The organism is Leuconostoc sp. DB-1 (assembly GCF_013414845.1).
GTDB lineage: Bacteria > Bacillota > Bacilli > Lactobacillales > Lactobacillaceae > Leuconostoc > Leuconostoc mesenteroides.
Genome location: NZ_JABFNJ010000001.1, coordinates 1672844 through 1788186, shown reverse-complemented (window position 1 = coordinate 1788186; position 115343 = coordinate 1672844). Strand labels below are relative to the sequence as shown.

The following is a 115343-nucleotide window of genomic DNA, read 5'->3' as shown; positions in this document are numbered from 1 at the left end:
GAACCAGTAAGGACTAATTCTTCATCATTTAAAACTAATTTGATATTAGTCAAAATTGGAATAGTTGTTCGTGATGAAATAGCACGTGATACATCATTGAGGGCTTTAATAAAGGCTGAACGGTTAATTGTAAATTGCATGATGTTACTCCTTTTTAAATTAAGCAAATAAGTGATAGTTATATTAATAATTATATAAAAATATGTAGTAGTAATAATAAGGGGTGTTGATGTTGTGGAAAAGTCCCCTGTGACTAACAGAACGTTTATAAGTAGTTGTTCACAACGCTGTTGGTAACTACCCTATTTTTACAACTTTATAAACATACGTTTTTATGAGCAATGCTTAGAGTTATTTGCCATGTTTAATTTCATCAGTTAGGGCGTCCAACATTTCTTTTGTACGCGAATCGCTCTCTGATTTTTCAGTTATTTTGGTCGTGGCATGTAGTACCGAAGAATGATCTCGCCCACCAAATGAACGGCCAATGTCAGGCAAACTTTCATTTGTTAGCGTTCTTGTTAGATACATAGCAACATGCCGTGCAGTGACAAGATCTTTTTTGCGACTTGAACTTTTAAGATCATCAATAGTTTGCATATAATAATCTGCCACAACCTGTTGAATGCGCTCAACAGTGATCTTGAAGCCTTGATTAATATTTAAATCACCTAATATTTGTTGGGCAGTCTCTTTTGTAGCCGGTTTATTCATATATCGCAAGCTGGCTTCAAACTTATGAAACGCCCCTTCTAAGCTACGCACATTGGAATCAATTTTTTCGGCAATCAGTTCTAACACATCGTTAGGAATATCTAAGCCATCAGATTCAGACAAATTTTGTAGAATAGCTACTCTTGTAGGTAAATCAGGTTTTTGAATATCCATCATAATGCCGGCTTCAAAACGTGATGTTAATCGTGTTTGTAGATCAACAATCTCTGTTGGTAATTTATCTGAAGTCATAACGATTTGTTTACCATTTTTAGTTAAAACGTTAAAAGTATTGAAAAATTCTTCCTGAACTTTTTCTTTTCCAGACCAGAATTGGATGTCATCAACAAGTAAGAGGTCAACAGAACGATATTCTTGCTTAAAAGCTGCTGTAGCGCCATCCCCTGCGCGCAAAGATTCAGTAAAATCGTTCAAAAAATCTTCAGCTGTAGCGTATTTGATGTGTGCGCTTGGCGTCGACACAGCATACGCGTTGCCGATAGCTTGCATCAAATGTGTTTTCCCAAGACCAACCCCACCATAAATTAAATAAGGATTGTATACTTGTCCAGGCTCATCAGCAACTGCACGCGCGACAGCATAGGCATTTTCGTTTCCTGAACCGATAACAAATTTTTCAAAAGTAAAATCTGGATTTAAGTCAGATTCGCGCGTAAATGATAAATTATCTGAAAAAGTTGGTATAGTGGTAGGCTTTGCTTCGGCCACTTGCAAGTCGGGCTTAATAAAACCATCAGCAATCGACATGGCAAATTGTACAAAATCCATGGAGTATTCACTATCCCATTGATCAATGATATCTTGTGCCATATCACTTGGTACTGCTAATGTTAAACTAGTATCCCCTAGCGTCAGCGGTTTTAGCGGTTCTATATAGGTGGAAAAAGTAACACGACCGAGCTTGGTAAAAAATTCGGCTTGCACTTTTGACCATAATTCTTCTTTGGTTATTGGTTTTGTCACGATTATCTCTCCTAAATATGGTTCAAGTCAGAATGAAATGACGATCTTACGTTGATAGTATTTAACGAAGATTATGGATTGAACCGACGACTTTTCTAATATAGAAGAAGTAGCAAAGTTAATTATAACAATAAGAAAAATAGTTTTCCACAGGCAAACGACAACTTTAGAGAATATCAACAGTTGTGGACAATGAAAAAGAGGGGTTGTTGATATTAAGACGAACAAATGTGTGGGTTATCCACAAATGAACATTGTTATACACAAGCAAAAGGGCGAAAGGACAATAATTGAGGCTGTTTATAAACATTATCCACAGGGGTGAGTTCACAACTTGTGGATATGTGGATAACTTGTGAAAGAGCATGTTAGTAAAAAGCTAAAAAACACCGTGAGTAAACAGGTAGAGGATAAGTTTTTATAACATTGTGAATGTTAAAGAATTTATTAAGGAGCTATTTTATTTTCTGTTTTTCCTCTAAAAAGTTGATAAATATTTTTGAAAAAACCTTAATTATCATAGCTTTTGAGCCGTTTTTGTTAGGATGGTCAACCAAAATGCATTAATAATTATTTTCACAAAATAAAACGTGTTAGAATAAATGAACCAATTGATGCTGGGGAGCAAAAATTGATGGTGCATTGTGAGCATATTGTGGGAACTTTCTTTGTTGTTGCTTTACTATATATAAATACGATAGTAAGAAATTTAAGAGGTACCCGGATGAAGCACTTAGATTATAGAGAACAAGAGGATTGGCGAAAGGCCGATGACACGATTTATCAATCACCGATTGATATTCCGTTGACAAGCATTCAACAACAAGAAAACAGTCAGTTGATTATTCATTTTGAGGATCGAGTCCAGTCTGACGATCGAATTATAGGAGAACAGTTTTTAGTTCAAGGTAATTTGTGTGTTGATGGGACGGTATGGGCATTAGAAAGATTTCATTTTCATGATGGGGCAGAACATCTCGTAGACGGTAAGAGGTACGATGCTGAGATTCATTTTGTTTTTCAACGTGATAATCAAACGTTAGTGTTAGCAGTTTTTGGAGAAACAGCAAATAATGATAACGGTATCGAAGTGCAAAACATTTATGATGAACATGTTAACGCAGAAGGGTTATTGAAGTTAATTCCTGACAATCGTAGTTATTATCGATATACAGGATCGTTGACAACACCGCCATTAGGGCAAAATATTAACTGGCTCGTTTTGACGTCAGCAATACAAATATCAAAGCAAGATAAAGCATTTTTACATGCTGATTATCCAAATAATTATCGTGAAGTACAGGACTTAAATGGGCGAGAAATCGATTTTTTTCCTGAAAAAAAATAATTTAACACGTTCGTATGTTCATCAACGGTTTTATGCATATTTTTATATAGATGGTGCAAACAAAACTAGTAAATGATATGATGTTATGTGAATAATTTTAAAATTTCTCACATAAATGGGGCAGTGTTTTGAGCGTATTTTTACAGAGTATACAGGGTGTCTTGGTGATCCTAGTAATGGTTGCCATTGGTTATGGATTGGCAAGTGCAAAGTGGTTCACGGATAAAAGTGGCCAGATTATTGCACGTATCGTGACGCAGGTTGCGTTGCCAATGTACATGGTGAATACGATAACGCATGATTTCACTAAAGGCGAACTGATACGTTTATTACCTGAAATTAAATTTCCAATTATCTCGATGCTAGTTTTATTTGCAATTTCGGTTGGATTTGCACGAGCTTTAGGTATTCGAAAAAATCGCCGTGGCCTTTTTCAATCAATGTTTTTCAATTCAAATACTGTATTTGTCGGCTTACCAATAAATATGGCTTTGTTTGGTGTTAAAAGTCTACCGTATGTGTTAGTTTATTATATGGTGAACACGACTTTTTTCTGGACATTGGGTACTTATCTCATCCAGCGTGATGGGGAAGGAGCGTGGAAATTTGATATCAGGGCGACGCTATCAAAGGTTTTTTCACCACCGTTGCTTGGCTTTATCTTAGGAATCATCTTTGTTTGGACAGATGTTAAACTGCCAACATTTGTGGTTTCTGATTTACAGTACATAGGTAACTTAACTGTGCCACTATCAATGTTCTTTATTGGTATTGCTGTGCAGCGCGCAGGCTTGAGAAATATGGAGTTCAATAAATATAGTTTAGGTATATTATTTGGTCGTTTTATTTTGGCACCAATTGTCATGTTTTTCCTCCTATGGAAGGCTGATGTGCCGCATCTAATGAAACAAGTATTTATCTTACAGTCAGCTATGCCAGTTATGACAAATGCGCCAGTAGTGGCTAGTTTGTATGGTGCGGATGCCGATTATGCAGCAATTATGGTAACTGAATCAACAATTCTTAGTTTGGTAGTGGTTCCGATTCTTATGACATTGATAAATAACTAGTTGCAAATGAATGAATATACTAATAACGTCAGCCTAATGGCTGTCGTTTTTGTGTTTTAAGGTACCTATGATATTTATTGATCATTTTGAAAATATTTTTATAAACAACTATAATAATGGGAAACTAATAATAATATAAAAGCGTTAATAAATTAGACGTTCTGGAGAAGATAAATAATGCAAGTAGCAATCATTGGTGCCGGTCCGCGTGGTTTAGCGGTAGCTGAGCGACTGATTAATTTAGCGGATGACGATGTTCAACTCGATGTTCAAATATTTGATCCACACGTCATTGGTGGACGAGTCTGGGACCCATCCATTCCACAAAATAAATTGTTTCTAATGAATACAGTGATTGATCAAATTACGTTATTTACTGATGATTCAATTGAACATGGTGGTAAACCACTACATGGACCAACTTTGTTTCAGTGGTTAAAGTCAGACGCGCGCACTTTTTTGGAGAAGCATTCAGAGTTTGATGATTCCTATACAGCCGAAATACAACATTTAACATCACCTAGTGATTTTGCTACGAGAGGCATGATGGGCATTTACGCGGCTTGGTATTTTGAATGGCTGAAAAAGAGAGTCCGTAGCAATCAAACATTAACCTTTACGCAGCAAAGCGTAGAAAACCTTACCCAAATTGGTACAAATTACCAAGTAGTTTTGACAGATGGGACCCAAATTTTAGCCAATCAAGTCGTGATGGCCTTAGGACATTCAAATAATGATTTAACGGCTGAGGAAGCTAAGTTTAAGTCATTTGCAGACGAAAATAGTCTAAATTATTTGCCGCCTACGCATCCATCTGAGGCCAATCTTTCCGTATTTTCGCAAGAAGATAAAGTCATCATTCGTGGCCTCGGGCTAAGTTTTTTCGATTATATGGCAGGATTGTCAATTGGAAAAGGGGGGTACTTTGAACGCGAAACAGATGGTGATTTGACCTATCATTCATCTGGACGAGAACCGCATATTATTGCCGGGTCTCGTAGTGGCGTGCCATTGCATGCGCGTGGTATCAATGAAAAAGAGACAAGTGAAGTTTATGAGCCAATATTTTTCACACTACCAGCCTTAGAAGCTTTGCGCGCAGCTGGACATGGACAAATCAAGTACGATGATTTTGAAAAATTGCTTGTTAAGGAGTTGACTTATAAACACTTACTGAATAGAATCGACAGTCCAACTAGCAATTTGACATACGATCAGGCGCAGGATTTGAAGCAGGCGTTACTAACGAGTGCTGATTTAAATGCAACAGCAGAATCAGTTGGTTTGATTGATGAGCCACCTTTTGATATCGAGGCTATACGTCAACCGGCAAAGTATTTACCTAAGAGTGCTGATTATACGGAGTGGTTATTAGACTACTTGGAAAAAGACATTCAAGATGCTCGCTTAGGCAATAAAATAGCGCCTTTTGCAGGTGCTTTCGATATTTTACGTGATTTACGCGATCGGGTTCGTTTTGTAGTTGAGCATGATTATTTCTCTGCAGATGAATATGAAATATTTTTGAGTAAATTCAGACCGTTAGACGCTATGGTATCTGTTGGACCACCCTTGGAACGTGTCGAGCAGTTACGTGCCTTGATTAAAGCTGGAATTGTGGAAGTCATGGCTGCCAACATACAGGTCACCACTGAATCAGGTAACTTTGTTGCTCGTGATGCTCGGGGAAACGAAGTGCAAGGTAATGCATTAGTTGAAGCGCGTGTTGGCATGACAAACATTGACCTATCAACAAACCCATTGATTGCTAGTCTGCGAGAGAAGGGCATTTTGGCAGCTGCTATTTGGACACGTAACGATGGATCAACCTATAAATTGGGTTCAGCTGATGCGGATCGTCGTACCTTTGAGGTTGTTAATTCCAAAGGGGAGCGCATGCATAACTTATATATTTATGGTATCCCTCTTGAAGGCAAAAAATGGTTCGGGACAGTTATTCCACGCCCTGGTGTTAATACGGTTGTTTTGCGCGAAGGGGCATGGATTGCACAACAGATTTTGGCATAATCTTGATTGTTTCACGTGAAACAAAAAGACAGATTTGCTATACCTAGTTTATCAAGGTAGAATGAATAGCATATAGACTAGTAGACAGGTAAAGGAACTTTCCAACATTGACCATTCAGCTGATAGCAACGGATTTAGACGGTACGTTTTTGACGGACGATAAGAAGTTTGATCAAGCATTGTTTCGTAATGTATTGCGTGAATTAAATAAGAAGCATATTCAATTTACGATAGCCACAGGTGTTCATCAAGAACGCATTAATATCTTATTTAAAGATTTTCTTAATGAGCCCTTGAATTTTGTCACCAATAACGGGGCTCGTGTGGTGAAAAGCGATGGCACCGTGTTGTTCTCGAAAGTTCTCCCCCCGGTAACTTTGCGTAAAATTCAACAATTCTTGAATAACTATAGTATGCGTCCAGACCGTGGCTTGGTTTTTTCAACAGATGAGACCGCTTATTTGCCTTTGGATTTGGATATGGCAAGTAACAAGCGTTATTTTAAATACTTTAAGTACGTTAAAAGTTTCGGTGACGTGCGTGAAATTAACGAACCAATCTACAAAGTCACTATGAGTTGGACAAACTTTGACGAAAAAAGGTTTTACGATGATGCCCTTGCATTCTTTGGTGATGATGTGCATATTACGGAAACAGGCACTGGGGCTATTGATATTGTTCCTGCCTATGTCAATAAGGCCGAAGGATTAAAAATGTTAGCTGAAAGTTATGCGCTTGACTTGTCTCATGCTGTTGCTTTTGGTGATGGTGGTAATGATTTGGAAATGTTAAACGCAGTTGGGCTGCCATATAAAATGCCGGATGCTGACATTATTGGTCAATTTAATGTTGCATTGTCGGATAATAATCATAGTGGTGTTTTAAAAACTATTCAAAAACTGATTACTACAAAATAGCTATTTAAAAGCATTGCACATGGGTGTGGTGCTTTTAAATTAAGGAGGATGAAGTATGAATATCGGATTTATTGGTACTGGCGTAATGGGCACAGGAATAATTAATAATTTATTGCAAGCGGGCTATGAGGTATCCGTTTTCAATCGTACCCATAGCAAAGCAAATACAGTGCTCAATAATGGCGCTATCTGGCGAGATACACCGGCCAAAGTTGCACAGTACTCGGATATTACTTTTACGATGGTTGGTTATCCAAAAGATGTTGAAGAAGTGTGGACGAGTGAAGATGGTGTTTTTGCTGGTGCTAAAGAAGGTTCAATTTTGGTTGATATGACAACTTCAACACCACGTTTGGCTGAACAATTGGCTCAAACTGGTGCTGATTTAGGATTCAAAGTGTTGGATGCGCCAGTTTCAGGTGGTGACATTGGTGCTAAGAATGGGACATTAGCGATTATGGTTGGTGGCGAACAACAAGTTCTTGATGAGATTAAACCTGTATTAAGCGTTATTGGACAGCAAATTGTTTTTGCTGGTTCAGCGGGCAAGGGACAACACATGAAGATGAGCAACAATATTGGTGTTGCAGCAACCGTTATTACAATGGCAGAATCCTTAGTTTATGCAAAAGCAGCTGGCCTTGATTTAGAGAGTGCCTACAATGTTTGGCGTAAAGGCGCTGCAGGATCATGGTCGGTCGATAATTATATACCACGTATTTTCCAAGGTGATTATGCGCCTGGGTTTTATGTCAAGCACTTACTAAAAGACTTACGAATAGCGTTAGACGCTGCTAAGGAAATGGATATAGATTTGCCCAATACCAAACTTGCCGAGCAACTCTTTGAGCGATTGAGTCAAGAACATGGGGATGAAGGTGTACAAGCGATTGTAAAATTGTGGGCTTCATTTGAATAGTCTTTTTGTGGCATAGACTGTATAAAGTAAACAAAAATAGTTCAGTGAAATTGACCCGAATCATTTTCACTGGGCTATTTTTATTTGTTAAATGGCTTATATTAGTTAATTTAGCAAAAAATTGACGGACGCTTACCACATATGTTTAAATAATATGCATACTTTTAAACTTGATAACAATTAACGAACGTAAAAATTAAAAGGAAAACCATGTTCAAAACGGATAAATGAAAATATTTATTGAATTTTTTAGAAAAACACCCCAATTTAAATCGTGAGGAAGAAAAATTAATCTCTGATACAACTAAAAAGTTGAATAATCCAAAAGTATCAGAATACAGAGAATTAACAAGTATGACTAATGAACTTCGAAAACTATCTCTCAACCATAATTTGTCAAAAGATGGCAGAATATTGATGACAAAATTACATCGTGATGAATGGCTATTTGGGCTCCTTTACAATCTAGGGCTCCTTTGAAATTAAAAAGAACTTTGGTCAAAGATTGACAGTGATGGAATTCTACTGTTTCTATGGTTTCAATCTTAGGTGACAAAGACTAATAATTTAAATATAAAAATCACGATACAAGAATAAAACACGACTCGTCATAGAAAGTCGTGTTTTATTTGTATACATTAATTCAATAAATTCATCAATAAGCTAATGTCAAAGCCTGTTTCTCAGCGACAGCGGCAAGAGCAACCTCAGGAATGTAGTTAATTGGTTGACTAAAGTTGGGTTGGAAGAAAAAGTCAGACATTGCTAATTCATCAATTGTCATTTGTTTTTGAATGGCTATGGAAACGAGATTGGCAGATTGCGACACATCATGTTGAGACATAAACGAACCGCCAACAATTCGGCCAGTATCTTTTTCCCAAGTTAATGAACTAAGAACAGAAGTTGTACTTAGCATAAAGTCGGGACGATAATCACTTTCGATAACTGTTTCAATGACATCAAGACCTTTTTCTTTAGCAGTCGCACTATTCAATCCGGTAGCAACCATGGCCTGTTCATATAGTTCGACTGCGGAAGTAGCTTGTGTTCCGAGGTAACGAGTTGTTGGTTCAACAATGTTTTTACCGACTAGTATACCTTGGCGGATAGCGTTTGTAGCCAAGGGGATGTAATCAATGGCTTGGGTTGGATTGAAAAAGACAGTACTGGCATCTCCAGCGGCATAGACGTTGTCTTCACTAGTTTGCATATAATCGTTAACAATTATCGCACCATTTGGGAGTGTCTCAAGTTGACCACTGAATAAATCGGTGTTTGGTAAGAATCCAATGCCTAGTATTGCAATATCAGCTTCGTATGAGCCATTTGGTGTGGTTATTTTGATACCGTTAGGCGTGTTTTCGAATTTAGATACAAACTGGTTGAGAACCACATCAACATTGTTTTTTTCGTACTCTTTTTGAATACGCTCGGTGAAAGCCGGACCAAAGTTTTTTGCCAACACACGGTCAGCACCATCAATTAACGTCACTTGTTTTCCAGTAACAGAAAGTTGTTCAGCTAACTCAGCCCCAATGTAACCAGCGCCAATGACAGCTACACGCTTGAGATCTTTGGCAACGCTTTTGATACGAGTAGCGTCATCCCAAGATTTACAGAAATACACACGGTTACTGTCAATCCCAGGAATATTTGGAATAACGGGCTTTGAACCAGTTGCGATAACTATTTTGTCAAATTGTTGTGTTGTAACCTCTTCTGTATCTAAATTAGTTACTGTTAATGTTTTAGATTTTAGGTCAGCCTGATTAACTTGGTGCGCCATCAACATGGTAATACCTTGGTTGCGCATTGATTCAGGAGTTTCGTAGAACATTTTTTCGGGATCAGAAACATGATCACCAATCCACAAAGCTATGCCGCACGACAAAAATGAAACAGTAGTATTTTTTTCAAATACAGTTACTTCTGCCTCGGGATGCTCCGATTTGATTTGTTTGGCTGCATATACGCCAGCATGTGTAGCACCAATTATACCTATTTTCATGATGTATGTCCTCCGATTAGTAATTGTAATCTGTACATCAATTATAAGCTCAAACAATCACATAAGTAATTGACCTAAGTCAAGGATTATCTATTTTTGTGATATTTAACACGATTTTACCTTTGGAGCTACTACTGATAATTCTTTTTTCTTCAAGTTTTGTAAAGTTTCGACTCAAGGTAGCAGGAATAGTGCCGAGATAAGCTGCTAGTTCTTTTTTTGACATAGGTAGTTCAAAACTTAAACTATCTGTTTCCTCGGCAGTATCCTTTAAAAACTTCAATAATCTATCTTCCACAGATCCAGTTAAAAGATTAGCTTGTTGTGTCTGTAATTTCTGCATCTTTTCAGCAATAGATATGGCTAATGATAGACCAATGGTTGGTTGTCGTTTTGTTAAGGTCATAAAATCGCCTCTGCGAATTTCACAAATGCGAGATTTTATCACAGCGACACACGTTACTGCGTGGCGTGAACCTATAATTAAAGATTCTTCTCCATCAATGTCACCTTCATTTAAGAAATAAAGCGTTTGTTCTTTTCCATTGCTGGAGGTTTGGCTGATCTTTAGTTTGCCTTGATGTACTAATAGTAGTCGATCAGAATCATCCTCTACATCAAAGATGGTTTCCCCAGGCGCGTATTCAATGTAATTGATTTGTTCGCTGATCATATTTAGTTCATCTTGGGGAAGCTGACTAAATAGAACAGTTTCTGAAATACAATTGTGTTTAGGATGTGTTAATTTACGCATAAGAAGAGTCCTTAGAGTATCTTGATAATATTTGAGCAAATAGGATTAAAAAATTTTAAAATAATATATAAGTATATTTCTAAAATTTATTGTAACAAAAGTTTGATTGTCAATGCTGAGATGAGGATTATATTGCTATTAACATAGCAAAGAGCGTATAATAGTTAAGTATTTGAAAAAAAATCTAGTACGCTTGTGCTGGGGTTGATTTCATGATATGATTAAACTCGAATTGCAAAGTTTTTGCAGGTAAAAATCGTGAATGGAGGTGAACACACATGAAGCGTACATACCAACCAAAAAAGCGTCATCGTGAACGCGTACACGGATTCCGTAAGCGTATGAGCACGAGCAACGGTCGTAAAGTTTTGGCTCGCCGTCGTGCAAAGGGCCGCAAGGTTCTATCTGCCTAACAAGGTCGCTGCTATGCAGTGGCTTTTTTATTTAGTACATGAAGAAATAAATAATATATTATTTATCGTGAAGATGAACATTTTAGTAACCATTTAGGCATGTTGATACGGCTACGTACATAAATAGGGAGTAATTTCATGAGAAAAACATTCCGCATAAAAAAACCAGAAGAATTTCAACATGTTTTTAATAAACACCGTTCTGTAGCTAATAAGTATTTTATTGTTTATCAAATGGATAAACCAGAGCAAAAACATTTTCGTGTTGGGCTTTCGGTTAGTAAAAAAGTAGGTAAAGCACATGAGCGGGTTTGGGTTAAACGTCGTATCCGTCAAAGCTTGTTAGAATTGAAACCTGAATTACCTCAAGAGTTGGATTTATTAGTCATTGCACGCCCTGCTGCAGCACATAGAAGTCAAAAATTTTTGAAAAATCAAATGATTCATGTGTTAAAGTTGGCTAAGATATTGAAAGAAGAGAACGAATGAAGCGATTTGAGAATATTTTGAAGAGAATTGGACCGTTACCTTTGATTATGGCAGGAGTAGCTTTGGTCTTAATCATTGTGTCCGGATTGTCGTATGATGGACATGTGACATCACATGGTTTCTGGAGTGCGATTGTCGCGGTGTTTACAAGAGCTATTTTGGGTGCTTCAAGTTGGTTTGGCAATAACTATGGTATGGGTATTATCCTGTTTACTATTTTTATTCGCTTCTTGATCTTGCCACTAATGGTATACCAAGTGCAATCAATGATGAAAATGCAAGTGGTTCAGCCGGCTTTAAAAGAACTACAAGCAAAGTATCCAGGTAAGGATACTGAAAGTCGTCAGTTAATGATGGCAGAGCAACAAGCACTTTATAAGGATGCTGGCGTAAATCCATTTGCTTCAATGTTACCTTTAATTGTGCAAATGCCTATTTTAATTGCACTGTATCAGTCAATTTGGAATTCACCTGTGCTAAGATCGGGAAAGTTTCTGTGGCTACAATTGGGAAGTAATGATCCGTACTTTATTTTACCGGTGTTGGCCGCATTGTTCACGTTTGCATCATCATGGCTTTCAATGCAATCTAACCCCGATCAAAATGGTATGACTAAGGCTATGCCATACATTTTCCCTGTGATCATCTTTTTCTCTGCTCTAGCCGTTCCGAGTGCTTTGTCACTGTACTGGGTTGTGGGAAATGCTTTCCAAACTGTACAGACATTTTTCTTGCAAAATCCTTTCAAAATACGACGTGAACGCGAAGCAGCAGCGCAACTTGAAAAAGAAAAACAACGTAAAATCAGAAAAGCAAAACGCCGTAAGCGGTAAAAAATGATATTATTAGCTGGAAACAATGTTGTTATAACACTGTTTCCAGCTTTTTTTGTATAAATATTTTTTAAAAACTGATATAATATTATTTAATGTTAGAGGGGCAGATAGGATATGAACTTTATAAAAAACTGGGTAATACCCATTGTCATTGGTCTTTTCATTGCTTTGATTATCCGCACATTTCTGTTTACTTTGGTGACAGTTGACGGACCGTCAATGAATCCCAATTTAGACAATGGCGAATTAGTTGTTGAGAGCAAAATATCTACTGTGAAACGTGGGGATGTCATAGTTTTTGACGCAACCAATGAGGATCCACAAATTAAATCTGGGCACAAGGATTACGTGAAACGCGTAATTGCTGTTGGCGGTGATATAGTATCACATAAAGGTGCGAATCTATATGTTAATGGTAAAAAAGTTAATCAGGATTACATTGGATTAGAGCAACAATCAGGGGGCACTTGGGGTGATTGGACGTTAAAAACGCTATCATTTCGAGATTTTTGGCAAAAGAAAGATCGTAACACAACAGTTGTACCAAAGAATTCATACTTTGTACTAGGCGACCACCGATCGGTTTCAAATGACAGTCGTATGTTTGGTTACGTTGAAAAGAAGCATGTACTTGGTAAAATCTATGTGCCATTCTGGAACTCAGATAATCAATCAAAAGAGAATGTTAATGACCAGTCAAAAAAATTTTTTGCAAACTAAATCAACGAAAAATCTAGTACTACGCGCAATGCAACCTGACGATTCAGAGGCACTTGCGCGTATTTATTTAGGTGCTCGACAACATAATTTTTCTTGGGTTAAACATCCTAAATTAGAGGATTTTGCTAGAGTTTCTCATGGTGAGGTGGTCGAGGTCGCTATTATTAATCAAGAAATTGTAGGATTTGCATCCTTATCAGAGCGTGATAGTTTTTTACATCTGCTATTTATTAAAGAAGGCTGGAATGGTTGTGGCATTGGTGCAAAATTACTTGATTGGGCACGCAATCAAGCAACGCAAGCGTTAGAATTAAAAGTGGTTACAGCTAATGTTGCTGCGCAACGTTTTTACGAACGAGAAGGGTTTTTAGTTGTTGGAAAATCAGTGTTTGCAAAGCCACAAAATCTGACTTATAGGGATGGCAGAAAATGATTGAGATAGTTAAGAACGTAAAAAACTTTACATGGTATCACGTTTCAAATTTGACAGTTGAAGAACATGAAAGCTTAGTCAAAGAGCACCACTTAACCAATGAAATGATAGGATATGCTGTTGATCATAATGAGAGTGTGCGCATGGAATATGATCGATATGCGGACGAAACTTTGATGGTTATTGACGTTATTGTACATCAAGACAACAATGTAGAGACGAGGCCAATTGGTATTTTATTTGCTCATAATGATGTCTATACATTTACGCATGAGCCTACAGATTACATCAAACAGATTATATTAGATCCGCAAAATCAACAAATACGAGCGCAAGAGGACGAAATTAGTGCATTTGATTTTATCATGACAGGATTATATTCTTTAATGATAAAGTATGTTGACGAAATAACAGAAATTAATAAAAAGCGGCGTGTCATTCAGGCACAATTTGGTCAACAAAAACAAACGACACACCAAATGAATGAGTTATTATATTTAAAAACACAAATGATTTATATTCAAAATTCACTGGCCAATAATCATGTGATGCTAGATAGCTTTCGAACAGATTTTAAAACATTATTGAAAGAGTTTGAACTAGAACATATTGATGATGTAAGAGTTGAAGTTGAACAAGCTAAGCGAATGGCTAACTTGGCACTAGAAGTGATTAATTCAGTTAGTGACGCGATGGGCAATCTCAGTAATCGTGATTTGAATTGGACGATGAAGGTATTAACTGTTTACTCAATTGTTTTGACAGTCCCAACTATTGTAAGTGGGTTTTATGGTGAAAATGTGAAGTGGTTGCCGTTTGCTGATGCACAAAGTGGTTGGTGGGTAACGATTGTTATTACCCTTATATTAATGGCGTTGGTTAGCATTTTGATGATGATTTCTGGTTTTTTTCGAAAATAATGATTATTTCAAATTTTGTATTGATTACGATAGTTTGTCGCCATTTTTTTCTAAAAACGTCTCAAATTAAAAAGGTAGTGGTTGTCAATGGTGGCAGTAAATGAAAAAGGAAATGAATGATGAAAATATTAGAGCAAAGAATTAAAAAAGATGGTCGTGTTTTGGGTAAAGATGTGTTAAAAGTGGACTCTTTTTTAAATCATCAAGTTGACCCAGAACTTATGCAAGCCATGGGTGAAGAATTTGCAACAATATTTTCTGATGAGAAAATTGATAAGATCGTAACGGTTGAATCATCTGGAATAGCTCCGGCAGTTTTTGCAGGTTTGGCACTTCATGTGCCAGTTGTATTCGCACGAAAAAATAAATCTTTAACATTGCCAGAGAATGTTTGGACTGCAGATGTGTATTCATTTACAAAGCAAACGACGAATCATATTATGATTGATCATCGCTTCCTAAGTGCCGCTGAAAATATCTTAATAATCGATGATTTCTTAGCTAATGGACAGGCTGTCGAGGGGCTGCTTAAGATCGCCAACGATGCAAATGCTAATGTTGTTGGGGTTGGGGTTGTCATAGAAAAGACTTTTCAAAAAGGCCGTCAAATTCTAGATGAGCGCGGGGTACGTGTTGAAAGTTTGGCAAGAATTAAAGGTTTTGAAAACGATGAAGTTATTTTCTTATAAATTTCTGGCAATCTGAATAAAGCGTGCGATCTCATTTTTGATAGCACTCTGATTACTATGTTCATGGTGAATAATATAAAATTGACGGTTAAACGCGTCATCTAGTTTCTTATAAGGAACAGATTCTGGTAAAGCTTGAATACTAACAATAGATTTACCAACATTTTGTGCCAGCATTTTTACAATAATATCATTATTTGCAATAGTTAAGAAATGATCTGGTACAATGTTATGCTGTTTAAAGTATTGTTGTGTGTAATGATACACCCCAGAACCTTTTTCCCGAACCAACCAAACAGTGCTGTCCAGATTACCAGCCAAAACAAGTTGATCACCGGCTATCGCATCACGAGTAATAAAATCATGTGTGATCGGTTTTTCAATTATGCCAAAATCAAATTGATGATTTAAAACACCAGCCAGGATTTCTTCAGAATTATGCATTTCAATTTTGAAATCAATGGTGTTAAATTCATCTTTTTTTATTTGTGCAAAAATCTTGGGCAGTAGAACGGTTGCTGAGGTCTGCGATGCACCTATTCTCACTGTAGTACGTGGCCGTTCTTCAGCTAAATCTAAGCTGTCTGTTGCATTTTGCCAGTCATCCAGTAGATGTAGAGCATGTTGGTAAAATTTTCTGGCATTTGTAGTAGGTACTAATTCAGTACGCCCGTTTCGTTCAAATAACGTAGTGTTTAATTGCAACTCTAACTGTTTAATATGCACACTGACTGTAGGTTGAGAAATAAATAATTGTTCAGCCGCCTTTGAAAAAGAACGTGTTTCATAAACTGCGATAAAGGATTGGATTCGTTTAAACATATGACTTCCTATTAAAATACTTAATTGAATATATTATAAATATTTATTTTACAAATAGCAAAGGTGGGGGTAACATAATAACTATCGAAATTAGAATTTAGCAGCCCATTGGTGCTGTTAAACGTGTGGGAGAATTGACATGAAAATTAAAAAGACTATGATTTCTGGTATTATCATTACTTTAATATTGTCTGCAGTTGCTAAAGTATTAGCTACGTGGCTGCCGTTTTTAGGCGCGGAAGCAATCGCAATGTTACTAGGTATTTTATTAGGTAATACTGTTTTGAATCAGCCATCTTTCGCACCGGGGATGAAATGGGCAGAAAAATTTCCCATCGAAATTGGTATTGCGTTGATGGGGCTTACCGTTACACTCCGGACCATTGAAAATCTTGGTATTAATGGCTTGGCATTCATTTTGATACAGATGACATTAACTATTTTGGTTGTTCTTTGGATGGGTGGTCGTGTTTTCAAAGTTTCTGACAAATCCTCCATGTTAATGGGCGCAGGTAATGCTGTTTGTGGATCAAGTGCTATTGCATCAGTAGCACCAGCGATAGGGGCCACTGATGATCAACGACGAACAAGTGTTGCGACTGTTAGTTTGACTGGTGTTGTGTTGTTACTGATATTGCCGATTCTTGGGCCACACGTGTTAGGAGACCATAACTTACTGTTGGGTGCACTAGTTGGTGGTGTGGTTCAGTCAGTTGGGCAAGTCGTTGGAACAGCATCATTGATTAATCCTACTGTTGTCACGTATGCGACCCTGTTTAAAATGCTACGTGTCATCATGTTGACAGTTGTTGTGTTAGTTTTTGCTAAAATGGCACAAAAAAAAGACGATTCAGCAACAAATATTAATAGTAAAGGTGTCAAAATTCCTTGGTTCATCATGGCATTCGTAGTTTTACTATTAGTTAATAGTTTTATTCCATTACCCAACTTAATAACAAGTGGAGCCAAACAGATTTCTGGGTTTTTCGGCGTCGTGAACTTAGCGGGAATCGGATTGAATCTTAAGTTGGACACAATCAGAAAGTCTGGAGGAAAGTTTCTTAGCTTTGGCCTTGTGACTGGTGCAGTACAGGTCATACTTGCTATTATTTTAATAAAAATTCTATTTTAAATTTAGTATATATCGGCCTGAAAGGTAATGATCCTCTATCTCTGCGTTATCAGCGCAACGCTCTGCCATTGAGCTACAAGCCTATTATAAAAGTGTTCCACGTGGAACGCTTTTTATTATTATTTCACATGAACCGAAACAGAACCAAAGCCTTCAGTAAATTGCGCTTTCCAAGTGCCGGTTGTAAGTGACAAGGGGAGTAGAAATGTTCCTGTCGAAGCATGCGTTCCTGCTGGAAAATCTTTGCCTTGTGAAAATAGTTTTTCAACAAGCCATTTTAGTGATGTAACTGGGTTGCCAAGGACTTCACTGCCAACGCCATTGGCAACTTCTTGATCATTGTGCGACAGAACAGCTGAAACACGAGCTAAAGTAGCTAAATCTAAGTCAGCGCCATCACGTTGATTACCATAAACGACGGCACCCCCTACGGCCGCGTCGCACAAAACGAGATACTTGTCGAGCTTTGGGAACCAATTTTTGAAACGGGCATCTGGTAATTCTAAAGTTGGTGCAACAGTTGTATTTTGGAGTAGTTCTACTTCGCTCATTGATGGGGTTAGGTCCTTCTTTGCAGTAAACATTAATTCCACCTCAACTAGCGGTTCATTGTATGCTGTTAAATCTAAATTGAAACCAGATTGGACAAATCGATTAGCTAATTGGGCACCATATAGTGGTGAATCAGAGTTAAATAAATCTTGTGTTTCCTGAGACGTTAAGGAAACCTTGTAACCAGCAACTGGAGCATTCTTTTGAGTAAGAACGGCATCTTGGACTTTATAGGCATTTTCGAAATTATCAACGACGCCGACATATTCGTCTTTGTCAAGTGGCGTGTTGGTATCAAATGCTTGGAAGAGTTTAGTAGTTAATTCTTGTACGGTGTGTGTTGTTGATGTTGTCATGATATTTTCCTCTTTTATTGTTATTTCAAACAAAAAATCCCATTTAATAACTATTACAGTTATTAAATGGGATTTTAAACTCCATTATAACCGTAACGACCAGATATTACGAGTCGTTACGTTAAATAACAACCCAACTATTAAATAATAATAATTGCGTTGATAATTGTATTGTTTACTTGTGAGTTCATTTGCTTGTTCATGTTTCTAAGTATAAAACAAACAACATAAAAAAGCAATACTATTCTTAGTTTTATAATTTAAGTGCCATTATTAATGATGAAAGCAGGTATAATACATGGTGCTTGTATTTTTATTCATAGATAGCGAGATAGCTCAGTTTATATAAAAGTTAACAAAATCACAATATGAAATTAATCAAAACCAATAATTATACTGTGTGCATAATTATTGAATAAAAACACCGTATTAGTAAAATACGGTGTTTTTATTTAAAAATTATAAAGTGGCTATGTCAGTGATAGACATCTTGGTTAATTGTAAGAAATGAACTCGAAAAGTTTCTGGTGTTTCGGGGATAGGTTGAGTTAGCCAAGTTGAAATAATTGAGAGTGTCATTTTCACGCTGAGTTCAATAGCAAATGATCGACTAACTGGGGCGTTTTCAACACAATAATTATTAAAAAACGGAGTCACCCATTTAATGTATCTCTGCTCTAAAAAATGCAGCCATTCGCCATTTGCATAATTTTTCGAATAGAGTATTTTTAGAACGTGACAATGCTGATATAAAATAGGCAATATAACATCAGCAAGTATGATAAAAGGGTCAGTTGCTGTTGTATGTTCCAGCGCAATTGATATTTCCTGTTCGATTTTCATCGCAATAAAAGTTAATATATCCAAAGGTGTTGAAAAAAGCGATGAGACATAATGTGTACTTAGGCCGGACTCAAGAATAATATCTTGCATAGTGACGTTTCGCATATCAGAGCGAGATAATAAGCACAAGAATGCATGGGCTAATTTTTCTTTATCCAGATCACGTTTACTTTTCTTTGGCACCTTATCGACGGGTAATAATTTTGAAAGTGGTATATTAAATGATTGGGATATTTTTTTCAACATCACAAGTGTGGGCCGGGTTCTCGCACGTTCCCAACTTGAAACAGTTTGGTGAGATACAGACAAAAAAGCAGCAAACTCTGTTTGCGTGAGTTTGTTGTCATCTCTAATTTTTTTAATTATTTTATTAATTTCATACATGAAAATACCACTACTTTTTTATAAATTAATAATAAAGTCCGAAAAACATGGGTAAAAAATGACATTTATTTGTCGTTTGTTTAATTAAAACAATTATTATCAGATTTTACAACAAAAGTCAATAAAATATTTATCGCAAAAAATACGATATGACGTAACTTTTGATGAATTTTGGTCGTATTGATTTTGATATAATAATAACTATCGGCTAAATAGTATAGGCCTGATACAAATAAAGGAGAAAAGAGATTATCTGATAGTTCACTTATACTTGTATTTAAAAAATAGATGATTTTTTGAAAGTCTGTGGGGATATTTTCAAAACTCATCTATTTTACTTCAAGTATTGTTACAGTTTGAACTATTATTAGGTGCAAGCATGATGAATCTTGTAGTCTTGGTAATCAACAGGGAGAAATATGACAAAAACAGTTAAGATTGTGTTAACAATCGTTGGTACTTTGGTTCTAATCGGAATAACGATGGTTAGTAGTTTGATCGCTATAAAAGACGTAAGTGGATCTGAGTTTAATGCGCCAGCTTTGCCTGTAATGATTGGTATAGTTGTTGGAGCAACAGCAGCCGTTATATTTGGTGCGTTATTCAGCAAATTATTTATTTTTCTTTCGCAACTTGGACAAGAGGCAAAGCAATCCGTATCATTCATGAATTCATGGTACGCCACAGTAGTAAGTACGTTACCTGTTGGAATCATTAATCTGTTTCTAATAACTGTTTTGAATCTATATAAGAATGATAATAAAGTAGCAAGCATTGTTGGTGATCTTGTTGCGGCATTCTTATATACATTAATTTTGCGTCAGGATGGTACGATTACAAAACGTACACAGATTATTTTTATTGTGATTTCAGTAGCTCTAGGCACTGGGATGGCCTTTGCGTTTTAACTTTTTGTAGTTAACGAGATGTAAAGAGTTTTGAATAATCATTAACATGTTATGTAGGGGAAGTATATGAAACGCAAGACAAAAATTATAGTAACTGTTGTTGGAGGTATTGCTGCACTTGGTATTTTAACTGCCACTGGCGTGCAAGCTTATCATAAACTGGTAAAGCCAACATCAACTGCTAAAAACAAGTATCAAGTGTATAAAGTAACCGGCGCCTTACCACTTACAATGTCAGGAAAAGTGGTTGCTGAAAAAACACAATCTTTAAACTCACCAACTGGGAAATTGCAACAAATTAATGTGAAAGACGGGCAGTCTGTTAAAAATGGTGATATTTTACTTACCGTAACTGCTACAGACGTGCAAGAGTCTATTAGTTCACAACAGGACATTGTAAATAAAGCCAATCGCGCAGTTAGCAGCGCATCAGCTACTCTGAAAAATGCGCAACAAAGTTACAATCAAGCAGATGCGGATACTAAAATTTCGCTAAAGGACACTGTTACACAAGCGCAACAAGCATTAACTGATGCAAATGGTGATTTGCAAGATGCCCAAAATAAGCTAGCAGAATTACAAGGTAAATTAACTGTATCTTTAAAGGCACCTTTTGACGGGGTTGTTTCAGTTAGTAATGATACAAAAGATGGTATACCAGCCATTACAATGAATTCAAGTCAAAAAGTTTTGCAAGCTAATGTGTCAGAATATGATTACAGCAAGGTACACGCTGGAGATACTGTCGCAGTGAGCGGTATTGATGGCTCGCCAAAACAAAGTACTAAGATTACAAAAATTGAACAAATTCCATCTAATCAGGGCAAAGGAACAACGTATTATCCTTTCTCTGCCAGTGTTAATAACGACTTTTTGTACGGACAAAGCGTTAAAGTAAAGGTGCCGCAGTCAGAGTTGAAAATTCCAAAATCAGCGGTATATAAAGGTAGTGTTTACAAAGTTATTGATGGTAAGGCTAGTCGAGCTCAAGCTGACTTAACGCAAAATGGAGATACGTACATTGTTAACTCTGGTATTAGTAAAGGGGAAGAATTGGTTACTAATCCGGATGCAAAGTTGACAAACGGAGAGGTTGTTGATGATTAACTTAGTTTCAGTCAGCAAAAGTTATCGACAGGGAAACGAGAATTATAAGGCTTTACATGAAATTTCGTTAAATATTGATGCTGGTGAATTTGTTGCGATTATGGGACCGTCCGGTTCAGGGAAATCAACATTGATTAACATTATTGGTTTTTTAGACAATGATTTTGATGGACAATATAATTTCAACGACACTGTAGTTAATGATTTGAATAGACGCGATCATGCTCGATTGCGTAATCAATCAGTTGGTTTTATTTTTCAAAATTTCAAACTAATTAGGAACCAAAGTGTAGGCGAAAATGTTGGGTTGCCGTTATTATATGCTGGTTTGAAGCGACGTGATATTATTGCTCGTGTAAATGATGTGTTGGAGCAAGTGGGATTGCCCGGCAGTTATGATAAACTACCTAAAAATTTATCGGGTGGACAACAGCAGCGTGTTGCAATTGCTCGTGCAATTGTCACACGGCCTAACTTTCTAGTGGCAGATGAACCCACGGGGGCATTAGATTCGGCGACATCTCGAGAAATATTGGCACTTTTTGAAGAGCTAAATCGTAATGGAACAACAATCATTATGGTGACACACGATGAAAACGTTGCACGCCAAACAAATCGTCTGATTAGAATTTTAGACGGTCGTTTACAAAGTGACATGGAGGTGCAACATGCAGGTTCGTGAGTTAATTGTCAGTTCATTCAGGTCATTAATTTCAAATAAACGTCGCAGTATTTTAACTATGATTGGAATTATTATTGGTATTGCTTCGGTGATCACCATCCTATCTCTTGGCGATGGTGCACGAATTGAAATGCTGAAAAATTTGCAGGCCGATAGTAGTGGACAGCAGTCGACGGAAATTACATTTTCGCCAAGTAATGATGCTAAAGTTTCCGGATTTAATAATGATGATTTAGCGCGTATTCGCGCTAATGCCAAAGTCAGCAAAGTTACGGTACAGTCTGATGATCATGGTATCTTATCCAGTGAGGGGACCATTAATGGTAAGAGCTTAACAGCATCAGTATATTTAGCAACAACAGCAAATGACAGTGAGATAATTACTGGGCATGGCCTTAAAGCAACAGATATCTCAATGGATAACCCAGTTGCATTGGTTAGTCAATCAATTGCCAAGAAGGGTTATCGAACAAATCGAAATGCGTTGAATTCAGGAATTGAAATCAATGGCACAATGTATACAATTGTTGGTATTATTAATAATAATGCGGTAAAGGGTGAATTTTACAATTACGACGTTGTTGTGCCACGACACGTGTTTGAGAACAGTAACGCAACGGTTAATGCGAATACCTTAAAGCTAACATTTGTGTCTGGAACAAATATATCTAAAGCAACAACTGATATTAAAGATCAACTCAATAAAATTGGTTCACAACATGCTTCCGGATCCTATGAGTTTTTTGATACGGCAGCTATGCTTAAAGGTATAACAGCAGTCATTAAGGGTATTACTTACTTTATTGTTGCTGTCGCAAGTATTTCGTTATTTATTGCCGGCATTGGGGTCATGAACATGATGTATATTGCAGTCAGCGAGCGGACTCAAGAAATTGGTATTCGGATGGCTGTGGGGGCATCTCAGAAACAAATTTTATGGCAGTTTTTGATTGAAGCAGTTATGTTAACACTTAGTGGCGGGATGATTGGCTACCTTGCAGGGTTAGGGGTAGCGATGGGAATTTCTGCTTTCCTACCATTTAAAGCTAGTGTTTCACTATCAACATTCTTATTGGCTTTCGGAACGTCAACAGTTGTTGGTCTAGTGTTTGGTATTTTACCAGCAAAAACAGCAAGTAATAAAAACCTGATTGATATTTTAAGATAACAACTACTAAAAAAGTAATGATACAGTCCGTATCATTACTTTTTTGTTTTGACATATTTAGTTAAGTCTGTATTTTTTGTAAACGTCCAGACATGGTCGTTTTGGCTTATTTGTAGACAATTGTCCTTGCGCAATAATGTTTTAAATCCTAATTTATGCGCCTGGATGTAAGTTTGTTTTAAATGATTTGGGGCAAAAACAAAATTATTACTGCTGGACTTTCGTTCTGACAAAATCTGTTGTCCGCGTTTCAAAGAAAATGCTTCCAGAGAATCATTACTAATGAAGTTTGATAACTGGGCCCCAATAGTTTTCGTTGGATCAGCAAGGGCATCCTTAGCGAACGTGAGAGCGCTAAAAAAATCTTCCTGTAGTTCAGCGGGGGACAGCTTAATAATATCCTCCAAGCGTTGAATCAATTGTTTAGCAGAAGTGGCGAGTGATGGGATGAGGGGAGCATTTGGATGTTGTAAAGCTACCATATGGTTTAGAGACTGCGCACTTTTTAGGTCGTCATCTGACCATTGCTGTGGATTAATGATGGCATCGATGATTAGCAAATGGAGGAAGCTTAACGCATCTTGTGAAATACCATCTAGTGTGAAGGGATTGGTATCAAACATCCTAAATTCTAGGTATGAGGCGCCACGTTGTGCCATATTAGTCAAACTTCCTGGAGCCTTTAAACGTACTGGACCATAAAACTCACTTTTATCATAGAATTGGCCAGTATCAACATAATGTTGAATTTGTTTCATATGCGTTTCAAAGTTAGTATAGTCAATTTCAATATCGTTATGATTTGCAAAACCAAAATTGCTGGCGCGCCAAGAGCGAACCGGTTGCCTATGTTTGAAATTAGTTGGTAAATTATCTGTTGAATTTTCAGAAACGGGACTTGCACCAAAAAGATAGGTCAGTAGCCATCTATAACTAGCTATCTGTTGAGCGATTTGAAAGTATAACTCATTTTTGGCAGCAGGATAGGAATTGATTTCTCTTTGGGAGCCAAACCACCAAACTAAGTCGTCAGCTGGTGAAAAATTAACATGAATTCCAGCCATAATATGCTTAAAAGGTCCATAACGTTTGACTAAAACATCCCGATATTCTTGATACCAAGATCGTTCAAAATGATTAAGCAAATAATCAATATCGTTGGCAGACAAATGTGGGGGCATCGAAAGTGGCCAAATAATTTCATCCTCAGCCAGTTCAGATGCCAAAATAGTCTGGAGTTCGTGCAAATGCATTAAGGCATCTTTTGAAGAATGTTTAGTACCGGTGACTAGTTCCTCTTGGCTTTCAGAGAAATCAGTCTGGAAGTAGGGTTGATACTGCCGATTGCCTAAATCACGAGGGTGTGGATGTTGGGATAGGCTTTTACTTCCTGATTGTACACGGTGTTCTTCTATTTCAATACCAAAACGACCAGCAAATAGTATTTCACGTAGCTTGTTATCTGTAAGTTGTATAGAATTTTGAAGCATACAACGTTCTCCAATTGTTATATTTAAACCATTTTAACTTATTATAAGCTGGTAGTGGTAAAATTTGTATCAGTTTTAATATTATTATTACAATTTGACGGATACGTTAATTGTTTTATAATGAAAGTATGTTATTCAAAGATAAAACATATAAATATGTTCCAGCAAATATGCCAAAAAATGCTAGGGTGTTTCATAATCTTAGCTATTCGGTTGGAGATCGTAATCAGCTTGACCTTTATTTACCTAAAGCGGGGGAGAATTGTCCAGTTATTGTAGACATATATGGTGGGGGTATGCTTCGAGGCCAAAAATCCTCATATAAACTTAATCCCAGTTTACGGTTCTTGAATGATGGTTTTGCAGTAGTGAGTCCAGATTATTCACTTAATCAGCTAGGTGAACAAACTTTCCCTGTCCAAATCGCTGAGATTCGTGCAGTAATAAATTTTTTGATAAAGAATTCAAAGCAGTATGGCCTTGATAAGGACAACATTATATTGATTGGGGAATCTAGCGGAGCCCAGTTAGCTGTTTTAACGGCAGCAACAATATCTGAGCATTTATTGTTGGGCAGACTCAAAGATGTAGCGGAACACACGTTTTTTCCAAAAATTAGTTGCGTGATTGGGATGTATGGGCCCTACAAAGTTGACGATTTTTCTAAACAATTTGCTGCTCTCAACATAAAACCACAGTTCAGCGAAACTGGTGAGGCACAGTCGTTTGAAGGAATAATGTTAGGTACCAAACGGCCGGACCAGATGCCAAGCAAAGTTGCACAAGCGAACCCAGCAACTTATTTTTCAAAGAATATGCCGCCCTTGTTATTATTTGCTGGAACTAAGGATGACGTAGTACCTTATTTACAGAGTGTTTCATTGGCTGAAAAGTATTATCAGAAAGTGGGTAAAAGAGCTGAGGTGATACTAGTTGATGATGCGCATCATGGACCACGTGATTTCAACACGGATGATATTCATGCAAAAAAATTGGCATTTATCAGACAAAATACTAACTAACAATGCGTTTTTGCAAAGCAAGTAAATAGACCCTGTGGATATAAAAAAAGTCCACAGGGTCTATTTGAGATTAATGTTTTAATTAAGGGCGATCATCGTAGTCATCAGGTGTGACATCTTTTCTGGAACCGTCTGAATAATAATGTGTCTGGCGTGGTTCATCAGGAATCAACACCCAAGCGATAATATAAACTAAAATTCCGGGCAGAACGGGTAAGAATCCTAATACCACGAAAATAATTCGAACTAACGTAGCATCCCAATTAAAATAGTTAGCAATTCCACCAAGGACACCGGCAATCACACGGTTATCACGTGAGCGAGTTAATTTTTTATGTTTTGTCATTGTTATTCCTCCATGTAATAATTGTTGATTTAGGCTTAGAAATCATATATAGGTACTAGTATATCTTTATAGAACCCATAGCTGCCTGTGCATCGATTGTAAATTCAGGGTTAGCGCCAACAAATCCACTTTTATAGCCATCGAAACTTTTATTATAATGGATGTCATTGCGATCCAAATGAACTGCCCCTGAGTTAGTTGCTAGTTCAAAATTGAAGTCTTGATCAGCTGGAGCCGTTAAGCGAATGGTCCCAGAATTAGAGTTTAGTTTCAAATCGTTTGTTAGTTGGTCAACTCTCAAACGAAGTGAACCAGAATTAATCGTGAATTCTCCGCCACCAACAAGATTGTCTATACGTACAGAACCAAAGTCAGCGTTAACTTTAGCATAATCAATAGTTGCATCGCTGATATTAACAGCACCTAATTGAGCATGTATTTTAGCTTGTTCAGCCTTGATATGTGTTGCTTTTATTGATCCGGATGCAAGCTGCCAATCTGCAGTCTTGGTATCCATATTTTTGACTTTGAAACTTCCGGCGTTAATTTGAACGTTAAACTTCTCGGTAACTAAGTCTTGTGCATATAAGCTACCTGCTTGGTTTCGTACTTCTATTTTCCCGGTGGTGAACGAGCGCGGAATTCCTATGTTCACAGCAGTGCGGACATGGAAGAGCATTGGATGTTCACCCTGGTTAACTATAATTTTATCATCATTTTCTGAGATAGTGGCAAAATAACGTCTATTATCACGACTAAAGTATTCATCAATAGTAATGAGGTCGATTTTATCATTTGTATAGAAGTGAATCGAAGCTTCGCTGTAATCAATTACAAAATCTTTGGTACTGGTTGGCACGGTCAATTGATGGTGAGATTTAGCCCAGTTAGGTTCCTTGAAGTCTTTATTTTCAAAAGTATCATTGATATCTGAATCAACATTATCTTCAAATTTATAGTATTTATCGCCCACACGGGCGCCATCACGGTCAACGTGCAACCAGTCACCGAATTGGACTTTATTATTTTTGCCATCAAGTATGATATCATCACCAAGTGTTACGCCTTTTTTGTTGATGTGTAAATTTCCAATGTGCACGCCTTTATTTGAAATATCCACGTAAGGTCGTTTTGGTTCAGATTCTTTATCTGTTTCCTCTTTTGTACTGGGTTCACTTAAGTCTTTTAACAAACTATCAATATCACCTAGTTGCTCAAAAGCATCGTCCAAAGCTTCATTATGGGACCGATCAGTTTTGGAAAAATCTTGATAAGCTTCTAATAAATCGGCTACAAGTTCTTCTTTAAATTCCGTTAATTGTGCGTTCGGCGTATATTTAGAAAAAATAACATCCAAACGGGTTCTAATTTCCATTTCAACGCTCATCATAATCTTTTATCCTTCCGCTAATTAAATGGCTAATGATATCTTTGGCGAAGTCCCATTCTTGTTGTGCTGATTTAAAATGTTCTTGGCCCTGATCAGTAAGGGTATAGTATTTTCGTCTAGCCCCCTGGGTTTGATCACCCCAGTAACTACGGATGTCTCCGACCTTTTCCAAGCGTCTAAACGCAGTGTACAGTGTTGCCTCGTTCAGTTCGTATTGCTTACTGGATAATTGGCGAATGGATTTTGAAACTTGGTATCCATAAGAATCACCTTGACTAAGAATATTTAAAATAATGGTGTCCGTATGACCACGAATGAGATCTTTTGATATATCCATATGCAGTTACCTCTTATAACTACATAATATAACATATTACTGTGGTTGTCAAAGTAATTTATTATAGGCTGTTATCCGAATGTTTCACATGAAACATTCGGATCGTTTTCTTGTAAAATTAAAATGTCCTTTTTTATCTAATATTCTGGTATAATAAAAACATTCATTACACTGATAAAGATAATATCATACGCGTCAAAGAGAGTTAGCGGCTGCTGTGAGCTAATCCGTGGATATTGTTGAGTTACACAGTGTGCAAATCAATGACGTGTGCCGCGATAAGGCATATTAAGTGGTAGGTCCGATGACTTACAATTTAGGTGGTACCACGGTGAAAATCGTCCTAGTCTATTAAGATTAGGACGATTTTTTCTGTAATTAAAGGAGATGGCAATGAATTTTATTGAAGATTTGAAATGGCGCGGTGCGCTGAACCAAGTAACAGATGAAGCAGGATTAATTGAAGCAATGGCATCAGGAGAAATTGGGGCCTATGTGGGTACCGATCCAACAGCTGATTCATTACATTTGGGGCACTTGATTCCATTTATGGTGTTAAAACGTTTTCAAAATGCTGGCGGAAAAGCCGTTATTATTATTGGCGGTGCAACTGGTGCTATTGGTGATCCACGTCCAACAACAGAACGTCAATTACTTTCACCAGAACAGTTACGTCAGAATGAAAAAGGAATTACTGAGCAAGTAACCAAGCTATTTGGTGATGAAAAAACTGCTATTGTTAATAATAACGACTGGCTTGGCAAATTAAAATTGACAGACTTTTTACGCGATTATGGTAAGTTATTCTCTATCAATGTGATGTTGAAAAAGGACGTCGTAGCTTCACGTTTAGAAACAGGTATTTCATTTACAGAGTTTACCTACCAGATTTTGCAAGGCATTGATTACCATGAACTATGGCGTCGTCATAATGTACAATTGCAGATTGGTGGCTCAGATCAATGGGGGAACATTACTTCTGGCATTGATTTAATTCACTCAATTGAAGGGAATAATGCGACAGCTTTTGGTCTAACAATTCCTTTGATGACTGACTCATCAGGTAAAAAGTTTGGTAAGTCAGAAGGAAATGCAATTTGGTTGAATCCGGAAAAAACTTCACCCTACACTTTCTACCAATTCTGGTATAACCAAAGTGATGAAGATGTTGTGAAGTATTTGAAATACTTTACATTTTTGGGTGTTGATGAGATTAATAACCTCGAACAAGAAGCCAAAAATAACCCTGGAGGTCGTATAGCACAAAAACGCTTGGCACAAGAGGTAACTAAATTTGTTCACGGAGAACAAGCTGTTGCTGATGCTGAAAAGCTATCAGCAGCATTATTTAGTGGTGATGTTGCTAATTTATCTGCAGCAGATATTGCTGATGCATTTGGTGGTGTGCCAAGCTTTGACATTACATCGGAAAAGAAAAATGTTGTCGATTTCTTAGTCGACGGAGAAGTCGAGAAATCAAAGCGTCAAGCGCGTGAAGATGTTACAAATGGGGCGATTACCATTAGTGGTGAAAAAGTAACGGACGTTAACTTTGAAATTGATCCAACAAAACATTATGATGGTGAATTTGTATTGGTTCGTCGTGGTAAGAAAAAATATTTCTTGGGAAAAGTTAAATAACTTATTGCTAGCGCACCTTTGGAGGATATTATGAAAATTTTAATGTACAATACAGTTTCAGACGAAATGCCATATGTTGAAAAATGGACTGAAAAAACAGGCCACGAAGTAGTGACCATTGATCAACCACTTAACGAAACGACGGTGGATCGCGCTAAAGGTTTTGATGCAATTACCACACAACAAACAACAGCCATTAATGCACCAGTTTATGCGCAACTAGCTCAATTCAATATTAAGCAAATCGCTATTCGACAGGTTGGCTATGATGTGTTGGACTTGCCAGAAGCCTTTGCTCACAATATTCGTTTGTCTAATGTTGCAGCCTATTCACCCCGAGCAATTGCAGAATACACGCTAACACAGCTTTTTAATTTAATTCGACACAATAAAAAGTTTGATCGCGCCATGAATACGGGTGACTATACTTGGGCTGCTGGTGGTCAAGCGAGAGAAATTCATGATTTAACTGTTGCTGTGATTGGTGTAGGTCGAATTGGGACAGCCCTTGCAGAAATGCTTCACGCGCTGGGCGCAACAGTGTTAGGTGTGGACCCAATATATCGTGCCCAGAACGAACCATTTGTAACTTATACGACATTAGATGATGCTTTGTCTCGAGCGGATGTTATTAGTTTTCATACACCATTAAATGACGAGACGCGCTATATGGCTGATGAAAATTTCTTTGCTAAAATTCAGCCAGGAACAATTATGTTGAATTTTGCGCGTGGTGAAATTGTTGACATGGTTGAGCTTGAAAAAGCACTCGAATCAAAGTTATTGGCTGGTGCAGCATTTGATGTGACACCAAATGAAAATGATTTTATGAACCAAAAGCAAGATATAACGGCGCTACCAGCAGATGTAAAGCGCTTAATCGAATATGACAACTTTCTACTGTCACCACATATTGCTTTTTATACAAACACAGCAATAAAAAATATGGTGGAAATGGCTTTAAATGATGCCGTAACGATGGTAAATGGCGGCGTTACTGAAAACGAAATTTTGCGGTAAAGTTCAGATTATTCAAACGTCAGTAATAAACTGGCGTTTTTTTATCAAAAAAGACGATGATATTGAATTCATCGTCTTTTTAAAATGTTTTTAGTCTGGTGCTTTCTCTGTGTGATTTTTCCAGAGAGAAGCTAATACTGAACCAGAAATGTTGTGCCAGACAGAAAACATCACGGCTGCGATGGCTGAAGCAGGTTCAAAAAATGAAATGGCCAGTGTTGATGCAAGTGCCGAATCCTGCATACCAACTTCGAAGGTAATTGCCTTTTGTTGAGGGGTATCCATTTTCATTAGTTTCGAGAAACCGTAACCCAGTAAGTAACCAAGCAAGTTATGTAATATGATGACTGGCACCAAAATTAGGGTTGATACTGCTAAAATGGTTTTAGAGTTAGCTGACAACACGGCTAGAATAATCACTAATATAGCCACTTGGGATATTAAAGGCATAATCTCAATGACTTTTTGGACATGTTCTTTAAAAATCGTATGAACGATGATACCCAAAACAATAGGTATGACAACAATTTGAAATGCAGAAAAAAACATTGATGAAAAAGGTACATTCACCCATTTTCCGGCTAATAGCTTCAATAGTGTCGGAATCATGACAGGTGCTAACAATGTAGAGAGCAGGCCGATTGAAACATCAAGCGCAACATCCCCTCCAGATAAGAAGGACATAACGTTAGAGGATGTGCCAGAGGGCGCTGATCCTACCAAAATTACACCAACAGCTGCAGCGCCGGTTAACCCAAACAAATGTACCAGTAAAAAAGCAATGAAAGGCATAATAACATAATGTGCTATCGTTCCTAAAATAACTTGTAGGGGATTACGAGCAACCCTTTTAAAGTCATTTGGTGTCAACGTAATACCCATACCAAATAAGACAATCATCAGTAAGATTGATACAGCCGAGAGGTTGCCCACTTTTGTTGTAGCAAGCGTAGTACCTGGTCCAGGAATAAAAATAGCCAATAAAGCTACTAAAATAACAAAAAAGGTAAAGTATTTAGTAAGAAATTTTGAAAGTGATTTGATTGTGTTCATAGTTGCTCTCCCAGTAACTTATAATAAATTGGCTGTTTTTTTCAATTATGGACACCCAAAACCATTTTTGCGTAGCGACTCATTCTGTCCGTAGACCATGCCGGTTCCCAAACTAATTCAATTTTGACATCGTGTACTTCATCTATTGCCATGAGTGCACGTGTAATCATCGTATCTAATACCGCAGTCAATGGACAGCCCATCGTGGTCAAAGTAAGCTTAACAGTGACATGTCCATTTTCATCCATAGCTAGTCCATAAACTAATCCTAAGCTAACAATATCGCAACGCAGTTCGGGGTCGATTACCTGTGATAAGGCTTCCAACATCTGGTCTTGTAGTTCTTGTATTTTATTTTCCATGTGTCAGCGTCCTTTATGACATTTGAGGATAGCTTTTAGCTAGGGAATAATTCATCAGCGCCCTTTAATACGCCGCCAGTATTTGCTGAAGTGACTAAGGCTTGATAACGTGCCATCCAGCCATTTCGCATTTTAGGAACAAAGGGTTTGAGATGTTCATGGCGTTCCGCTAGCTCTGTATCATCAACATGCAAATGCATCGTACGATTGACAAGATCAATGGTAATCTTGTCACCATTTTCAACCAGTGCAATTGGACCATCATCAGCGGCTTCGGGACTAACATGGCCAACAGAGATACCACGTGATGCACCGGAAAAACGGCCATCCGTAACCAAAGCCACCTCTTTTCCTAGACCCATACCAGTAATAGCTGATGTAGGTCCTAGCATTTCGGGCATACCAGGGCCACCTTTTGGTCCCTCATAGCGAATAATCAGCACGTGACCAGCGTGAATTTGACCGCTATCTATCGCCTCAACCGCTTCTTGTTCAGAATTAAAGACAATGGCTTCTCCGGTAAAATCTTTAATACTTGGGTCAACGCCACCTGCTTTAATAACTGAACCTTTGGGTGCTAAGTTGCCATATAAAATGGATAAGCCACCTTGCTTTGAATAGGGATTAACATCGAACTTCCGGATAATTTCGTCATTAATGATTTCATGATCAGCAACATTTTCGCGCAATGTCTTACCGGTTACAGTCATGCGGTCAGGGTGCAAAACGTCACCCATACGAATTAGTTCATTGATAATAGCGGGCACACCACCAGCATTATGCACGTCTTCCATTGCCCATTTAGAAGAAGGGGCAATTTTAGATAGGTAAGGGACTTTTTTAGCAATTTCGTTAATGTCTGCTTGGTCATAATCAATGCCAGCTTCATGAGCGATAGACAACACGTGCAAAACAGTATTGGTTGAGCCACCCATGGCCATATCAAGTGCCATGGCATCATCAAGCGCTTCTTTTGTAATTAAATCGCGTGGTTTAACATTTTCCTTAACCATACGCATTAATTGCTTGGCGCCATCGCGAATTAAATCACGTCGTTCATCAGAAATTGCTAGTGCAGTACCATTGAACGGCAAGGCGATACCCATCACTTCCATTAAGGTATTCATGGAGTTAGCTGTGAACATACCAGCACAAGATCCACAAGTAGGGCAGGCATTTTGCTCCATTTCTAAGAATTCTTCCTCAGTCATTAGTCCTGATTTAAATGCACCCACGGCCTCGAACATAGAAGATAAAGTCGTGGCTTTTCCTTGAGGATCTAAACCAGCTTTCATGGGGCCACCGGAGACGAATACAGAGGGTACATTACAGCGTAAAGAAGCCATAATCATGCCAGGCGTAATTTTGTCACAGTTTGGTAAGAAGAATACACCATCAAACCAGTGTGCTGTGATGACAGTTTCAGCCGAATCGGCGATTAATTCACGAGATGGCAACGAATAGCGCATGCCTAAATGCCCCATCGCAATACCATCGTCCACACCAATGGTGTTAAACTCAAAAGGAATACCACCGGCATCACGAATGGCTTGTTTGGCGACATCAGCTAGTTCACGCAGATGAACGTGGCCAGGGATGATTTCTACATAGGAATTACAGATGGCAATGAATGGTTTTTTCATATCTTCGGGGTTACTGACTTGACCTGTCGCATATAATAACGAGCGGGCTGGAGCTTGATGAATACCCATTTTGATATGATCAGATCGTTTTTGTAAGTCATCGCTATTTACATTAAATGAAAAAGTGTCTGTCATGAAATAAATCTCCGCGTTTTCTAATTTTTAATATGTTTTTACTAATATGAGTATAGGGGTATAAACTCAATTGTCAACGAACTATTCCAAATTTATATGATTTATCGCTTCATCTATAAAATGACCAGATTATGACGATGACTGTAAAAATATAGAGACAATCTTGCTTATCTTCCGATAACGTTTGACATTTTAAAATTATAGGAATATAATTATTTCAATATTAATGTGAGTTTTTACTCAGAAACGAAAGATAACATAATGAATAAAAATATAAAAAAATTGAACAACATTCTCATTATCCTTCTTATCAGCTGATGATTAGTAGGTTATTTTGAGTGAATGTCTACTAATCGATTTGGATTTAGTAGACAGTTGGGACATTTTTTGTTCAGGCACCTAACTGTGAACGCAGTTAGGTGCCTTTTTTCATAGGATTGGGGGATCAATGATAAACATAGAAAAATTTATCAGCACGAGAAAACGCTTAAAAATTTCACAAATGGCGCTATGTACTGATATCTGTACACAAGCTACTTTGTCCAAATTTGAAAAGCATCAACAAGTGCCAGCTTTTGATATCATGATTGCTCTGTGTGAACGGTTAGGGTTAACGTTGAATGATGTTTTTCCAATCAATGTTACTGCGCGTCAAACAAACAATGAGCGTGTTTTAACATTGGCCACACAAGCACTCTTTTATCAAAATATTGGAAAATTTGAGCATCTAATCAAACAAGTAGAAATTGATAAAATGGTTGATACCGAACGGCCAACCTATCAAATTACGCAATATTTTTCGGCAGTTATCTTAAAACAAGACTGTCTAAAAGCAAAACAAATCATTAAAAAAATTGATATAGCAGGTCTTAACAAGTCACACAAGTTATTGTTTTATGCCATAACGAGTCATTACTATTATCAACGAGGCCAATTCAAAGAGGCTCACCAGTCTTTTGAAGACGTTTGGCGCTACCAAAAGGAAAGTACAACAGTAGACCATTCTGGATTTCAAGCGGCGATTGTTTATTTGTTAGCACAATATCAAATGTCGATTAAAAACTACAAATATGCTATGATGTTGGCAACTTATGGCATTGATTTAGCGAACGCAAGCGATAGTACTTATTTCTTAGAAAACTTTTTTTGGCTATTGGTGCAAGCTAGTGATACTTGGGATAGTCAGAATTTTATTGTAAATGAGATGATTGAAAATGCGCGTGTGATTGCTAAAATACATAAAAACGAAGCTATTTTACAAAAAATCAGTCAGCGAAAAAGGGAAAAATAATATGGCAACACTCAAGGTAGAGAATCTACATGTTTCAGTAGAAGGAAAAGAAATTTTAAAGGGCGTTAATTTAGTCGTCAACACTGGTGAAATTCACGCTATTATGGGACCCAATGGGACTGGAAAATCAACGTTATCACAAACAATTATGGGACATCCAGCATATGAAGTCACTGAAGGTCATATTTACATGGATGATCAAGATTTGGCTGACATGTCAGTTGATCAACGCGCTCGTGCAGGTCTATTCTTGGCCATGCAGTACCCATCTGAAATTCAAGGGGTGACCAATGCTGAATTTATGCGGGCAGCTATCAATGCTCGTCGTGCTGAAGACGATCAAATCAGTATTATGTCTTTTATTGAAAAACTTGATGAAAAACGCGAATTTTTATCGATGTCAGAAGAAATGGCAGAACGCTATCTTAATGAAGGATTTTCTGGCGGTGAAAAAAAACGTAATGAAATCTTACAGATGATGATGATAGAACCGAAAATTGCTATTTTAGATGAGATTGATTCAGGATTAGACATTGATGCTTTAAAGGTCGTTTCTCGTGGTGTTAACGAAATGCGTTCCAGTGAATTTGGCACACTTATGATTACGCACTATCAACGGTTACTTGACTATATTGTGCCTGATTTTGTCCACGTGATGATGGGCGGGAAAATAGTTAAAACAGGCGGTGCGGATTTGGCGAAGAAACTAGAATCTGAGGGATATGCGGGATTGCGAGATGAACTCGGATTGAACGTTCATTTGACAGATGAAGATGTGAATTCGTATTTTGTGGAGGATTGATATGGTTGATAATAGCGCAATACAGTCTTTACCACTACCAACATTTGCTAAAGTTCGATACAGTTCCTGGCAACTTGATGAAATGATAGCAGCCAAGGAAGAAACGACAACGTCATATTTCACTGAGAATAATGTTCACGGCATCGAAGTTAGTGGGCTATCCACTACTTATCAGCAATTATCGGATGACATGATCGCTCGTGGAGTGATTCTGATGAATATGGCACAAGCACAGATTGAACATCCAGCATTAGTTGAAAAGCTGTTGGGTAGTGTGATTTCCAAAACAGCCGATCGATTATCAGCACAAAATTTTGCACAGTTTAACACAGGAATTTTTGTCTATATACCAGAAAACGTTCAATTTGATGATGTTTTGCACCTGTCATTGAATCATTTAGCTATATCTGGAGAGGATTTTGTGGCTCGTATTTTTGTATGCGTTGGCGCCAATGCCAAGGTTGACATACTACAAGAAATGCATACAATCGGGACTCAAAAAACAAAGGCTTCTGTTGTTATCGAAGCTGTAGCGGATGTAGGTGCCCAAGTCACTTACGCTAATATTGATGCCTTTGGTGAACAAACGACAGCATTTATTAATCGAGAAGTTGAAGTAAGAGATCATGCAACTGTGGATTGGCAAAATGCTGAGTTTAATGACGGTAATGCAATCATACGATTAGCTAGTCAACTAAATGGTGAAGGCGCTACGTCACATACAAATGTCATCGGACTTACCACAAAAAAACAAACGCAAGGTTTGGTGACAACCATTTTGAATCGTGGTCGCCATACCATTGGTCATATCTTCCAACGAGGCGTTATTCTCAATCGGTCAACTTTAGTATTTAATGGTATCGGGAAAATTATTAAGGGCGCTAAAGGATCGGATGCGCAGCAAGAATCGCGTGTTTTGATGCTATCACGTCGCGCACGTGGAGATGCAAATCCTTTGTTACTAATTGATGAAAACGATGTGACGGCGGGGCATGCAGCTTCTGTGGGACGTGTTGATGAAAATCAAATGTATTATTTAATGAGTCGGGGTATTAGTGAGCAAGTAGCTCGAAAGCTAGTTATTCGCGGCTTTATGGGTGAAGTTTTAGTAAAAATGCCAACAAAAGCGGCACAAAGGCAAGTAGTTGAAGAAATAGAAAGAAAGTTACGACATGAAGACGATTAGACATGATTTTCCAATACTAAATCAAACAGTCAATGGGCAAGAGTTGCTCTACTTTGATAGTGCGGCTACGTCACAAAAACCCCAGTATGTGATTGATTCATTAGTGAATTATTATCAAAATAATAATGCAAACGTGCATCGAGGTATTTATGAGCTATCAGAGCGTGCGACACAACAATATGAACAAGCCCGCGATAAAGTGCAAAAATTCATTAATGCTCAAAAACGGGAAGAAGTTTTATTCACTCGTGGCACAACTGAGTCGCTTAATTGGTTGGCAAGTACTTATGGTGCAGAAAATGTTAAACAAGGAGATGAAATCCTAATATCTTACATGGAACATCATTCTAATATTGTGCCGTGGCAACAATTAGCGCAACGTGTTGGGGCTCATTTAAAATATGTCGAACTCAATGACGATGGCACCTTAAATATGGCTGATCTTGAACGGAAAATAACAGACAAAACTAAAATTGTATCAATCACACATGCTTCTAATGTGTTGGGGGTTGTTAATCCCATAAAAAAAATCGCAAAAATAGCCCACAAACATGATGCTATCATGATTGCTGATGGCGCCCAATCTGTTCCGCATATGCGTGTTGATGTGCAAGATATGGATGTTGATTTTTTTGCTTTTTCGGGTCATAAAATGCTTGGACCAACAGGTATAGGAGTTCTTTACGGCAAACATGATATTTTAGAAAATATGAAACCTGCTCAATTTGGTGGAGAAATGATTGAATTGGTAGACTTGCAAGAAGCGACCTTTCAGCCTTCACCATGGCGTTTTGAGGCGGGAACGCCCAATATTGCTGGTGCAATTGCTTTAGGATCCGCTATTGATTATCTGACAAATATCGGAATGAAAGAAGTCGAAAACTATGAGCAGTCTCTAGTTGATTATGCCTTGCCAAAGCTAAAAAGTATTGCGGGTGTCACCATTTATGGTCCGCAAAACAGTGAACAGCATTCAGGCGTGATTGCATTTAATTTAGCAGGGGTCCATGCCCACGACCTAGCCACGGCCTTGGATCAAGAAGGAATTGAGGTTCGTGCAGGACATCATTGTGCGCAGCCGCTGATGAAATATTTGAATATTGCAGCGACAGTTCGTATTAGTTTGTATATCTATAATACGCGTGAAGAAATCGATCGATTTATTAGTGTCATTGAAGATATTAAGGAGTATTTTAACCGTGAGTTTGCATAATTTAGATCTTTTATATCGTCAAACAGTCATGGAATATGCCCAACATCCGCATCATTATAAGCCTATGTTGGGTACAGAAGCTTATCATGTTCGAAAATATAATCCCACTTGTGGTGATATTATTGATTTAGCTTTTGAGATGACTGACGATAAAGTGACAGATATATATTTTTATGGGGATGGCTGCGCTATATCAAAGGCTTCGGCTTCAATGATGACAGATTTAGTACTGGGACAGCGTCGTGAAGCTGTCGCTACCTTACTTGAGGAGTTTTCAAAACTGACACGTGGCGAAGTAGCTGATACAAAACTTCTTGGAGAAGCACAAATTTTAGCAGGGGTTACTAAATTTCCCACACGAATAAAGTGCGCAACTTTAGCATGGCATGCCTTGGACGAGTTATTATCAGTAGAGAAATAAAGAGGTTTCGATGATGGAAATAGATAGACAAGAAGCTATTAATCAAACAAAAGCAGCCATTTCAAATGACAAGGCCAGTGAACTAGGATTTCAAGATGACTACCAGGCTGTATTTTCAACAGGAAAAGGGTTAAACGAAGACATTATTCGTCAAATTTCAGCTAAAAAGAATGAACCTCAATGGATGTTAGACTACCGGTTACAAGCCTATCAAACATACCTCAGAATGCCTATGCATACATGGGGGCCCGATCTAAGTGAAATTCATTTTGAAGATATTTACTACTATAATAAACCAACAAATGATAAATATCGTGATTGGGATGATGTACCAGCTGAATTAAAGGAAACCTTTGAGCGTTTGGGTGTACCTGAAGCCGAACGGAAGTGGCTAGCAGGGTCTTCTGCCCAGTACGAGTCTGAAGTGGTTTACCACCGGATGAAAGAAGAATTCGCTAAGACAGGTATTATTTTTACCGACACAGATACTGCGGTCCAAGAATATCCAGAGCTTATTCAAGAATACTTTGGATCACTGGTTAAACCAACCAATAATAAATTAGCGGCCTTAAATTCAGCAGTTTGGTCTGGTGGTACATTCATTTATGTCCCTAAAGGTGTTCACGTTACGACACCTATTCAGTCTTATTTTCGAATTAATACTGAAAATGAAGGTCAGTTTGAACGGACACTTATTATTGTTGATGAAGGGGCGCATGTTGATTACGTTGAGGGCTGTTCAGCACCAATGTATTCAGGGGATGCACTACATGCTGCTGTGGTAGAAGTGATTGTTAAAAAAGACGGATATTGCCGTTACACTACGATTCAAAACTGGTCTAATAATGTGTATTCATTAGAAACAAAACGTGCAGCAGCGCATGAAAACGCAACGATGGAATGGGTTGATGGCAATTTTGGTTCAAAAACGACGATGAAGTATCCATCAGTCTATTTGGAAGGCGAGGGCGCAAAGGGTACAATGCTTTCGATTGCTGTTGCTGGCGAAGGCGTTAACTTAGATTCTGGTGCGCAAATGATTCATAATGCTAAAAATACGTCGTCATCTATCATTTCAAAGTCAATTGCACACGATGGTGGTTCTACAGATTATCGTGGCACAGTGAAATTTGGTCGCGAATCTGATGGGTCATTTGCTCACGTCGAGTGTGACACGATTTTAGTTGATGATAAATCTTCAGCTGATACGATTCCATACAATACAATTTTGAATGGTAATGTGTCAATGGAGCATGAGGCAAAAGTATCGCGTGTTTCTGAAGAGCAATTGTATTATCTAATGACACGTGGTATTTCTGCCGAAAAAGCCACAGAGATGATTATTATGGGCTTTATCGAACCTTTCACAAAAGAACTGCCAATGGAATATGCTGTTGAGTTAAATCGATTAATGAAATTTGAAATGGTGGGATCGGTAGGATAAGGTATGAATAAAAAAGTTGAGGCAAGTATCATGGATGCTTTAACGACAGTCATTGACCCAGAACTGCGAGTTGATATTGTTAACTTAGGATTAATCAATGCTGTTGATATCAATTCTATCGGTGATGTAACCATTAATATGACGCTTACAACGATGGGGTGTCCGTTAATTAGTGTGTTGGAAGAAATGATTGACGAAGCATTAAAAATTTTACCTGAAGTAAAGACAACCAAAGTTGAACTCACATGGGAACCAGCTTGGGAAATTGATCGAATGTCGCGATACGCAAAAATGGCGTTAGGATTATAAAACGACTAAATTATATAAAATTGGAATAAAACACACCTTGTAATTGACGATGAATTATAAAGTAGTTATGATTGGATTATTAAATTAAAAGGAAGTGTTTCACATGAGAAATCAGGCTACTGTACAAACGAATATTACAAATGCAGCCCTTCTCCTCAACTTGCTTAGACTACCCTAGCAAGTTGAGCTTTTGAGCTGGTTGTTAGGTACTTATCTAATGGCTAGTGAATAAAAGGATGTGAGTGCATGATCCCGGACTAGTCAAATTGACTGGTCCGGGATTTTAATTTAAGGAGAAAATTATGGCAAGCAAAGTAACTTTTTATGACACAACAATGCGTGATGGTGAACAAACAATTGGGGTTAACTTTTCAATTGAAGAAAAGATTGAAATAGCAAAAGGATTGGATGATTATGGCGTTGCAGCAATTGAAGCGGGATTTCCTACGGCTTCTCAGAAAGACTTTGAAGAAGTGAAAAGAATTGCAGAAGTTGTGGATAACGCAAAAGTTGTCGGTTTGGCACGAATGGTCAGAAATGATATTAATGCGGTTATTGAGGCAACCAAGGATGCAAAACATCCAATGATTCATGTGTTCATTGCAATTTCACCAATTCATCGTGAGTTTAAATTACACATGACCAAAGCAGAAATTTTGGACAAAATCAAAGCAGACGTTACTTTTACTAAGCAACATATGCAAGATATTGTATTCTCACCTGAAGATGCGACACGAACTGAACCTGATTTTTTGGTAGCCAGCGTGCAAACAGCTATTGACGCTGGAGCAACAATGATTAACATACCAGACACAGTTGGTTATGATACGCCAGAAGAATACGGTGAAGTTTTTGAAAACTTGCGTCAAAATATTGTTGGTTTTGACACAGTTGGTTGGTCAACACATACACATAATGATTTGGGTATGGCAACGGCTAATGCTTTGGCAGGCATTGAGCATGGTGCGACGGAAATTCAAGGTACAATCAACGGGATTGGTGAACGTGCCGGAAACGTTGATATGATTGAAGCAGCAGCAGCTATTCATGTGCGTCATGAAAAGTTTAATGCAGAAACAGATATTGTCTTAGCTCAGTCAAAAGCCATTTCTGACATTGTCGCACGCGCAACCCGCATGCCAGTTGCGGGTAATAAACCCATTATGGGACGCAATGCCTTTGCTCATGAATCTGGGATTCATCAGGATGGTTACTTAAAAAATCCAGAAACTTATGAAATTTTGAAGCCAGAAATGGTTGGTGCGACGGCATCCCTACCTCTGGGAAAATTGTCAGGATCGCATGCGGTAATGTCAAAACTAAATAGCCTAGGTTATGAGGTGACTCGTGGTGATATGAAATCAATTTTCCCAATCTTTAAATCAGTTGCCGAAGAGTCTGATTTGATTACAGATGATCAATTAAAGGTTATTATGCAAGTCGTTGAAGAAAAAGAAATGGTGAGTTATCAATAATATGACATCAGTTAAAAAAATAGTAGTTTTAAAAGGCGATTATATCGGTCCCGAAATCATGACAGCAGGTTTAGCAGTATTGGACGCTGCGACAAAGGATACAACATTTGCTTATGAACTTATAGATGCACCATTTGGTGGTGATGGTATTGATCGAGCTGGTGACCCTCTACCACAGTCAACTATTGATGTTTCAAAACAAGCTGATGCGGTGCTACTTAGTGCAATTGGTGGGCCAAAATGGGATAATGCGCCACGACGTCCAGAACAAGGGCTATTAGAAATTAGATCAAAACTTAACTTATTTGCTAATATCCGGCCAACAAAAGTGACGGCAGCACAAATTGACCGTTCACCACTGAAGCCAGAGTATGTTGAAAATACGGATTTTGTAATCGTTCGTGAGCTGACCTCTGGTGCTTATTTTGGAAAGCCACGGAAGCTCGAAGCACATCAAGCGATTGATACGATGTATTACAGTGAAGAAGAAGTAACTCGTATTATGCACCAAGGCTTTAAAATGGCGCAAAAACGGAACAAGCATGTCACCATTGTTGATAAGTCAAATGTATTGGCTACATCAAAGTTTTGGCGAAAGATTGCTAATGAAGTTGGCAAAAGTTATCCGGATGTGACAATCGACTATTACTATGTTGATGCAATGACAATGGCTATCATGGCCAAGCCCACAACATTTGATGTTGTGATTATACCTAATTTGTTTGGGGACATTTTAAGTGATGAAGCAGCACAAATTACAGGCTCAATTGGACAAATACCTTCTATGTCAGTTGGTGAAAGCGGCCCTAATTTGTATGAGCCAATTCATGGCTCAGCACCTGACATTGCTGGGCAAGGCATAGCCAATCCCATTTCTATGGTAAATACGGTAGCTATGATGTTAACGGAAAGCTTTGATGAAAAAAGGATTGCCGATAAAATTACTGCAGCAGTAGACTACATTATTGAAAACCACTATGTGACACCAGACATGGGTGGCACGATGACGACCGATGAAGTCACACAAAAAATGGTTGATTACATAAAAAATTATGAATCGGCGGATATAAAATGAGCAAAACACTATTTGATAAAATTTGGGAAAAACACGTCATTACTGGGGAAATTGGTGAGGCTCAATTGATTTATGTGGATTTGCATTTGGTACATGAGGTGACATCACCTCAACCTTTTGATGGGTTGAGAAGTACGAACCGTCGCGTTAGACGACCAGATTTAACTTTTGCAACCATGGATCATAATGTGCCAACGAAAGATATATTTAATGTGCAAGATCAAATGTCTCGATTGCAGATGGATACATTGGTCAAAAACACGAAGGAATTTGACATCCCATTAGCATCAATTGGTGATGACAAGCAAGGAATTGTGCATGTTGTGGGGCCTGAACGGGGTCTGACACAGCCTGCCAAAGTAATCGTCTGTGGTGATTCCCACACAGCAACACATGGTGCGTTTGGAGCAATCGCCTTTGGCATTGGCACTTCCGAAGTTGAGCATGTGCTAGCGACCCAAACGATTTGGCAAGTTAAACCAAAAACCATGGGGATTAAGGTTACTGGAAAACTGCCTAAAAATACATACGCCAAAGATATTATCATGGGCATCATTGCTAAATATGGGGTGTCGTTTGGAGTCGGTTATGCGATCGAATTTTACGGAGAAACTGTTGAGAACCTTTCAATGGAGGCTCGTATGACGATGTGTAATATGTCAATTGAAGCTGGTTCAAGAACTGGTATGGTGCAACCAGATCAAACGACATTTGACTACATTGAAGGTCGTGAACAAGCACCAAAAGATTTTGAATCCGCTAAAAACTATTGGTCACAATTCTACACAGATGATGAAAGTGATTTTGATGAGACGTTGACCTTTGATGTATCAAATTTGAAACCGATGGTGACATGGGGAACAAATCCAGGCATGGCCACACCTGTTGATCAGTCTTTGCCAGCAATCAAAGATGATAATGATGCCAATGCCTATGAATATATTGGCTTGCATCCCAATATGAAGCCAGTTGACATTAATTTAGATTACATTTTTATCGGATCATGCACGAATAGTCGTTATGAAGATCTTGAAATTGCTGCGAATATGATGAAGGGGCATCACTTGGCGCCTAATGTCACTGCCTGGGTGGTGCCTGGCAGTCGTGCGATAAGAAATCGTGCGATTAAATCGGGTATTGCTCAAATATTTGAAGAAGCTGGTTGTGAATGGCGTGAACCAGGATGTTCGGCATGCTTGGCGATGAATCCCGATAAAATTCCAGCAGGGAAACATGTTGCTTCAACATCAAATAGAAATTTCATTGGACGCCAAGGTGCAGGATCGAGAACGCATTTGGCTTCTCCAGCTATGGTTGCTGCAGCAGGGATTGCTGGTCACTTCGTTGATATTACGACAGATGAATTTGTATAGGGGAATAATATGGAAGCTTTTGTAAGAGAAACAGGTAGAGCGGTTGTTATTCCAAATGACAACATTAATACTGATATTATCTTGCCTAAACAATTTTTGAAAAACATTTTAAAGACCGGCTTTGGTAAAGATTTATTCTTTGATTGGCGCTACAATGCCGACGGTTCGTTGAATGAGGCGTTTGAATTGAACAAACCAGCACATCAAGGGGCTTCAATTTTAATTACAGGAAATGATTTTGGATCGGGATCATCACGAGAACACGCAGTATGGGCGTTAACGGATTATGGATTCAGGGCAGTGATTGGCGGCGGATTTTCAGACATTTTTTACATGAATTCAACTAAGAATGGTTTGTTACCGATTGTGTTGCCCGAAGAAAATCGGAAAATATTACGGGGTATTCAAGCAGATGAAAATATTCAAATTGATTTACCCGAACAAACTGTGACTTATAAAAACTATACTTTCCACTTTGATATCAACTCACAATGGAAAGAAAAGTTTATCAATGGTGAAGATGATATTGATAACACGATGAAATATGAAAAATTGATCGCTGCATTCGAAAAGCAACGACCAAATTTTGGTTAGGAGGCAGTACATGGAACAGGCAATGAATTTGCAACAACGGATGGACACGACCAAAGAAACAGCGACATTTTACCGTGTCTTTGCGATGATTGCAGCTGGTATGATTTTAGATGGGGCGGACGTTTATCTTGCTAGTGCAGTAAATAGTGCAATAGTTAGCACACATTTTGCCACACTTGCACAAGGTTCTGTGTTTCTTTCCTCTGGATTTTTAGGTCTTTTCTTTGGGTCCATTTTTGCTGGATTTATCGGTGATTTTCTGGGCAGAAGAAAAGCGTATTCGACTAATTTGTTGATATTTGGTGTACTAACCCTATGTGCGGCATTTGCAACTAATATTTGGATGTTAGTCGGACTACGTTTTTTCGCCGCAATTGGGTTAGGCGCAGAAATTGTGACAGGTTACGCTTTAATTAATGAATTTGCCCCAATTAAAAATCGTGGTCGGTGGAGTGGCGTAACTTCTGTGATTGCTAATTTGGCTGCACCATTGACCTTACTTTTGGCAGCAAGCGTTATTCCTCGTTATACATGGCGTGCAATGTTTGTTATTGTTGGTGTGTTAGCATTGATTTTATGGGTGGTTCGCCGTCATTTTCCCGAATCACCGCGATGGTTAATTGCACGTGGTGAATATGATAAAGCTGAAAAGATCATTGAGAAATTAGAAGTGAATGGTTCGTACAGCACAAATGATTCTAGTGTAAAACGACAACCAGTGAAGACTAGGATTGGCATTGGGCTGTTGGTTGCAACGGTTGCTGTCAGTGCAGTTAATTTAACGCAGTATACATTTACATCGTGGATGCCAACATTATTGATCAAACAAGGAATCGAAGTGGTTCATTCACTAACATTCTCCGCAGTTATGATGGCTGGGGCTCCAATAGGCGCACTGATAGGCGCATTATTGGTTGACGTGATAGGTCGTAAAAAGGTCATTGTTTCTGCCTTTGTAATGACTGCGGTGTTTGGGATGATTTATTCGCAGCAACATACAACGGTTGGAATTTTAACTGTAGGATTTTTGGTCGTAACTATGATGTATATTTTGATGGCTTCGGTTGTTGGGGTTTATATGTCAGAGTTGTTCCCTACTTACTTTAGATTCCGTGGAACGGGTTATGCTAATGGCGTTGCTAAAATATTGACGGTTTTAACACCATATTTTGCAGCGTGGGCAATTACACAATTTAGTGCGAACTTGATTTTCTATTTTATCGCAGCAGTGGCGCTAATTGCAGCTATTGTGGTCGCAGTTTATGGGCCAGAAACAAAACAAAAAGCAATATATTAAAAGGATGGTATTTTATCATGACAGAAGCAACAACAGCAAATATTCATTGGAATGGTGGCGTTCAAGGTGAAGCCATTAACATCTTGAAAGAAGATGGGGGATGATCGTTAGTCCAACAAAAGTGGGTTACATTATCATGACTTCAGATGATCAAGGGTTGGAACGAAAATTTGCTGCTAAGAATCGTAAGCGTAATAAGCCAGGTGTCGTACTATGTGGTTCAGTAGAACAAGTTAAAGAATTAGCACAAATGACACCTGAAATCGAACAAATGTATCAACAACATTGGGATGAGGATATTTTGTTGGGCTGCATCTTGCCATGGAAAGAAGAAGCTAAGAGCAAGATACCAAATGACGGGACCAAAGATTTGATGATGGATAAACGTGAAACCAGTTGCTTTGTTATCAAGTTTGGCACACCAAGTGAAAATATCGCCAAAGAAATGTGGGAAAAGTATGGCAAGTTCTCATTTGCAAGTTCAGCTAATCCTTCTGGTAAGGGGAACCGTGGTTTGGTAGCTGGCATTGGTGACCAAATTGAAAATGCTGCTGACTTAATTATTGAGGCCGATGATTACGTGGCATCAATTCAACCCGACAAGACGCTAGATACGCGATACGAACAAGGGGTAATGGTTTCTATGGTTGATGAGGCAGGTAAGCTCATTCCAGAACAAAATGGTGCTGTTGGTATCCAACCAGCGCCAATCGTTATTCGTAAAGGATTAGATGTCGACAAAATCATGAAAATTATGAGTGATATTTTCTCGTCATGGGACTATCGTCACGGATTTTATTACTAAAAAATTGCATAAAACAGTTAAAAGCCAAACGAGCGTTACGCTATCTATTTTATTGATTGCGAGCTATTAAAAGATGATTAGGCAACGAAAAGTATCTCAACGATGACATTTGTTGAGGTATTTTTTGTTGACAGAACAATTAAAAATCCATATAATATTTTTGAACATATATTATATGTCGTATAGTATTGGAGAAAATAAGTATGGCAATTCAAATGAGTTCAGAATTATTAGACGGTTGCGTTTTAGCGATATTAGATAAAGAAGATTATTACGGTTATGCATTAACGCAAAGAGTGCAGGGCACGATTTCTGTTTCGGAATCGACGTTATACCCTGTACTACGGAGATTAAAAAATAATCAATTTGTTACAACGTATGATCAACCTTATCAAGGCAGAAATCGACGTTATTACCAGATTACAACACAAGGTCGTGACAGATTGGCTAGCATACGCCAAGATTGGGTAATGTTCCAAGCAAACGTTGACACATTATTGAAGGAGAGATAAGCAGATGGAGAATTATTTAGCTGAGTTAGAGCAACTACTACATCAGTTGCACCATTCAGATAAAGAGGAAGCGATGAATTTCTATCGAGAGTACGTGATGGATGCTGATTTAGTCACATATGAGCAATGCATTAGTGAGTTAGGCACGCCAAAACAACTCTCACGAAAAATTTTAGCTGACTATTCAATTAAGGCAGATGAAAAATCAACAGATGATACCACTAGTAAAAATCCACGGTCAAATATTAAGCTGATTTGGTGGATTGGATTAGCATTACTGGCGTCACCGTTAGCATTACCTGTATTCATTGTCTTGGTCACGCTTGCTGCTGTTGGTTTTGCAGTTTTAGCGTCTTTTATTGCGGTTGTCATTGCGTTGACTTTGTCAGGTGTGGTATCAGCGATTATCGGAGTGAGTGTTTTGCTGCAGTCAATCTGGACGGGGCTGTATTATATTGGTTGTGGTTTGCTCATATTGGGCATAATGTTGACAGTAATGCCAGCTGGTATTGGTCTCTTGAGGTGGCTAATTGATAAAACAGCACAATTAAGCAAGGCAATTTATCGTCGCTTTACTGATAAAAAGTACATGCATCGGGAGGACAAATAACATGAAACGAAGTGTTAAAATTGGATTGAGTTTGATAGTTATTGGTGCTGTGCTAGCTTTAATTGGATTTGGTTTTGGTGGCGGGTCAAGTTCCATTTCATGGAATAATGGCCTTAAAGTTATTGACCGCAAAACACAAAAAGAAAAAATGGTACAACAATCATATACTTATAACGAGGTGAAAAATATTGACGTGTCAACATCTTTACCTGTACGTATTATCACAGGGGATGTTAAGAAAACCACCGTTAAAGTAATGACGTATCAGAAACTACCCGAGTTGAGCTATCAGCAAAATCATTTGAAAATTACTGATAAACAGGCTGGTAGTGTATCTCCAGGTCATATTAAAATCGAATTGTTTTCTTGGAAATATGAGAATCAGGGAGATCAAGATGGAATTGTAATTACAGTTCCGCAATCACAAGGTTTGTCTGATATTCAAATTGACGGACAGAATAGCAGTGATGTTAGCCTGTCTGATGTCAAAGCGGATAAAATAGCAATTCAACATGTTGCAGATACAAGATTAAAAAACATAATAGTTCAACATGACTTAACGCTTGATGATATTGAAGATACTGATTTAAATGACGTGACTACATCGACAGCTACAATTAAAAGTGATAATGGTGATTTAACTATACAAAATACACGAATTACCGATGGAATGAACATTCAACTTGAAAATGGTGACTTGAGCATGCATCATAATCATATTAATACGGGTAAAATAAACACATCATATGGGGATGTTGCTTTAATGAATAACCAACTATCTGGTCAGCTTACCATTACAGCACAAGATGGCGATATATCGGCAATGATTGGGAAAAGTAGTGTGACTGCTAAAACGCTTGACGGGGATATTTCTGCTTTCAATAGTCATGATGATGATCAGACAAGTTACACACATAAAGGAACAACTGGAGCATACGTAATATCAACAGATAGCGGCGATGTGACGATTAAGCAGTAGTTAATATATTTGCTCAGTAGCTGTTTAGTATCATTAGTTATATTATTAAAATAAGATAATAAAACGTTTGACTTAATTAGAGTAAGATAATATAATTAGTTTCATATTAAAAAATATAAATTATATGAAAAAGAGGAAAAATTATGAACAAAACAATTAAAAAAATGAACCATTCTCTCCTCTACCTACTTCTCAGTTGATGTTTAGTAGGTTCTTTGAGTGACTATCTACTAAACCAATGTGACATTGATTAGTAGATAGTTGGGACAAGTGAGTAATAACACCCCAACTGTTAAAGGTTGGGGTGTTTTTTTGTCCTTTTCAACTTAAAGAGGCAGTAGCGCGAATTCGAATGAGCATCGTGCTAAAAAATAATTGAAGGTAGTATGAAAGGACATGTTTAGTTCATTAGGGACACAATTTGTTCAGCATATTTACGCGATAACAGGTGCTGTGATAATCTTATTTCTACAGCAAAAAGGGAGAAAAATTTATGATGTTAAACATAAAAAAACAAGCAACAGTTCAGTCCGATGCGATACGTTATGGGGCAATAATTATTCTTTTTTTGATATCAGGAATGCTGTTGTTAATGACAAGTGCTACACAATATCCTGAAATGATAGCGATGGCCTATCTTTCTTTCACAATGGGATTGCGACATGCTTTTGATGTAGATCATATTGCAGCAATTGACAACATGACACGCAAGATGCTTAATGATGGTAAAAATACACGCGGCGTTGGTTTTAGTTTTTCATTTGGACATTCAATGGTTGTGGTGTTGATGGCATTGGTAACCGTTCTGTTTGTAGAATGGGCAAAACATTCTATGCCTATTTTTGAGCAAATAGGAGGCGCCTTAGGAACACTTATTGCAGCTACCATGTTGATGATGTTGGCCATCGTGAATAGTGTTATCTTGCATGATATCTGGGTGAAGTTTGTCGCTATGCGTAATCATCATACCAGAGCAGGTACAGATGACCAAATCAATTCATCTAAGATTTATCGTTTATTTTTGAAACTATTAGGAATGATTAAGCATAACTGGCAAGTAGCAATTGTTGGATTTCTTTTCGGATTAGGTTTTGATACTGCTACTCAGATTGCGGTATTAGCAACATCTGCCACAGCTGCAAATGCGGGAGTTCCCTGGTATGCAACATTAGCTTTTCCGTTATTATTTACTGCTGGTATGTGTTTGATGGATACCATTGATGGTTTTTTTATGAGTACGACGTATCGTTGGGTATTTTCATCACCTTATCGTAAAGTGTATTACAATTTAACAATTACAGGGATTTCTATAATGGCAGCCGGATTTATTGGATTTATTGATTTTGTTCAGTCATTTAGCGTGATGTTTAATTGGAACAACGCATTGACACGATGGGCGGCTTCACTAGATTTTAACCAGATGGGCGTCATACTGGTCGCATTGTTTGTTATCGCATGGGTCGTTGCGATTACTATTTGGCACGTGTTTAAATTAGCTGATAAGGAACAAATAATTTGAACCATCATCATAAAAAATACGCTAAGGCAGATCAAAAAAGTGTTACTTTAAGTTGATACGCTTAGTGCGTTTTTTATTTTAAATAGCGTAGACCTATCTTTCTTTGAATTATGATAAAATGAGAACAATCGCTACTATGTACATGGAGATCATTCTAATGATAAAAATTGTTAACGTAACCGAAGAAGATAAAGCTTATTGGCAAGACATTTATATGCAATCATTTCCAGAATATGAACGCCTTGATTTTATGCAGCTAGCTCAGCTGGCTAAGACAAAAGAACCCGTTAAGATGGCTTTAGTTGTTGATGAACAACCAGTTGGTATTTTGTTATTGGTTGAAATATCAGCACAAAAAGTATTTGTGCTCTATTTTGCAGTTGATGCGAATATTCGTGGAAGAGGGATTGGGAGTAAAACAATTGCTGCATTAAAAGAGCAGTACCCAAATGGGGTAATATTAGAATCAGAAATTACAGGCCAACAGGCAGATAATGAAATGCAACGTGTGAAACGATATGATTTTTATAAGCGCAATGGGGTTAACGATGCGCATCTCGTGACTAAAAATATGGGCGGGACTTTCCATCTATTGCGTACGACAGATGAAATCTCTGACGATGACTATCTCAACGCAGTCTCAGAATTAGGAATTGAAGCTCAGGTTGAGTAATTTTAGCCATAAAACCAATATTTTTGACACAGCAACATTTTTGTTTTCAAAGAAATTCTGCGGTATGATATAAAAATGGAAAACTGGCTTACAAAACGTGCACGGCTTACGCCGAATCGGATCGCCGTACAGTATAAAAATAAACAATTAACATTTCAAGAAGTGGCTGACCAAGCACACAATATGGCCCAAAAAATTGCGACAGTTACCCAAGATAATTCTCGCGTGGCATTGATAATGAATAATACGCTCACGGGATACTTGGTGATTATGGCTTTGCAGCAACTTGGCAAGACCATCGTTTTTATAAACTGGCGTTTATCAGTAGCAGAAATTAATTATCAGCTTGCAGATGCGGGTGTGACAACTGTTTTAACAGATGATGATTACATGAGCGAGCTAAGTATTGATAAGCAAATTAAGTTCAGTGATTTGTCCACACAGCAAAAGATAACACCAATTGAAACTTTTCCTGAAGACTTTGTGACAAGTATCATGTATACTTCGGGTACAACGAGTAAAGCCAAGGGTGTTATGCAAACATATCAAAACCATTTCTATTCTGCGATGGGGAGTGCTTTGAATTTAGGATTAACATCTGATGATAGTTGGTTAGCTGTTGTACCTATCTTCCACATTAGTGGATTTTCGATCATTATGCGTGGATTAATTTATGGTATGCGCGTGGTCTTACAATCTAAATTTGATGCCCATCAGATTAATGAACTGTTGATTGAACAATCGATTACTGCTATATCAGTCGTTCCAGTGATGTTAAAACAGTTAGTTGCTGACCTACCAAAAGGTGCTCATTATAATAATCATTTTCGGTCAATGCTTCTTGGCGGTGGACCAACAGACCTTGCAACATTGAAACAGGCACAGCTTCACCAAATTCCTGTCATTCAATCGTATGGCATGACAGAGACTGCCTCGCAAATTGTGGCGCTTGATGCAAAAGATGCGGTTCAAAAAGTGGGTTCTGTGGGGAAACCATTATTTCCAGTTCGTTTAAAAATTGCTGATCATGCTGGAAAAGTGTCCCAGCAAGGGAATATTTGGATTCAATCACCAACGCTAACGACAGGATATCTCAATCAACCAAATAAACTAGCTGAACATATGATAGATGGTTGGTTTAATACTGAAGATTATGGTTATTTGGATGCTGAAGGATATTTGTTTGTCCAAGGGCGTGAAGGTGATATGATAAATTCAGGTGGTGAGAATATTTTTCCCAATGAAGTTGAAGATATTTACGCAGAATACCCAGGATTAAATAAAATAGTCGTCGTCGGGGTGTCGGATCAAAAGTGGGGTTCAGTGCCAATAGCTATCGTTTTGGGTGAAAAATTGAAAAAAGATGCTTTAATTCAATTCGGTCGAGAGCGTATTGCGCATTATAAAATACCAAAACGATTTTATCTGGCTCAAAGCTGGCACACTACTGCTAGTGGAAAAACACAACGTAAACCTTTCCTAGCTGAACTTGAAAGATTAAAGGAATTGATATGACATTATCTCCAAAAAATACAGATGTGAAATCTTTATTCAATACAATTGCACCAGAATATGACAAGATGAATAACATTATCAGTCTAGGGGCACATAAAAAATGGCGCCAAAAAGTTATGGATAAAATGGTCTTTCCAAGAAAAGCGCAAATCATTGATTTAGCTACCGGCACTGCTGATTGGGCAATTGCATTGGCAGAAAACAGTGACTCTGATTCTGAGATCATTGGCTTAGACTTCAGTGAATCCATGCTTGTGGTCGGGCAAACAAAGGTTGATATAAGTGACTATTCGGAAAAAATCACACTTGAGCAAGGAGATGTGATGGATTTAGAATTTCCTGATAACAGCTTTGATATTGTGACCATTGGTTTTGGATTACGTAATTTACCTGATCCAAAACAAGGAATCAAAGAAATGTATCGTATTTTAAAGCCAGGCGGACAGCTTGTCATTTTAGAAACATCGCAACCCGATAGCCCCCTTGTTAAACCATTTTGGCAGTTATATTTTGGTCATGTCATGCCATTATTTGGGCGTGTTTTTGCTAAAGGAAAATATCAGGAATACAAATATCTTGATGAAACAACAGAACATTTTATGGACTATATGACGCTTGGGCAATTGCTGCTAAAGTCGGGCTTTAAAAAAGTTAGAATTTCTCGTTTTAATTTGGGTGCCGCGGCGGCACACTATGCGACAAAATAGGGTTAGATATAAAGTATTTCATTGGTAGGCAAATTAATGCTAAAAAGATCAGCTATCTTTATGATTTGGATAACTGATCTTTTTAATTTTTTTCAGAGAGGTTTTTATTGCGTAACTTTTTCGATTGCTTTCAGTTCTTTTAGCTTCCAACTAACATAGTTTTCACCGTTTGGAATGGTTTCAGTTACATTAACAACGGGGATGTCATTTTTCTTTGCTAAATCGATTAAGTTAGAGACAGTTGAACTTGATGTCTGAGTATTATTCACGAAGAAGGCAATTTTATGGTTTGTAATTGCTGATTTAAGTGCAGCTAATGTTGCGGGTGAAGGATCATTACCTTCCTCAATTGCTTCAGAGAAATCTGTATCCATTATTTTGTATCCTAAGGCATCTAGCATATACTCAAAAACAGGTTCAGTTTGGGCAACGGTTTGGCCATCAGCCTTTTTGGATATTTTTGTGATTAAATCATTCACAGGTTTCAGGCTAGCGACGTACTTTTTGGCGTTCTTTTTGTAATAATCGCGGTTTTTAGGGTCTTTCTTACCAAGCTCAGTTGCTAGGTAATTTGCTGTTTTACTCATCGTTTCAGGATCATTCCACAAGTGCGGGTTGACGCCTGTTTTTTTATTTAAAACATCTTCGCCGACGCGAATAAGTTTTGTATTTTTAGAAGTTTTGGCAAGCTTATTTAGCCATGCGTCATATCCTAGACCATTAGCAAGAACGATATCAGCACCACTAACCTTTTTAGCAACCGTGGTTGTTGGCTCATAATCTTCGGGAGAAACATTCGCGTCCTTGATAATAGCAGTTGCTGTACCGTGTTCGCCAACTACTGTTTTGGCGATTTCGGCGTAGAAGTCTGTTGAAGCAACAATAGTTATTTTTTGATTGGATGACGACGAGGAGTTACCTCTGAATAAGGCAACACCAATGACGATGACGACAATGGCAGAGAGTGCTATAATTATTTTTTTCATGAGTTATTTCCTATTTTATTGAGTTTTGTTAAAAACTGGGTGATGGTTTGTTGTTGTTCCTGTGTGAAATCAGCCATGATGGTATGAATATCATCGTGCATCGTGGCGTGGGCCTGCTCGTGGAGTTGTGCCAATTTTTCGCCATCTTCAGTCAGTAAATAGTGAGTGCTCCGTTTATCAGAATCATCTACCACCGCTATGACATAATGATAGCGCATCAGGTTTTTAATAGCTTTGGTGATAGCAGGCTTTGATAGATTCATTGCAGCAGCTAATTCTGTGTTAGTCTGCGATTGCAGAATTTTAAGCAACATCAGTAAGTGGGCTTGTGTTGAATTGATCTTTTGTCCAGCAGTTGCCGCTACGAGTTCAGAATTAGTAGCGTATTCTTGAACAAAAGAGTTAAGCTCTTGAATAATCTTATCTGTTTTTTCCATAAACACCTCTTTAGTTTACTGGTTAATTAACCAGTTAATTATATAATGTAAGCGAAGCTATTGTCAATAGGTTATTTTTGAGTACAATTATAGTCATGAAGAAAAGCGGACTACTGGCAGCATTTTGTATTGTGACATTGAGTACAGCATTTCCTGTGAATGGGCAACAACAAATCCAAGCAAGTGAAAAAAAGAAATCAATTAAAAAAATCACAACAACGGCGAAAGCAGCGGTGGTGATGAATGCGGATACAGATAAAATTTTGTCCGAAAAAAACGCTCATAAATCTTTAGCGATTGCGTTAATTAGTAAATTAATGACGGGCTATTTGGTACTAAAAAAGTTACCTTTAGGCACGCAAGTGCAGCCGTCGTCAAACACGATGAAAATCGGAGAAGAATCTAATCTGGCAAGTGTGAATTTGGATAGTAATCAATCCTATTCAGCAGATGAATTATTGCGTGCTGCCTTACAGTTATCAGCTAATGACGCGGCTATTGCCTTAGGTGATCAGGTTAGTGGTTCACAAACAAAGTTTGTTAAATTAATGACTAAGACTAGTCAGTCTTGGGGGCTTGCATCAGCGCAATGGTATAATGCAGCAGGAGTCCGTAATGATGAAGCAATGGATGATGGCGTCAAGGCGCCTGATAATGCAGAAAATAAGATGTCTGCTGTTGATGTTGCGCTTATGACTGATAATATTTTAGAAAAAACACCACGAATAAAGAGAATTGTTCATCAATCACAAAATCAATTTGATGGCATTACACAAGATAGTAATTATGTTTTAATGAAAAATTATTTTAAAAATACGAAATATACGGTCACCGGTGCTAAACTTGGTATCTCTGTTAAATCAGGCGTTTCTTATGTGGGATTATTTACATATAAAGGGAAGCATTATATCACGGTTGTATTGCATGCTGATCAATACACCAATTTGTCAGCCGTTTTCCGTGAAACCAAACGCATCTTAAATCAGACAATATAAAAAGACCGTCAAACAAAGATTTGTTTGATGGTCTTTTTAAATGTGCTTATCCTTTAAATACCCAAGCATCGCCATTTTCAGCTAATAGCTTGTCTGATGCTTCAGGACCCATTGAACCTGACTTATATGTCTCCAATGGTGCTTTATCTGCATCGTAAACGGCAGTAATTGCGTCAACAAACTTCCAAGCAATTGATACACCGTTCCAATCAGCAAAGTTTGATCCGTCACCATTCATTGTATCGTGAATCATACGTTCGTATGGTTCTGGTGTGTTCTTCTTGTCTTCATCAGATACTGCCCAATCCAAGTTGATTGTGCGGGTGTTGAAGGCATCTTCAACTGACTTAGCGTTAAGCTTCAATTCAATAGCACCCTTTGGATCAATGATGATTGAGAGTACTGATTCTTGTGCTTCTTGTTCTGAACCAAAGTTGAATGTGCCAGCCTTAAATACAATATCAACACGTGTTTGCTTGGCAGCCAAACGCTTACCTGAACGAACATAGAAAGGAACACCTTCCCAACGTGGCAAATCGAACTGCAATTCACCAGCAATGAATGTGTTGTTCTTTGAGTCAGCAGGGACATCTGCTTCTTCCAAATATGGCTTGTAATCAGCTGTATCACCAGCACCATATTGTGCACGAACGAAGTACTTATTCACTTCTTCTTCGTTATAAATCTTTAATGCATTGAAGGCGGCGTTTTTAGCTGCACGGATATCCTTATCATTGAATGATTCAGGTTTTTCCATTGCTAACCAACCAACAATTTGCATTGTGTGGTTTTGAATCATATCCAAAAGGGCGCCAGTGGTATCGTAGTAACCAGCACGCTCTTCAACACCTAGAACTTCAGCCAAAGTTACTTGTACGTTTTTGATATAGTCCTTATTCCAAGCGGCATCAAAGATTGGGTTACCAAAACGTAATGCTGCAATATTTTGTACCATTTCTTTTCCAAGATAGTGGTCAATACGGAACAGTTGGTCATCATCAAATGCATTTTCCAAATCACTTTGCAATTCTTCTGCGGTGGCGTATGATGTACCAAAAGGCTTTTCAATCATCAAACGATTGTAGCCAGTCTCAGCTAGCAAACCTTCTGATTTCAAATATTTAGCGATTGTACCGAAGAAACGAGGGGCAACTGACATATAGAAAATACGATTGCCATCAATGTCAAATTTGGTTGCTGCTTCTTCGATCGCTGACTTCAAGATACCATAAGAAGCGGCATCTGTGACATCGTGCGCACGGTAAGAAAAATGCGCAATAAACGCTTCGGCTTGTGCTTGATCTTCAGTAAAGTCTTTAATTGAATCACGAACCAATTGCTTAAACTCGTCATCACTTAATTGTTGACGTGCTGTCCCAACAATGGCAAAGTGTTCTTGTAAGTATCCTTTTTTGTAGAGGTTGAAAACTGATGGGTAAAGCTTACGCTTTGCTAAATCACCAGTTCCGCCAAAGAAAGTTACCAACGTTTTGATTTCTGAAACCATGATGTTCCCCTTATATTATAATTAAATTCACTCTCCATTATAACGCAAAAAGGTCTGGAAAAGTACGGGATTCACAAACATATTAAGCGTTGAACAAGTCAAAAATTGATTAAATGACTAGTTTATACTAAAAATATGGTTTAAGTAGGTTAAATAAACTATATATTCACAATATAATTTTACAACGGGATGGTGCTAAATGTTTTACTTGATTATTATTTTATTTTTAATTCTAACTTTCACTTTAGGTATTGGTGTGGCGTTCGAGGGTCTAATTTTAATGGGTATTATATATGTCATCCTTCGATTAATAAAAAACAAACGGGATATGCGCAAATGATGATAAATTAAGCACTTAATTTTCCGTTATATGAATAGGTTTCGTGTTACAATTATTCTATTATTCGGAGGATTTATGCAAATTGACTTAACTGATAAGCCGCGGCCACTTGATGAAAAGTGGCTACTTTTTGGTACTTTATTATCCAACACTGGAAATTCAATGATTTGGCCAGTCACGACACTTTATATGACCGGTGTTTTGCACCAAAGTTTTACGATGGCGGGACTAGTTCTAATGGTGGGATCACTTATTAGTATGGTTGGCTCATTTGTTGGTGGCAAACTATTTGATAATTGGCGGCCATATGAAGCGATGGTAATTACGAGTTTTATCATCTTAATTGCTGTTTCCAGTCTAATTATTTGGAATGGGTGGCCCGTATTTGCCTTTTTTATTTGGCTAGCTAATTTTGGTATGGGCGCGGAACAAACGTTAGTTAACTCTTTTGCCACAACAATTCCTGGTGAAAAAACGCGCATCGTATTCAATAATATGTACATTGTGTTGAATATTGGGGTGGTTTTGGGGACCTTAGCAGTAGGATATTTATTTGATTACGGTTTTAACCTGTTGATGATGATTTCGGCAGCATTATATTTTACATTAATGTTAATTATTGCAACCAAATTTAATGTTCCGGTAGTTCGCACGAATACTGAAGCAACAGGCGTTACGACGCCTGAAGGAACAGAAAAAGTGAGCAGTGTCGGTGCACCAAATCAACGTTTTCGCTTGACGCCAGTTTTAGTTGCCATTGGGGCATTGCTGTTCATTACGTATTTATCCTACATGCTGTGGGAAACCGTGATGGCACCGCACATGAAAAGTTTAGGTATGCCAACGCGTAATTATGCAGACTTATGGATGATTAACGGCGTAACTATTATTTTGCTTCAGAAGTTTGTTTCTAATTGGGCAAATCAGCGACCATATCAAGTTTCAGTTATTTTAGGTAGTATTATTTTTGCTTCTAGCTTTTTCTTTTTAATATTTGTAAAAGAGTTTTGGCAAATTGTGCTAGTGTTTGAATTACTAACGATTGGAGAAATGTTACAAAGTCCGCAGGTTCCAGCATGGGTTGCGCAAATCACCCCCAAAGAAGTAGCTGGACAGGCACAAGGTTTTGTTTCAATGATGATCAGCTCAGGTCGAGTCATTGGTCCCATTTATTCGGGTATGATGATGGATCGAGGTTGGATGAAAATTCTTTTTTTATCAGTATTTATAATCATGTTAATTATCACAGCGTTGTTAGCGATCACAATGGCGAAACGAACTAAAAAAACAGTGGAGAATAACAAATAAACTATTTGTTATTCTCCTTTTTCAGTGAAAGTTGTTTCTTAAGAAAGACAATTTTGGGTAAATCTTTTTGGTTGCCCTGTTGTTGGCGGTAACTATCCATTGAAGATGCTGTATAAATATTCATAAATTGTTGTAAAGTGGGCGTCAGAAATTTAATACTGCCGAGGTTATTTTCAACTAAATCCTGTAAATCAACATTTGTGAATTGTGGTAAACAATCTATACTACCAAATGCCACTGATAAATCTCCTTTTTGGAATTCATGTTCATGCAAATCCGTTAGTTGAAAACCCAAACCAAGCATGATGTTTAGAATCAAGTCCCATTGGTAGATTCTTAGACGGTCCGGTGCATCCCAACCGTTAGGATTTCCGGGTACATGAATGTCTATATCATTAGCCTGCCAATCTATTTTTGTCAAATATTCTAGACCAACAGAACCCATCAGGACAGGAGTAATTGCTACCTTATTCAATTCCTTTGCGATGATCAGAAAGGCATCTATTTTTTTCATTACTTTTTCTCCTTTGTAAAAATGTTGCTCTTTTTAATTATACCGAACAGACAAATATTTTTCGTGTAAGCGCTTGCAGACAAGCGAAAACCATGTTATAATTTAAGTATAGATTAGGAGAGAGTCCTAAAACAATTCAAGTTGTGTAAGCTATACGAATGATAGCTTAAGCGGATTTTCTTCAATCCAGGACAGTTTGCTCAGTACTCTAGTTGGAAAGTGATGGACGTGTGAAAACGTACATGTGGCTGGTAATTAGGGTCGATGGTGATGCATAAGATGTATGGGTCTTATGTTTGTCACCTGAGAGCAGGCTGTTTTTTTGTTGTGGTTGGTAGATAGGTGTCTAATAAACTGTTTTTATGAGTGCAGGTACTTTGCACTCTTTTTATATATTATGAATATAGTCGACATTTTTATAGTTAAAAATGACTAGTCATTTTATTTATATAAAACTATAAATTGTATTAATTATATGTTGTTTATAAACAATAGATGATGTATCATGTATTTATCAAATTATTACAAAAAAAGGAAAAGAAAATGCTACAAAGAAATTTAGGGTCGCAAGGGTTAAAAGTTTCATCAGTCGGGTTGGGGTGCATGGGTATGAGTAGCACGTACGGTCGCGCTGATGACAAGGAATCAATTGCGTCAATTAGGCAGGCGGTCGTTAATGGCGTTTCATTGTTTGATACTGCAAATGTTTATGGTAACGGACATAATGAAAAATTATTAGGAAAAGCACTTAAAGGCGTGGACAAGCAAGTGACAGTGGCCACAAAAGTGGGCATTCAAGAAATGCAATTGAACCAAAAGAGAGTCAACGGTCGTCCTGATTATATTAGATCTGAAGTTGAAAAGTCTTTGATTCGTTTAGATAGAGAGTATATTGATTTGTACTACCTGCATCGAGTAGACCCAGATGTACCAATTGAAGAAAGCATCGGTGAAATGTCTCGACTAGTTGAAGAGGGTAAAGTTAAATACATTGGGATATCAGAAGCCTCTTTGTCAACGATTAAAAGAGCTCATCAAACACATCCTATAACGGCGGTTCAAAGCGAATATTCATTGTGGAGTCGTGGTGTTGAGAAAGAAATAATGCCTTATTTACAAGCAAATGAAATTGGATTTGTAGCATACAGTCCATTGGGCAGAGGATTTTTTGCAGATGACTTTAGTTTGGATGCGTCGAAAGAAGACGTACGCCAATATTTGCCTAGGTTTCAGGGTGACAATCTCACTGCTAATCAGGAAGTATTTAAAGTAATTCGTAATTTATCACAAAAGTTAGGAATGACATCTTCACAACTAGCCTTGGCATGGTTATTGCAAAAAAACAGTAACTTAATAGCTATCCCAGGAAGTAAGTCAATTCAGCACATTAACGAAAATATTGCATCAAGTCATATTGATCTTGATGATAAAATAATTCATATTTTAGATAAAATATTTGATGAATCTAATACACATGGCAGTCGTTATCCTAGTATGTTAATGGACGAATTGGAAAAGTAAAATAGATTCATCAAGTTAATGATGAATCTATTTTCATTCTTTTTTCAATTTTTTGTTCACTCTCTGTACCAGTTATTTGGTATCTCAAAACAGAAATAAAGGTTTTAATATCAATCGTGTCAGATAGAGAGGAGAGATTATATGCATTAAATAGGTTTTCTTTCTCCTTGATACTAGGTATTAACTCACGGCCCTTAGAGGTCAAATGTAGGACTGATTTTCGATTATCATCAATGGCTTTACTTTTATAGATGAAACCATTTTGCACCAATCGTTGCACTAATCGACTAGGACTCTTACTTTCACAAATTAGTAGATTACCTAATTCTTTTAATGATAGAGGTTCTTTTTTTGACAAAACTTGTAACACCTCACTCTGATTAGGTGTTATACCAAGAGGAGCTAAGAACTCAGCATATTTTTTCTGTCCTTCTTTTTGGACAGCATTGATAAGATATCTTAATAAATCAGCATCATTCATTTTCTTCATCCTATAGTAAAAGTATTTTTATCTATAATAGCATACTACACAAACATCGTACGATTGAAAATAAAAAAGGAAATAAAATAACCATGAATAAAAGTAGACAATTAGGACAGACTGACCTGCATTTATCTCCACTGGGACTAGGTACCTGGCAATATAGTACAAAAAATAGTAGCGGAACCTCAATGTGGGGAAATACCGAGACGGAGACAGTTTATGAAATTATCAAGCATTCCTTACAGAATGGGATGAATTGGATAGACACAGCTGAAATTTATGGCAATGGAACCTCTGAAACATTTATTGGGGAAGTAACGCAGCGCTTGCAAAGAGAAGCAGCCTTAGCAACCAATCCTTTCATCGCGAGTAAATGGTTTCCTTTGGCTCGTTCGGCGTCATCAATTGCTAAAACGATTGATGACCGTTTAGAATACCTACAAGTACCGACCATTGATTTATATCAAATTCATCAACCGACATCTCGGTCAACTTTAAGAAAGCAGATTGAAGCCATGGTGTCGCTTGCAGAACAACACAAAGTGAAACAGATTGGGGTGAGCAACTTTTCTGCTAAACAAATGGTCAAAGCCCATCATTTACTGCAAGAGTATGGGATGACACTTGCTTCCAATCAAGTTAAATATAATTTACTACACCGTAGTCCTGAGAAAAATGGCACACTAGAGGCTGCTAAAGAATTAGGGATAACAATAATTGCTTACTCGCCTTTGCAACAAGGATTATTAACAGGGCGATTTCATGAACAACCAGAATCTTTATCCAAGGTGAGTCGTTTTAGAAAGCTACAGTCGAATCTGACTACCAAAACCTTGCAAAGGACTGAACCACTTTATCAAGAACTAAAGAGGTTATCACTAAACTATGGTATGACAATTTCTCAGATTTCTTTAAACTGGTTAATTAATGCTCAAGGGGATACAGTTTTAGCGATCCCAGGAGCATCTAAAATACAACAGGCGCAAGATAACGTAGAGGCTTTGAATTTCGATTTGTCTAACAGCGACATTGAACGGTTGAACCGTATTTCAGAAGGTTTATAATGCTTTAAATTTATTATATTAGTTTTTTGAATCAAAATGGCCACTGACAATGTTATTGGTAAATATAAAATAAGTGGAGCATAAAATATTGACTATATAAATAAATTTGATGATAATAGTTTTAATCACATGCCAGATAATTAGCGAGAAAGGTTTAATATTAATCATCGAATTTCAAATAGCCATTGTGATTATTATTCAATAAATTGACTGCTTGCATATTACTTTGCAATTTTCTGACTCGTTTTTCACCCCAAATAGACATTGCTATTAATACTTCTCGCAAAGTCTTACCTTCCTCAGATAAGTAATATTCTACTTTTGGTGGCACTTGATTATAGACTTTGCGTATAATAATTTCATCTTCTTCTAATTCGCGTAGCTGTTGTGTCAACGTTTTTTGGGCGATATTAGGTATTCGACGGCGGAGCTCGCCAGTACGAATAGGGCCATTGCCTAGATGACATAATATGATTGGTTTCCATTTGCCACCAATCACGTCTAAAGTTGCTTCTACACCGATATGATATATTTTTTCCATCAGTAATTACGTGACTCCTTATATATTCTACGAGTACCTTTTAGTTCCTATGGTACATATTAGTGCGTACTTGTTTCAATATCTGTAAACAGTATACTACATGTACAGGAATAAGAAACAATTGACCGAAAGGATAATACAATGGAAAAACGAAAGTTTTTGTCTCGTTTTAAATTTGATAGCGGCTTAGTAATTAAAAATCATATTGTGATGTCACCTATGACAACAATGACTAGTTTTTATAATGGCATGATAACCACCGATGAACTTGATTATTATGCAGCTCGTGCTGGCGGCCCGGGGATTATCATCACTGGTGTTGCTAATGTTAGTGATAATGGTAAAGGGTTTGAAGGCGAATTATCAGTTGCTCATGACGCAATGCTACCAGGATTAACTAAATTAGCTAAGGTTATTCATAAAGACGGTACCAAAGCAATTTTGCAAATATTTCATGCAGGTCGAAAAGCCAATAGTGCTATCCTTCGTGGGGAACGCCCTGTTAGTGCTAGTGCGATTGCTGCTAGTTATCCAGTTGATTCTGAGACTCCACGGGCATTAAACGATTCAGAAGTTCACCAAATTATTACTGAATTTGGCGAAGCAACTAGGCGAGCGATTGAAGCAGGTTTTGATGGCGTCGAGCTACACGGCGCCAACACTTATTTGTTGCAACAATTTTATTCTGAAAATTCCAATCAAAGAAGTGATGAGTGGGGTGGTTCTAGAGGAAAGCGCCTAAAGTTCCCATTAGCTGTGATTGAAACTGTTAATAAAACGGTAAAAAAATATTCAAAAAAACCATTCATAGTCGGTTATCGAATCTCCCCAGAAGAAATTGAGGAGCCCGGTATTCGATTAGAAGATTCTCTTTTCTTCGTTGATCAGATTAAGCACAAAGTAGACTATATCCATCTATCTATGGGCAGTTATAAACGGACATCTCTAAACAATAAGGCGAACAAGGAAACGTTAATTTCTCAGTTTTCTCAACATACGAAGAATATAGTACCGCTTATTGGTATAGGATCAGTGGAAACACCAGATGATGTTAATGCTGTCATGTCTGATGGTGCAGATTTAGTAGCTATTGGTCGAGAATTCATTAGAGAGCCGCAATGGGTTCAAAAGATTGAAAGAAACGATTTGGAAAGTATTCGTACTTTGATTAGTCCGTCCGATATGGCAGAATTGGCTATTCCATCTGTCATGCAAGTTTATTTAAGAGAGTCCTTTTATTCCGTCATGCATTTTACTGATGACATCGAAACGCAAAGCGACTACCAAAACGCATTAGCACCAATGGAAGGGTTAGAAAAGAAGCTAAGCTAATAGACTCGACTGTACTAATAAAGTTAAATTAGTCACAATAAGAAACTTGATTAATTATATTGAACTCATTTAAGCAGACACATGTCTTTTCTAGATAAAGTTTCTTTGCTAGGTGTACAATGTGGTTAAGAAAGGTGGGCTTCAATTATGATTAAGAATAAAAGTGAATGGTTACAACAATATATAACGGTGATTTATGAAAGCAAAGAGCATGTCTTCAGAATAGTTGATACTGATGCCCTGTACAAGTTTACCAACACAAAACACGAAGATCTATTGGACAGTAAAAAAATTACAACCACTTTGTTAGATTCCTTTAGAGCGAAAGGAATTTCATTAAATAGTGTTTCTGACAAAAAATTGTTAGCAGAATATGGTCTTGAACTTATTAATAAATAAGCATTTTTGTACATGGATTTGAGAAAATTTTGTAACATATGAGATTTAGTTGACAGAAAAAGAATTTCATAGTAGAATGAAATTTCTGTGAATAGCATAAATACTAAGTAAGATTGACATTCGGGGTGAAGAGAAGCAGTGGTTGGTGAAAACTGCGCAGGTGTCGTTATCTGAAATACAGCTATTAATATTTAAGCGTGGCAACACCATGTTATCAAATGTTAAAGTGATGCGTTTTTGACGCGTAAGCTGGGTGGTACCACGGATTTCTGTAAATGTCGATTCGTCCCTTCTGTTTTATAACAGCAGGGACGTTTTTTATTGCAGAAATATAGTTCTTATTCGCGGGAGATAAACATGGAAAACAAACTAACTACCAAGTTATCGACGACATTGTTGATTGTTGTAATTATTATTTTAGCTACTGCTGTTATTGGCTTTGGACTATCGCCGAGTGTGCCGATTTTGCTAGTGATTAGTATGATTGTCCTAGTCGCTCGGTTACGAGGTGTGAGTTGGCAAGAAAGTCAAGCAGCTTTGATTAAGGGAATCACTTCAGGTATAGCACCGTTGTTTTTATTTTTACTAATAGGCGCCCTGATAGCACTTTGGCTTGCTACCGGTGTAATCCCTACGATGGTTTGGGTTGGATTTAAAATGCTAAATCCCCAGTTCTTTTTACCAACTGCTTTGTTAACTTCCGCCGTAGTAGGAACGTTAATTGGTAGTGCGTTTACAACGTTATCAACTGTGGGTGTGGCGTTAATGGGTGTAGGAACGTTAATGGGCTTAAATCCAGCGTTGGTCGCTGGAACTATCCTTTCTGGCGCTATTTTTGGGGACAAAAGTTCTCCCTTGTCTGATTCAACTAACCTAGCAAGTGCCATTTCAGAGACGGATTTATTTGCGCATATCAAAAATTTAATGTGGACAACATTACCTGCTTTCGGGATAACATTTCTTGTGACAATTATGCTTGGTCTCGGCCACCGTTCGGGTGCGGGAACAACACAAAAAATTGCTTCATTATTACCATTATTGCAACCAACGTGGTGGGCTATTGTGCCACTCTCTGTGCTGGTAGTCACCGCTTGGTTTAAAATCCCAGCTATTGCGGCCTTAATGATTAACATTTTGGTTTCCAGCGCGGCTTTTTTAGCACAACACAGTGTATCTGATTTTTCTGACTTATTAGTTCATGGTTTCAAGACGACAAGTAACAATCCTACCTTAATTCTTTTACTGAATCGTGGCGGTATGTCTTCAATGATGGATACCGTAATGATGATTATGTTAGCCTTAGCGCTTGGTGGTCTATTAGATGGTTTGGGTATATTGAAAGCTGTAATGGCACCTGTTGTAGGACATTTGCAATCCCAAGGATCAGTAGTTTTAGCAACGCTATTAACAGGTATTGGCGCCAACTTTTTGGTTGGGGAACAATATCTAGCGACTATTTTACCTGGGCAGTTATTTAAAGATAGCTTTACACGTGTGAACTTATCTGGGCTGGCGTTGGGAAGAACAATTGAAGATAGTGGTACAGTAACAAATTACTTAGTGCCGTGGGGTGTCGCTGGTGCCTTTGCAGCGCAAACACTAGGTGTATCGGTATTAGCTTTCGCACCATTCACGCTGTTTGCATTGTTGTCGCCTGTGATGTCAATTGCTTCTGCGCTAACTGGTATTGGGTTGAAACAAATAAAAGATTGAAAAATGCTATTGGTTTACTACCTCTAGATCCTTCAAATACCAAGCATTCATTGCAAAATGCCCAGAACCAGAAATTGGAGAATTTAATAATTTAAAGCCAAATTTTTCGTATAAAATACAAGCAACTTTAAGATCATGATTTGTTTCCAGATAACAGGACTTATAATGAGTGCTGGCAAAGGATAACGCGGTTTCCATCAATTTTTTGGAGATTCCTAATCCTTGTGCTTCAGGAATTAGATATAACTTTTGAAGCTCACAAATTCCTTGTTCATTGTCAAATGGTGCAATCCCGATACCGCCAACTATTTTATTATCTAATTCGACTACCCAATATTTTGCGTTATCTAAATTATCATAGTATTCATTGAGGCGGCCCAATTGGGGATCAAAGTATGCAGTCCCTTCAATAGCAAAGTTTAAAGATTCTAGAGATTCTTGGATAATTTTTTTCACAATCAAATTATCCTCTTTTTTATTGTTCTAATAATCATAACAAGCATGCTCCTATCAATGATATATAATAGATATTAAACAACGAAATTGTTGCTTATGTCCATATTTGAGGATATAGTATCACTATTTGTGGACTTAGTCAACTAAATGAGGGATTATGGATAAAGAAATTATTGATGATATCAGACGGTTTAACCGCTTCTATGCAACTGTTATAGGTATGTTGGACAGCAAAATTTCAAATACAGAATACTCTATCACGGAGGCACGAGTCTTATTTGAGATAAGGGAAAAAAACGGTGAATACATAGCTAATGATCTAGTCGCTAAATTAAATATTGATAGAAGCTATATGAGTAGAATTCTTCGTAAATTAAAGAAAGATGAATTGATTGAAAAGACAAGGTCTTTAAATGATAGCAGGAAAAACTCTCTAAGTATCACTGATGACGGCATTAAAGTGTTAGAACATGTTAATGATTCAACAGACGCGCAAATATTGAAACTTTTTAATGGTTTAACAAAGGATGAAGTGCTAGAAATCAGAGATGATATGTATAAGATACAGCAATATCTTGATAAATAGACTGTTTTGTATGTGATTGTGAGTGTTACCAGAAAAATAAGATGAACAGTAGCAAAACCGCTAATAAATTTTTACTAGCGGTTTTTTGCGTATTTTTTAATGAAGTAAACGTGAAACAGTATTAATGTTTATGTGAAATAGGTGTATGGGAACATTGTCACGTATATATTGTGGATGGTAATGTTATGAAGAACATATTTTTAACGACACAGATTATACTAAATGGTGGACAGTACCATTCTGAATGAGCCATGATTTGTGAGAACTGATGTCATCAGAGTTCCAACAAGGTTATACAAGATATAGAGGAAAAACGTATAATCATGCAAGGATGGTTTAAATGTTGATGAACGAGTATCGTAAACCGATGTAATTCAATGATTTGAAGTCTCAAATTGATGTCACTTTTTTGCATTCGGTAAATTGCTTTGATAAACTAAATATTATAATTTTAGAGTGATCGAGGGAAGAATATGATACCAGAAGATGCCGTGCAATTACCCAAAACAGCCAAATTCGTTTGGTTGATCCATGATGTCATTTGGTTTTTGTTTACATTTATAGGACTAGCCACTGTCTATATCCTTTTTTTACAATCGAAAAGGGATATTTATACAAATATTGCTTTAGTCTTCATGTTAATAGTTGTGTCGATACCGCTTATTCATATGGCGTTGATTAATTATTTTTACCATTTTAGGCGTTACTACATAGATGACCATGCGGTTTATATTTATCGAGGATTTGTATTTAGAAAAGTAGAAACTATTCCTTTAAATCGTATTCAAAATGTTGATACAACACAAGGACCTATTTTACGCCAGTTCAAATTAATGGACTTGTCAATCAAAACTGCTGCACATGGTTTTAAGATTAGAGAAATTGAGGAATTGACCGCAAAAAAAATGCGAGGTCAATTGGTAATAGCTGCTTTACATGCACGTGAGGTAGCTTCCGATGATTAAACAACACCAAAGTCTATTTGCTGTTTTTATAAATTTGTTAACTAATATAAAATTGATTATATGGCCGGCTCTTTTGGGGCTATTCAATATGAATGAGAGCCGATTCACATATTTTCCTATCATTGTGATTGTTACCTTATTACTTCTGTTGCTAAGCGCTTGGGTACAGTGGTTTTTCTTTATCTTTGAGTTTGATGAACACGAATTAACTGTAAAAAAAGGTATTTTCAATAAAAATCAGCTGTATATTCCATTTGAACGAATTCAAACGATAACGCGTACGATACCTTTTTACTATCAACCTTTTCATGTTGTGCGTATGCAAATTGATACGTCAGGTCAAGGAAAACCAGATGTGATTTTTGATGCATTAACTATAAAACAAGCTAACCTAATTGAACAAAAACGTCGGGTTGCTCAAAATAGTATTCAGAAAGAATTTGAGACAATTGAAACAACGAAGCTTCAATATCAGGTGACCATAAAGGAATTGATCGTCTATGCGTTGACATCCTTGGGTGGGTTAGGTGGCGTTGTCGTATTATTCACGATTTGGTCTCAAGTTGATGAGATGTTACCAAAGAATTTAAAATCGAGTTTTGAAGATTTCTTTAATCATCAATCTGTGACAGGACTTTGTATTCTTTTTGTCTTAACCGTTATTGTTGGTATATTTATCGGTTTTTTCAGAATATTTAATCGATATTTTAATTTTAAAATTGAACATCAGAACAATCATTTAGATATCTCACGTGGGTTTTTAGCGCATAAAACGATGCAACTAAAACTTAATAGAATACAAACGATACAACTTCGTCAAACAATGTTAAGGCGTTTGGTAAGATTAGTGAGTGTTAATGTGTTGCTTTCGGCGAGTCAGGATGAAAAAGATGCCCAAACGGTTCTGATTCCTGTGGCGTCAATAGATAAAATCATGATCACTTTAAAAAAGGTCTTAACGTCTATTGATTTTGATGTAGATCATTGGCAAGTGAGTAATATTGATAAAGCGGCTTGGTATCAGGTCCGTTTCAGTGTTTTGCGCAACATTTTTATAATGACTTTGGTAATTTCGGTTGTCATGTTTTATTTTCCAAGTATGTTGCAAAGATCATATATGTTGCTATTCTTCATCATCATGATGGTGATAACAGCTATACTAATTCTGAAGAACACACTGACGATTACCGAGCAAAAGCTTGGTTTTAATCAAGAATTAGTGTATATACAGCGAAGCAATGGTTTTAGCAAGGAAGGTTATTATATTCGTCGTGATAAAATTCAAGGGGTGCGAGAAAGCGGGTTCATAACAGTTTTTAGAAAAAAAGCACTACACCTTGATGTCATTGTAAGGGATGGCAATGGGCATCATATTATTCATTTGCGATATGTACCACAAAGTACGGTTAATCATTTTAAACAGTGGATGAATACGGGACTTTGAACTTTGCAATAGACAATGTCAGAATGTATTTTGTCGACACTTAATAAAAAACGTAAAACACTTATAGGTGTTTTACGTTTTTATATTTTTTATTTTAAGTTGGTGAATAATTGTATTTACTTTTTAAAAGAATTTAATTAAAACAACGCCACCAACCATGAAAAATAAACCCAGAAGTTGAATGACTGAAATGGGATTTTTCTTAGCTCCAAACCACCCAAATTGGTCTACGAGCAGACTGCCAGCAATTTGGCCAACTAAGACAATGACAACTACCAACCCAGTGCCTAGTAACGGCACTAGAAAAATATTTCCTAAGACAAATAGAGACCCAATGATACCGCCAATCCAAATCCACCAAGGTTGTTGTACAAGTTGGATAGCTTGTTTTGGTTTATGAGCATAGTGATTTATTAAGACAATAATAAGCAGTGTTATAAACCCGACTAGGAATGAAATAAGAGCTGCCTTAAGTGAGGAGTTAATTACTTTACCTAAATGACCGTTAATAGCTGTTTGGAGAGCGCTAAGCATACCGGTTACAAATCCCAGAAATTGCCAAGGTAATCTTATGTAGTTTGACTCATTATTTTGTGAAGTTGCTGCTTTTGGACTGTTTTTTTGCTTTAAGACTAGTTGTGTTAATGAAACAGAAAGAAAGACGCCGGCTAAAACTAGTAGGGTGCCCACTCCTCTAAACCAAGTAAAATCATGTTGCTTAGAGTAAAACCAACCAAAATTATCAATGAGCATACTCATGACAATTTGACCAAGAATTGGCATAATGACAGTTTGGACACTACCTAATTTGGGGAATAAGACAATATTACCGGTTAAATAGATGACACCTAGCGCACCACCAATCCAAATCCACCAAGGTTCAGTTGAAAAAAAGGAACCACTAATCGTGAGAGAATGAGTAGTTACTAGTGTTACAGCTATTAGAAAAAGTGTTCCAACACCAAATGAAACTAACGAAGAATTAAATGCAGAACCAAGCACACTGCGAAGTTTGGAATTAACTGCGGTTTGTATAGGCAAGCCAAAACCAATGACTAATCCAAGAATAAATAAAGGCATGACGGTTTCACCACTTTCTGAGAAATATCTGAATCATAAGATACATATGATTTAATCAACATAGATATTATCCTAGGAAAATCGTATGGTTTTGTCAAGAATTTCGATTGAGAGAGAAAATTGATTAATTTTATAACTACTACAATGAAAAATAACTTTCCAAAAATTCAGCTACGCCGTCTTCTGCATTGCTCTTAGTAATGTTTGTTGATACTTTTTTAATCGATGGGATGGCATTATCCATAGCTACTGAAACTCTGGCTAAGCTCAACATAGAGTAATCATTTGCTTCATCACCAAAGGCCATTAAATTATCTGGAGTCAATGACAACTGTTTGAGTAGTTTTGATAATGCAGCGCCCTTATTAACCTTATTTGGAACAAACTCTAATAAATTTCTTCTTGATCTGACAAAATTTATATTTTTAGTTAGTATGGGCGTGTGTTGGAGAACGTTTTCTAAATAATTTAACTCTGCGTCCGTGGCGCAGACGACAAACTTATTAAACATCAAATCTGGAGTTAATTCAGATAAAAGTTTTTCTGAATAAGGAATAAGTTTCCCTACTAATTCAACATACCCAGATTTTCCAAAATCTTTAATAGAATATACGTTGTCTTGCGTAACAAGGTCAATTGGCAAACGAATATTATGTATTAAGTTAAACACTTCATCAACGTCTGAAAGAGTAAAGACATGATTGATTAGATTTTGATTTGTATATATGTTTTTGATAATTGCTCCGTTAAATAGAATGGCGTAATCATTATTTTGATTCAATTGCAGTTGTGAAAGGAAAGGCTGCACGTTGGGGAATGGGCGACCAGTGGTCAGCACTATGCTTTTCCCCATAGTGTGTAGACTTTGTAGAACTTTTATGTTCCTTTCGGATAAGGTTTTATTTGGCATAAGCAGCGTATTGTCCATATCTAGGGCAATCATTTTTATTTTATTTGTCATTTGTTATTTTCTCCATAGGATTGATTTGTGATATAACAGTCTTAAGACGATCGAACTCACTTTCTTTCAATTCACTGTCGATTAGAAATGTTGGTTGTTTGGTACTGATTTCGGTAGATTCAGTAATAATTAAATCAAATTGATTGACATTGTTTGATGAATTATCAAAACTATTTAGCGCATGAATAGTCAGTGCGCATGGGGCAGTACTGTTTTTTTCAATGACAGTTTTAAATAAGTTCTGGCTGTATATTGGCAGGGATGTAACCATCAATATGTTCAGTTTGGTCTCTTTTTGCTGAGATAGGCTGAAATTGTAGAATATCATGGCTAGAACACTGATTTGATCTGGAAGCAAACCGTAAGGAAATAAATGGTTATATAAAGCGCTATCAGTTAATTGATTTAGGGATTCTACAACATACTTTTCAAAAAGTGGTTCGTGATATAAATATTCGTAGACAGTAATATTCTGATAACGAACAGCGTACCAAAACGGTTTGAGTTGAGTCTGTATTTCTCGGATCAGTATTTTTCTTTCAGTGTTTTTACTGGTGATGTGAGAAATAGTCATAAAAGCATCAACAATGTGCTCACTTAGAATCAAGAGGTCTTGAAACGAGTGTGAGCTAAAGTGATCATCCTGCTCTTTGGTAACACTAAGAAGTTGTAGTGTTAAAAATAGTTTCACAGAAGTTGGTATGTGAATCGAAAAATTAGTTTCTGCTACAAGAGCATAGTCTTGAATGATATTATGTTCTCGCCGATTTGTAAATGATGTAATATCAGAATCATTGAACAGCATTTCTTCAGTAATAGGATGATGGCTACTATACATTGAAGAAACAACAGAAAAAATAGTGAGTGTCAATGCATTAGAAATAGAGATACTTTTTTCCAAAGAATCTTTGTACATATTTTTCAATTTTTCACTGACTAGTAAAAATTTGGAGTGAGAGGGTTCTCCATCTAGTGAGTGAATAAAGTAGTTAAGCGGGTTTCTGTGACTTTGCAGTAGCATCAGACTGTTATATGCATGGACTAATAAATCATAGCGAGGTTCCTTAAACTCAAAACCATTTTTCTTAGAAAATTCAGGACGAAATTTTTTTCTCTTTTTTAAATCTGCGATATCGCGTAATACGGTATTTCTGGATACATCAAATAAAGATTGAAATGCAGATAGAGTCCATTTTTTTAAGGGGAGGGCAATACAAATATCCATGATCTGCTGCCGTTCATACGAAGTAAGGTATTCATCGGATGGCGCGTGTGATAGCTTATTTTTTAATACAGAAATTTGAGAATCTGAAATTTTTGTGCTTGGAACAAGAAAAGGTTGGTTTGATGAACGTAAATCGGAATTTGCTGCCTGAAGTAGATAATAAATTTTACGGCTAGACAAGTTCAAACGATTTGCCATGGTCTGTACGTTCGGTAATAGTTCTTGTGTGGCTATATAATTAATAAATTTCGCATAATTCATGTTTGACACTTGCATTTTTAATCGTTCCTCTCCTATATGTGAACAAATAATATCATCCCTAGTTTATGTTTATTTTACAATGTGGAAGAGAAGGTAAACAGTCTCATTAGAGCGCTCTTTTTGTGGCGGAATGGGACTGTTTTTTTATTTTATCATGTTTAATAATAGAGTTGTAGCAAATAATGTAAGCGCATACATTTAAAGTTTAGTTATTTATAGAAAGGGTTTAAATACTATGGTAAAAGCAAAGAATGTTCAAGAAGCAACACGTGAAAACTGGATTGAGAATACATTTCCAGAGTGGGGAACTTGGTTAAACGAAGAAATTGAAGCATCACAAGTACCGGAAAATAATTTCCGAATGTGGTGGCTGGCCAATAATGGTGTTTGGATTAAAACACACGAAAATACCAACATCTTAGTAGATTTGTGGAACGGTACTGGAAAACAATCGCATGGGTCCGGTTTAATGAAAAAAGGGCACCAGATGATGCGAATGAGTGGTGTTCAAAAAATGCAACCCAATCTACGTTTGCAACCATTTGTTATTGACCCATATGCTATAAAGAACGTAGATGCACTTCTAGTAACACATATCCACTCAGATCACTTAGATATTAATACAGCAGCAGCTGTGCTACAAAATAGTAGCCCCGAAACAAAGTTTATTGGGCCTCAGGCAGTCGTTGATATCTGGGAAAGTTGGGGTGTGCCAGCTGATCGTACTGTTGTAGTTCATCCAGGGGATGAGGTCACGGTAAAATCGGTAACGATTAAAGCTTTAGAAGCCTTCGATCGCACAGCTTTATTAACGGTAGAGCCAGATGTGAAAATTAGAGGTGCTTTACCACAGGATATGGACGAAATTGCAGTGAACTACTTACTTAAAACATCTGGTGGTAATTTGTATCATGCGGCTGATTCCCATATGTCTAATATGTTTGCTAAGCATGGTAATGAAAATGATATAGATGTTGAAATTATTAATTATGGCGAAAACCCAAGAGGAATTACTGATAAGGTTACGTCAATTGATGTACTTCGTTCAGCAGAAGATCTAAAGGCAAAGGTGGTTATTCCAGTTCACTATGATATTTGGTCTAACTTTGATGCTGATCCACAAGAAATTGTAAAACTTTGGCAAATGAAGAAGGACACGCTTAATTATCAGTTCCATCCATTTGTATGGAAGGTTGGCGGGAGCTATACATTTCCACAAGATAAGGATGAAATCCAATACCATTATGATCGAGGATTTTCAGATGTCTTTTCAACGGACAATGATGTGCCATTCCCATCATTCCTCTAAAGGAGCAATAAAATGACGATGCTTAAATATTTTCATGATAATGACTTGGTACGTATTTATGATGAGACACCGCAAGATTGGCGTGAAGCACTACGTATTGCCAGTGAAAATTTAAAGGAAAAAGAAATTATCACTGACGCTTATATAAATGAAATCATCAAAAACGTCGAAGTCAATGGTGCGTATATTGTGATAGTTCCAGGAGTTGTAATGCCACATGCATTGGCTACTGGACCCGGTGTTTTAGGTACAGGTATTGGCTTCGCTAAATTCAGTGAGATGGTGTCTTTTGAAGAAGGAAATCCAGAAAAACAAGGAAAACTATTTTTCACACTGGCTGCTAAAAACGAAGAACAACACTTAGAAAACATTCAAAATTTGATGGCTTTATTAATGATCGATGGCATGATTGAAGCGTTATCTAATATCGAAACACTAGATGATTTTAATCAAGTTATGAATCATTTTGAGAGTATCCCTGCAGAATAATGAGGAGAATAAAATGGATAGCATACTAGCAGGAATATTAAAAATTTGGGAATTCTTTGCTGATAATATTTTAACTCAGCCAGCATACATGATTGGTTTCATTGTATTGATTGGGTATATGTTGGAAAAGAAACCTTGGTATGAAAGTTTGGCTGGGTTTTTAAAAGCCACGATTGGTTATATGATTTTGATAGTGGGGTCAAACGGATTAGTAACCAGTTTTCGTCCGATTTTAACAGGTTTGAAAGATCGTTTTCATCTTACAGCGACAGTAATTGATCCGTATTTTGGTCAAAATGCTGTTACGGATGGATTAGAGAAAACATTTGGCCGTTCGTTTGGTGATGTGATGATTCTGTTGTTGATTGCATTTGTTTTTAACATTTTGCTCGTTCGATTTTCAAAATATACAAAATTACGAGCAGTGTTTACAACAGGAAATGTTCAAGTGCAACAAGCTGCGACAGCATTCTGGATTCTACTCTTTGCCATTCCTAGCTTAGGACGAATTGAAGTGCTGCTGGTGATGGGCGTGTTACTCGGTTTATATTGGGCGGTTGGATCGAATATGACCATCAAAGCAACACAACAACTTACAGATGGTGGCGGATTTGCCATTGCGCATCAGCAAATGTTTGGAATTGCTTTGGTTGCGTGGATTTCCGACAAAATGAAAAAGTCTTCTGATAAAAGCAAGACTAAATCAGCAAAACGTTTAGAAGATATAACGCTTCCTGGGTTTTTGAGAATATTCAATGAAAACATGGTAGCAACGGCTATCCTGATGTTCTTGTTCTTTGGAATCATCATGGTTGTGTTAGGAGAAAACTATTTCCATCAATTGTTTATTACTAGTAAGGGGACTTCAGGGTTAGCCCAAGGAACTAGTTTCTTCTTCTACATTTTGACTACATCATTGGGATTTGCTGTCAATTTGGCAATTTTACAACTAGGGGTTCGTACCTTCGTTGGCGAATTAACTGAAAGCTTTACAGGTATCAGTGACACAATCTTGCCAAATTCTGTGCCTGGAATTGATGTGGCAGCAACATTTGCTTTTGGAGAACAAAACGCAGTAACAATCGGTTTCTTGTTTGGTGCATTGGGTCAATTCTTAGCTATTGGTGCATTGATGATCTTTCATTCACCAACAATTATAATTGCTGGTTTTATCCCCCTCTTCTTCGATAATGCGGTCTTTGGTGTTATTGCCAATAATCGTGCGGGTGCAAAAGCGGCGATGATATTACCCTTCTTCTCAGGCATTATTCAAGTAGTTGGCGCTGCGCTAATTTCAACATGGATTGGTATGTCTAAGTTTGGTGGTTACTTGGGTATGTTTGATTGGGATACGGTTTGGCCAGTGTTTACAGTTATTTTGAAATACTTAGGTTACTTTGGAGTAGTGCTGGTAGCGGCAATCTTACTCTTGATTCCTCAACTAGAATATCGTAAAGATCCAAAAAACTATTTCTTAATGGTTGAGGATTACGATGCATATAAAGAAAATAAGGGAATTGAATAAAACAATTTGTAATTAAAAAGAAATGGAGAAATTATTATGAATATTTTAGTATCTTGTGCCAATGGATCGGGTACCAGTTTGATGATGATGAAGAGTGTTGAAAAATCAATGAAAAAACTAGGTATTCCAATCAGTAAGATTAATCATACAAGTATTGCTGAAGGAAAGTCGACAGCAAGTCAGTATGACGCAGTTTTCACACCTTTAAACTTTGTCAGTATGTTTGAAGATGCCAGTAAAAAAGGTGTGACGGTCGTTGGTGTGAAGAATGTTATGAGCGATAAAGAAATCACCCAACGCATCATTGATGAAACAGATTTTGAAGAAAAATATAAAAAGTGAGGATATGATAATGACGAAACCTAATTTACAAATAGCTTTAGATCAAAATACATTGGCAGATGCAGCAAGAATTGCTCATCTAGCAGGACCAATTGTCGATATTGTAGAAGTTGGGACAATTCTAGAATTACAAGCAGGCCAGCAAGCCATTCGCGTACTGCGAGAGATGTTTCCAGATAAGATTATTGCCTCTGATACAAAATGTGCTGACGCGGGGTCGACAGTCGCACAGAATTCTAAGGATGCTGGGGCTGACCTGATGACAGTAATTGATTCAGCTACAATTGCAACAATGAAATCAGCTAAATCTGTGTTGGATGGCATTCAAGTCGAGCTCTATTCAGCATGGAACTGGGACCGGGCTAAAGAATGGCAAAAAATTGGTATCGAACAAGTCATTTATCATCAAAGCCGAGACGCATTATTAGCAGGAGAGGTTTGGGGTAAAAAAGATTTGGACATTGTAAAACGTTTTGTGGATATGGGGTTCAAAGTATCTGTTACAGGTGGACTAAATATCGATACGATTAAATTATTCAAAGGCGTTCCCGTATACACATTTATTGCAGGTCGTGCAATTACAGGGCAAAAGAATCCTGCTAAGACAGCCCAAGATTTTCAAAATGAGATTAAAAAGTATTGGGCGTAACGATGGCAAAACTTGGAATTAACGAGAAGTCATTACCTTTTCAGATGTCTTGGCGAGATAAACTCAATTTAGCAAAAAAACATGGATTCTCTTTTGTAGAAATCTCAATTGATGAGACAGATGAACGTATTGAACGCTTAGATTGGAACAAGGAACAACGGTTTCAGTTAGTTCGAGATGTGTACGAAACAGGCATACCAATTGATACAATGATGCTGTCCGCATTGAGAAAATATCCTCTTGGATCTGAGAATCCAAAAATATACTCCCAATCATATAACATGTGTAAGAAAGCAATTATCTTGGCTAAAGACCTAGGAATCAGGAACATACAGATTGCTGGATATGATGAGTATTATGGTTCTAAGACAGTGTTAACACGTGAAAATTTCATTGAAAACTTGCAGCGGGTAGTTGATTTTGCAGCTGAAAACCAGGTTATGATTTCCATTGAGACAATGGATGACACTTTTATTAATTCGATTGCTAAGGTGAAGAAGATTAAGAAATCCGTTGTTTCACCTTGGCTTCAGGCATATCCAGATTTAGGTAATATTTCAGCTTGGCCTGAAAATAATCCAGGAGAGGATTTGACAGAAGGATTAGACAGTATTATTGCTATACATGTTAAAGATACGCTAGCTGTTACGTCAAATACACCAGGAAAATTTAAAAACGTACCTTTTGGAACAGGAAATGTTGGATTCTTAGGATTATTTAAGACGTTAAGACGACTAGATTATCAGGGTACATTTACAATTGAAATGTGGTCTGAAAAGGAGAGCGATTGCATTAATAAAATTGAGAACGCTCATGATTTCATAGTTGATTTACTAACCGAATCTGGAATTTTAATCGAGGTGTAATTATGTTAGAAAAGCTTAAAAATGAAGTTTATAAGGCTAATATGGCGTTGCCTAAATTAGGATTAGTAACATTTACATGGGGAAATGTCTCAGGCATTGATCGTGAAAAAGGGCTATTTGTAATAAAACCCTCTGGCATTGAGTATGACCAATTAAAACCTTCCGATATGGTTGTGGTTAATTTGGACGGAGAAGTTGTAGAAGGTAATCTCAATCCATCTAGTGACACGCCTACACACGCCTATCTCTACCAACACTTTTTAAATATAGGTGGTATCACGCATACTCATTCACCTTGGGGCGTTTCGTTTGCTGCGGCAAAAATGGATATCCCAGCTGTCAGTACAACGCACGCCGATACATTTTATGGGGATATTCCTTGTGCACCGGCCCTAAGTGAAGAGGAAATTAAGACGGCCTACGAACTAAATACTGGGAAAGTTATTGTATCAGAGTTTGAGCATCGTGGGCTTGACCCAGACGCGACGCCTGCTGCCTTGGTCAGTCAACATGGCCCATTTACATGGGGCACGACCCCAGAGAAATCCGTATACAACGCTAAAGTGCTCGAAGTATCGGCAGAAATTAGTTACCATGCTTTGCAGTCAACAAGATCAGAAATTCATGTTCCGCAATACTTGTTAGATAAACATTATTATAGGAAGCACGGCGATAATGCCTATTATGGTCAGTCATCAACACAATCAAGAAATCACATTACGCACGCCTAATATAATAAAAAAGGCCTACGTAAATCAATAAAATGAACCCGCTAACTTGAACAAATTAAATGTTTGTAAAGTTAGCGGGTTCATTTTAGGTTTCGTAAAATAGATTACCTTCCAAAGAAGTAATGATTAATTTTGAAAAGCATTAACGAACGTTTAACATTAAGGTTTAATAGTATTCATGTTTATAAAAAATGAATTATGTGAAGATATTATGAACATAGCGCAAAATACAGCCTTTAGAGTGCAAAATTTAGAGGTTTGCAAGGAAGTATGGAAGATAACAAGCATCGCGGTATTGCAAGTGGGTTAGAGTGTAATATTAGCTTATTAATTTGGGGTATATAAATGTTTGAAGATGTTAGATTACAAGGACAAATATTGGGGGAAATGGCAACATTTCTAGGGGATTCTTATATGAGGTCAGTCTCAATTGCTCTTGTTATACAAGACCTTGGAGGCACTGAGGAAACTTTTTCTAATGTTTTAACAAAAACACATCAGTTAGTACATAATAATGACATTAGTCAATATACTATAGCTGATTTTAAAGCATTCTATCAGAAAATAGAGCCAGAAATATTTAAAAATGTTAATGATGTAATTATTATTAAGGTATTAAATGGTTTGTTAAGTATGTATATTGAAGATTTATACCCAGTTGCCAAAAATATAGCACTAACATATCAACTAGATAATAAATTACCTGGAATTTAATTCAAAAATCTCTATGATCCCTTGGGTGCTTTTTATGTATACAAAAGTGATTAATTTTACAAAAAATGTTGACACACGTTTATCATTAATGTTTAAATAATACCCATGCTTATAAAAATATTATCCATGGGGGAGAAAATGTATGAATAAAGCAGGATGTCATAAATGAAAAAAAATTTACTACAAGTAATGATTCCAGTTGCTATTTTAATGATTCCGCTGAGAATACTATATAGTAACTACCCTAAATTACTTTGGCTATGGACTATTCTATACTTTTCTATTGGATTCACTAGTTCTTATGTTATAAAAAAGTTAGATAAAAAAGGTAAGAAATAAGCTCACATTAACGTGTGGGCTTTTTATGTGTAATTATAGCCATAAACTGTCTAAAATTTATATCCGTAGCGATTAAAACGGCTTATATAGGACTAGAGAGCTATATTATATATAGGATAATCAGAAGAATTGCTAGTTTAAATACCGGTATGAGCTAGAGTTGCGCCACAGAAAGGAAAAAATGAATGTAAGTGAAAAAGATTATAGTAAATTAGTAGGGCAACCTTTTGACTATAGACCATATGCAATTGATATGCACAAAATGTTTGTAAATATACAAAAGTAGTACAGTTGATATTATTTGTTATAGTTACGTAATTAAGGATAGCAATAAGTTTATGAAATACTTAGATTCTATTACAAAAGATCAGTCTAAACTAGGAATTTTTGATATTAATAAAAACTTTAATTTTGATATTGCGAATGCTGAGTATAACGCTGGTGTATATTTAGCTTCTTTAAGAGTGTAGCCTAAATAATGAAAAAATAAAAACCCTTGTAATCAAGTGGTTTTTTTATATACAAAAGTAATTAATATCACAAAACAGGTTGACATACGTTTATCATTCGTGTTTAAATAGTACCTATGTTTATAACAAAATATAAATATTAGGGGGAATTATTATGAACATGTTTAAGTCTGCGGCCTTATTTTTAGGTACTTTAGGGATAATGGGGGCAACAGCTCTAACGGTTGACACTCCAAAGGTATCGGCGGATGAAGCAACAGCTACAATCCAAGTTAACACTTTCACACCATCTGCTGGTAATGTGTATGGCGCTGATACTTTTAAAGAATCGAAAATTGGTGGAACTTGGATTGTTAAACAAGGCATCAAAGGTATTATTCGTAACAAGTCTGCTGCAACTAGGATTGTCACTGAAACAATGGGAAGTAAAGCAGGTAGAACGTTCAGTATCTACTATTATGATATTACTGGTGGTCTCGAGCCATTGTTATCATGGGCTGATTTACCTGCACAAGCAGCATTTGATGCAACTCTTAGAAGTTTGATGGAAGCAGGTGTAACTAGAGCAGATGCTACTAATGTAGCACAGGCAATTAAGATAGCTATTAGCTTATTTATTTGAGGTATATAAATGTTTGAAGATGTTAGATTACAAGGACAAATATTAATGGAAATGGCAACATTTCTAGGGGATTCGTATATAAGACCAGTGTCAATAGCACTTGTTATACAAGATCTTGGAGGTACTGAGGAAACTTTTTCTAATGTATTAACCAAAACCCATCAATTAGTACATAATAATGATATTAGTAAATATACTCTAGCTGATTTTAAGGCATTTTATCAGAAAATAGAGCCAGAAATATTTAAAAATGTTAATGATGTAATTATTATTAAGGTATTAAATGGTTTGGCAATTATGTACATTGATGACCTATACCCAATTGCCAAGTATTTAACACAAACATATCAACTAGAAAATAAATTACCTGGAATTTAATTCAAAAACGCCCTATGACCCAAAGGGTGCTTTTTATATATAAAAAGTAATTAATTTCACAAAAACTGTTGATATACGTTTGTCATTCATGTTTAAATAGTATCCATGCTTATAAAAACATTATCCATGGGGGAGAAAATACATGAATAAAGCATTAAAATTAACAGCAGGTTTAATTGCTGCTGGAACTATTATAACTGCAACAGCTCCAAGCATTTCAAGCTTTTATAACGTAAGTGCTAATGAACTAGCTAAGGGGAATTACAGCAGTTCTAAAGCTACAACGTTAAAACAAGCGGAAAAAAAAGCTGTTTCTGAAAATGGTGAGTATACTCACAAACAAACACAAAAAGCTGCTAAAGTAGTGAAAACTTCTAATGAAAATACTGATGTAGCTGAGGACAAGTTTAATCAAGTTGCTGATTCAAAAGAGACAACCGTAGAATCTGAGTCCGCTGGAGATGTACAAGTTACTACTGCCACTACTGATGAAGATAAAGTAGCGGGTGTTAAGGTTACTAATTCAGAAGATAATACAACTGTAACTGTTATGAATGATGGGCAATATTTGACAGTAGACAAGACTACACTCGACGAAAATACTGGTAAGTATACTACGGAACAAAGGTCGTTTGATTTGAATGTGGCCAATAATGATGGTTCTGCAACTAATGTAGCCTACGGGTATTTTTCATACACTGGAATTGCTGTAGGTCGTGATGTTCTAGCTACTGCAATTGATTTAGGCATTGCTGGATTAACTGGTAGAGCTACATGTGTCGCTTTACCACGCGTTGTTGCAGGTGCTTTAGGTGTTTCTGTAGCCACGGTTAATAAGATTCAACAATACTCTTTAACAGGTGGTTTTGCTTATGCAGCCCAAAAGCTTAATCCTGGTACTTATATAGCATATAACTTAGATAAAAATGGAAATGGTTGGGTTGGAGTATATTCAAAAACGGATAGAACGGGTGATTCTGTTTATATGACTCAATAAATAGGGGTATATCATTTTGAAAAATCATTTATTCGAAAATTTTATTGTGATATCTATATTGTCATATATCTTAAAAAAGTTCCCTGATATGTTAGGCACACCGTTTTGGTTTTGGGATATTGTTTACATGGTGGTTGGTTTTGTAATTTTATCGCCTATAGTTAATTTTATTAGTGATAAATATTTCAGAAAAAATGATAAATAAATGCCATTTATTGGTGAGCTCGCATTAACTTGTGGGCTTTTTTTATTCAAGCGTTCTAAATATTTGTATAGTTATAAATTTTAGCTTTACAGAATTTATAATACCTATAGCATATGAACGTATATTATTTTTTGTATAATCTACGTAAAGTCATCAAAATCAATATATCTTGAATGACGAGATACTAATTTTAGTTAAAGTACTTGCTGAACGTCCATTATTTCATTCATACTAGTAAAAATAAGTTCAGAGGTATGTCATGTTATTTTCGAGTAGTTTAAAACAATTGCGGTTGTCCCATAATCTGTCACAAACACAATTAGCTAAAAGATTAAATGTTTCACCTAAAACCATTTCAAATTGGGAAAATGAAAGAAATTTACCAGATATTGAATTGGTTATCAAAATAGCTAGAATATTAGATGTAACAATAGATGAGCTAATTATCGGAAATAATCAGTTAGAAGCTAAACTTATCAAAGACAGTCATAATAGTTTTCGTGATACTGTGATGGCTATAGTAGTGACATTATATTCTTCATTAACTGGTATGTTAGCATTAGTATGGATTTTAAATATACAATCATTTCTTCGTAATATTGTTTTTTTGATATGGTTGTTCCTTGGCTTTCTTTTTTGTTCTATGATAAAACCTAATAAGAATCAAAAAGAAAATCCTTTTGATTCTATATCACCAATAATTAGATATACCTTTGTAATACTATTTATGGTTTTAGGTCTAGCAATAACAATAGGGTCTTTTTGGTTGATAGTCAATTATCCGAAAAATATTGCTTGTTACGTAACGATGTTAGTTGGTCTCGTAATAATTATCATGAATAAACCCATTTGGCCAAGAAATGTTAAAAGTGCTAAGTAAATTTAACTATGCTTTATTTCTATACTTAGTATTCAAACTATGTTTAAATACTAAGTATGTACGAGCTAGACATGGACTTAACGTAAGAATATGTCACGAATGAACTTTTTATTATTAGGTAAACGAGTTCTAGTTAAAAAAAGGATGTTATCGAAAATTATATAAAATGAAATGTTCATATTGTTTACGTCCTTTACATAATAATCGTGACCTCATTTGGCTTTTCACTGTGTCTCTATTTGTCACTAGTAGTCAACGAAACCAAACTGCTATAAGAAACACCCTATGCAATCAAAAATAATCTTTTGTTTTGTTCCGGAACCATTTAAAGAACCCGATAAATGATATAATAATTTAAGATAATCATGATGTTGAATCAATTCTTGGGGGATATATGTTAATTCGGGATATGGTACGAACTAAGCCAATTAGTTGGTTATTATTCATATTTGGTTCGGATATTATGATGACATATGGTTTGTTGTTATATCAAGGATCAACACGTTTTAATCCCATGCGAGATTATATAACGATATTGAAGTTTGTTTCTATGGATCTGGTTAGTTTTGTATTTATCATGCTTTTTTTCGATTGGTTACATGTTAAGTTTTTTCAGAATGAATCGGAAAACTTGTTAGATAAAGTATTGCGAATTGGTGGCAATACGATGGCTGCGTACTTTGGCTGGTTTACAATTGGTTTTGTTCTATTACAGTTGTTTACTAATTTTCAAGTAAAGCAATTTTGGTTGTTAACGCTTGTGTCAGGCATTTTAGCAATTATGAACTGGTTGCTAAGACGTATAACGCCAATAAAGTTTCAATTAAATCCAATGGGAGCAGATGACAACTAATCGTCGTCTGCTTTTTAGTTAGAGGGCACATGCTATAATAGAAAATATGCAAACTGCGAATCCACAAACAATTTTAAAAGAAAAATTTGGGTACGATAACTTTCGAGCTGGTCAGTTAGATGTTATTAATAAAGTACTCGCACATAAACATGCTTTAGCTATTATGCCAACTGGTGGTGGAAAATCAATTACCTATCAGCTACCAGCAATGATGTTTGAAGGCATTACCTTAGTCATTTCCCCATTAATTTCGTTAATGAAAGACCAAGTTGACGGGTTGAACACCATGGGCATTCCTGCGACGTTCTTGAATTCGACAGTTGATGGGCAAGAACAAGCACAACGCATGTCGGACCTAAGACATGGGCTTTACAAAATGTTGTATGTTGCGCCTGAACGACTAGAGGTCCCTAGCTTTTTTAGTTTTGTTCAAAGTCTCAATATTGAGTTAATTGCTGTTGACGAAGCCCACGTTTTATCACAATGGGGACATGACTTTCGTCCGAGTTATCTGAATATTCTACCCTTGTTGGAACAAATTTCTGGACATCCAGCAGTTCTTGGTTTGACGGCCACCGCAACAGAGCGTGTTCGTGAAAACCTACAACAATTGTTACAAGTAGACGATGATGATACGGTCTTGACCGGCTTTGCGCGAGATAATCTGGCTTTGAATATTGTACATAATCAGGACAAACGAAAGTATGTGGTTGAATATTTACAAAAAAATCGTGAACAAACTGGTATTATTTATGCAGCAACACGTAAGCAAGTTGATGAACTGACCACTTATTTGAATAAAATAGGCATTAATGCAGGTCGTTACCATGCTGGATTATCTGAAAAGGAACGTCAAAGACAGCAAGAAGCGTTTCTATATGATGAAAATCCAGTTATTGTGGCTACAAACGCTTTTGGGATGGGTATTAATAAACCAAATGTGCGCTACGTAATCCATTACTCCGTCCCGGGAAACATTGAGGCATATTATCAGGAAATTGGCCGTGCGGGTCGTGATGGGTTACCCGCCGAAGCTATATTATTATATGCACCACAGGATATGCATCTGCAAGAATTCTTTGTTCAAAAGTCAGAAGGTTCAGAAGAACACAAGCAAAATGAATATGACAAAATTCGAGAAATGAACGCTTTTGCTAATACGCAAACTTGCTTAGCACGGTATTTATTGCAATACTTCGGTGAAACGGTGACAGAAGATTGTGGTCATTGCTCGAATTGTTTGGATACGCGCGAGTGGGTTGATGTTACGGTAGATGCGCAAAAAGTGCTGGCTAATGTGATGCGTATGAATCAACGCTTTGGTAAAACGATGGTCGCTAAGGTTTTAAAAGGATCAAATGATGCTAGTGTGCGTAAGTATGAGTTTTTACATGATTTACCAACGTTTGGTTTGATGAAAGAGCGAACGCTAAAAGAGCTGACGCGCTTTATTGACTACTTAACGGCTGAAGGATATTTACGTTTCGAGGGAGCAGAGTTTCCCGTGTTAAAAGTAACATCGTTAGGTGCCGAAGTATTAAAAGGTGAAATTGAGATTAAAAAACGTCTTGAGAAGGTACGTATTGTCAGTCAGAAAGTGACTACTGATGATTTGAAACTTTCCGACGAAGATAATCGTCTGTTTGCAAAGTTAAAGGAAAAACGTTTAGAATTAGCTCGGGCCGCTGGTTTGCCACCTTTCTTAATATTCTCAGACAAAACGTTAATGAGTATGGCACAGGCGCGTCCGCAAACTGATACAGAGTTCTTAGCAATCTCTGGTGTGGGTGAAAAGAAGTTTGAAATTTATCATAATGATTTTGCAAAGGTTATTAATGATTTTATTGTAGTTTAATCATAAACGTATTGACAAATATTCATAATTATCTTAAGGTATTATTAGGATATTAAAATCGTTGAAGCGAAGAGTAGATAACGAGCGGAAATTCAAGCGAGTCAGGATAGTGGAAGCTGACATGAAGCAGTTTATTGAAGATGAACGTGGATGATATCGTGAGATTTAAGTTGTTAAGTTTCGCGGTCGGTTAGCGCCGTTACAGTATGAGAGCATGTATTATGCTAAATCTGGGTGGTACCACGTTTTTTACGTCCCTGTTAATCTGTATGATTAACAGGGATTTTTTGTATTTCTTACGATTTTTATAACCTACTAGAAAGCCATTAATAAGATGACCGAGGAATTGAAAATGACAAACAATCATTTAGTGTTACAAACAGATTTTGGATTACAGGATGGTGCGGTAAGCTCCATGAGAGGTGTTGCCTACAATGTTGCCGATAACATTGTTGTTAGTGATTTAACACATGGTATCACGCCATTTAATATCTTTGAAGGGTCGTTTCGCTTGTTTCAAACTTTTGACTATTGGCAACCGGGCACAGTTTTTGTATCTGTTGTCGACCCTGGGGTTGGCTCAAAACGTTTGTCAGTAATTGCCAAGACGACAGCTGGCCACTATATTGTGACACCAGATAACGGCACTTTATCGCATCTATTATCTAATGATTTAATCAAAAGTGTACGTGTGATTGATGAAACAACACAACGCCTTCCCGGTTCAGAAAAATCATCAACATTTCATGGGCGTGATATTTATGCTTATAATGGGGCTAAATTAGCTAGTGGACAAGTAGTATTTGAAGACTACACAGAAGAACTATCAGTTAGCGATTTGGTACGTTTACCAATTACACCTGGTGTTTATCAAGAAACGGTTTATGGGCAACCACAATTAGTGGGTAATATTGATATCACTGATGTCAATTTTGGTTCGTTGTGGTCAAATATTCCCCTACGCGAATTTGAAAAGATGAATTTGCAATATGGTGATACCCTGCGTGTTCAAATTAAATGTGATGGTAGTTTGTTATTTGATGAGGTGCTACCATATGTGCACACATTTACCGATGTCAATCCTGGCGAACCGTTAATTTATATTGATTCAGTGTATACAGTTGCGTTTGGTTTGCATACTGGTAGTTTTGAACAAACGTACCATGTGGGTGCTGGCCAAGGATGGGCTGTTTCATTAACCAAAGAAATATGATAGTCTCAAAGAAAAGGAGAGAAAAATGAAAGAAAATAACAAAAAAACAGGATTATCGGTGCGTTCAGTCGTTGCAACTGGTATCGGCGCTGCTGTGTTTTTCATTTTAATGAAGTACATTGCTATTCCAACTGGTGTGCCAAATACTAATGTTAACGTCGCTGAAGGCTGGTTAGCATTGATTGCTGGTTTATTTGGTCCAGTTGTTGGCTTTTTAGTTGGTGTTATTGGACACACAATTACTGACGCGACTTATGGTGCCCCTTGGTGGTCATGGGTCTTAGCTGATGGTGTGTTTGGACTATTACTTGGTTTGAGTAAAAGATTCTTGGACCTCGAGGGCGGGGATCTTTCAACAAAAAAGTTAGTTCAGTTTAATGTTTGGCAAATAATTGCTAACGTTATTGCATGGTTGATTGTTGCGCCAATCGGCGATATATTAATATACAAACAGCCAGCTAGTAAGGTATTCTTACAGGGCGCAGCGGCAACAATTGTTAACATTTTGTCTGTCGCTATTATTGGCTCTATTTTACTAGTGGCCTATGTCAAGTCACGTCCTAAGAAGAGCTCATTGCGTAGTGAATAAGTAGCCACGGGCTACGTACATAGGGGAAAACATGGTAGAACCATTTATTGATTTTCAACATGTGACATTTAAATATCACGCGCAATCTGAACCGACGTTACATGATGTGAGTTTTCAAATTTATCCTGGTGAAAAAGTTTTAATAGCCGGTGCATCTGGTTCGGGTAAAACAACATTACTGCGTTTACTGAATGGTTTAATTCCGCAAGCCTATCAAGGGGATATTACTGGTGAACTGACAATTAATGGTAAAAAGATCCTAAATCAGTCGTTGTTTGACCTATCTTTGCAAGCTGGTACTGTTCTTCAGGATTCTGATGCGCAATTTGTGGGCATGACGGTCGCCGAAGATATAGCTTTTTCTCTTGAAAATGATAATCGGCCGATAAAAATTGTCAGAGAAAAAGTCGCTAAATGGGCCAATCGATTTGGGTTAGGAAAACGTTTGACGTTGGCACCGCAATCATTGTCTGGTGGCCAAAAACAACGTACTGCTATGGCAGGTGTTTTGGTTGATGAAGGGGATCTATTGTTATTTGACGAACCATTGGCTAGTCTTGATCCAGCTGCTGGTGCGGCTGCAATGGCACTGATTGATGAACTTCAACAAGAACGTAATATGACAGTGGTTGTGATTGAACATCGGATAGAAGATGTGTTACGTGCTCATGTTGATCGTGTAATTGTCATGGCACATGGTAGAATTGTCGCTAATGACACGCCTACTGCCATTATCCAAGCAGGCGTGTTGTCTGCAAATGGCTTAGACGAACCACTATACATACAACTATTACGCCGAGCAGGCGTTCCAGTGAATAAAATACCTCACGTAGCAGATGTTGAAAAAGTGGACGTTTCAAACTTTAGGGACCAAATTGAAACTTTGGCAGAACCAGTGCAGACAGTCACTCATGATGACAAGCAGTTGTTGGTCCAAAATTTGACCTTTGCGTACGACCAGCAAGAACCATTGTTTGAAAATTTGTCGACATCAATTCATGAAGGTGAAATTCTTGGTATTGTGGGCAAAAATGGATCAGGTAAAACAACTTTGTCCCACCTATTAACTGGCTTTTTGACACCCAGTGGGGGAGATATTCAATTAGATGGACGTTCGCTGCTAAGCGATTCTATTAAAGAACGGGCCGACCACATAGGCTATGTTTTGCAGAATCCTAATCATATGATTACGAAAGCAACAGTATTTGATGAAGTTGCCAGTGGGCTGCGATTGCGTAACATTGATGAAGAACAAGTAACGGAACGTGTGCGTGAAATGTTACAACTTGTCGATCTTGATGGTATGCGTAATTGGCCCATTTCTGCATTAAGCTTTGGGCAAAAGAAACGGCTTACAATTGCGGCTGTTTTGGTTTTGAAACCAGAAATTCTAATATTAGATGAACCAACAGCTGGACAAGATGCAACGCACACGTCTCAGTTACTCAGTTTCTTACAGAATATTAACATTACGAACCATACGACTATTATAATCATTACTCATGATATGCATTTATTAGCAAACTTTGTTCAACGGGCTCTGGTTGTTGTTGATGGGCAAATATTGGCGGATACAACACCAGCGGAGTTACTTGCAAATGAAGCATTAGTTGACGCTGCTAGTTTGCGAACTACCAGTATTTATCGTTTAGCCCAGCGTCTTAGCATTGTGCATCCAGAAGAATTAAATGCAGCTATAAGGAAATAAGATGGATAACTCACTTTTCGGATATAAAGCAAGAAATACTTGGATTAATCATGCTACGGGTACTGCCAAATTAGTTGGCTTTTTAGCATTAACAACGATTGGCATGATTTCTTATGATACGCGTTTTTTAATTGCTTTAACAATATTGTCATTTGTTTTAATTAAAATGGCTCATATAAAATATCAGGAATACGCGCTACTTTTAAAGTTGGTATTATTCATTGGTTTGATTAACCTTGTGATGATTACCGTTTTGGCCCCTCAATATGGTGAACAATTATATGGTACAAAACATGTGATGTTTGGTAGCGGTTGGTTTACAATTACGCAAGAACAGTTGTTTTACGAATTTAATCTTCTACTAAAGTATTTATTCTCATTCCCGCTGTCAATTGTATTGCTTTTCACCACTAATCCTAGTGAGTTTGCTGCTGGGTTAAATAAAATTGGCGTACCCTACAAAGTAGCGTATGCCGTTGCAATTACCTTGCGCTATATTCCTGATGTACAGAGTGATTATCGAACGATTAGTTTGGCCCAACAGGCACGTGGCTACGAAATATCAAAAAAATCTAGTTTAATCCAACGGATGAAGGGGACTGTACAAATTATTCTACCATTAGTATTTTCAAGTTTAGGTCGGATTGATACGATTAGCCAAGCTATGGAATTGCGCCGCTTTGGGCGCTATAATAAACGTTCATGGTATCAAGAACAACGTTTTTCCATGCGTGATGTGGCTATGATTCTATGGTCGACATTGATTGTCGTGATTGGCGTCTTGCTATTTATAACTAATGGAGGTCGGATGTGGAATCCTTTCAAATGACAGCTGAACAGTGGCAACAAAAGTCGCAATTGTACAAATCAGAATTATTGACTGACTTGTTACAGTTTTTATCAATACCATCTGTGTTAGATAAAACAACAGCTAATGTTCAACAACCTTTTGGAGCAGGTATTGAAACAGCACTACAATTTCTAGTTGATATGGGCAGGCGTGACGGGTTTAAAGTTGAGCGTGTCGCAGATAATATGGTTGTTGTTATTGACTATGGACCAGAGGATGCAACGGAAACCTTTGGGGTCTTGTCACACGTTGATGTTGTTCCTGGTGGGGATGCATGGACGATAACGTTGCCATTTAGCCCTAAAGTTATAGGCAATCGCTTGTATGGACGTGGTTCACACGATATGAAAGCTGATTTAATAGCTAGTTATTACGCTTTGAAGCAATTAAAAGATGCTGGTTTTCAACCACGAAAAAAAATACGTTTGATTTTTGGTAGTGATGAAGAATCTGATTGGCGTGATATGCGGGCCTATTTGGATCAAGTAGGTGAACCGACGTTTGGTTTTTCACCTGACGGAGCCTTCCCGGTTGTTCCTGGTGAAAAAGGTGTTCTAACCTTATCAATTCAGTTTAAAGGCACAACATTGGGTGAGTGGAAACTACATCGATTTCAGTCTGGGGAACGAGATAATGTTGTACCAGGGACTGCAATTGCTGATGTTGAGCTGCCTGATGGTGTGGATATCAATGGGTTTTTAGCTGCGTATGAGCGTTATCTCAAAGATACACTAATGATTTCGGGTATAGGTCAATATGATGATGGTCATATTATATTAACACTGTATGGGAAATCTGTTCATGGCGCTTACCCAGAAGATGGTTTGAATGCGGCAACGTATTTGGCTAATTTTTTATTAAACTATAATTTCGATGATCAAGCGCATGGATTCTTAGAGTTTCTTGGTTTGACAAATCATAAAAACGTTTTCGGTGAAAAGCTCGGATTGATGTATCATGATGATATTATGGGTGACTTAACAGTAAATGTGGGTAAGATTTTATTCCAAGCTAATGCTGATAGTGAGATTCGGATCAATTTCCGTTATCCAATGGGCATAACGGAAACCGCTATTTTGACACAAGTTCAGCGACATATGGGGAGCTTGAACGCCAAAATATTTAAGCAGGAAGCTTTTGGTACACATCCGCACATGGTAGACCTCAGTGATCCAATTGTGACAGTACTTGCGGATGTTTATGCTCAGCACACGCATACGCAAAAGACATATAAAATTTCTAATGGCGGCTCGTATGCACGCTTATTGAAACGTGGTGTAGCTTTTGGTGGGCAATTTCCTGATGTACCAGTCATGAGTCATCAGCCAAACGAATATGTATTGGTAGATAACATCCCTAAGACACAAGCTATTTTCGCGCAAGTAATGTATGAAATGACTCGATAACGAAGATAAATGAGTTCGCAAACTTAACAATGCGGGCTTTTTTTGCATAATCAGATAGGTAGTTAATGTAATTCAACAGCATATCTATATAAGTAAGACAGACAAAAAATCGTATTATAAGTTACCAGTGGAAATAATTCTGATAAACACTTGAAAAGTAAGGCTATATTGTAGTACAATTAGTAGTTGTGAATGCACAATTTGTGCGATCACTCCTTGCAGCCAAGGCTGCCAGAGACCAAAAGGAGGAAATAAAATGGCTACATCATACGAAATGACTTATATTGTTCGCCCTGATTTGGATGCGGATGCTAAGAAGACTCTTGTTGAGCGCTTTGATGCAATCTTGACAGATAATGGTGCAACAATTCAAAAGTCAGCCGACTGGGCTACTCGTCGTTTTGCATACGAAATTGCTGGTTACCGTGAAGGTACATACCACATTATCAATTTTACTGCAGAAGACGATAAGGCTATCAATGAATTTGATCGTTTGGCAAAGATTTCTCAAGACATCTTACGTCACATGATTGTTAAGCGCGACGCAGAATAAATTTGAATTTTCACTGGGAAAGGAGCGTTAATTATGATTAATCGAGTAGTATTAATTGGGCGATTGACCCGTGATGTTGAATTACGTTACACACAATCAGGTGTAGCAGTCGGTACGTTTAGCTTGGCGGTTAACCGTCAGTTCACCAACGCAAGTGGTGAACGTGAAGCTGACTTTATTAACGCCGTTATTTGGCGAAAAGCAGCTGAAAACTTTGCAAACTTCACTGGAAAAGGTGCACTTGTGGCCGTTGAAGGTCGTTTGCAAACAAGAAATTATGAAAATAATGCTGGCCAACGCGTTTACGTGACGGAAGTTGTTGTTGATAATTTCTCATTACTCGAATCTCGCGCTGAAAGTGAAAAGCGTCGTTCTCAGAACGGAGCATCGGCATCTAATAATGGTGCTGACAACTTCAGCGGATCAAACGATCATTCGTTTGGCGGTAATGACAACTCATTTAACGGTGTTGATCCTTTTGCAAGTGCGAGTTCAAACTCAAATACGCAATCATCAGCTTCGTCAAATAGTGCCCCTAACCCATTTGCGGCTAGTGGCAATACAGAAATTGATATATCAGATGATGATTTACCATTCTAAAATAAATTAAACACTACGAAAGGAGCTTTATTATGTCAGAACAAAACTCACGTCCACAAAATTCAGAACGTCCACAACGTTCACGTCGCCCACAAGGCGGTCCACGTCGTCGTCGTAAGGTTGATTTTATCGCTGCTAACCACATCGAATATATTGACTATAAGAACACTGAATTATTAGAACGTTTCATCTCAGAACGTGGTAAGATTTTACCACGTCGTGTGACTGGTACTTCTGCAAAAAACCAACGCAAGGTAACTACTGCTATCAAGCGTGCACGTATCATGGCTTTGTTGCCATTCGTTACGGAAGATTAATTCCTAAAAGCCTGAGGCGGTTTGCCTCAGGCTTTTTTGTATATTTTGTATAAATTCGGGATATAGCTGTATCTAACGCACCATGTTATGGCTTGTCTGAAGTATTATCATATTAATCATGACACCCTGTGGTAAAATAGAAGATATGATAATCAGAAGGAAGTAGCACGTGAAACGATTTTTTAGTTTTAAAAATTTACCAATATTCTTTCAAAACACTAAACTAAGTACAGTGGCATTTCTGTTACTTGTATCAAGTGTAATGAGTGTTATTTTTGCTATGCTTTTTAATATAACATTTGGACTTATTTGGTTGGCAATAGTTATTATTGGATTAGTATTTAGTGCACAAGCTTTCAAAGAGGTTAGTGAAGATGCACAAGAGTACTTGTCTGGATTGGGGTATCGAATTGCACGTAGTGAACAAGAAGCTTTAATTCGAATGCCGATTGGCATTATTCTGCTTAATCAAGATAAAAAAATTGATTGGATTAATCCATATATGCAAGCATATCTAGACAAAAGAGATGTGCTTGGATTAGAATTGTCGGAGCTAGATAATAAATTGGCTCTAGAGATTGATAATTATGCCGATGCTTCCGAGACGAATACAATCACCTGGCAGGGTAGGCAGTTTTCGTTATTTGTTCAACAAAACTTACGGGTCATTTATTTGATGGATATCAGTGAGTATGCCGCGATTACTAAAAAATATGAAGATCATCAGCTGTTCAGTGGGTTAATATCGGTTGACAACTACGAGGAAGTCACTGATGGTATGAGCGAGTCCGAAACGTCTACTTTACGGACATACGTGACACGCGCATTGTCTGATTGGGCACTCGAACATCATATTTATATCCGCCGTTTGAATACACTGCATTATGTCATGTTTGGTTATCAGTCAGCCCTTCAAGAAGCTGAGGAAGATAAGTTCAGTGTCCTAAAGGACATTCGAGAAGCAACGGCACAACAGAACTCACCTGTGACATTGTCGGTCGGAATAGCATATGATGACACAGATATTAATAAGCTTGCTAAAATGGCCCAGACGAACTTAGATTTGGCCTTGGGTCGTGGTGGTGATCAGGTGGTTGTGAAATCTGAAAAGGCAGCGGCACGTTTTTATGGTGGTGCAAGTAATCCGATGGAAAAGCGTACCCGTGTCCGGGCTCGCATGGTATCACAAACTATTGCTGAACTAATGGAGCAGGCTGATAATATTATGATTGTCGGACATGCAATGCCGGATTTAGATGCAGTTGGCTCTGGATTGGGTGTCTGGCGTATGGCCCAGACAAAAAGTAAACCAGCTTTTCTTGTGTTGGACGAAAAACATGTGTACAGCGATATCCAGCTACTGTTAGCTGAACTTCGCAAAAAGCCAGCAGAATTTGTGGCACCAGGATCAAATATTGATGATTCTATCGTAGATGAAGCGCGAGCATTGAAGCTAGTACGTGATAATACTTTATTGGTATTAGTTGATCATGCCAAAGCAAGTATTTCTGGTGCACCACAGTTACTCGAGAGGTTAGCCAACCGTGTAGTTGTGATTGATCATCATCGTCTAGCCGAGCAAGGTTTAGATGAAAAACCATTGATGTCTTATATAGAGCCATATGCATCATCGACATCAGAACTAGTTGTTGAGTTGCTGCAATATCAAGATCAGTCACATGCACCAATTACAAAGCTAGAATCGACGGCGATGTTAGGTGGCATACAGATTGATACTAAAAACTTCACTTTGCGTACGGGATCACGTACGTTTGATGCTGCTAGCTATTTGCGTGCTAACGGAGCTGATAGCAACTTGATTCAGTCATTTATGAAAGAGAAGTTTTCGGATTTCAAATCGCGAAGTCATTTGGTTAATTTAGCAGAGATTCATGAAGGAAATGCTATTGCTGTTGGTGATAACAAGGATATCTATTCTGGTTTGCTTACTGCACAAGCTGCGGACGAACTTTTGCAGATTAGCGGTGTGTATGCCTCATTTGTGATCACTAAACGTCAGGATGGACGGGTTGGTATTTCAGCTCGATCAACTGGGGAACGTAATGTTCAACGTACAATGGAGGCCCTTGGCGGCGGCGGGCATTTATCTAACGCAGCCACCCAAATTGCTAATGTAACAACCGAAGAAGCCAAACAACAATTATTAAATATAATTGCGGAACAATCAGAAGATTAACATAGGGGATTAAAAAATGAAAGTAGTATTTTTAGAAGACGTTAAAGGTCGCGGAAAAAAAGGAGAAATTAAGGAAGTACCTGATGGGTATGCCAATAATTTTCTAATTAAAAATAAGAAAGCGGAGCCGGCTACAGGCAAAAACTTGGGCGCAGTTAAGGGGCGTCAAAAGGCTGAAGAAAAAGCGGCAGCCGAGGAACTAGCTGAAGCGAGAAAATTAGCAGATTTTTTTGCTAACGAGAAGACAGTTGTTGAGCTAACTGGCAAATCAGGAACAGATGGACGTTTATTCGGTGCTGTTTCAACAAAACAAATTGCGGCTGCCTTAGAAAAACAATATCAAATCAAAATTGATAAACGAAAAATGGAACTCAATCAACCAATACACGCACTTGGTTATACAGATGTACCAGTTAAATTACACCGAGAAGTGACAGCGCAGTTGCGTGTTCATGTAAGCGAGGGTTAATATGGATAATCCGGTATCAAATGAATATCGGCAAGTGCCGCAAGATGGTGATGCTGAACGCGCAGTTCTCGGATCCATCTTTTTTGCTGTTAAGTCAGAAAATGCGATGGTTGAAGCTAGTGCAATCTTGGTACCTGAGGATTTCAATAAATTAGCGAACCAAACTATTTTTAAAGCCATGCAGGCATTAGTGGATGAAAACCGTCCAATTGATATGTTGACAGTGCAAGATAAACTGAATAGTATGCATCAACTTGAAAATGTTGGTGGCATGGCTTATCTGGCAGAAATATCAGAGTCAACAGCTTCATCCGCCAATTTGAAGCATTATGCAAATATTGTTCGAGAAAAATCTGTTTTACGAAAAATGATTGATACGTTAACGAGAACAATGTCGTTGGCTTATGATGCTGCAGAACCAAGTGAAGATTTATTAGCGCAATTATCACGTAGTATTGATACCATTGCTGAAAATCGTGGTGATGAAAACTTTAGGAAAATTAAAGATGTACTGCAGGAATATCAAGCTAATCTAGACGAAGCGGTTAAAAATGATAGTGATGTTGTTGGTTTATCAACAGGATATCCTGAAATGGACAAAATTACACATGGCTTTCGAAATGATCAGATGATTGTTTTTGGTGCTCGCCCAGCCGTTGGTAAAACAGCTTTCGTGTTGAATATCGCTCGTAATGTAGCCAAAAATGAAAAAGTGCCTGTCGTTATTTTTGAAATGGAGATGAGTGCGACAGATATTGTTGGTCGATTGCTTGCGGGTGAGGGGTCAATTGATTCTAATCATTTAACCACAGGGCAGATGACGCAAGAAGATTGGCAGGCGTTAACACTTGCTATGCAATCATTGGCGCAAATGAAAATTTACATGGATGATACTGCTGGTATTAAAATTAACCAGATTAGTGCCAAGCTACATCAATTGGAACGTGATTTGTTAAGTGACATGACTCAAGAAGAGCGCATTCAAAATCCGCATCCAATCGGTATGGTCGTAATTGATTATTTGGGGCTAATTGAGTCCAATAACTCTGAAAGCCGTCAACAAGCTGTTTCTGAAGTTTCACGAGCGATTAAAAAAATGGCAAAAGAATTAAATACACCAATTATCGCACTGGCACAATTGAGTCGAGGTGTGGAGCAACGTACTGACAAGCGCCCAGTTTTGTCAGACTTACGTGATTCGGGTTCGATTGAACAAGATGCTGATGTTGTCGCGTTTTTGTATCGAGATGATTATTCACGTGGCGATTCTGAAGATGGTGACGGGGATCCGCGTGAAGAACAAGAAGCGGTGCCGATTGAAATTATATTTGAAAAAAACCGAGCCGGCGCTCGTGGTACAGCTACCTTAATGTTTAATAAACCGACATTCAAGTTTAATGCTATGGCACCGCTATATCGGAATGATATGAACGCTGGAGCGCCTGATGTTAGTCCAGGGTGGTAGGTAGATAACAGTCAAGTAACTATATAAGATCCATTTATAAACTATCTTAGTTTACGTTAGATAGTAAAATACACAGTAAATTAAAAAAGCACTAGTATGAGATGCTCGCTTAAACAGCAGAACAAGTACTAGTGCTTTTTAAAATAGATATTGTAGTGTTGAGATGAACAAAATGACAATCAAGTATAATGGTATACCACGACTGAAATTTTGCCAATCTGCAGCTGATAGGTTAAACCCAAGTAACAGGCTACCGATAATTAAAATAACGAATGTGTTTCTAATATATAAACCTGGTACCCATATAAATTTTATGAGTGAGCAAATAGCAGCTGTTACACCTACTATTGGCGCGATGCTGATAAAGATATTGCCAAGTTTTTGATAAAAACTACTGGGATTATATTCGCGGTTGACATAACCTAGCACACCATCGTCACTAATTTGCCACAAACGAAACTCAGTAATATGATGGCGAAAAATAATGGCAACAATTAGATGACTCAATTCGTGTATTACCACACCAAAAAAACTTAGAATAGCAGTTATCGTATAAGATGTGTGAATTGTCAGCCACTGCGATAATAAGCTAGACAAAAAACTAATTGACCAAGCAATTATGATAGGTAAAATCAAAAAGTAACCAATATTTTGCGCAAATTGAAGTAAAAATTCAGTCATGCTCTAATAAATCTACAAAGTCGGCACCAACTAATGATGCAACATCACGCGGATTGATTTTATCTGAACGACTTAACTCGCCGCCACTGACAAGAATGAAAGGTTGCTCAGCAGCGCTGAGATCAAAATAAATAGGGAAATGCTTGTTCTGCCAGATTCCAACAGGGTTATTAGCGCCGTGAATATAACCAGTCGTCCTTTGTAATTCTTTAAGAGGTAACATGGCCACTTTTTTATTACCTGATGCAGCTGCTAACTTTTTTAGTGACAGATGTTTTGTGATAGGTAACACTGCTACAATGGGCCCAGTTTTATCCCCATGTGCGGCGAGTGTTTTATAAATGTCATCATGTTTCACGTGAAACGTTTCCAGGATTGCATCACGCTGAACTGGCGTTTTATCCAAGATATTTAGTTCAAGTGGTTCATATTTCACTTTGTGTTTGTCCATGACTTGTTCGGGCAACGTTTTTTTCATTTTCTTTTTACTCATAAGTAATATTTTATCACAAATTGGGTCCACCAATACAATGACTGGTCTGACCAATGTGTGGTATACTAATAATTACTATGTCAGAATCTATCTATGTTACCGTACAAGCGGATCTAAAACAAAAAATTTACCAGGGCGAATTTCCCAACTTAAAATTACCAGACGAACGTTCTTTGGCTGAGCAATATGGTGTGTCACGCTCATCAATCAAACGGGCACTTAATGTACTGGTGCAACAAGGTGTTATCTTTAAAAAGCGTGGCAGTGGCACCTTTGTTAATCCGCTTTATCTAAAAAACCATGCAATTTTCCAACATGAAGGATCTAACCTAGGTGTTTCTGATTCGTTTCGTGTTGATGGAAAAGCGCCAAGCATTGAATTGTTGGATTTTCAAGTCATTCCGGCTACAACCGAACAACAACAGGCCCTTTTTTTAAACGAGGGAGATTTTGTCTATGAAATTAAACGGTTACGCCGACTAGAAGGGGTACCATTTATGATTGAACGAGGCTATGTACCTATCAATGTTTTGCCTGGGCTGAACAGAACGATAGTTTCCGGATCCGTTTATGAATATATCGAAAAAACAAAGCACCGCACGGTAACTAAGTCGTTTATGACCATTATGGCTGAGCCTTCTAATGATGAGGACCAAGAGTTGCTAGAATTAACTGCTAACGAACCAGTCGGCATCATGGAAGGCATTTTCTTCATGGATGATGGAACACCGCTAGAATTTTCGACAATGCGTTTACATTATAAGTATCTTCGCTATAATGCCTTCGTGAGTTTAGACTCCGAATAAGTTACAGCATTGGTACGTTCCAATATAATTAAAAAGCCAACCACATTTTTTAAAAACCTGACCCAATTGAACCTTTTCCCTTGAAGAAAAATCTGTAATCGGTTATACTGTAAGAGTAAATAACGGAAGAAGTTCGTGGTTTACGGTGTTTATGATTCTTGCAAAAAATAAGGAGTACTTAATCTCATGGCAGATTTCGATTCAAAAGAGTACTTGGAACTTGTTGATAAGTGGTGGCGCGCAACTAACTATTTGTCAGCTGGGATGATCTTTTTGAAGAGCAACCCATTGTTCTCAGTTACTAATACACCTATCAAGGCTGAAGATGTAAAAGTTAAGCCAATCGGACACTGGGGTACTATCTCAGGTCAGACATTCTTGTATGCACATGCTAACCGTTTGATCAACAAGTATGGTTTGAACATGTTTTACGTTGGTGGTCCTGGTCACGGTGGCCAAGTTATGGTTACTAACGCTTACTTAGACGGCGCATATACTGAAGATTATCCTGAAATTACTCAAGATATCGAAGGTATGAGCCACTTGTTCAAGCGTTTCTCATTCCCTGGCGGTATTGGATCACACATGACAGCTCAAACACCTGGTTCATTACACGAAGGTGGTGAATTGGGCTATTCATTGAGCCACGCTTTTGGTGCCGTTTTGGACAATCCTGACCAAGTTGCTTTCGCAGTTGTTGGTGATGGTGAAGCTGAAACAGGTCCTTCAATGGCTTCATGGCACTCAATTAAGTTTTTGAATGCTAAGAATGATGGTGCCGTTTTGCCTGTCTTGGATTTGAACGGATTCAAGATTTCAAACCCAACTATCTTCTCACGTATGAGTGATGAAGAAATCACAAAGTTCTTTGAAGGGTTGGGTTATTCACCTCGCTTCATCGAAAACGATGATATTCATGACTACGCAACATACCACCAACTTGCAGCAAACATTTTGGATCAAGCTATTGAAGATATTCAAGCTATTCAAAATGATGCACGTGAAAATGGTAAGTATCAAGATGGTGAAATCCCTGCATGGCCAGTAATTATTGCTCGCTTGCCAAAGGGCTGGGGTGGACCAACGCACGATGCAAGTAACAATCCTATTGAAAACTCATTCCGTGCGCACCAAGTGCCATTGCCTCTTGAACAACACGATCTTGCAACATTGCCTGAATTCGAAGACTGGATGAACTCATACAAGCCTGAAGAATTATTCAATGCTGATGGTTCTTTGAAGGATGAATTGAAAGCTATCGCTCCTAAGGGTGACAAGCGTATGTCAGCTAACCCTATTACAAATGGTGGTGCTGATCGTTCAGACTTGAAGTTGCCTAACTGGAGAGAATTCGCTAACGATATCAATGATGATACACGTGGTAAGGAATTCGCTGATAGCAAGCGCAATATGGACATGGCAACATTGTCAAACTACTTGGGTGCTGTTTCACAATTGAACCCAACTCGTTTCCGCTTCTTCGGTCCTGATGAAACAATGTCAAACCGTTTGTGGGGATTGTTCAATGTTACACCACGTCAATGGATGGAAGAAATCAAGGAACCACAAGATCAATTGTTGAGCCCTACGGGTCGCATTATTGATTCACAATTGTCTGAACATCAAGCTGAAGGTTGGCTTGAAGGATATACTTTGACTGGTCGTGTTGGAATCTTCGCATCATACGAATCATTCTTGCGTGTTGTCGATACAATGGTTACACAACACTTCAAGTGGTTGCGTCACGCTTCAGAACAAGCATGGCGTAATGACTATCCATCATTGAACTTGATTGCAACTTCAACTGCTTTCCAACAAGATCACAATGGATATACTCACCAAGATCCAGGTATGTTGACTCACTTGGCTGAAAAGAAGTCTAACTTTATTCGTGAATATTTGCCAGCTGATGGTAACTCATTGTTGGCTGTTCAAGAACGTGCCTTCTCAGAACGTCATAAGGTTAACTTGTTGATTGCTTCTAAGCAACCACGTCAACAATGGTTTACAGTTGAAGAAGCTGAAGTATTGGCTAACGAAGGTTTGAAGATCATTGATTGGGCTTCTACTGCACCTTCTGGTGATGTTGATATTACATTCGCATCTGCTGGTACTGAACCAACAATTGAAACTTTGGCTGCTTTGTGGTTGATTAACCAAGCATTCCCAGATGTTAAGTTCCGTTATGTTAACGTTGTTGAATTACTACGTTTGCAAAAGAAGTCAGAACCTAACATGAATGATGAACGTGAATTATCAGCCGAAGAATTCAACAAGTATTTCCAAGCTGATACACCAGTTATCTTCGGTTTCCATGCTTATGAAAACTTGATTGAATCATTCTTCTTCGAACGTAAGTTCACGGGTGATGTATACGTTCATGGATATCGTGAAGATGGTGACATCACAACGACATATGATATGCGTGTATATTCACACTTGGATCGCTTCCATCAAGCTAAGGAAGCTGCTGAAATCTTGTCTGCAAATGGTAAGGTTGATCAAGCTGCTGCTGATACATTCATCGCTAAGATGGATGACACTTTGGCAAAGCATTTCCAAGTTACTCGTAACGAAGGTCGTGATATCGAAGAATTCACTGACTGGACATGGTCACCACTTAAGTAATTTAAAATTATTTTATCAAAACCAACTATTATTTTTAATGGTTGGTTTTTTTATGGCTAAATTGACTACATACTAAACAAAACCATGTAAAAGTACAACACAGTTTATTTAAGGAGTTCTTTTTATTTTTTGGTTTGCAACGCAAAAATATAAGCATAACAAGAATAATAAAAACCCCCAATTAGTTAGCTAATTGGGGGTTTTTGTAAATCACCATATCAGCTGCTCATAGTCCTAATGACAATAAGCAGTACAAGCATCAGCTCATTGTCGTTAGGTAATAATGACGATGAGGCTGAGAATGAGTTTTGTAGTTGCTGATATGGTCTTATTCATAGCATTTTCTCCGACGTTTTATTTAACTTAAATTAAATCATATAAGAAATATAATGTCAACCTCACATTTAAATTTCATAATTCAGCTGGATATACCGCGAAACGATTATTAGTTACGGGAAATATTTTGATGGGCTTGGGATAAAACTTAGAAAGCACGTTTTCTGTTAATATCTTATCGCGCGTTCCTTGTGCAAAAATTTCACCTTGTTTAAGCAACATAATATTTTTAAAGATCGGTAAAATTTCCTCGGTGTAGTGGGAGACAAATAGTAAGGTTGGGTGATTAGGTAATTGAGCGAGCTTATTAATTTGTTCCAACAATAATTCGCGGGAGAATAAATCTAAACCATTACATGGTTCGTCAAGTATAAGCAGTTCAGGTTTTCCTAACAAAGCCCTGGCAATTAGCACCAGCTGTCGTTGGCCTTGGGATAGAACGCGATAAGGTTTATTAATTAACTCATCCCCGCCTAGTTTCTTTAATAGTCCAATGGCTTCGTTCAAGTCATTTTTTTCAAAATCATTGTGAATACCAATGGTACCAAATTTTCCACTCAATACAATATATTGGGCTAGATGATGTTCTGGAAATCGGGATTGTACGGCAGTAGAAATGAGACCAATGCGTTTTTTCAACGCTAAAACATTTGTCTTCCCAAAAGTTTCTCCGAGAACTTCTATGCTTCCGGTTGTTGCCCAATGATTACCATAAATCAATGATAGTAATGTGGTTTTTCCAGCACCATTTAGTCCCATCAGCACCCAATTTTCGCCGCTATGTAAAGACCAATTAATATTTTTTAATATCATTTTGTCTCGTTCAAACGAAACATTTTTCATCGATAATACAGCATTATTTGTCATATACTGCTCTCCTTTGTATTAAAAATAAATGAAATTATAGATTCAGAATATCATTTTTATAATTAGTTAGTTGCTGTGATTACTAAAAATATTCCGTTTTTATATAGGCTTAAATATTCCAAAGTTATATATTCATTTCAGAAATACTGTTGTACCAAGTGATAATTAGTTTTAATATCATTCTCTTTTCATGGTTTTTCCGTTTTTAACGTTGACAGCACTAATTCGATTTGTCACAATACACTTGTTGCTTTGTTAATCAAAATCTAATTTTACTAATTTTCGAAGTGGCTGATAAATTTAAGAAGGGAGTAAGCTATGAAAAATGTAGTATTAACCGAAGGTAAAAATGGGGCACACATACTACTAGATTCTTTAGAGAAAGCAGGTGTTAATAGTCTCTTTGGATACCCTGGTGGAGCTGTTATACCGCTATATGACGCACTATATGAATCATCGCACATTAAGCACATACTTGTTCGACATGAACAAGCAGCTGCTCACGCTGCGGAAGGATATGCTAAAGCTACAGGGAAACCAGGTGTTGTTCTAGTCACGTCTGGTCCGGGAGCGACAAATACCGTCACTGGTATAGCAGATGCGTTTTGTGACTCTGTACCGCTTGTTGTGATATCCGGCCAAGTAGGATCGGCAGCTATTGGTTCAGATGCTTTTCAAGAGTTAGACATTTTGTCAATTACAAGTTCAATAACTAAGATGAGTTACCAAGTTAGAACAGTTGGCGAATTGCCGTTAATTGTTGAAGAAGCATTTAAGGTGGCTGTTTCTGGTCGTCCGGGCCCAGTGTTAATTGATTTGCCAAAGAGCGTGATGTTGGCAAAGAACACTGAAGAAAGTCAAGCTGATATCTGGCTACGTCAAATTGATACGCAAAAACCGGATGTTGATGCTGTTCAGATTCATCAATTAGTAGCGGCTTTGTCTAAAGCTCGTCAGCCACTTATTATTACTGGGGCAGGGGTTTTGAAATCAAATGCACAAGATGTACTACGCACACTTATACAGCACTACCACATACCGACTGTTTCAACATTATTGGGACTCGGAGCAGTTGAATCAGAAAACCCACTATTTTTGGGAATGGTGGGCATGCATGGATCCATAGCAGCCAATCAAGCTGTTGACCAGGCTGACTTTGTTTTAAATATTGGTTCGAGATTTGATGATCGTGTTGTTACGAATGTTGATGATTTTGCAAAACATGCAACCATCGCTCATATTGATATTGATGAAACGGAATTAGGGAAAGTGCTACCAACCGCTCACGCTATACATGCTAGTGCTGACGATGCGTTAAATGCAATCTTGATGGAAATTAAAAATGCCAAAATGACAGATACGTCAAAATGGCAAGAAAGTATTCGTCAAGCGAAAAGAGATTCAATGTTTTACTATCAGAAGTCAGAAACAGCGATTATGCCACAAGCAGTGATTCAAGCGGTTGGCAAAGTTACTAAAGGTGAGGCGGTTGTGGTCACAGATGTTGGTCAACATCAAATGTGGGTAGCACAGTATTATCCATTCCAGAATAATTATCAGATGTTGACTTCCGGTGGTTTGGGGACAATGGGGTACGGTATTCCGGCAGCGATTGGGGCGAAGTTTGCAAGACGGGACAAAGAGGTGGTACTTTTTGTTGGTGATGGCGGTTTTCAAATGACGTCAGAAGAGCTAGCAATTTTAAACGATAATGACTTAAATATTAAGATCATATTGTTGAACAACCATTCATTAGGAATGGTGAGACAATGGCAAACACTATTTTATAATGGTCGATTATCTAGTACAGTTTTCAAATCACAACCACAATTTAATCAGTTAGCACAGGCGTATGGTATTAATTATGTTCGAATTGAGAAGCCTGAGCGAATACTTGAAGATTTGCAATTAGCTTTTCAATCGGACAAGTCAGTACTAATTGAAATAATTATTCCTGATGATGTAAAGGTTTTGCCAATGGTTAATGCGGGTGCGCCTTATCGTGACATGATTACCGAGGAGGATGCTTAATGGATAAAACATTTATAACACGTGTGTACAATCGTCCTGGATTGTTAGTAAGGTTTGCGAGTGTGTTGACACGGTTAAATCTGAACATTAAATCACTAATGGTGACGCCAGATGAAGATCAAAAGATTTCGACAATTTCATTTATCTTTGAATCTCAAAATGACAAACAAACAGCAACGGTACGACGTAACTTATTGAAGCAATTAGATGTATTAACGGTAAATGATGGTTTTTGCCATTATTAATTAGAAAATGAATTTAAAATCACGGAGGATTTTATTATGACTACAAAAATGTTTTATGATAAAGATATTGATACAACACCATTGGAAAACAAAAAGATTGCAGTTATTGGCTATGGTGCACAAGGGCATGCTCAAGCGAATAATCTACGCGACTCAGGATTTGATGTCATCATGGGATTGCGCCCAGGAAAATCTTTTGATAGTGCTAAAAAAGATGGGTTCGAAGTTTACTCAGCTGCTGAAGCAACGGCACAAGCGGATGTTGTTATGATGGAAACCCCTGACGAATTACAAGCGGCAGTTTGGGAGAAAGAAGTTGAGCCTAACCTTAAGGCAGGTTCTTACCTTGGATTTTCTCATGGGTTCAACATTGTTTATGGTTTGATTAAGCCCAATGCTGATATTAATGTCATGATCATTGCGCCAAAGGGTCCAGGAAACATTGAACGTCGCCAATTCGTTGAAGGGGGTGGAATTCCTTCTTTGTATGGTGTTCATCAAGATCCTACGGGTGATACAGCTGAAGTGGCCAAGGCCTATGCGAAAGGTATTGGTTCAGGTCGCGCAGGTATCTTGGAAACGACTTTTGAAGAAGAAACAACAGAAGACTTGTTTGGTGAACAAGCTGTACTTTGTGGTGGCTTAACACAATTGATTGAGGCAGGATTTAACACATTGGTGGAAGCAGGTTACTCACCTGAATTGGCTTATTTCGAAACATCTCATGAAATGAAGATGATTGTTGATTTGATCTTTGAAGGTGGTTTCGAGAAGATGAGACACGATTGCTCAAATACTTGTGAATATGGTGAAATGTTGAACGGACCACGTATCATCACTGAAGAATCAAAGCAAGGAATGCGTGATGTTTTGAAGGATATCCAAGATGGTACTTATGCTAAGAAGTGGTTGGCAGAATACAATTCTGGTTTGAAGGATTTGGAAAAGATGCGGACAGAGTATAAGAGCGGTTTGTACGAGCAAACAGGTAAGAAGGTTCGTGCTATGATGCCATGGATTTCAGATGCAGATAAGTACTCGACAGCAGCAGATACTGAGCAATTCTCAGCAGCAAAGTAACAAAATGAGAAGCATTGACCGAAATGGCGTGCTTTTCGTACATAAAATGAATTAGTAATTGGAGATGAATACATGACGACTGAGGGAAAGCTAACGGCTGAAGAAATAGATGAGGCGCATCGAGTCTTGTCAAAGGTAGTAACGCATACGCCATTGGCATATGATGACTATCTATCAAAAAATATAGAGCTAATGTGTATCTTAAACGAGAAGATATGCAACGGGTTCGTTCGTTCAAAATTCGTGGTGCCTACTACAATATCATTAAGGCAGAGAAAGAAAAACTCAATAATGGGGTTGTTGCTGCTTCAGCTGGAAACCATGCGCAAGGCGTAGCCGATACATGTCATAATTTAAAGATACAAGCAACTATTTTTATGCCAGTCACTACACCAAATCAAAAAGTAGAAGCGGTTAAACGTTTTGGTAGTCAATATGTTACGGTAATCCTAGTCGGTGATACCTTTGACGAAGCACAAAGTGCAGCGTTTGAATACACTGAAAAACATAATATGTTCTTTGTAGCACCATTTGATGATCGGCGTACCATGGCTGGGCAAGGCACGGTGGCGGTTGAGGTATTTGAAGATGCTGTAGAGCAAAATATTAATGTTGATTATTTGATTGCTTCTGTTGGTGGTGGCGGTTTAATCGGTGGTCTGTCGACCTATTCTAAAAAGGTATCACCACAAACCACAGTAGTAGGTGTCGAACCAGAAACGGCACAGTCAATGAAAGCGGCTTTTCAAGCTCAAAAACCTACCACCGTCGAGAATATTGATCACTTTGTTGATGGTGCTGCCGTTGCGCGTGTCAGTCAGTTTACCTATAATCAAGCACAGCAGTATGTTGACAAACTGCTGGCTATCCCTGAAGGAAAGGTTGCTCAAGCAGTATTAGACTTGTACACTTATGAGGCGATAGTTGCCGAACCAGCTGGAGCGATGCCTATCGCTAGTTTGGATTTTATGGCCAGTGATATCGTAGGGAAAAACGTCGTTCTAGTTGTTTCTGGTGGAAACAATGATATCGGCCGTATGCAAGAAATGGAACAAAAGGCATTAATGTATAAGGGTCGCCAACAGTTTTACTTAGTTGAGTTTCCGCAACGACCCGGGGCATTACGGCAATTTGTAAATGATGTTTTGGGACCAAACGACGATATTACTCGTTTTGAATATACTAAAAAAATAAACTCTGAAACAGGCTCTGTCATGGTTGGTATTCTGCTGGATCCTGTTACGAAAGTAGATGACTTAACAGCCCGTTTAGCAGCTTTTTTTCCAAAATATATCAATTTGCAAGAAAATACTGTGCTTTTCAATATGTTAGTTTAGGAAAAGAAAAAACTTGATTTATTAAATCAAGTTTTTATTTCATCGCGGTAATTTCAATTTCTAATTTAGCATTTTTAGGTAAAGCAGCTACCTGAACGGCTGAACGGGCAGGAAATTCCTCAACAGAAGTTGTATCGAAGTATTGTGCGTAGATATCATTAACTAATGCAAAGTCTGCAATATCATCAAAAAATAATGCAGCTTTTACGATATCATTTCGTGAAAATTCAGCTTCGTGTAAGATGTTATCAATGTTATCAAAAATTTGATGTGCTTGTTCGGCTGTCGTAGCGCCAGCAAATTCGTCGGTTTCTGGATCAATACCAATTTGTCCAGAAATGTACAATGTATTGTCATTTAGAATAGCTTGCGAATAGGGTCCGAGTGCTTTGGGCGCTGTAGTTGTTGAAACGACTTTCTTTGACATGGATAATGTCCTCCTGGTTGATATTTTAATCTAAAAATCTATATTATGCAATGTTTGTAGAATAAAAAAACGAAAAGATGAGAATAAGAAGGAAAAATTATGATGTATAAATTAGCAATATTAAAAGGCGATAAAGAATCTAGCAGTGTGATTGACAGAGCCTTGGGAATCATTAAGTCATCTGTAAATGATTCAACTGCATTCGAGGTGACGGAACTTCCTTTTGGTGTCAACGCAGTACTTTCATTTAATGAACCGTTACCAAACCAGACGCTTCGCGAATTGAAGAATTATGATGGCATTTTGGTTGGCGCACTGAACCAAGAGGTAGGGACGGATAGTTTACTAAGCGTACAAGAATCGCTTGTGGCATTGAGAAAATATTTAAACATCACACTTGCTTGCAAAGCAGTTCAAATTTCTGATAATAATGTTGATGCCTCACCACTCAAGAATCAAATAGTCAGGGATACGGATTTTATAATTGTACAAAGTGCTAAGAGGGCTAATGATCACGTGGATGGTAATATTTCGGTCGATGATTTCGCACAAGACACAATAACGTATGAACAACGTGAAGTTGAGCAAGTTATCACGGCGGGGTTTGAGCGAGCGATGAATCGAAAAAGGGCGGTCACAGTCGTCACCCCTTTTGATTCGTTTTATACATCAAAAATATGGGCACTAACTGCTGAAAAAATTGCTAAAATATATCCCGATGTTGTTGTAAACTACGTATCATTATCATGTGTGATATCAACTATTATTCAGCAACCAACTAGCTTAGATGTTGTTGTTGCTCCTAAATGGGTTGACCAGGTTTTAAATGAAGAAAGCCAAAAAATTACGGGTCTACCTGAAACAGTGCCGGTATCTATGAAAAATAATAGCGGGCAAATGCTATATCAGTTACCACAAATCAATGTAGATGATAAGAATTTGATGATGGCAGTTGGAGAAGATACGGCTAAGCTTATTTTAAAAGAATGTTTTAAACATTATGATAATTTGCAAAAAATTGGTGTCTAATCACCAATTTTTTGTTGTTTATAATGCAATTAATAATATACAAATTAATGTTTTGAATGCGCTGCTGTTTGGTATAATAATAGTATCCCTAAAAATGGAGTCAAAACATGTCAGAGATAAAAATTGTGTCTATCGATATTGACGGCACATTGATTAACGATGAGCGTCAAATTCCGTTAGATGTAAAATCTGCAGTTCAACAGGCACTTGCACAAGATGTCAAAGTTGTTATTACAACCGGTCGACCACTTCCTGGTGTTCGCAATATATTAGACGAGTTAGGTATTGTAGGCAGCGAACAGTATGTCATTACACATAATGGTGGCTTAATGCAAACTGCTGATGGCTCTCAAATTTTGTTTCATGCTGCACTAGATTTGGCAGAGTATAAAGAGCTAAATACCTTTATGCGTGAGCAAAAGACGTATATTCAAGCTGAGGATCAGTTCGCGGCTTATACGACCAATCGTTTAATCCATCGTTGGGCTAGTTTTGAAAATTCTCTTGTAAATTTGCCGTTACATATTGTTAATAATGACAATGAGCTAGAGCATGTTGAAATTATTAAGGGCATTGCCAACGCTGAATCTGACGATTTGGATAACGTACAAGCGAATGTGCCAACAAGTATTTCTGACAAAATGTCAGTGATTCGGTCAACTGCCAATAACCTAGAGTTTATCAACAAAGATGCTTCGAAAGGCAATGCACTTGAAGCTCTGGCAAAAGCATTAAATGTTGATATTAAAAACACAATGGCAATTGGTGATCAAGAAAATGATTATTCAATGATTGAGCGCGCAGGATTAGGTGTTGCCATGGGTAATGCAATTGAAAAAATTAAAACGATAGCTGACATCGAAACAGCAACAAACAATGATTCCGGTGTAGCGCGGGCCCTAGAAGAATATGTTCTTTAAAAGATAGTTGTATTTTAGTTTTGACACAGCTGAAGTTATAATCTGTGTAGATTACTTAATTTAAAATATTCCGATATATAAGCCAAGGAGGCAAAAAAGATGAACGTTCTGTTAAATGGTAATAAAGTTGCATTGGAAGGCGATCCCCTTAAAGTTGGTGATGAGGTGCCTCATTTCAAATTAGTTGATCAAAACAATGAAAAAGTTAAGACGGCCGATTTGTTAGGAAAAGTGACGTTGCTTTCTGTCGTTCCGGATTTAAATACAGATATTTGCTCATTACAGACACGTCGATTTAACCAAGCTGTGGATCAATATACAGATGTTAATTTTGTGACTATCTCCACAAATACAGTAGCAGAGCAACGTGATTGGTGCGCAGCTGAAGGGGTACATAACATGCGTATGCTTTCAGATGAGCAAGAATCATTTGGATACGCAACTAAGTTATATGTACCAGACACTGGTTTTGACACACGATCGATTTACATTATCGATGCGGCAGGCGTGGTCCTTTATTCGCAAATTGTAGCAGAAATTTCTGATGAACCTGATTATGATGCAGCTTTGACAGCATTATCAAATGTCATAGCATAATATCTTATTTAAAACTTGTAATAAGACCTGTATTTAAATGTTTTTTTGGTAAAATGAATACAGTAATACTACAATAGCTACCTATAAAAACTCGGAGTTAGACATGCCAGAACCTAAATTGAAACTTTTTTCACTCAGCTCAAACGAACCACTTGCGCAAAAGATTGCCGATTCGGTTGGTGTTCCGTTGAGCCGTATTTCCGTTAAACGCTTTGCTGATGGTGAAGTGCAAATTAACATTGAGGAAAGTATTCGTGGCGATAATGTTTTTGTTATTCAATCGACTTCAGCACCTGTGAATGATAATTTGATGGAGCTATTGATTATGATTGATGCATTGCGTCGTGCAAGTGCAAATCAAATCAATGTTGTTCTGCCGTATTATGGCTACGCACGTCAAGATCGCAAAGCGCGTTCTCGTGAGCCAATCACAGCTAAGTTGGTAGCTAATATGTTAGAACGTGCCGGAGCTACACGTGTATTAGCATTAGACCTTCATGCCGCTCAAATTCAAGGTTTCTTTGATATTCCAATGGATCACCTACAAGGCGCCCCATTATTAGCAGATTATTTGATTGAATCAGGCATTGCTGATAAAAAAAATGCGGTTGTTGTTTCCCCTGACCACGGTGGGATGACACGCGCGCGTAATTTGAATAATATGTTAGAACTTGAGTCACCAGTTGCAGTGATTGATAAGCGCCGTCCAAAACCAAACGTGGCTGAAGTTGGTAGCATTGTTGGTGATGTTGAAGGTAAAACGGCTATCATGATTGATGATATGATTGACACTGCTGGAACGATAACGCAAGGTGCTCAACTTGTTATGGAACACGGTGCCAAAGAGGTTTATGTAGTAGCATCGCATGCTGTTTTCTCCGGGCCAGCCATTGAACGTCTACAGAATTCAGTGTTTAAAAAAGTTATTCTAACTGATTCAATCAATTTACCAGAAGATAAGAAATTTGAGAAATTAGAAATTGTTTCTGTTGGAGAGCTGATTGGTGAGGCAATTACCCGTATTAGCAAAAATGAGGCGATTAGTTCTTTGTTTAAAAATCGCTTCTACCGACGTGGACATTAATAAAATATTGTTGCATTTTTATGAGAACAAGTGACATTGCTTGTTCTTTTCGTTTACCCGAAATGTTATAATGAAAAGAAACGACACATATACGATAGGAGTTCTGCCATGAGTAAAGTATTAGTTGTGGACGATGAAAAACCGATTTCTGATATTATTAAATTTAACCTAACCAAAGAAGGCTACGATGTAGTCACCGCTGCGGATGGGCAAGAAGCATTAGATATGTATAATGATGAAAATCCTGATTTGGTTTTACTAGATCAGATGTTACCAGAAGTAGATGGTATCGAGGTTTTGCGTCAAATCCGTTCTAAGTCAGATGTGCCTGTCATCATGGTGACCGCTAAGGATAGTGAGATTGATAAGGTTCTTGGTTTAGAAATGGGAGCCGATGATTATGTAACTAAACCATTTTCTAATCGTGAATTGGTTGCACGAGTTAAGGCTAATTTGCGAAGTCGAAAGTCTGTTTCGCAAACTTCTGAAGAGACTTTTAATAGTACAGAAGATATTCACTTAGGTGATTTAGTAATCCATCCCCAAGCCTATATGGTTTCAAAGGATGGTGCTGATATTGAGTTAACGCATCGTGAATTTGAATTATTATATTATTTAGCACAACATATTGGACAGGTGATGACACGTGAACACTTGTTACAGCAAGTTTGGGGCTATGATTATTTTGGTGACGTACGTACAGTAGATGTTACGGTTCGACGATTACGTGAGAAAATTGAAGACAACCCTAGCCATCCTAATTGGCTAGCAACACGCCGTGGCGTCGGATATTATTTACGCCCATCAGAAGAATAAATGAATGAAATTTAAGTTTACGCGTACATAATGAGGGGAAGAATGCTCGCCATTAAGCATAATGAAGATGACGTCAATTACTAAATTTTTCCAATCTATTCGTTTTCGCATCACACTTGTTTTTGTGCTGCTAATGATTATCGCACTCGAACTTTTGGGTGCTTTTTTCGTACGCCAAATGGAACGTCAGAACTTAAGGACATTCCAACAACAGATCACCTTACCTAAATATGTTACTGATCCAATTAACACTGCTTTACGTAATAGTAACTCTGATGAAGGCAATCATGAAATCCAAGACGTTTTGTCAGGATTAAACAATACCAACATTGAAGAAGTACAAGTTATTGATAAAACTGGAACAATTCGAGGAACGACTTCTGTATCAGGTCAGCAAACGATCAGCCAAAAAACGACCGACATTAATGCACAAAAGGCGCTTGCTGGGGACCAGTCGTATGTTGCCACTCGAACGATCAATGAAAACGGCGAGCGTAAAGAAATCATGACGACACCTCTAGGGGTGACTACGGGGAGATTAAAAGACGTCTCCGGTGTTATTGTTGTAAAAGCCAGTTTATTGCCAGTATATAAGAATATTAACAGTGTCATGCGACTGTTTATTATTGCTGGCTTGATTGCACTAGTTGCCAGTGTGGCGCTGGCCCTATTTTTAGCAAGAACCTTGACAAGACCAATTGAACAAATCAGTGAACAGACGACTAAAATCGCTGAAGGTGATTACTCGATGGTGAATCACATTTATGGTTCTGATGAGTTAAGTCAATTGGCATTATCGGTTAATGATCTATCTACGCGTATCGAAGAGTCAACAGAAACAGTCAATGCGGAGCGTAATCGTTTGGATTCGGTTTTGACACATATGGCGGATGGTGTTTTAGCGGCTAATCGTCGTGGTGAAGTCACCATTATTAATCAGGCTGCAGCAGATTTTGTAGGGGTTAACCGGGAAGATGCCCTTGGACAAAATGTTGTTAGTCTCTTACGTTTGGAGGGCAAACGTACATTACGTGATATATTGGAAAATCTAAATGATTTTAGAGTAGACTTATCAGATGATAGTAAAGAACTGTTAGTCCAGACCTATGTTTCTTTGATTAAACGCCAATCTGGTTTTATTTCTGGATTAGTTGTGGTCCTACATGATATTACCGAGCAACAACGTATAGATTCTGAACGGCGTATGTTTGTTTCCAATGTATCGCACGAATTAAGAACACCTTTGACTTCAGTTCGATCCTATGTGGATGCTTTGGCAGAAGGCGCTATTGATGACCCAGAAATGGCGCAAAACTTTTTGGGTGTTGTTCAAGATGAAACACAGCGTATGATTCGAATGATTAATGATTTGTTGGAGCTATCGCGTCTAGATCAAGGCACGATGGAGGTCAAGCTAGAAGTTATTAATTTAAACAGTTTGTTTAACTTTGTTTTGAATCGTTTTGATATGATTTTGGAAAGTGACGCTAAAAACGAAAACACAATCACTAAAAACTATAATATTTTGCGTGAATTTACCAAGGAAGATGTTTGGGTTGAAGTTGATCCGGACAAGTTTACTCAGGTATTAGACAATATCATGAATAATGCGGTGAAATATTCACCAGACGGCGGAACCATAACAGCCCGACTGATTAAGACAAAAACACGTGCAATCTTAAGCATCTCTGATCAAGGGCTAGGCATTCCAAGAAAAGACTTGGATAATATATTTAATCGTTTCTTCCGAGTTGATAAATCAAGGTCCCGTGCGCAGGGTGGAACAGGGCTAGGATTGGCTATTTCTAAGGAAGTGGT

General features: G+C 37.6%; 114 protein-coding genes, 1 tRNA gene and 3 pseudogenes (2 of these 118 running past the window's edge). 89 read left to right on the top strand and 29 right to left on the bottom strand.

Annotation, left to right across the window (positions count from 1 at the left end; translation table 11 throughout):
• Positions 1-140, bottom strand: partial view of a DNA polymerase III subunit beta gene (gene dnaN, locus HFP47_RS08800; RefSeq protein ID WP_179876338.1) — the start only. 997 nt of this gene lie to the left of the window's left edge; only the first 140 of its 1137 coding nucleotides appear in the window; the start codon lies at positions 138-140; its stop codon lies off the left edge, out of view.
• Positions 141-351: 211 nt separating this feature from the next.
• Positions 352-1698: a chromosomal replication initiator protein DnaA gene (gene dnaA / locus HFP47_RS08795; RefSeq protein ID WP_002816101.1), complete on the bottom strand. Its 1347-nt coding sequence runs from the start codon at positions 1696-1698 to the stop codon at positions 352-354.
• A gap of 724 nt (positions 1699-2422) precedes the next feature.
• On the opposite strand from dnaA, the gene HFP47_RS08790 reads away from it, so the two are divergent.
• The 6 genes from HFP47_RS08790 (at position 2423) to HFP47_RS08765 (ending at position 8460) form a co-directional block, all read left to right on the top strand.
• Positions 2423-3046: a carbonic anhydrase family protein gene (locus tag HFP47_RS08790; protein ID WP_115231401.1), complete on the top strand. Its 624-nt coding sequence runs from the start codon at positions 2423-2425 to the stop codon at positions 3044-3046.
• Positions 3047-3174: 128 nt separating this feature from the next.
• On the top strand, positions 3175-4116 hold the full coding sequence (locus HFP47_RS08785) for an AEC family transporter (protein ID WP_014325275.1): 942 nt from the start codon (positions 3175-3177) through the stop codon (positions 4114-4116).
• 177 nt (positions 4117-4293) lie between these two features.
• Positions 4294-6144 carry an FAD/NAD(P)-binding protein gene (locus tag HFP47_RS08780; protein WP_115231399.1) on the top strand — a complete coding sequence of 617 codons (1851 nt, stop codon included), beginning with the start codon at positions 4294-4296 and terminating at the stop codon, positions 6142-6144.
• 107 nt (positions 6145-6251) lie between these two features.
• Positions 6252-7061, top strand: a complete 810-nt coding sequence (locus HFP47_RS08775) for an HAD-IIB family hydrolase (RefSeq protein WP_036092842.1) — start codon at positions 6252-6254, stop codon at positions 7059-7061.
• A gap of 55 nt (positions 7062-7116) precedes the next feature.
• The gene (locus HFP47_RS08770) at positions 7117-7980 is read left to right on the top strand and encodes an NAD(P)-dependent oxidoreductase (RefSeq protein ID WP_011680571.1); all 864 of its coding nucleotides are present in this window, start codon (positions 7117-7119) and stop codon (positions 7978-7980) included.
• Between the two features lie 240 nt (positions 7981-8220).
• A complete protein-coding gene (locus tag HFP47_RS08765; RefSeq protein ID WP_232683769.1) occupies positions 8221-8460 on the top strand; it encodes a hypothetical protein in 240 nt (79 codons plus the stop codon).
• A 175-nt stretch (positions 8461-8635) separates the two neighbouring features.
• Here the strand turns inward: HFP47_RS08765 and HFP47_RS08760 are convergent, their stop codons facing one another.
• Positions 8636-9991 (bottom strand): FAD-dependent oxidoreductase, encoded by a 1356-nt coding sequence (locus HFP47_RS08760; RefSeq protein ID WP_115231397.1) that lies wholly within the window; start codon positions 9989-9991, stop codon positions 8636-8638.
• Positions 9992-10070: 79 nt separating this feature from the next.
• The gene (locus HFP47_RS08755) at positions 10071-10745 is read right to left on the bottom strand and encodes a Crp/Fnr family transcriptional regulator (RefSeq protein ID WP_115231396.1); all 675 of its coding nucleotides are present in this window, start codon (positions 10743-10745) and stop codon (positions 10071-10073) included.
• Between the two features lie 278 nt (positions 10746-11023).
• On the opposite strand from HFP47_RS08755, the gene rpmH reads away from it, so the two are divergent.
• The 7 genes from rpmH to HFP47_RS08720 all read left to right on the top strand — a co-directional run bounded on the left by rpmH (position 11024) and on the right by HFP47_RS08720 (position 15245).
• The gene (gene rpmH / locus HFP47_RS08750) at positions 11024-11158 is read left to right on the top strand and encodes a 50S ribosomal protein L34 (RefSeq protein WP_002816117.1); all 135 of its coding nucleotides are present in this window, start codon (positions 11024-11026) and stop codon (positions 11156-11158) included.
• Positions 11159-11296: 138 nt separating this feature from the next.
• Complete coding sequence (rnpA, locus tag HFP47_RS08745) at positions 11297-11647, top strand: ribonuclease P protein component (protein WP_010280488.1); 351 nt, start codon at positions 11297-11299, stop codon at positions 11645-11647.
• Positions 11644-12480, top strand: a complete 837-nt coding sequence (locus HFP47_RS08740) for a YidC/Oxa1 family membrane protein insertase (protein WP_179876337.1) — start codon at positions 11644-11646, stop codon at positions 12478-12480. Before rnpA ends, HFP47_RS08740 begins: the two co-directional genes overlap by 4 nt.
• A gap of 117 nt (positions 12481-12597) precedes the next feature.
• The gene (lepB, locus tag HFP47_RS08735) at positions 12598-13203 is read left to right on the top strand and encodes a signal peptidase I (protein ID WP_115231395.1); all 606 of its coding nucleotides are present in this window, start codon (positions 12598-12600) and stop codon (positions 13201-13203) included.
• Positions 13172-13636 (top strand): GNAT family N-acetyltransferase, encoded by a 465-nt coding sequence (locus tag HFP47_RS08730; protein ID WP_115231394.1) that lies wholly within the window; start codon positions 13172-13174, stop codon positions 13634-13636. The genes lepB and HFP47_RS08730 overlap by 32 nt, the downstream gene beginning before the upstream one ends.
• Positions 13633-14556, top strand: a complete 924-nt coding sequence (locus tag HFP47_RS08725) for a magnesium transporter CorA family protein (protein ID WP_179876336.1) — start codon at positions 13633-13635, stop codon at positions 14554-14556. The genes HFP47_RS08730 and HFP47_RS08725 overlap by 4 nt, the downstream gene beginning before the upstream one ends.
• A gap of 119 nt (positions 14557-14675) precedes the next feature.
• A complete protein-coding gene (locus HFP47_RS08720; protein WP_010293912.1) occupies positions 14676-15245 on the top strand; it encodes a xanthine phosphoribosyltransferase in 570 nt (189 codons plus the stop codon).
• Here the strand turns inward: HFP47_RS08720 and HFP47_RS08715 are convergent.
• Positions 15240-16067: a LysR family transcriptional regulator gene (locus tag HFP47_RS08715; RefSeq protein WP_042251904.1), complete on the bottom strand. Its 828-nt coding sequence runs from the start codon at positions 16065-16067 to the stop codon at positions 15240-15242. The genes HFP47_RS08720 and HFP47_RS08715 overlap by 6 nt on opposite strands.
• 139 nt (positions 16068-16206) lie before the next feature.
• On the opposite strand from HFP47_RS08715, the gene HFP47_RS08710 reads away from it, so the two are divergent.
• Positions 16207-17199: a YeiH family protein gene (locus tag HFP47_RS08710; protein ID WP_011680564.1), complete on the top strand. Its 993-nt coding sequence runs from the start codon at positions 16207-16209 to the stop codon at positions 17197-17199.
• 12 nt (positions 17200-17211) lie between these two features.
• Here HFP47_RS08710 and HFP47_RS08705 read toward each other — a convergent pair.
• From HFP47_RS08705 to HFP47_RS08695, 3 genes are all read right to left on the bottom strand, one after another.
• Positions 17212-17282, bottom strand: a tRNA-Ile gene (locus tag HFP47_RS08705).
• A gap of 36 nt (positions 17283-17318) precedes the next feature.
• A complete protein-coding gene (locus HFP47_RS08700; protein ID WP_179876335.1) occupies positions 17319-18107 on the bottom strand; it encodes a 2-keto-4-pentenoate hydratase in 789 nt (262 codons plus the stop codon).
• Between the two features lie 459 nt (positions 18108-18566).
• Positions 18567-19334 (bottom strand): helix-turn-helix domain-containing protein, encoded by a 768-nt coding sequence (locus tag HFP47_RS08695; RefSeq protein WP_150289305.1) that lies wholly within the window; start codon positions 19332-19334, stop codon positions 18567-18569.
• A gap of 419 nt (positions 19335-19753) precedes the next feature.
• Between HFP47_RS08695 and HFP47_RS08690 the strand changes: the two genes are divergently transcribed.
• From HFP47_RS08690 to HFP47_RS08675, 4 genes are all read left to right on the top strand, one after another.
• Positions 19754-20242: a hypothetical protein gene (locus tag HFP47_RS08690; protein WP_050892001.1), complete on the top strand. Its 489-nt coding sequence runs from the start codon at positions 19754-19756 to the stop codon at positions 20240-20242.
• A gap of 66 nt (positions 20243-20308) precedes the next feature.
• Positions 20309-21349, top strand: coding sequence for an efflux RND transporter periplasmic adaptor subunit (locus tag HFP47_RS08685; RefSeq protein WP_179876334.1), 1041 nt, complete (start codon positions 20309-20311; stop codon positions 21347-21349).
• Positions 21342-22031 carry an ABC transporter ATP-binding protein gene (locus tag HFP47_RS08680; RefSeq protein WP_179876333.1) on the top strand — a complete coding sequence of 230 codons (690 nt, stop codon included), beginning with the start codon at positions 21342-21344 and terminating at the stop codon, positions 22029-22031. Before HFP47_RS08685 ends, HFP47_RS08680 begins: the two co-directional genes overlap by 8 nt.
• Positions 22018-23199 (top strand): ABC transporter permease, encoded by a 1182-nt coding sequence (locus HFP47_RS08675; protein WP_014325263.1) that lies wholly within the window; start codon positions 22018-22020, stop codon positions 23197-23199. The genes HFP47_RS08680 and HFP47_RS08675 overlap by 14 nt, the downstream gene beginning before the upstream one ends.
• Before the next feature lie 35 nt (positions 23200-23234).
• Here HFP47_RS08675 and HFP47_RS08670 read toward each other — a convergent pair whose 3' ends face one another.
• Entirely contained in the window at positions 23235-24689 is a 1455-nt protein-coding gene (locus tag HFP47_RS08670; protein ID WP_179876332.1) for a glutamate--cysteine ligase, read from the bottom strand.
• 128 nt (positions 24690-24817) lie between these two features.
• Between HFP47_RS08670 and HFP47_RS08665 the strand changes: the two genes are divergently transcribed.
• Entirely contained in the window at positions 24818-25711 is an 894-nt protein-coding gene (locus HFP47_RS08665) for an alpha/beta hydrolase (protein ID WP_025268589.1), read from the top strand.
• An 82-nt stretch (positions 25712-25793) separates the two neighbouring features.
• On the opposite strand, the gene HFP47_RS08660 is transcribed toward HFP47_RS08665, so the two are convergent.
• From HFP47_RS08660 to HFP47_RS08650, 3 genes are read right to left on the bottom strand one after another with little or no spacing between them, the layout of a single operon-like run.
• A complete protein-coding gene (locus tag HFP47_RS08660) occupies positions 25794-26057 on the bottom strand; it encodes a PspC domain-containing protein (RefSeq protein WP_011680558.1) in 264 nt (87 codons plus the stop codon).
• A gap of 55 nt (positions 26058-26112) precedes the next feature.
• Positions 26113-27447, bottom strand: a complete 1335-nt coding sequence (locus HFP47_RS08655) for a DUF4097 family beta strand repeat-containing protein (protein WP_059442079.1) — start codon at positions 27445-27447, stop codon at positions 26113-26115.
• On the bottom strand, positions 27434-27784 hold the full coding sequence (locus HFP47_RS08650; protein WP_010293234.1) for a PadR family transcriptional regulator: 351 nt from the start codon (positions 27782-27784) through the stop codon (positions 27434-27436). The genes HFP47_RS08655 and HFP47_RS08650 overlap by 14 nt, the downstream gene beginning before the upstream one ends.
• Positions 27785-28177: 393 nt before the next feature.
• Between HFP47_RS08650 and tyrS the strand changes: the two genes are divergently transcribed.
• Both tyrS and HFP47_RS08640 read left to right on the top strand, forming a co-directional pair.
• Positions 28178-29425, top strand: coding sequence for a tyrosine--tRNA ligase (gene tyrS / locus HFP47_RS08645; protein WP_179876331.1), 1248 nt, complete (start codon positions 28178-28180; stop codon positions 29423-29425).
• A 30-nt stretch (positions 29426-29455) separates the two neighbouring features.
• Positions 29456-30445, top strand: coding sequence for a D-2-hydroxyacid dehydrogenase (locus HFP47_RS08640; RefSeq protein ID WP_011680556.1), 990 nt, complete (start codon positions 29456-29458; stop codon positions 30443-30445).
• A 90-nt stretch (positions 30446-30535) separates the two neighbouring features.
• Here HFP47_RS08640 and HFP47_RS08635 read toward each other — a convergent pair whose 3' ends face one another.
• The 3 genes from HFP47_RS08635 to ilvD are packed head-to-tail and all read right to left on the bottom strand — an operon-like array spanning position 30536 to position 33638.
• Positions 30536-31498 (bottom strand): bile acid:sodium symporter family protein, encoded by a 963-nt coding sequence (locus tag HFP47_RS08635; RefSeq protein WP_014325259.1) that lies wholly within the window; start codon positions 31496-31498, stop codon positions 30536-30538.
• Positions 31499-31539: 41 nt separating this feature from the next.
• Entirely contained in the window at positions 31540-31860 is a 321-nt protein-coding gene (locus HFP47_RS08630; protein WP_179876330.1) for a metal-sulfur cluster assembly factor, read from the bottom strand.
• Positions 31861-31895: 35 nt separating this feature from the next.
• Positions 31896-33638, bottom strand: coding sequence for a dihydroxy-acid dehydratase (gene ilvD, locus HFP47_RS08625; protein WP_011680553.1), 1743 nt, complete (start codon positions 33636-33638; stop codon positions 31896-31898).
• 448 nt (positions 33639-34086) lie between these two features.
• Between ilvD and HFP47_RS08620 the strand changes: the two genes are divergently transcribed.
• From HFP47_RS08620 to ubiE, 20 genes and pseudogenes are all read left to right on the top strand, one after another.
• Complete coding sequence (locus HFP47_RS08620; RefSeq protein ID WP_179876329.1) at positions 34087-34929, top strand: helix-turn-helix transcriptional regulator; 843 nt, start codon at positions 34087-34089, stop codon at positions 34927-34929.
• Between the two features lies 1 nt (position 34930).
• Positions 34931-35731: a Fe-S cluster assembly ATPase SufC gene (sufC, locus tag HFP47_RS08615; protein WP_025268586.1), complete on the top strand. Its 801-nt coding sequence runs from the start codon at positions 34931-34933 to the stop codon at positions 35729-35731.
• A gap of 1 nt (position 35732) precedes the next feature.
• The gene (gene sufD / locus HFP47_RS08610) at positions 35733-36917 is read left to right on the top strand and encodes a Fe-S cluster assembly protein SufD (protein ID WP_179876328.1); all 1185 of its coding nucleotides are present in this window, start codon (positions 35733-35735) and stop codon (positions 36915-36917) included.
• Positions 36904-38130 carry a cysteine desulfurase gene (locus tag HFP47_RS08605; RefSeq protein ID WP_179876327.1) on the top strand — a complete coding sequence of 409 codons (1227 nt, stop codon included), beginning with the start codon at positions 36904-36906 and terminating at the stop codon, positions 38128-38130. The genes sufD and HFP47_RS08605 overlap by 14 nt, the downstream gene beginning before the upstream one ends.
• Positions 38117-38551 (top strand): Fe-S cluster assembly sulfur transfer protein SufU, encoded by a 435-nt coding sequence (gene sufU / locus HFP47_RS08600; RefSeq protein ID WP_135400219.1) that lies wholly within the window; start codon positions 38117-38119, stop codon positions 38549-38551. The genes HFP47_RS08605 and sufU overlap by 14 nt, the downstream gene beginning before the upstream one ends.
• A 13-nt stretch (positions 38552-38564) precedes the next feature.
• Positions 38565-39995 (top strand): Fe-S cluster assembly protein SufB, encoded by a 1431-nt coding sequence (sufB, locus tag HFP47_RS08595; RefSeq protein WP_014325254.1) that lies wholly within the window; start codon positions 38565-38567, stop codon positions 39993-39995.
• Positions 39996-39998: 3 nt separating this feature from the next.
• Positions 39999-40304 (top strand): metal-sulfur cluster assembly factor, encoded by a 306-nt coding sequence (locus HFP47_RS08590; protein ID WP_011680547.1) that lies wholly within the window; start codon positions 39999-40001, stop codon positions 40302-40304.
• Between the two features lie 302 nt (positions 40305-40606).
• Entirely contained in the window at positions 40607-41779 is a 1173-nt protein-coding gene (locus tag HFP47_RS08585) for a 2-isopropylmalate synthase (RefSeq protein ID WP_179876326.1), read from the top strand.
• A 1-nt stretch (position 41780) separates the two neighbouring features.
• A complete protein-coding gene (gene leuB / locus HFP47_RS08580) occupies positions 41781-42854 on the top strand; it encodes a 3-isopropylmalate dehydrogenase (protein ID WP_115231385.1) in 1074 nt (357 codons plus the stop codon).
• Positions 42851-44227 (top strand): 3-isopropylmalate dehydratase large subunit, encoded by a 1377-nt coding sequence (gene leuC / locus HFP47_RS08575; protein WP_011680544.1) that lies wholly within the window; start codon positions 42851-42853, stop codon positions 44225-44227. Before leuB ends, leuC begins: the two co-directional genes overlap by 4 nt.
• Before the next feature lie 9 nt (positions 44228-44236).
• Positions 44237-44821: a 3-isopropylmalate dehydratase small subunit gene (gene leuD / locus HFP47_RS08570; RefSeq protein ID WP_010290567.1), complete on the top strand. Its 585-nt coding sequence runs from the start codon at positions 44237-44239 to the stop codon at positions 44819-44821.
• A 10-nt stretch (positions 44822-44831) separates the two neighbouring features.
• A complete protein-coding gene (locus tag HFP47_RS08565; RefSeq protein WP_011680543.1) occupies positions 44832-46118 on the top strand; it encodes an MFS transporter in 1287 nt (428 codons plus the stop codon).
• Positions 46119-46135: 17 nt separating this feature from the next.
• Positions 46136-46923: pseudogene (locus tag HFP47_RS08560) on the top strand (L-threonylcarbamoyladenylate synthase).
• Positions 46924-47126: 203 nt separating this feature from the next.
• Positions 47127-47435 (top strand): PadR family transcriptional regulator, encoded by a 309-nt coding sequence (locus HFP47_RS08555; RefSeq protein ID WP_011680541.1) that lies wholly within the window; start codon positions 47127-47129, stop codon positions 47433-47435.
• Between the two features lie 4 nt (positions 47436-47439).
• Positions 47440-47541, top strand: a pseudogene (locus HFP47_RS10970) (hypothetical protein); the annotation flags it as partial.
• A 505-nt stretch (positions 47542-48046) separates the two neighbouring features.
• Positions 48047-49024 (top strand): DUF4097 family beta strand repeat-containing protein, encoded by a 978-nt coding sequence (locus HFP47_RS08545; RefSeq protein ID WP_179876325.1) that lies wholly within the window; start codon positions 48047-48049, stop codon positions 49022-49024.
• 493 nt (positions 49025-49517) lie between these two features.
• Positions 49518-50543 (top strand): HoxN/HupN/NixA family nickel/cobalt transporter, encoded by a 1026-nt coding sequence (locus HFP47_RS08540; RefSeq protein ID WP_140682776.1) that lies wholly within the window; start codon positions 49518-49520, stop codon positions 50541-50543.
• A 157-nt stretch (positions 50544-50700) separates the two neighbouring features.
• Positions 50701-51216, top strand: a complete 516-nt coding sequence (locus tag HFP47_RS08535) for a GNAT family N-acetyltransferase (RefSeq protein WP_010295526.1) — start codon at positions 50701-50703, stop codon at positions 51214-51216.
• Between the two features lie 75 nt (positions 51217-51291).
• Positions 51292-52731 (top strand): o-succinylbenzoate--CoA ligase, encoded by a 1440-nt coding sequence (locus tag HFP47_RS08530; RefSeq protein WP_179876324.1) that lies wholly within the window; start codon positions 51292-51294, stop codon positions 52729-52731.
• On the top strand, positions 52728-53438 hold the full coding sequence (gene ubiE / locus HFP47_RS08525; protein WP_011680536.1) for a bifunctional demethylmenaquinone methyltransferase/2-methoxy-6-polyprenyl-1,4-benzoquinol methylase UbiE: 711 nt from the start codon (positions 52728-52730) through the stop codon (positions 53436-53438). Before HFP47_RS08530 ends, ubiE begins: the two co-directional genes overlap by 4 nt.
• A gap of 104 nt (positions 53439-53542) precedes the next feature.
• Here ubiE and HFP47_RS08520 read toward each other — a convergent pair whose 3' ends face one another.
• Positions 53543-54424: a metal ABC transporter solute-binding protein gene (locus HFP47_RS08520; RefSeq protein WP_010285772.1), complete on the bottom strand. Its 882-nt coding sequence runs from the start codon at positions 54422-54424 to the stop codon at positions 53543-53545.
• Positions 54421-54861, bottom strand: coding sequence for a MarR family transcriptional regulator (locus tag HFP47_RS08515; protein ID WP_059442087.1), 441 nt, complete (start codon positions 54859-54861; stop codon positions 54421-54423). The genes HFP47_RS08520 and HFP47_RS08515 overlap by 4 nt, the downstream gene beginning before the upstream one ends.
• A gap of 95 nt (positions 54862-54956) precedes the next feature.
• Between HFP47_RS08515 and HFP47_RS08510 the strand changes: the two genes are divergently transcribed.
• Entirely contained in the window at positions 54957-55856 is a 900-nt protein-coding gene (locus HFP47_RS08510; protein ID WP_179876323.1) for a D-alanyl-D-alanine carboxypeptidase family protein, read from the top strand.
• Between the two features lie 46 nt (positions 55857-55902).
• Here the strand turns inward: HFP47_RS08510 and zwf are convergent, their stop codons facing one another.
• Positions 55903-57363 carry a glucose-6-phosphate dehydrogenase gene (gene zwf / locus HFP47_RS08505; RefSeq protein ID WP_002815576.1) on the bottom strand — a complete coding sequence of 487 codons (1461 nt, stop codon included), beginning with the start codon at positions 57361-57363 and terminating at the stop codon, positions 55903-55905.
• A gap of 415 nt (positions 57364-57778) precedes the next feature.
• Between zwf and HFP47_RS08500 the strand changes: the two genes are divergently transcribed.
• Positions 57779-59011: an MFS transporter gene (locus tag HFP47_RS08500; protein ID WP_011680533.1), complete on the top strand. Its 1233-nt coding sequence runs from the start codon at positions 57779-57781 to the stop codon at positions 59009-59011.
• Position 59012: 1 nt separating this feature from the next.
• Here HFP47_RS08500 and HFP47_RS08495 read toward each other — a convergent pair whose 3' ends face one another.
• Positions 59013-59525, bottom strand: coding sequence for a phosphoribosylanthranilate isomerase (locus HFP47_RS08495; RefSeq protein WP_096638788.1), 513 nt, complete (start codon positions 59523-59525; stop codon positions 59013-59015).
• Between the two features lie 543 nt (positions 59526-60068).
• Here HFP47_RS08495 and HFP47_RS08490 point away from each other — a divergent pair.
• Positions 60069-61046: an aldo/keto reductase gene (locus HFP47_RS08490; RefSeq protein WP_102753815.1), complete on the top strand. Its 978-nt coding sequence runs from the start codon at positions 60069-60071 to the stop codon at positions 61044-61046.
• A 10-nt stretch (positions 61047-61056) separates the two neighbouring features.
• Here the strand turns inward: HFP47_RS08490 and HFP47_RS08485 are convergent, their stop codons facing one another.
• Positions 61057-61527 carry a MarR family winged helix-turn-helix transcriptional regulator gene (locus tag HFP47_RS08485; RefSeq protein WP_010285549.1) on the bottom strand — a complete coding sequence of 157 codons (471 nt, stop codon included), beginning with the start codon at positions 61525-61527 and terminating at the stop codon, positions 61057-61059.
• Between the two features lie 92 nt (positions 61528-61619).
• On the opposite strand from HFP47_RS08485, the gene HFP47_RS08480 reads away from it, so the two are divergent.
• On the top strand, positions 61620-62594 hold the full coding sequence (locus HFP47_RS08480; protein ID WP_179876322.1) for an aldo/keto reductase: 975 nt from the start codon (positions 61620-61622) through the stop codon (positions 62592-62594).
• Between the two features lie 160 nt (positions 62595-62754).
• Here HFP47_RS08480 and HFP47_RS08475 read toward each other — a convergent pair whose 3' ends face one another.
• A complete protein-coding gene (locus HFP47_RS08475; protein WP_115231378.1) occupies positions 62755-63135 on the bottom strand; it encodes a helix-turn-helix domain-containing protein in 381 nt (126 codons plus the stop codon).
• A 141-nt stretch (positions 63136-63276) separates the two neighbouring features.
• Between HFP47_RS08475 and HFP47_RS08470 the strand changes: the two genes are divergently transcribed.
• The 3 genes from HFP47_RS08470 (at position 63277) to HFP47_RS08460 (ending at position 66579) form a co-directional block, all read left to right on the top strand.
• Entirely contained in the window at positions 63277-64467 is a 1191-nt protein-coding gene (locus tag HFP47_RS08470) for an NADH-dependent flavin oxidoreductase (RefSeq protein ID WP_050884522.1), read from the top strand.
• A gap of 147 nt (positions 64468-64614) precedes the next feature.
• The gene (locus tag HFP47_RS08465) at positions 64615-64866 is read left to right on the top strand and encodes a hypothetical protein (RefSeq protein ID WP_014325236.1); all 252 of its coding nucleotides are present in this window, start codon (positions 64615-64617) and stop codon (positions 64864-64866) included.
• Positions 64867-65223: 357 nt separating this feature from the next.
• Positions 65224-66579 carry a Na+/H+ antiporter NhaC family protein gene (locus tag HFP47_RS08460; RefSeq protein WP_179876321.1) on the top strand — a complete coding sequence of 452 codons (1356 nt, stop codon included), beginning with the start codon at positions 65224-65226 and terminating at the stop codon, positions 66577-66579.
• Positions 66580-66585: 6 nt separating this feature from the next.
• On the opposite strand, the gene HFP47_RS08455 is transcribed toward HFP47_RS08460, so the two are convergent.
• Positions 66586-67035 carry a GNAT family N-acetyltransferase gene (locus tag HFP47_RS08455; RefSeq protein ID WP_373562330.1) on the bottom strand — a complete coding sequence of 150 codons (450 nt, stop codon included), beginning with the start codon at positions 67033-67035 and terminating at the stop codon, positions 66586-66588.
• A 157-nt stretch (positions 67036-67192) separates the two neighbouring features.
• Between HFP47_RS08455 and HFP47_RS08450 the strand changes: the two genes are divergently transcribed.
• From HFP47_RS08450 to HFP47_RS08440, 3 genes are all read left to right on the top strand, one after another.
• A complete protein-coding gene (locus tag HFP47_RS08450) occupies positions 67193-67621 on the top strand; it encodes a MarR family winged helix-turn-helix transcriptional regulator (RefSeq protein WP_011680525.1) in 429 nt (142 codons plus the stop codon).
• Between the two features lie 473 nt (positions 67622-68094).
• A complete protein-coding gene (locus HFP47_RS08445; protein ID WP_011680524.1) occupies positions 68095-68586 on the top strand; it encodes a PH domain-containing protein in 492 nt (163 codons plus the stop codon).
• A gap of 88 nt (positions 68587-68674) precedes the next feature.
• Positions 68675-70030 carry a PH domain-containing protein gene (locus HFP47_RS08440; protein ID WP_257229744.1) on the top strand — a complete coding sequence of 452 codons (1356 nt, stop codon included), beginning with the start codon at positions 68675-68677 and terminating at the stop codon, positions 70028-70030.
• Between the two features lie 123 nt (positions 70031-70153).
• Here HFP47_RS08440 and HFP47_RS08435 read toward each other — a convergent pair whose 3' ends face one another.
• The 3 genes from HFP47_RS08435 to HFP47_RS08425 all read right to left on the bottom strand — a co-directional run bounded on the left by HFP47_RS08435 (position 70154) and on the right by HFP47_RS08425 (position 73572).
• Complete coding sequence (locus tag HFP47_RS08435; protein WP_179876318.1) at positions 70154-71110, bottom strand: DMT family transporter; 957 nt, start codon at positions 71108-71110, stop codon at positions 70154-70156.
• A 139-nt stretch (positions 71111-71249) separates the two neighbouring features.
• Positions 71250-72071: a Cof-type HAD-IIB family hydrolase gene (locus HFP47_RS08430; protein WP_014325226.1), complete on the bottom strand. Its 822-nt coding sequence runs from the start codon at positions 72069-72071 to the stop codon at positions 71250-71252.
• A complete protein-coding gene (locus HFP47_RS08425; RefSeq protein WP_115231374.1) occupies positions 72061-73572 on the bottom strand; it encodes a transcriptional antiterminator in 1512 nt (503 codons plus the stop codon). The genes HFP47_RS08430 and HFP47_RS08425 overlap by 11 nt, the downstream gene beginning before the upstream one ends.
• Positions 73573-73792: 220 nt before the next feature.
• On the opposite strand from HFP47_RS08425, the gene ulaG reads away from it, so the two are divergent.
• The 26 genes from ulaG (at position 73793) to dnaB (ending at position 98148) form a co-directional block, all read left to right on the top strand.
• Positions 73793-74866, top strand: coding sequence for an L-ascorbate 6-phosphate lactonase (gene ulaG, locus HFP47_RS08420; protein ID WP_115231373.1), 1074 nt, complete (start codon positions 73793-73795; stop codon positions 74864-74866).
• Between the two features lie 12 nt (positions 74867-74878).
• Entirely contained in the window at positions 74879-75355 is a 477-nt protein-coding gene (locus tag HFP47_RS08415; RefSeq protein ID WP_179876317.1) for a PTS sugar transporter subunit IIA, read from the top strand.
• Positions 75356-75368: 13 nt separating this feature from the next.
• Positions 75369-76880 (top strand): PTS ascorbate transporter subunit IIC, encoded by a 1512-nt coding sequence (locus HFP47_RS08410; protein WP_011680519.1) that lies wholly within the window; start codon positions 75369-75371, stop codon positions 76878-76880.
• A 36-nt stretch (positions 76881-76916) separates the two neighbouring features.
• Positions 76917-77222, top strand: coding sequence for a PTS sugar transporter subunit IIB (locus HFP47_RS08405; protein WP_011680518.1), 306 nt, complete (start codon positions 76917-76919; stop codon positions 77220-77222).
• A gap of 10 nt (positions 77223-77232) precedes the next feature.
• Positions 77233-77871 carry a 3-keto-L-gulonate-6-phosphate decarboxylase UlaD gene (locus tag HFP47_RS08400; protein WP_179876316.1) on the top strand — a complete coding sequence of 213 codons (639 nt, stop codon included), beginning with the start codon at positions 77233-77235 and terminating at the stop codon, positions 77869-77871.
• Between the two features lie 2 nt (positions 77872-77873).
• Positions 77874-78737, top strand: coding sequence for an L-ribulose-5-phosphate 3-epimerase (locus HFP47_RS08395; protein ID WP_041775179.1), 864 nt, complete (start codon positions 77874-77876; stop codon positions 78735-78737).
• A 2-nt stretch (positions 78738-78739) separates the two neighbouring features.
• Positions 78740-79468, top strand: a complete 729-nt coding sequence (locus HFP47_RS08390) for an L-ribulose-5-phosphate 4-epimerase (protein WP_025268560.1) — start codon at positions 78740-78742, stop codon at positions 79466-79468.
• A 345-nt stretch (positions 79469-79813) separates the two neighbouring features.
• A complete protein-coding gene (locus tag HFP47_RS08385) occupies positions 79814-80182 on the top strand; it encodes a hypothetical protein (protein ID WP_102753570.1) in 369 nt (122 codons plus the stop codon).
• Positions 80183-80859: 677 nt separating this feature from the next.
• Positions 80860-80991 (top strand): hypothetical protein, encoded by a 132-nt coding sequence (locus HFP47_RS10745; RefSeq protein ID WP_257229743.1) that lies wholly within the window; start codon positions 80860-80862, stop codon positions 80989-80991.
• Positions 80992-81145: 154 nt separating this feature from the next.
• Positions 81146-81613, top strand: coding sequence for a hypothetical protein (locus HFP47_RS08380; RefSeq protein ID WP_050884532.1), 468 nt, complete (start codon positions 81146-81148; stop codon positions 81611-81613).
• Positions 81614-81622: 9 nt separating this feature from the next.
• Complete coding sequence (locus HFP47_RS08375) at positions 81623-81991, top strand: hypothetical protein (RefSeq protein ID WP_050895092.1); 369 nt, start codon at positions 81623-81625, stop codon at positions 81989-81991.
• Between the two features lie 142 nt (positions 81992-82133).
• Positions 82134-82988: a hypothetical protein gene (locus HFP47_RS08370; protein WP_115231371.1), complete on the top strand. Its 855-nt coding sequence runs from the start codon at positions 82134-82136 to the stop codon at positions 82986-82988.
• A gap of 464 nt (positions 82989-83452) precedes the next feature.
• Positions 83453-84073, top strand: a complete 621-nt coding sequence (locus HFP47_RS08365) for a helix-turn-helix transcriptional regulator (RefSeq protein WP_115231370.1) — start codon at positions 83453-83455, stop codon at positions 84071-84073.
• Between the two features lie 394 nt (positions 84074-84467).
• Entirely contained in the window at positions 84468-84926 is a 459-nt protein-coding gene (locus HFP47_RS08360) for a hypothetical protein (protein WP_011680509.1), read from the top strand.
• A gap of 46 nt (positions 84927-84972) precedes the next feature.
• Positions 84973-86781 carry a DNA helicase RecQ gene (gene recQ / locus HFP47_RS08355; RefSeq protein ID WP_011680508.1) on the top strand — a complete coding sequence of 603 codons (1809 nt, stop codon included), beginning with the start codon at positions 84973-84975 and terminating at the stop codon, positions 86779-86781.
• 352 nt (positions 86782-87133) lie between these two features.
• On the top strand, positions 87134-87994 hold the full coding sequence (locus HFP47_RS08350) for an S-adenosyl-l-methionine hydroxide adenosyltransferase family protein (RefSeq protein WP_041775255.1): 861 nt from the start codon (positions 87134-87136) through the stop codon (positions 87992-87994).
• A gap of 25 nt (positions 87995-88019) precedes the next feature.
• The gene (locus tag HFP47_RS08345; RefSeq protein WP_002815489.1) at positions 88020-88583 is read left to right on the top strand and encodes an ECF-type riboflavin transporter substrate-binding protein; all 564 of its coding nucleotides are present in this window, start codon (positions 88020-88022) and stop codon (positions 88581-88583) included.
• Positions 88584-88614: 31 nt separating this feature from the next.
• Positions 88615-90291 carry an ABC transporter ATP-binding protein gene (locus HFP47_RS08340; protein WP_179876315.1) on the top strand — a complete coding sequence of 559 codons (1677 nt, stop codon included), beginning with the start codon at positions 88615-88617 and terminating at the stop codon, positions 90289-90291.
• A gap of 1 nt (position 90292) precedes the next feature.
• Complete coding sequence (locus HFP47_RS08335; protein ID WP_011680505.1) at positions 90293-91120, top strand: energy-coupling factor transporter transmembrane protein EcfT; 828 nt, start codon at positions 90293-90295, stop codon at positions 91118-91120.
• Positions 91117-92547, top strand: a complete 1431-nt coding sequence (gene pepV, locus HFP47_RS08330; protein ID WP_179876409.1) for a dipeptidase PepV — start codon at positions 91117-91119, stop codon at positions 92545-92547. Before HFP47_RS08335 ends, pepV begins: the two co-directional genes overlap by 4 nt.
• Before the next feature lie 256 nt (positions 92548-92803).
• On the top strand, positions 92804-93100 hold the full coding sequence (rpsF, locus tag HFP47_RS08325) for a 30S ribosomal protein S6 (protein ID WP_011680503.1): 297 nt from the start codon (positions 92804-92806) through the stop codon (positions 93098-93100).
• 33 nt (positions 93101-93133) lie between these two features.
• Complete coding sequence (gene ssb / locus HFP47_RS08320; RefSeq protein WP_014325207.1) at positions 93134-93700, top strand: single-stranded DNA-binding protein; 567 nt, start codon at positions 93134-93136, stop codon at positions 93698-93700.
• A 32-nt stretch (positions 93701-93732) separates the two neighbouring features.
• Entirely contained in the window at positions 93733-94017 is a 285-nt protein-coding gene (gene rpsR, locus HFP47_RS08315; RefSeq protein ID WP_004911134.1) for a 30S ribosomal protein S18, read from the top strand.
• A gap of 169 nt (positions 94018-94186) precedes the next feature.
• Positions 94187-96214, top strand: coding sequence for a DHH family phosphoesterase (locus tag HFP47_RS08310; protein ID WP_179876314.1), 2028 nt, complete (start codon positions 94187-94189; stop codon positions 96212-96214).
• Between the two features lie 16 nt (positions 96215-96230).
• Positions 96231-96683, top strand: a complete 453-nt coding sequence (rplI, locus tag HFP47_RS08305) for a 50S ribosomal protein L9 (protein WP_011680501.1) — start codon at positions 96231-96233, stop codon at positions 96681-96683.
• Between the two features lies 1 nt (position 96684).
• Entirely contained in the window at positions 96685-98148 is a 1464-nt protein-coding gene (gene dnaB / locus HFP47_RS08300) for a replicative DNA helicase (protein WP_002815498.1), read from the top strand.
• Positions 98149-98286: 138 nt separating this feature from the next.
• Here dnaB and HFP47_RS08295 read toward each other — a convergent pair whose 3' ends face one another.
• Together HFP47_RS08295 and HFP47_RS08290 are read right to left on the bottom strand one after the other, a co-directional pair.
• The gene (locus HFP47_RS08295) at positions 98287-98829 is read right to left on the bottom strand and encodes a hypothetical protein (protein ID WP_179876313.1); all 543 of its coding nucleotides are present in this window, start codon (positions 98827-98829) and stop codon (positions 98287-98289) included.
• Positions 98822-99322: an aminoacyl-tRNA deacylase gene (locus HFP47_RS08290; protein WP_179876312.1), complete on the bottom strand. Its 501-nt coding sequence runs from the start codon at positions 99320-99322 to the stop codon at positions 98822-98824. The genes HFP47_RS08295 and HFP47_RS08290 overlap by 8 nt, the downstream gene beginning before the upstream one ends.
• A 77-nt stretch (positions 99323-99399) precedes the next feature.
• Here HFP47_RS08290 and HFP47_RS08285 point away from each other — a divergent pair, with 77 nt between their 5' ends.
• Together HFP47_RS08285 and HFP47_RS08280 are read left to right on the top strand one after the other, a co-directional pair.
• On the top strand, positions 99400-100128 hold the full coding sequence (locus HFP47_RS08285) for a GntR family transcriptional regulator (RefSeq protein ID WP_011680498.1): 729 nt from the start codon (positions 99400-99402) through the stop codon (positions 100126-100128).
• A 186-nt stretch (positions 100129-100314) separates the two neighbouring features.
• A complete protein-coding gene (locus HFP47_RS08280; protein ID WP_179876311.1) occupies positions 100315-102756 on the top strand; it encodes a phosphoketolase family protein in 2442 nt (813 codons plus the stop codon).
• A gap of 411 nt (positions 102757-103167) precedes the next feature.
• Here HFP47_RS08280 and HFP47_RS08275 read toward each other — a convergent pair whose 3' ends face one another.
• Complete coding sequence (locus tag HFP47_RS08275) at positions 103168-103959, bottom strand: ABC transporter ATP-binding protein (RefSeq protein ID WP_025268550.1); 792 nt, start codon at positions 103957-103959, stop codon at positions 103168-103170.
• A gap of 318 nt (positions 103960-104277) precedes the next feature.
• Here HFP47_RS08275 and ilvB point away from each other — a divergent pair, with 318 nt between their 5' ends.
• From ilvB to ilvA, 4 genes and pseudogenes are all read left to right on the top strand, one after another.
• The gene (ilvB, locus tag HFP47_RS08270; RefSeq protein ID WP_179876310.1) at positions 104278-105990 is read left to right on the top strand and encodes a biosynthetic-type acetolactate synthase large subunit; all 1713 of its coding nucleotides are present in this window, start codon (positions 104278-104280) and stop codon (positions 105988-105990) included.
• Positions 105990-106235, top strand: a complete 246-nt coding sequence (locus HFP47_RS08265) for an ACT domain-containing protein (RefSeq protein WP_010296022.1) — start codon at positions 105990-105992, stop codon at positions 106233-106235. The genes ilvB and HFP47_RS08265 overlap by 1 nt, the downstream gene beginning before the upstream one ends.
• Positions 106236-106271: 36 nt before the next feature.
• Positions 106272-107315 carry a ketol-acid reductoisomerase gene (gene ilvC / locus HFP47_RS08260; RefSeq protein ID WP_011680494.1) on the top strand — a complete coding sequence of 348 codons (1044 nt, stop codon included), beginning with the start codon at positions 106272-106274 and terminating at the stop codon, positions 107313-107315.
• A 72-nt stretch (positions 107316-107387) separates the two neighbouring features.
• A pseudogene (gene ilvA / locus HFP47_RS08255) lies at positions 107388-108652 on the top strand (threonine ammonia-lyase IlvA).
• A 34-nt stretch (positions 108653-108686) separates the two neighbouring features.
• Here ilvA and HFP47_RS08250 read toward each other — a convergent pair.
• The gene (locus tag HFP47_RS08250) at positions 108687-109079 is read right to left on the bottom strand and encodes a RidA family protein (RefSeq protein ID WP_002815709.1); all 393 of its coding nucleotides are present in this window, start codon (positions 109077-109079) and stop codon (positions 108687-108689) included.
• 99 nt (positions 109080-109178) lie between these two features.
• Here HFP47_RS08250 and HFP47_RS08245 point away from each other — a divergent pair, with 99 nt between their 5' ends.
• From HFP47_RS08245 to walK, 6 genes are all read left to right on the top strand, one after another.
• Complete coding sequence (locus HFP47_RS08245; RefSeq protein WP_232683779.1) at positions 109179-110108, top strand: isocitrate/isopropylmalate family dehydrogenase; 930 nt, start codon at positions 109179-109181, stop codon at positions 110106-110108.
• A gap of 107 nt (positions 110109-110215) precedes the next feature.
• Positions 110216-111028 (top strand): Cof-type HAD-IIB family hydrolase, encoded by an 813-nt coding sequence (locus HFP47_RS08240; protein WP_010289308.1) that lies wholly within the window; start codon positions 110216-110218, stop codon positions 111026-111028.
• Between the two features lie 99 nt (positions 111029-111127).
• Entirely contained in the window at positions 111128-111625 is a 498-nt protein-coding gene (tpx, locus tag HFP47_RS08235; RefSeq protein WP_179876309.1) for a thiol peroxidase, read from the top strand.
• Between the two features lie 103 nt (positions 111626-111728).
• Positions 111729-112709: a ribose-phosphate diphosphokinase gene (locus tag HFP47_RS08230; RefSeq protein ID WP_011680491.1), complete on the top strand. Its 981-nt coding sequence runs from the start codon at positions 111729-111731 to the stop codon at positions 112707-112709.
• Positions 112710-112817: 108 nt separating this feature from the next.
• Positions 112818-113525, top strand: coding sequence for a response regulator YycF (gene yycF / locus HFP47_RS08225; protein ID WP_010281559.1), 708 nt, complete (start codon positions 112818-112820; stop codon positions 113523-113525).
• A 67-nt stretch (positions 113526-113592) separates the two neighbouring features.
• Positions 113593-115343: the 5' portion of a cell wall metabolism sensor histidine kinase WalK gene (gene walK, locus HFP47_RS08220; protein WP_041775208.1), read on the top strand. It continues 115 nt past the right edge of the window; 1751 of the gene's 1866 nt are visible here — the first part of the coding sequence; its start codon is at positions 113593-113595; its stop codon lies off the right edge, out of view.

Bases quoted from the DNA above. Each gene is read 5' to 3' on its own strand.
- zwf (WP_002815576.1), bottom strand. From the start codon at position 57,363: ATGGTTTCAGAAATCAAAACGTTGGTAACTTTCTTTGGCGGAACTGGT.
- HFP47_RS08520 (WP_010285772.1), bottom strand. From the start codon at position 54,424: ATGAAAAAAATAATTATAGCACTCTCTGCCATTGTCGTCATCGTCATT.
- HFP47_RS08460 (WP_179876321.1), top strand. From the start codon at position 65,224: ATGGAAAACAAACTAACTACCAAGTTATCGACGACATTGTTGATTGTT.
- HFP47_RS08630 (WP_179876330.1), bottom strand. From the start codon at position 31,860: ATGGAAAATAAAATACAAGAACTACAAGACCAGATGTTGGAAGCCTTA.
- HFP47_RS08780 (WP_115231399.1), top strand. From the start codon at position 4,294: ATGCAAGTAGCAATCATTGGTGCCGGTCCGCGTGGTTTAGCGGTAGCT.
- HFP47_RS08605 (WP_179876327.1), top strand. From the start codon at position 36,904: ATGAAGACGATTAGACATGATTTTCCAATACTAAATCAAACAGTCAAT.
- HFP47_RS08715 (WP_042251904.1), bottom strand. From the start codon at position 16,067: ATGTTTAAACGAATCCAATCCTTTATCGCAGTTTATGAAACACGTTCT.
- HFP47_RS08435 (WP_179876318.1), bottom strand. From the start codon at position 71,110: ATGCCTTTATTTATTCTTGGATTAGTCATTGGTTTTGGCTTGCCTATA.
- HFP47_RS08510 (WP_179876323.1), top strand. From the start codon at position 54,957: ATGAAGAAAAGCGGACTACTGGCAGCATTTTGTATTGTGACATTGAGT.
- HFP47_RS08280 (WP_179876311.1), top strand. From the start codon at position 100,315: ATGGCAGATTTCGATTCAAAAGAGTACTTGGAACTTGTTGATAAGTGG.
- yycF (WP_010281559.1), top strand. From the start codon at position 112,818: ATGAGTAAAGTATTAGTTGTGGACGATGAAAAACCGATTTCTGATATT.
- HFP47_RS08495 (WP_096638788.1), bottom strand. From the start codon at position 59,525: ATGAAAAAAATAGATGCCTTTCTGATCATCGCAAAGGAATTGAATAAG.
- HFP47_RS08680 (WP_179876333.1), top strand. From the start codon at position 21,342: ATGATTAACTTAGTTTCAGTCAGCAAAAGTTATCGACAGGGAAACGAG.
- HFP47_RS08415 (WP_179876317.1), top strand. From the start codon at position 74,879: ATGACGATGCTTAAATATTTTCATGATAATGACTTGGTACGTATTTAT.
- tpx (WP_179876309.1), top strand. From the start codon at position 111,128: ATGAACGTTCTGTTAAATGGTAATAAAGTTGCATTGGAAGGCGATCCC.
- HFP47_RS08695 (WP_150289305.1), bottom strand. From the start codon at position 19,334: ATGTATGAAATTAATAAAATAATTAAAAAAATTAGAGATGACAACAAA.
- HFP47_RS08250 (WP_002815709.1), bottom strand. From the start codon at position 109,079: ATGTCAAAGAAAGTCGTTTCAACAACTACAGCGCCCAAAGCACTCGGA.
- leuC (WP_011680544.1), top strand. From the start codon at position 42,851: ATGAGCAAAACACTATTTGATAAAATTTGGGAAAAACACGTCATTACT.
- HFP47_RS08425 (WP_115231374.1), bottom strand. From the start codon at position 73,572: ATGCAAGTGTCAAACATGAATTATGCGAAATTTATTAATTATATAGCC.
- HFP47_RS08755 (WP_115231396.1), bottom strand. From the start codon at position 10,745: ATGCGTAAATTAACACATCCTAAACACAATTGTATTTCAGAAACTGTT.
- ilvC (WP_011680494.1), top strand. From the start codon at position 106,272: ATGACTACAAAAATGTTTTATGATAAAGATATTGATACAACACCATTG.
- leuD (WP_010290567.1), top strand. From the start codon at position 44,237: ATGGAAGCTTTTGTAAGAGAAACAGGTAGAGCGGTTGTTATTCCAAAT.
- HFP47_RS08395 (WP_041775179.1), top strand. From the start codon at position 77,874: ATGGCAAAACTTGGAATTAACGAGAAGTCATTACCTTTTCAGATGTCT.
- HFP47_RS08730 (WP_115231394.1), top strand. From the start codon at position 13,172: ATGACCAGTCAAAAAAATTTTTTGCAAACTAAATCAACGAAAAATCTA.
- tyrS (WP_179876331.1), top strand. From the start codon at position 28,178: ATGAATTTTATTGAAGATTTGAAATGGCGCGGTGCGCTGAACCAAGTA.
- HFP47_RS08230 (WP_011680491.1), top strand. From the start codon at position 111,729: ATGCCAGAACCTAAATTGAAACTTTTTTCACTCAGCTCAAACGAACCA.
- HFP47_RS08365 (WP_115231370.1), top strand. From the start codon at position 83,453: ATGTTATTTTCGAGTAGTTTAAAACAATTGCGGTTGTCCCATAATCTG.
- HFP47_RS08410 (WP_011680519.1), top strand. From the start codon at position 75,369: ATGGATAGCATACTAGCAGGAATATTAAAAATTTGGGAATTCTTTGCT.
- HFP47_RS08480 (WP_179876322.1), top strand. From the start codon at position 61,620: ATGAATAAAAGTAGACAATTAGGACAGACTGACCTGCATTTATCTCCA.
- HFP47_RS08340 (WP_179876315.1), top strand. From the start codon at position 88,615: ATGGTAGAACCATTTATTGATTTTCAACATGTGACATTTAAATATCAC.
- HFP47_RS10745 (WP_257229743.1), top strand. From the start codon at position 80,860: ATGAAATACTTAGATTCTATTACAAAAGATCAGTCTAAACTAGGAATT.
- HFP47_RS08485 (WP_010285549.1), bottom strand. From the start codon at position 61,527: ATGAATGATGCTGATTTATTAAGATATCTTATCAATGCTGTCCAAAAA.
- HFP47_RS08400 (WP_179876316.1), top strand. From the start codon at position 77,233: ATGACGAAACCTAATTTACAAATAGCTTTAGATCAAAATACATTGGCA.
- HFP47_RS08490 (WP_102753815.1), top strand. From the start codon at position 60,069: ATGCTACAAAGAAATTTAGGGTCGCAAGGGTTAAAAGTTTCATCAGTC.
- HFP47_RS08445 (WP_011680524.1), top strand. From the start codon at position 68,095: ATGATACCAGAAGATGCCGTGCAATTACCCAAAACAGCCAAATTCGTT.
- HFP47_RS08275 (WP_025268550.1), bottom strand. From the start codon at position 103,959: ATGACAAATAATGCTGTATTATCGATGAAAAATGTTTCGTTTGAACGA.
- sufB (WP_014325254.1), top strand. From the start codon at position 38,565: ATGGAAATAGATAGACAAGAAGCTATTAATCAAACAAAAGCAGCCATT.
- ulaG (WP_115231373.1), top strand. From the start codon at position 73,793: ATGGTAAAAGCAAAGAATGTTCAAGAAGCAACACGTGAAAACTGGATT.
- HFP47_RS08465 (WP_014325236.1), top strand. From the start codon at position 64,615: ATGATTAAGAATAAAAGTGAATGGTTACAACAATATATAACGGTGATT.
- rpsF (WP_011680503.1), top strand. From the start codon at position 92,804: ATGGCTACATCATACGAAATGACTTATATTGTTCGCCCTGATTTGGAT.
- recQ (WP_011680508.1), top strand. From the start codon at position 84,973: ATGCAAACTGCGAATCCACAAACAATTTTAAAAGAAAAATTTGGGTAC.
- HFP47_RS08590 (WP_011680547.1), top strand. From the start codon at position 39,999: ATGAATAAAAAAGTTGAGGCAAGTATCATGGATGCTTTAACGACAGTC.
- HFP47_RS08530 (WP_179876324.1), top strand. From the start codon at position 51,292: ATGGAAAACTGGCTTACAAAACGTGCACGGCTTACGCCGAATCGGATC.
- HFP47_RS08285 (WP_011680498.1), top strand. From the start codon at position 99,400: ATGTCAGAATCTATCTATGTTACCGTACAAGCGGATCTAAAACAAAAA.
- HFP47_RS08535 (WP_010295526.1), top strand. From the start codon at position 50,701: ATGATAAAAATTGTTAACGTAACCGAAGAAGATAAAGCTTATTGGCAA.
- lepB (WP_115231395.1), top strand. From the start codon at position 12,598: ATGAACTTTATAAAAAACTGGGTAATACCCATTGTCATTGGTCTTTTC.
- HFP47_RS08665 (WP_025268589.1), top strand. From the start codon at position 24,818: ATGTTATTCAAAGATAAAACATATAAATATGTTCCAGCAAATATGCCA.
- HFP47_RS08240 (WP_010289308.1), top strand. From the start codon at position 110,216: ATGTCAGAGATAAAAATTGTGTCTATCGATATTGACGGCACATTGATT.
- HFP47_RS08565 (WP_011680543.1), top strand. From the start codon at position 44,832: ATGGAACAGGCAATGAATTTGCAACAACGGATGGACACGACCAAAGAA.
- rplI (WP_011680501.1), top strand. From the start codon at position 96,231: ATGAAAGTAGTATTTTTAGAAGACGTTAAAGGTCGCGGAAAAAAAGGA.
- HFP47_RS08790 (WP_115231401.1), top strand. From the start codon at position 2,423: ATGAAGCACTTAGATTATAGAGAACAAGAGGATTGGCGAAAGGCCGAT.
- HFP47_RS08710 (WP_011680564.1), top strand. From the start codon at position 16,207: ATGAAAATTAAAAAGACTATGATTTCTGGTATTATCATTACTTTAATA.
- HFP47_RS08620 (WP_179876329.1), top strand. From the start codon at position 34,087: ATGATAAACATAGAAAAATTTATCAGCACGAGAAAACGCTTAAAAATT.
- HFP47_RS08380 (WP_050884532.1), top strand. From the start codon at position 81,146: ATGAACATGTTTAAGTCTGCGGCCTTATTTTTAGGTACTTTAGGGATA.
- HFP47_RS08585 (WP_179876326.1), top strand. From the start codon at position 40,607: ATGGCAAGCAAAGTAACTTTTTATGACACAACAATGCGTGATGGTGAA.
- ilvB (WP_179876310.1), top strand. From the start codon at position 104,278: ATGAAAAATGTAGTATTAACCGAAGGTAAAAATGGGGCACACATACTA.
- HFP47_RS08650 (WP_010293234.1), bottom strand. From the start codon at position 27,784: ATGGATATATCAAAAGATCTCATTCGTGGTCATACGGACACCATTATT.
- HFP47_RS08740 (WP_179876337.1), top strand. From the start codon at position 11,644: ATGAAGCGATTTGAGAATATTTTGAAGAGAATTGGACCGTTACCTTTG.
- HFP47_RS08265 (WP_010296022.1), top strand. From the start codon at position 105,990: ATGGATAAAACATTTATAACACGTGTGTACAATCGTCCTGGATTGTTA.
- rpsR (WP_004911134.1), top strand. From the start codon at position 93,733: ATGTCAGAACAAAACTCACGTCCACAAAATTCAGAACGTCCACAACGT.
- ubiE (WP_011680536.1), top strand. From the start codon at position 52,728: ATGACATTATCTCCAAAAAATACAGATGTGAAATCTTTATTCAATACA.
- HFP47_RS08370 (WP_115231371.1), top strand. From the start codon at position 82,134: ATGAATAAAGCATTAAAATTAACAGCAGGTTTAATTGCTGCTGGAACT.
- HFP47_RS08350 (WP_041775255.1), top strand. From the start codon at position 87,134: ATGACAAACAATCATTTAGTGTTACAAACAGATTTTGGATTACAGGAT.
- HFP47_RS08640 (WP_011680556.1), top strand. From the start codon at position 29,456: ATGAAAATTTTAATGTACAATACAGTTTCAGACGAAATGCCATATGTT.
- ssb (WP_014325207.1), top strand. From the start codon at position 93,134: ATGATTAATCGAGTAGTATTAATTGGGCGATTGACCCGTGATGTTGAA.
- HFP47_RS08685 (WP_179876334.1), top strand. From the start codon at position 20,309: ATGAAACGCAAGACAAAAATTATAGTAACTGTTGTTGGAGGTATTGCT.
- HFP47_RS08295 (WP_179876313.1), bottom strand. From the start codon at position 98,829: ATGACTGAATTTTTACTTCAATTTGCGCAAAATATTGGTTACTTTTTG.
- HFP47_RS08360 (WP_011680509.1), top strand. From the start codon at position 84,468: ATGTTAATTCGGGATATGGTACGAACTAAGCCAATTAGTTGGTTATTA.
- HFP47_RS08430 (WP_014325226.1), bottom strand. From the start codon at position 72,071: ATGACAAATAAAATAAAAATGATTGCCCTAGATATGGACAATACGCTG.
- HFP47_RS08555 (WP_011680541.1), top strand. From the start codon at position 47,127: ATGGCAATTCAAATGAGTTCAGAATTATTAGACGGTTGCGTTTTAGCG.
- HFP47_RS08545 (WP_179876325.1), top strand. From the start codon at position 48,047: ATGAAACGAAGTGTTAAAATTGGATTGAGTTTGATAGTTATTGGTGCT.
- pepV (WP_179876409.1), top strand. From the start codon at position 91,117: ATGACAGCTGAACAGTGGCAACAAAAGTCGCAATTGTACAAATCAGAA.
- HFP47_RS08375 (WP_050895092.1), top strand. From the start codon at position 81,623: ATGTTTGAAGATGTTAGATTACAAGGACAAATATTAATGGAAATGGCA.
- HFP47_RS08470 (WP_050884522.1), top strand. From the start codon at position 63,277: ATGGAAAAACGAAAGTTTTTGTCTCGTTTTAAATTTGATAGCGGCTTA.
- sufD (WP_179876328.1), top strand. From the start codon at position 35,733: ATGGTTGATAATAGCGCAATACAGTCTTTACCACTACCAACATTTGCT.
- rpmH (WP_002816117.1), top strand. From the start codon at position 11,024: ATGAAGCGTACATACCAACCAAAAAAGCGTCATCGTGAACGCGTACAC.
- HFP47_RS08515 (WP_059442087.1), bottom strand. From the start codon at position 54,861: ATGGAAAAAACAGATAAGATTATTCAAGAGCTTAACTCTTTTGTTCAA.
- dnaB (WP_002815498.1), top strand. From the start codon at position 96,685: ATGGATAATCCGGTATCAAATGAATATCGGCAAGTGCCGCAAGATGGT.
- HFP47_RS08725 (WP_179876336.1), top strand. From the start codon at position 13,633: ATGATTGAGATAGTTAAGAACGTAAAAAACTTTACATGGTATCACGTT.
- HFP47_RS08760 (WP_115231397.1), bottom strand. From the start codon at position 9,991: ATGAAAATAGGTATAATTGGTGCTACACATGCTGGCGTATATGCAGCC.
- HFP47_RS08245 (WP_232683779.1), top strand. From the start codon at position 109,179: ATGATGTATAAATTAGCAATATTAAAAGGCGATAAAGAATCTAGCAGT.
- HFP47_RS08655 (WP_059442079.1), bottom strand. From the start codon at position 27,447: ATGATGAGCGTTGAAATGGAAATTAGAACCCGTTTGGATGTTATTTTT.
- HFP47_RS08770 (WP_011680571.1), top strand. From the start codon at position 7,117: ATGAATATCGGATTTATTGGTACTGGCGTAATGGGCACAGGAATAATT.
- HFP47_RS08345 (WP_002815489.1), top strand. From the start codon at position 88,020: ATGAAAGAAAATAACAAAAAAACAGGATTATCGGTGCGTTCAGTCGTT.
- HFP47_RS08720 (WP_010293912.1), top strand. From the start codon at position 14,676: ATGAAAATATTAGAGCAAAGAATTAAAAAAGATGGTCGTGTTTTGGGT.
- HFP47_RS08290 (WP_179876312.1), bottom strand. From the start codon at position 99,322: ATGAGTAAAAAGAAAATGAAAAAAACGTTGCCCGAACAAGTCATGGAC.
- HFP47_RS08390 (WP_025268560.1), top strand. From the start codon at position 78,740: ATGTTAGAAAAGCTTAAAAATGAAGTTTATAAGGCTAATATGGCGTTG.
- leuB (WP_115231385.1), top strand. From the start codon at position 41,781: ATGACATCAGTTAAAAAAATAGTAGTTTTAAAAGGCGATTATATCGGT.
- HFP47_RS08660 (WP_011680558.1), bottom strand. From the start codon at position 26,057: ATGACAAAACATAAAAAATTAACTCGCTCACGTGATAACCGTGTGATT.
- HFP47_RS08405 (WP_011680518.1), top strand. From the start codon at position 76,917: ATGAATATTTTAGTATCTTGTGCCAATGGATCGGGTACCAGTTTGATG.
- ilvD (WP_011680553.1), bottom strand. From the start codon at position 33,638: ATGACAGACACTTTTTCATTTAATGTAAATAGCGATGACTTACAAAAA.
- HFP47_RS08700 (WP_179876335.1), bottom strand. From the start codon at position 18,107: ATGACAACATCAACAACACACACCGTACAAGAATTAACTACTAAACTC.
- sufC (WP_025268586.1), top strand. From the start codon at position 34,931: ATGGCAACACTCAAGGTAGAGAATCTACATGTTTCAGTAGAAGGAAAA.
- HFP47_RS08690 (WP_050892001.1), top strand. From the start codon at position 19,754: ATGACAAAAACAGTTAAGATTGTGTTAACAATCGTTGGTACTTTGGTT.
- rnpA (WP_010280488.1), top strand. From the start codon at position 11,297: ATGAGAAAAACATTCCGCATAAAAAAACCAGAAGAATTTCAACATGTT.
- HFP47_RS08540 (WP_140682776.1), top strand. From the start codon at position 49,518: ATGATGTTAAACATAAAAAAACAAGCAACAGTTCAGTCCGATGCGATA.
- HFP47_RS08440 (WP_257229744.1), top strand. From the start codon at position 68,675: ATGAATGAGAGCCGATTCACATATTTTCCTATCATTGTGATTGTTACC.
- HFP47_RS08335 (WP_011680505.1), top strand. From the start codon at position 90,293: ATGGATAACTCACTTTTCGGATATAAAGCAAGAAATACTTGGATTAAT.
- HFP47_RS08500 (WP_011680533.1), top strand. From the start codon at position 57,779: ATGCAAATTGACTTAACTGATAAGCCGCGGCCACTTGATGAAAAGTGG.
- HFP47_RS08450 (WP_011680525.1), top strand. From the start codon at position 67,193: ATGGATAAAGAAATTATTGATGATATCAGACGGTTTAACCGCTTCTAT.
- HFP47_RS08475 (WP_115231378.1), bottom strand. From the start codon at position 63,135: ATGGAAAAAATATATCATATCGGTGTAGAAGCAACTTTAGACGTGATT.
- HFP47_RS08675 (WP_014325263.1), top strand. From the start codon at position 22,018: ATGCAGGTTCGTGAGTTAATTGTCAGTTCATTCAGGTCATTAATTTCA.
- HFP47_RS08635 (WP_014325259.1), bottom strand. From the start codon at position 31,498: ATGAACACAATCAAATCACTTTCAAAATTTCTTACTAAATACTTTACC.
- HFP47_RS08385 (WP_102753570.1), top strand. From the start codon at position 79,814: ATGTTTGAAGATGTTAGATTACAAGGACAAATATTGGGGGAAATGGCA.
- HFP47_RS08670 (WP_179876332.1), bottom strand. From the start codon at position 24,689: ATGCTTCAAAATTCTATACAACTTACAGATAACAAGCTACGTGAAATA.